The organism is Salmonella sp. 741265055_HSA (assembly GCF_046569525.1).
Classification (GTDB): domain Bacteria; phylum Pseudomonadota; class Gammaproteobacteria; order Enterobacterales; family Enterobacteriaceae; genus Salmonella; species Salmonella enterica.
In genome coordinates this window covers 1-114,426 of sequence record NZ_JBKFSQ010000002.1, presented here as the reverse complement: position 1 = coordinate 114,426, position 114,426 = coordinate 1, and the positions used below count along the sequence as shown (strand labels likewise).

The 114,426-nt window shown below is 50.5% G+C and carries 109 protein-coding genes, 6 pseudogenes and 1 other annotated feature (1 of these 116 only partly in view); of the genes and pseudogenes, 57 read left to right on the top strand and 58 right to left on the bottom strand.

All coding sequences use genetic code 11. The features are described 5' to 3' along the window. The 3 genes in view from ACLD4K_RS01845 to ACLD4K_RS01835 are tightly spaced (at most 7 nt apart) and all read right to left on the bottom strand, a layout consistent with a single transcriptional unit that may run on beyond the window. Window positions 1–220 carry the 5' portion of a YdbL family protein gene (locus ACLD4K_RS01845; RefSeq protein WP_000760414.1) on the bottom strand. The gene continues 104 nt to the left of window position 1, outside the view, so only the first 220 of its 324 coding nucleotides appear in the window; it begins with the start codon at window positions 218–220; the stop codon falls past the left edge of the window. Between the two features lie 7 nt (window positions 221–227). Further along, on the bottom strand, window positions 228–419 hold the full coding sequence (locus ACLD4K_RS01840; RefSeq protein WP_000784063.1) for a YnbE family lipoprotein: 192 nt from the start codon (window positions 417–419) through the stop codon (window positions 228–230). Then, entirely contained in the window at window positions 419–3,055 is a 2,637-nt protein-coding gene (locus tag ACLD4K_RS01835; protein ID WP_411011288.1) for a YdbH family protein, read from the bottom strand. Before ACLD4K_RS01835 ends, ACLD4K_RS01840 begins: the two co-directional genes overlap by 1 nt. Before the next feature lie 239 nt (window positions 3,056–3,294). Here ACLD4K_RS01835 and ldhA point away from each other — a divergent pair, with 239 nt between their 5' ends. Both ldhA and hslJ read left to right on the top strand, forming a co-directional pair. Beyond that, entirely contained in the window at window positions 3,295–4,284 is a 990-nt protein-coding gene (gene ldhA / locus ACLD4K_RS01830) for a D-lactate dehydrogenase (RefSeq protein ID WP_000762204.1), read from the top strand. A 110-nt stretch (window positions 4,285–4,394) separates the two neighbouring features. Next, window positions 4,395–4,805, top strand: a complete 411-nt coding sequence (hslJ, locus tag ACLD4K_RS01825) for a heat shock protein HslJ (RefSeq protein WP_000725242.1) — start codon at window positions 4,395–4,397, stop codon at window positions 4,803–4,805. Window positions 4,806–4,848: 43 nt separating this feature from the next. Here hslJ and ACLD4K_RS01820 read toward each other — a convergent pair whose 3' ends face one another. Continuing rightward, on the bottom strand, window positions 4,849–5,115 hold the full coding sequence (locus ACLD4K_RS01820) for a DUF333 domain-containing protein (protein ID WP_001200680.1): 267 nt from the start codon (window positions 5,113–5,115) through the stop codon (window positions 4,849–4,851). Between ACLD4K_RS01820 and ACLD4K_RS01815 the strand changes: the two genes are divergently transcribed. From ACLD4K_RS01815 to uspF, 3 genes are all read left to right on the top strand, one after another. Further along, on the top strand, window positions 5,019–5,330 hold the full coding sequence (locus tag ACLD4K_RS01815) for a reverse transcriptase (RefSeq protein WP_077949384.1): 312 nt from the start codon (window positions 5,019–5,021) through the stop codon (window positions 5,328–5,330). The genes ACLD4K_RS01820 and ACLD4K_RS01815 overlap by 97 nt on opposite strands. A gap of 60 nt (window positions 5,331–5,390) precedes the next feature. Then, window positions 5,391–8,915 carry a pyruvate:ferredoxin (flavodoxin) oxidoreductase gene (gene nifJ, locus ACLD4K_RS01810; RefSeq protein WP_411011287.1) on the top strand — a complete coding sequence of 1,175 codons (3,525 nt, stop codon included), beginning with the start codon at window positions 5,391–5,393 and terminating at the stop codon, window positions 8,913–8,915. Window positions 8,916–9,396: 481 nt separating this feature from the next. After that, complete coding sequence (gene uspF / locus ACLD4K_RS01805; RefSeq protein WP_001082296.1) at window positions 9,397–9,831, top strand: universal stress protein UspF; 435 nt, start codon at window positions 9,397–9,399, stop codon at window positions 9,829–9,831. A 52-nt stretch (window positions 9,832–9,883) separates the two neighbouring features. Here the strand turns inward: uspF and ACLD4K_RS01800 are convergent, their stop codons facing one another. Then, window positions 9,884–10,222: an SMR family transporter gene (locus tag ACLD4K_RS01800; protein WP_000159237.1), complete on the bottom strand. Its 339-nt coding sequence runs from the start codon at window positions 10,220–10,222 to the stop codon at window positions 9,884–9,886. 274 nt (window positions 10,223–10,496) lie between these two features. Next, entirely contained in the window at window positions 10,497–13,919 is a 3,423-nt protein-coding gene (locus ACLD4K_RS01795; protein WP_411011286.1) for a DUF4765 family protein, read from the bottom strand. Between the two features lie 429 nt (window positions 13,920–14,348). Here ACLD4K_RS01795 and ACLD4K_RS01790 point away from each other — a divergent pair. Together ACLD4K_RS01790 and ttcA are read left to right on the top strand one after the other, a co-directional pair. Continuing rightward, window positions 14,349–14,555: pseudogene (locus tag ACLD4K_RS01790) on the top strand (tyrosine-type recombinase/integrase); the annotation flags it as partial. Window positions 14,556–14,606: 51 nt separating this feature from the next. Beyond that, entirely contained in the window at window positions 14,607–15,542 is a 936-nt protein-coding gene (gene ttcA / locus ACLD4K_RS01785) for a tRNA 2-thiocytidine(32) synthetase TtcA (protein ID WP_411011285.1), read from the top strand. A 43-nt stretch (window positions 15,543–15,585) separates the two neighbouring features. Here ttcA and dbpA read toward each other — a convergent pair whose 3' ends face one another. From dbpA to smrA, 4 genes are all read right to left on the bottom strand, one after another. Further along, entirely contained in the window at window positions 15,586–16,959 is a 1,374-nt protein-coding gene (gene dbpA / locus ACLD4K_RS01780) for an ATP-dependent RNA helicase DbpA (RefSeq protein ID WP_411011284.1), read from the bottom strand. A gap of 486 nt (window positions 16,960–17,445) precedes the next feature. Beyond that, window positions 17,446–18,429 carry a zinc transporter ZntB gene (zntB, locus tag ACLD4K_RS01775; protein WP_411011283.1) on the bottom strand — a complete coding sequence of 328 codons (984 nt, stop codon included), beginning with the start codon at window positions 18,427–18,429 and terminating at the stop codon, window positions 17,446–17,448. Between the two features lie 145 nt (window positions 18,430–18,574). Next, window positions 18,575–19,729, bottom strand: coding sequence for a methyl-accepting chemotaxis protein (locus ACLD4K_RS01770; RefSeq protein ID WP_411011282.1), 1,155 nt, complete (start codon window positions 19,727–19,729; stop codon window positions 18,575–18,577). Between the two features lie 410 nt (window positions 19,730–20,139). Continuing rightward, window positions 20,140–20,703: a DNA endonuclease SmrA gene (gene smrA, locus ACLD4K_RS01765; protein ID WP_183059621.1), complete on the bottom strand. Its 564-nt coding sequence runs from the start codon at window positions 20,701–20,703 to the stop codon at window positions 20,140–20,142. A gap of 257 nt (window positions 20,704–20,960) precedes the next feature. On the opposite strand from smrA, the gene ogt reads away from it, so the two are divergent. From ogt to uspE, 3 genes are all read left to right on the top strand, one after another. Beyond that, on the top strand, window positions 20,961–21,476 hold the full coding sequence (gene ogt, locus ACLD4K_RS01760; RefSeq protein ID WP_411011281.1) for a methylated-DNA--[protein]-cysteine S-methyltransferase: 516 nt from the start codon (window positions 20,961–20,963) through the stop codon (window positions 21,474–21,476). A 195-nt stretch (window positions 21,477–21,671) separates the two neighbouring features. Then, window positions 21,672–22,424, top strand: a complete 753-nt coding sequence (gene fnr / locus ACLD4K_RS01755; protein WP_000611914.1) for a fumarate/nitrate reduction transcriptional regulator Fnr — start codon at window positions 21,672–21,674, stop codon at window positions 22,422–22,424. A gap of 150 nt (window positions 22,425–22,574) precedes the next feature. Further along, window positions 22,575–23,522, top strand: a complete 948-nt coding sequence (uspE, locus tag ACLD4K_RS01750) for a universal stress protein UspE (RefSeq protein ID WP_001262138.1) — start codon at window positions 22,575–22,577, stop codon at window positions 23,520–23,522. Between the two features lie 54 nt (window positions 23,523–23,576). Here the strand turns inward: uspE and ACLD4K_RS01745 are convergent, their stop codons facing one another. After that, window positions 23,577–23,831: a DUF2534 family protein gene (locus ACLD4K_RS01745; RefSeq protein ID WP_000605645.1), complete on the bottom strand. Its 255-nt coding sequence runs from the start codon at window positions 23,829–23,831 to the stop codon at window positions 23,577–23,579. Window positions 23,832–24,069: 238 nt separating this feature from the next. On the opposite strand from ACLD4K_RS01745, the gene ACLD4K_RS01740 reads away from it, so the two are divergent. Beyond that, on the top strand, window positions 24,070–25,101 hold the full coding sequence (locus tag ACLD4K_RS01740; RefSeq protein WP_000493670.1) for a mechanosensitive ion channel family protein: 1,032 nt from the start codon (window positions 24,070–24,072) through the stop codon (window positions 25,099–25,101). A gap of 85 nt (window positions 25,102–25,186) precedes the next feature. On the opposite strand, the gene ACLD4K_RS01735 is transcribed toward ACLD4K_RS01740, so the two are convergent. After that, on the bottom strand, window positions 25,187–25,789 hold the full coding sequence (locus tag ACLD4K_RS01735) for an XRE family transcriptional regulator (RefSeq protein WP_411011280.1): 603 nt from the start codon (window positions 25,787–25,789) through the stop codon (window positions 25,187–25,189). 43 nt (window positions 25,790–25,832) lie between these two features. Here ACLD4K_RS01735 and ACLD4K_RS01730 point away from each other — a divergent pair, with 43 nt between their 5' ends. Together ACLD4K_RS01730 and ACLD4K_RS01725 are read left to right on the top strand one after the other, a co-directional pair. Then, entirely contained in the window at window positions 25,833–26,519 is a 687-nt protein-coding gene (locus tag ACLD4K_RS01730; RefSeq protein WP_183059623.1) for a B3/4 domain-containing protein, read from the top strand. Window positions 26,520–26,546: 27 nt separating this feature from the next. Continuing rightward, window positions 26,547–26,885, top strand: coding sequence for an antibiotic biosynthesis monooxygenase family protein (locus ACLD4K_RS01725; RefSeq protein WP_000051809.1), 339 nt, complete (start codon window positions 26,547–26,549; stop codon window positions 26,883–26,885). Window positions 26,886–26,989: 104 nt separating this feature from the next. On the opposite strand, the gene ACLD4K_RS01720 is transcribed toward ACLD4K_RS01725, so the two are convergent. The 4 genes from ACLD4K_RS01720 to zirU form a co-directional block, all read right to left on the bottom strand. Beyond that, window positions 26,990–27,547, bottom strand: a complete 558-nt coding sequence (locus tag ACLD4K_RS01720; protein ID WP_183059624.1) for a redoxin family protein — start codon at window positions 27,545–27,547, stop codon at window positions 26,990–26,992. Between the two features lie 98 nt (window positions 27,548–27,645). After that, window positions 27,646–28,482, bottom strand: coding sequence for a two-partner-like secretion system exoprotein ZirS (gene zirS, locus ACLD4K_RS01715; protein WP_411011279.1), 837 nt, complete (start codon window positions 28,480–28,482; stop codon window positions 27,646–27,648). A 20-nt stretch (window positions 28,483–28,502) separates the two neighbouring features. Further along, window positions 28,503–30,485 carry a two-partner secretion translocator ZirT gene (zirT, locus tag ACLD4K_RS01710; RefSeq protein WP_411011278.1) on the bottom strand — a complete coding sequence of 661 codons (1,983 nt, stop codon included), beginning with the start codon at window positions 30,483–30,485 and terminating at the stop codon, window positions 28,503–28,505. Window positions 30,486–30,559: 74 nt separating this feature from the next. Further along, on the bottom strand, window positions 30,560–31,405 hold the full coding sequence (gene zirU, locus ACLD4K_RS01705) for a two-partner-like secretion system exoprotein ZirU (protein ID WP_411011277.1): 846 nt from the start codon (window positions 31,403–31,405) through the stop codon (window positions 30,560–30,562). A gap of 292 nt (window positions 31,406–31,697) precedes the next feature. Between zirU and ACLD4K_RS01700 the strand changes: the two genes are divergently transcribed. Together ACLD4K_RS01700 and ACLD4K_RS01695 are read left to right on the top strand one after the other, a co-directional pair. Then, window positions 31,698–32,555 (top strand): GyrI-like domain-containing protein, encoded by an 858-nt coding sequence (locus tag ACLD4K_RS01700; RefSeq protein WP_411011276.1) that lies wholly within the window; start codon window positions 31,698–31,700, stop codon window positions 32,553–32,555. 390 nt (window positions 32,556–32,945) lie between these two features. Next, window positions 32,946–34,056, top strand: a pseudogene (locus ACLD4K_RS01695) (hypothetical protein). Window positions 34,057–34,269: 213 nt separating this feature from the next. On the opposite strand, the gene ACLD4K_RS01690 reads toward ACLD4K_RS01695, so the two are convergent. Beyond that, entirely contained in the window at window positions 34,270–34,506 is a 237-nt protein-coding gene (locus ACLD4K_RS01690) for a YgdI/YgdR family lipoprotein (RefSeq protein ID WP_001168016.1), read from the bottom strand. A gap of 128 nt (window positions 34,507–34,634) precedes the next feature. Beyond that, window positions 34,635–35,225: a TetR/AcrR family transcriptional regulator gene (locus tag ACLD4K_RS01685; RefSeq protein ID WP_000208474.1), complete on the bottom strand. Its 591-nt coding sequence runs from the start codon at window positions 35,223–35,225 to the stop codon at window positions 34,635–34,637. Between the two features lie 77 nt (window positions 35,226–35,302). Here ACLD4K_RS01685 and bdcA point away from each other — a divergent pair, with 77 nt between their 5' ends. Continuing rightward, window positions 35,303–36,016, top strand: coding sequence for an SDR family oxidoreductase (gene bdcA, locus ACLD4K_RS01680; protein ID WP_020839314.1), 714 nt, complete (start codon window positions 35,303–35,305; stop codon window positions 36,014–36,016). A 90-nt stretch (window positions 36,017–36,106) separates the two neighbouring features. Here the strand turns inward: bdcA and ACLD4K_RS01675 are convergent, their stop codons facing one another. Continuing rightward, window positions 36,107–36,976: an aldo/keto reductase gene (locus tag ACLD4K_RS01675; RefSeq protein WP_000456775.1), complete on the bottom strand. Its 870-nt coding sequence runs from the start codon at window positions 36,974–36,976 to the stop codon at window positions 36,107–36,109. 275 nt (window positions 36,977–37,251) lie between these two features. Then, window positions 37,252–38,157, bottom strand: a complete 906-nt coding sequence (locus ACLD4K_RS01670) for a LysR family transcriptional regulator (RefSeq protein WP_411011275.1) — start codon at window positions 38,155–38,157, stop codon at window positions 37,252–37,254. A gap of 118 nt (window positions 38,158–38,275) precedes the next feature. Between ACLD4K_RS01670 and ACLD4K_RS01665 the strand changes: the two genes are divergently transcribed. After that, the gene (locus ACLD4K_RS01665; protein WP_411011274.1) at window positions 38,276–39,205 is read left to right on the top strand and encodes an aromatic alcohol reductase; all 930 of its coding nucleotides are present in this window, start codon (window positions 38,276–38,278) and stop codon (window positions 39,203–39,205) included. A 96-nt stretch (window positions 39,206–39,301) separates the two neighbouring features. On the opposite strand, the gene ACLD4K_RS01660 is transcribed toward ACLD4K_RS01665, so the two are convergent. Further along, a complete protein-coding gene (locus ACLD4K_RS01660) occupies window positions 39,302–40,915 on the bottom strand; it encodes an ABC transporter substrate-binding protein (RefSeq protein WP_023203175.1) in 1,614 nt (537 codons plus the stop codon). Between the two features lie 189 nt (window positions 40,916–41,104). On the opposite strand from ACLD4K_RS01660, the gene mpaA reads away from it, so the two are divergent. Next, on the top strand, window positions 41,105–41,833 hold the full coding sequence (gene mpaA, locus ACLD4K_RS01655) for a murein tripeptide amidase MpaA (protein ID WP_411011273.1): 729 nt from the start codon (window positions 41,105–41,107) through the stop codon (window positions 41,831–41,833). Here the strand turns inward: mpaA and ycjG are convergent. Continuing rightward, window positions 41,808–42,773: an L-Ala-D/L-Glu epimerase gene (ycjG, locus tag ACLD4K_RS01650; protein ID WP_411011272.1), complete on the bottom strand. Its 966-nt coding sequence runs from the start codon at window positions 42,771–42,773 to the stop codon at window positions 41,808–41,810. The genes mpaA and ycjG overlap by 26 nt on opposite strands. 115 nt (window positions 42,774–42,888) lie before the next feature. On the opposite strand from ycjG, the gene tpx reads away from it, so the two are divergent. Further along, complete coding sequence (gene tpx, locus ACLD4K_RS01645) at window positions 42,889–43,395, top strand: thiol peroxidase (RefSeq protein ID WP_183059634.1); 507 nt, start codon at window positions 42,889–42,891, stop codon at window positions 43,393–43,395. Between the two features lie 88 nt (window positions 43,396–43,483). On the opposite strand, the gene tyrR is transcribed toward tpx, so the two are convergent. The 8 genes from tyrR to pspA form a co-directional block, all read right to left on the bottom strand. Then, complete coding sequence (tyrR, locus tag ACLD4K_RS01640) at window positions 43,484–45,025, bottom strand: transcriptional regulator TyrR (protein ID WP_001235483.1); 1,542 nt, start codon at window positions 45,023–45,025, stop codon at window positions 43,484–43,486. A 147-nt stretch (window positions 45,026–45,172) separates the two neighbouring features. After that, window positions 45,173–46,234, bottom strand: coding sequence for a YcjF family protein (locus ACLD4K_RS01635; protein WP_001294463.1), 1,062 nt, complete (start codon window positions 46,232–46,234; stop codon window positions 45,173–45,175). After that, entirely contained in the window at window positions 46,231–47,628 is a 1,398-nt protein-coding gene (locus ACLD4K_RS01630; protein ID WP_411011271.1) for a YcjX family protein, read from the bottom strand. Before ACLD4K_RS01630 ends, ACLD4K_RS01635 begins: the two co-directional genes overlap by 4 nt. A gap of 148 nt (window positions 47,629–47,776) precedes the next feature. Further along, window positions 47,777–48,091, bottom strand: coding sequence for a thiosulfate sulfurtransferase PspE (gene pspE / locus ACLD4K_RS01625; RefSeq protein WP_000913430.1), 315 nt, complete (start codon window positions 48,089–48,091; stop codon window positions 47,777–47,779). A 75-nt stretch (window positions 48,092–48,166) separates the two neighbouring features. Next, the gene (gene pspD, locus ACLD4K_RS01620) at window positions 48,167–48,385 is read right to left on the bottom strand and encodes a phage shock protein PspD (RefSeq protein ID WP_001097607.1); all 219 of its coding nucleotides are present in this window, start codon (window positions 48,383–48,385) and stop codon (window positions 48,167–48,169) included. Window positions 48,386–48,407: 22 nt separating this feature from the next. Continuing rightward, window positions 48,408–48,767: an envelope stress response membrane protein PspC gene (gene pspC / locus ACLD4K_RS01615; RefSeq protein WP_000508938.1), complete on the bottom strand. Its 360-nt coding sequence runs from the start codon at window positions 48,765–48,767 to the stop codon at window positions 48,408–48,410. Continuing rightward, window positions 48,767–48,991 (bottom strand): envelope stress response membrane protein PspB, encoded by a 225-nt coding sequence (gene pspB / locus ACLD4K_RS01610; protein ID WP_001274953.1) that lies wholly within the window; start codon window positions 48,989–48,991, stop codon window positions 48,767–48,769. The genes pspC and pspB overlap by 1 nt, the downstream gene beginning before the upstream one ends. A 59-nt stretch (window positions 48,992–49,050) precedes the next feature. Continuing rightward, on the bottom strand, window positions 49,051–49,719 hold the full coding sequence (pspA, locus tag ACLD4K_RS01605; RefSeq protein WP_000511000.1) for a phage shock protein PspA: 669 nt from the start codon (window positions 49,717–49,719) through the stop codon (window positions 49,051–49,053). Window positions 49,720–49,889: 170 nt separating this feature from the next. Here pspA and pspF point away from each other — a divergent pair, with 170 nt between their 5' ends. The 6 genes from pspF (at window position 49,890) to sapF (ending at window position 56,270) form a co-directional block, all read left to right on the top strand. After that, window positions 49,890–50,870, top strand: coding sequence for a phage shock protein operon transcriptional activator (pspF, locus tag ACLD4K_RS01600; protein WP_411011270.1), 981 nt, complete (start codon window positions 49,890–49,892; stop codon window positions 50,868–50,870). Between the two features lie 111 nt (window positions 50,871–50,981). After that, window positions 50,982–52,631 (top strand): peptide ABC transporter substrate-binding protein SapA, encoded by a 1,650-nt coding sequence (gene sapA / locus ACLD4K_RS01595; RefSeq protein ID WP_001241629.1) that lies wholly within the window; start codon window positions 50,982–50,984, stop codon window positions 52,629–52,631. Next, window positions 52,628–53,593 carry a peptide ABC transporter permease SapB gene (gene sapB / locus ACLD4K_RS01590; RefSeq protein WP_000583298.1) on the top strand — a complete coding sequence of 322 codons (966 nt, stop codon included), beginning with the start codon at window positions 52,628–52,630 and terminating at the stop codon, window positions 53,591–53,593. The genes sapA and sapB overlap by 4 nt, the downstream gene beginning before the upstream one ends. Then, window positions 53,580–54,470 (top strand): peptide ABC transporter permease SapC, encoded by an 891-nt coding sequence (gene sapC, locus ACLD4K_RS01585; RefSeq protein WP_001146150.1) that lies wholly within the window; start codon window positions 53,580–53,582, stop codon window positions 54,468–54,470. Before sapB ends, sapC begins: the two co-directional genes overlap by 14 nt. After that, window positions 54,470–55,462 (top strand): peptide ABC transporter ATP-binding protein SapD, encoded by a 993-nt coding sequence (gene sapD, locus ACLD4K_RS01580; protein WP_183059638.1) that lies wholly within the window; start codon window positions 54,470–54,472, stop codon window positions 55,460–55,462. Before sapC ends, sapD begins: the two co-directional genes overlap by 1 nt. Window position 55,463: 1 nt before the next feature. Beyond that, window positions 55,464–56,270: a peptide ABC transporter ATP-binding protein SapF gene (sapF, locus tag ACLD4K_RS01575; RefSeq protein ID WP_000230462.1), complete on the top strand. Its 807-nt coding sequence runs from the start codon at window positions 55,464–55,466 to the stop codon at window positions 56,268–56,270. A gap of 15 nt (window positions 56,271–56,285) precedes the next feature. On the opposite strand, the gene ACLD4K_RS01570 is transcribed toward sapF, so the two are convergent. Then, window positions 56,286–56,993: an EAL domain-containing protein gene (locus tag ACLD4K_RS01570; protein WP_411011269.1), complete on the bottom strand. Its 708-nt coding sequence runs from the start codon at window positions 56,991–56,993 to the stop codon at window positions 56,286–56,288. A 459-nt stretch (window positions 56,994–57,452) separates the two neighbouring features. Beyond that, a complete protein-coding gene (gene steC / locus ACLD4K_RS01565) occupies window positions 57,453–58,832 on the bottom strand; it encodes an SPI-2 type III secretion system effector kinase SteC (protein ID WP_411011268.1) in 1,380 nt (459 codons plus the stop codon). A gap of 35 nt (window positions 58,833–58,867) precedes the next feature. Between steC and ACLD4K_RS01560 the strand changes: the two genes are divergently transcribed. The 9 genes and pseudogenes from ACLD4K_RS01560 (at window position 58,868) to osmB (ending at window position 67,448) form a co-directional block, all read left to right on the top strand. Then, window positions 58,868–59,047, top strand: coding sequence for a hypothetical protein (locus tag ACLD4K_RS01560; protein ID WP_411011267.1), 180 nt, complete (start codon window positions 58,868–58,870; stop codon window positions 59,045–59,047). Further along, a pseudogene (locus tag ACLD4K_RS01555) lies at window positions 59,022–59,321 on the top strand (hypothetical protein). The gene ACLD4K_RS01560 and the pseudogene ACLD4K_RS01555 overlap by 26 nt, the downstream one beginning before the upstream one ends. Window positions 59,322–59,438: 117 nt before the next feature. Continuing rightward, a complete protein-coding gene (gene fabI, locus ACLD4K_RS01550; protein ID WP_000506498.1) occupies window positions 59,439–60,227 on the top strand; it encodes an enoyl-ACP reductase FabI in 789 nt (262 codons plus the stop codon). 199 nt (window positions 60,228–60,426) lie between these two features. Then, a pseudogene (locus ACLD4K_RS01545) lies at window positions 60,427–61,404 on the top strand (CMD domain-containing protein); the annotation flags it as partial. A gap of 244 nt (window positions 61,405–61,648) precedes the next feature. Further along, the gene (locus ACLD4K_RS01540; protein WP_058110715.1) at window positions 61,649–63,583 is read left to right on the top strand and encodes an exoribonuclease II; all 1,935 of its coding nucleotides are present in this window, start codon (window positions 61,649–61,651) and stop codon (window positions 63,581–63,583) included. Window positions 63,584–63,844: 261 nt separating this feature from the next. Next, on the top strand, window positions 63,845–65,827 hold the full coding sequence (pdeR, locus tag ACLD4K_RS01535; RefSeq protein ID WP_411011266.1) for a cyclic di-GMP phosphodiesterase: 1,983 nt from the start codon (window positions 63,845–63,847) through the stop codon (window positions 65,825–65,827). A 125-nt stretch (window positions 65,828–65,952) separates the two neighbouring features. Beyond that, window positions 65,953–66,132 (top strand): hypothetical protein, encoded by a 180-nt coding sequence (locus ACLD4K_RS01530; RefSeq protein WP_001279854.1) that lies wholly within the window; start codon window positions 65,953–65,955, stop codon window positions 66,130–66,132. 86 nt (window positions 66,133–66,218) lie between these two features. Beyond that, window positions 66,219–66,971, top strand: a complete 753-nt coding sequence (locus tag ACLD4K_RS01525; protein WP_001088593.1) for a DNA-binding transcriptional regulator YciT — start codon at window positions 66,219–66,221, stop codon at window positions 66,969–66,971. Window positions 66,972–67,229: 258 nt separating this feature from the next. Beyond that, entirely contained in the window at window positions 67,230–67,448 is a 219-nt protein-coding gene (gene osmB, locus ACLD4K_RS01520) for an osmotically-inducible lipoprotein OsmB (protein ID WP_000481166.1), read from the top strand. 244 nt (window positions 67,449–67,692) lie between these two features. Here osmB and yciH read toward each other — a convergent pair whose 3' ends face one another. The 5 genes from yciH to pgpB all read right to left on the bottom strand — a co-directional run bounded on the left by yciH (window position 67,693) and on the right by pgpB (window position 71,346). Further along, window positions 67,693–68,019: a stress response translation initiation inhibitor YciH gene (gene yciH, locus ACLD4K_RS01515; protein WP_001285199.1), complete on the bottom strand. Its 327-nt coding sequence runs from the start codon at window positions 68,017–68,019 to the stop codon at window positions 67,693–67,695. After that, the gene (pyrF, locus tag ACLD4K_RS01510; protein ID WP_411011265.1) at window positions 68,019–68,756 is read right to left on the bottom strand and encodes an orotidine-5'-phosphate decarboxylase; all 738 of its coding nucleotides are present in this window, start codon (window positions 68,754–68,756) and stop codon (window positions 68,019–68,021) included. Before pyrF ends, yciH begins: the two co-directional genes overlap by 1 nt. Window positions 68,757–68,947: 191 nt before the next feature. Further along, complete coding sequence (lapB, locus tag ACLD4K_RS01505; RefSeq protein WP_000891378.1) at window positions 68,948–70,117, bottom strand: lipopolysaccharide assembly protein LapB; 1,170 nt, start codon at window positions 70,115–70,117, stop codon at window positions 68,948–68,950. A 6-nt stretch (window positions 70,118–70,123) separates the two neighbouring features. After that, complete coding sequence (locus ACLD4K_RS01500) at window positions 70,124–70,432, bottom strand: LapA family protein (RefSeq protein ID WP_023227065.1); 309 nt, start codon at window positions 70,430–70,432, stop codon at window positions 70,124–70,126. 149 nt (window positions 70,433–70,581) lie between these two features. Next, window positions 70,582–71,346 (bottom strand): phosphatidylglycerophosphatase B, encoded by a 765-nt coding sequence (gene pgpB / locus ACLD4K_RS01495; protein ID WP_183059646.1) that lies wholly within the window; start codon window positions 71,344–71,346, stop codon window positions 70,582–70,584. 195 nt (window positions 71,347–71,541) lie between these two features. Here pgpB and ribA point away from each other — a divergent pair, with 195 nt between their 5' ends. Continuing rightward, complete coding sequence (gene ribA / locus ACLD4K_RS01490) at window positions 71,542–72,132, top strand: GTP cyclohydrolase II (protein ID WP_001176284.1); 591 nt, start codon at window positions 71,542–71,544, stop codon at window positions 72,130–72,132. A 56-nt stretch (window positions 72,133–72,188) separates the two neighbouring features. Here the strand turns inward: ribA and acnA are convergent, their stop codons facing one another. From acnA to topA, 6 genes are all read right to left on the bottom strand, one after another. Continuing rightward, the gene (acnA, locus tag ACLD4K_RS01485; protein WP_411011264.1) at window positions 72,189–74,864 is read right to left on the bottom strand and encodes an aconitate hydratase AcnA; all 2,676 of its coding nucleotides are present in this window, start codon (window positions 74,862–74,864) and stop codon (window positions 72,189–72,191) included. 182 nt (window positions 74,865–75,046) lie between these two features. Continuing rightward, window positions 75,047–75,139, bottom strand: a complete 93-nt coding sequence (gene ymiC, locus ACLD4K_RS01480) for a small membrane protein YmiC (RefSeq protein WP_223148964.1) — start codon at window positions 75,137–75,139, stop codon at window positions 75,047–75,049. A gap of 109 nt (window positions 75,140–75,248) precedes the next feature. After that, a complete protein-coding gene (locus ACLD4K_RS01475) occupies window positions 75,249–75,419 on the bottom strand; it encodes a hypothetical protein (protein ID WP_411011263.1) in 171 nt (56 codons plus the stop codon). After that, complete coding sequence (locus ACLD4K_RS01470; protein WP_411011335.1) at window positions 75,420–75,560, bottom strand: YmiA family putative membrane protein; 141 nt, start codon at window positions 75,558–75,560, stop codon at window positions 75,420–75,422. A gap of 280 nt (window positions 75,561–75,840) precedes the next feature. Continuing rightward, window positions 75,841–76,815: an HTH-type transcriptional regulator CysB gene (gene cysB, locus ACLD4K_RS01465; protein WP_000776233.1), complete on the bottom strand. Its 975-nt coding sequence runs from the start codon at window positions 76,813–76,815 to the stop codon at window positions 75,841–75,843. Window positions 76,816–77,225: 410 nt separating this feature from the next. Next, a complete protein-coding gene (gene topA / locus ACLD4K_RS01460) occupies window positions 77,226–79,823 on the bottom strand; it encodes a type I DNA topoisomerase (protein ID WP_350389474.1) in 2,598 nt (865 codons plus the stop codon). A gap of 402 nt (window positions 79,824–80,225) precedes the next feature. Here topA and ACLD4K_RS01455 point away from each other — a divergent pair, with 402 nt between their 5' ends. Next, entirely contained in the window at window positions 80,226–80,477 is a 252-nt protein-coding gene (locus ACLD4K_RS01455; protein WP_000548616.1) for a YciN family protein, read from the top strand. A gap of 41 nt (window positions 80,478–80,518) precedes the next feature. On the opposite strand, the gene sohB is transcribed toward ACLD4K_RS01455, so the two are convergent. Beyond that, entirely contained in the window at window positions 80,519–81,565 is a 1,047-nt protein-coding gene (sohB, locus tag ACLD4K_RS01450) for a protease SohB (RefSeq protein ID WP_411011262.1), read from the bottom strand. A gap of 237 nt (window positions 81,566–81,802) precedes the next feature. Between sohB and ACLD4K_RS01445 the strand changes: the two genes are divergently transcribed. Continuing rightward, a complete protein-coding gene (locus ACLD4K_RS01445) occupies window positions 81,803–82,564 on the top strand; it encodes a YciK family oxidoreductase (RefSeq protein WP_183059650.1) in 762 nt (253 codons plus the stop codon). Further along, a complete protein-coding gene (cobO, locus tag ACLD4K_RS01440; protein ID WP_001278865.1) occupies window positions 82,561–83,151 on the top strand; it encodes a cob(I)yrinic acid a,c-diamide adenosyltransferase in 591 nt (196 codons plus the stop codon). The genes ACLD4K_RS01445 and cobO overlap by 4 nt, the downstream gene beginning before the upstream one ends. Before the next feature lie 86 nt (window positions 83,152–83,237). Here cobO and rluB read toward each other — a convergent pair whose 3' ends face one another. The 3 genes from rluB to rnm form a co-directional block, all read right to left on the bottom strand. Continuing rightward, window positions 83,238–84,113 carry a 23S rRNA pseudouridine(2605) synthase RluB gene (rluB, locus tag ACLD4K_RS01435; protein ID WP_220543640.1) on the bottom strand — a complete coding sequence of 292 codons (876 nt, stop codon included), beginning with the start codon at window positions 84,111–84,113 and terminating at the stop codon, window positions 83,238–83,240. 100 nt (window positions 84,114–84,213) lie between these two features. Continuing rightward, complete coding sequence (locus ACLD4K_RS01430; RefSeq protein WP_000077250.1) at window positions 84,214–84,834, bottom strand: L-threonylcarbamoyladenylate synthase; 621 nt, start codon at window positions 84,832–84,834, stop codon at window positions 84,214–84,216. Between the two features lie 7 nt (window positions 84,835–84,841). Then, the gene (gene rnm, locus ACLD4K_RS01425) at window positions 84,842–85,723 is read right to left on the bottom strand and encodes an RNase RNM (RefSeq protein WP_000500442.1); all 882 of its coding nucleotides are present in this window, start codon (window positions 85,721–85,723) and stop codon (window positions 84,842–84,844) included. A 121-nt stretch (window positions 85,724–85,844) separates the two neighbouring features. Here rnm and trpL point away from each other — a divergent pair, with 121 nt between their 5' ends. From trpL to ACLD4K_RS01370, 11 genes and pseudogenes are all read left to right on the top strand, one after another. Beyond that, window positions 85,845–85,889: a trp operon leader peptide gene (trpL, locus tag ACLD4K_RS01420; RefSeq protein WP_006496683.1), complete on the top strand. Its 45-nt coding sequence runs from the start codon at window positions 85,845–85,847 to the stop codon at window positions 85,887–85,889. Then, window positions 85,866–85,961 (top strand) — a sequence feature (Trp leader region). It overlaps the preceding gene by 24 nt. A gap of 21 nt (window positions 85,962–85,982) precedes the next feature. Further along, on the top strand, window positions 85,983–87,545 hold the full coding sequence (gene trpE, locus ACLD4K_RS01415) for an anthranilate synthase component I (RefSeq protein ID WP_001194377.1): 1,563 nt from the start codon (window positions 85,983–85,985) through the stop codon (window positions 87,543–87,545). Next, window positions 87,545–89,140: a bifunctional anthranilate synthase glutamate amidotransferase component TrpG/anthranilate phosphoribosyltransferase TrpD gene (gene trpD / locus ACLD4K_RS01410; RefSeq protein WP_411011261.1), complete on the top strand. Its 1,596-nt coding sequence runs from the start codon at window positions 87,545–87,547 to the stop codon at window positions 89,138–89,140. The genes trpE and trpD overlap by 1 nt, the downstream gene beginning before the upstream one ends. 3 nt (window positions 89,141–89,143) lie before the next feature. Then, complete coding sequence (gene trpCF, locus ACLD4K_RS01405) at window positions 89,144–90,502, top strand: bifunctional indole-3-glycerol-phosphate synthase TrpC/phosphoribosylanthranilate isomerase TrpF (protein ID WP_411011260.1); 1,359 nt, start codon at window positions 89,144–89,146, stop codon at window positions 90,500–90,502. A gap of 9 nt (window positions 90,503–90,511) precedes the next feature. Further along, window positions 90,512–91,705, top strand: a complete 1,194-nt coding sequence (trpB, locus tag ACLD4K_RS01400) for a tryptophan synthase subunit beta (RefSeq protein WP_411011259.1) — start codon at window positions 90,512–90,514, stop codon at window positions 91,703–91,705. Continuing rightward, window positions 91,705–92,511 (top strand): tryptophan synthase subunit alpha, encoded by an 807-nt coding sequence (gene trpA, locus ACLD4K_RS01395; RefSeq protein WP_000443029.1) that lies wholly within the window; start codon window positions 91,705–91,707, stop codon window positions 92,509–92,511. The genes trpB and trpA overlap by 1 nt, the downstream gene beginning before the upstream one ends. Window positions 92,512–92,991: 480 nt before the next feature. After that, window positions 92,992–93,174, top strand: coding sequence for a general stress protein (locus ACLD4K_RS01390; protein WP_000807657.1), 183 nt, complete (start codon window positions 92,992–92,994; stop codon window positions 93,172–93,174). 89 nt (window positions 93,175–93,263) lie between these two features. Continuing rightward, entirely contained in the window at window positions 93,264–93,767 is a 504-nt protein-coding gene (locus ACLD4K_RS01385) for a ferritin-like domain-containing protein (protein WP_001022826.1), read from the top strand. Between the two features lie 73 nt (window positions 93,768–93,840). Beyond that, window positions 93,841–93,951 (top strand): annotated as a pseudogene (locus tag ACLD4K_RS01380) (DUF892 family protein); the annotation flags it as partial. A 125-nt stretch (window positions 93,952–94,076) separates the two neighbouring features. After that, window positions 94,077–94,472 (top strand): annotated as a pseudogene (locus ACLD4K_RS01375) (ferritin-like domain-containing protein); the annotation flags it as partial. A 19-nt stretch (window positions 94,473–94,491) separates the two neighbouring features. After that, window positions 94,492–95,370 (top strand): manganese catalase family protein, encoded by an 879-nt coding sequence (locus tag ACLD4K_RS01370; RefSeq protein ID WP_411011258.1) that lies wholly within the window; start codon window positions 94,492–94,494, stop codon window positions 95,368–95,370. 81 nt (window positions 95,371–95,451) lie between these two features. On the opposite strand, the gene ompW is transcribed toward ACLD4K_RS01370, so the two are convergent. After that, window positions 95,452–96,090, bottom strand: coding sequence for an outer membrane protein OmpW (ompW, locus tag ACLD4K_RS01365; protein WP_411011257.1), 639 nt, complete (start codon window positions 96,088–96,090; stop codon window positions 95,452–95,454). A 336-nt stretch (window positions 96,091–96,426) separates the two neighbouring features. On the opposite strand from ompW, the gene ACLD4K_RS01360 reads away from it, so the two are divergent. The 4 genes from ACLD4K_RS01360 to yciA all read left to right on the top strand — a co-directional run bounded on the left by ACLD4K_RS01360 (window position 96,427) and on the right by yciA (window position 98,757). Beyond that, window positions 96,427–96,831: a YkgJ family cysteine cluster protein gene (locus tag ACLD4K_RS01360; protein WP_411011256.1), complete on the top strand. Its 405-nt coding sequence runs from the start codon at window positions 96,427–96,429 to the stop codon at window positions 96,829–96,831. A 25-nt stretch (window positions 96,832–96,856) separates the two neighbouring features. Then, complete coding sequence (locus ACLD4K_RS01355) at window positions 96,857–97,600, top strand: YciC family protein (protein ID WP_000028507.1); 744 nt, start codon at window positions 96,857–96,859, stop codon at window positions 97,598–97,600. A gap of 56 nt (window positions 97,601–97,656) precedes the next feature. Beyond that, window positions 97,657–98,196, top strand: coding sequence for a septation protein A (locus ACLD4K_RS01350; protein WP_411011255.1), 540 nt, complete (start codon window positions 97,657–97,659; stop codon window positions 98,194–98,196). Between the two features lie 159 nt (window positions 98,197–98,355). After that, window positions 98,356–98,757 carry an acyl-CoA thioester hydrolase YciA gene (yciA, locus tag ACLD4K_RS01345; protein ID WP_000210317.1) on the top strand — a complete coding sequence of 134 codons (402 nt, stop codon included), beginning with the start codon at window positions 98,356–98,358 and terminating at the stop codon, window positions 98,755–98,757. 69 nt (window positions 98,758–98,826) lie between these two features. Here yciA and tonB read toward each other — a convergent pair whose 3' ends face one another. Then, the gene (gene tonB / locus ACLD4K_RS01340; protein ID WP_411011334.1) at window positions 98,827–99,555 is read right to left on the bottom strand and encodes a TonB system transport protein TonB; all 729 of its coding nucleotides are present in this window, start codon (window positions 99,553–99,555) and stop codon (window positions 98,827–98,829) included. 223 nt (window positions 99,556–99,778) lie between these two features. Between tonB and ACLD4K_RS01335 the strand changes: the two genes are divergently transcribed. After that, window positions 99,779–100,075 carry a YciI family protein gene (locus ACLD4K_RS01335; protein ID WP_411011254.1) on the top strand — a complete coding sequence of 99 codons (297 nt, stop codon included), beginning with the start codon at window positions 99,779–99,781 and terminating at the stop codon, window positions 100,073–100,075. A 43-nt stretch (window positions 100,076–100,118) separates the two neighbouring features. Here ACLD4K_RS01335 and ACLD4K_RS01330 read toward each other — a convergent pair whose 3' ends face one another. Further along, complete coding sequence (locus ACLD4K_RS01330; RefSeq protein WP_001531561.1) at window positions 100,119–100,292, bottom strand: YciY family protein; 174 nt, start codon at window positions 100,290–100,292, stop codon at window positions 100,119–100,121. A 142-nt stretch (window positions 100,293–100,434) separates the two neighbouring features. Here ACLD4K_RS01330 and cls point away from each other — a divergent pair, with 142 nt between their 5' ends. Then, the gene (cls, locus tag ACLD4K_RS01325) at window positions 100,435–101,895 is read left to right on the top strand and encodes a cardiolipin synthase (RefSeq protein WP_000206886.1); all 1,461 of its coding nucleotides are present in this window, start codon (window positions 100,435–100,437) and stop codon (window positions 101,893–101,895) included. Between the two features lie 33 nt (window positions 101,896–101,928). Then, window positions 101,929–102,258, top strand: a complete 330-nt coding sequence (locus ACLD4K_RS01320; protein ID WP_000425070.1) for an HI1450 family dsDNA-mimic protein — start codon at window positions 101,929–101,931, stop codon at window positions 102,256–102,258. Window positions 102,259–102,305: 47 nt separating this feature from the next. On the opposite strand, the gene ACLD4K_RS01315 is transcribed toward ACLD4K_RS01320, so the two are convergent. The 7 genes from ACLD4K_RS01315 to ACLD4K_RS01285 all read right to left on the bottom strand — a co-directional run bounded on the left by ACLD4K_RS01315 (window position 102,306) and on the right by ACLD4K_RS01285 (window position 110,238). Further along, complete coding sequence (locus ACLD4K_RS01315) at window positions 102,306–103,142, bottom strand: ion transporter (RefSeq protein ID WP_000059074.1); 837 nt, start codon at window positions 103,140–103,142, stop codon at window positions 102,306–102,308. A 47-nt stretch (window positions 103,143–103,189) separates the two neighbouring features. Further along, window positions 103,190–104,194, bottom strand: a complete 1,005-nt coding sequence (gene oppF / locus ACLD4K_RS01310; RefSeq protein ID WP_000994696.1) for a murein tripeptide/oligopeptide ABC transporter ATP-binding protein OppF — start codon at window positions 104,192–104,194, stop codon at window positions 103,190–103,192. Further along, window positions 104,191–105,204, bottom strand: coding sequence for an ABC transporter ATP-binding protein (locus ACLD4K_RS01305; protein WP_411011253.1), 1,014 nt, complete (start codon window positions 105,202–105,204; stop codon window positions 104,191–104,193). Before ACLD4K_RS01305 ends, oppF begins: the two co-directional genes overlap by 4 nt. Before the next feature lie 11 nt (window positions 105,205–105,215). Further along, window positions 105,216–106,124 (bottom strand): oligopeptide ABC transporter permease OppC, encoded by a 909-nt coding sequence (gene oppC, locus ACLD4K_RS01300; protein WP_000979653.1) that lies wholly within the window; start codon window positions 106,122–106,124, stop codon window positions 105,216–105,218. A gap of 14 nt (window positions 106,125–106,138) precedes the next feature. Then, window positions 106,139–107,059 (bottom strand): oligopeptide ABC transporter permease OppB, encoded by a 921-nt coding sequence (oppB, locus tag ACLD4K_RS01295; RefSeq protein WP_000911097.1) that lies wholly within the window; start codon window positions 107,057–107,059, stop codon window positions 106,139–106,141. Between the two features lie 122 nt (window positions 107,060–107,181). Beyond that, a complete protein-coding gene (oppA, locus tag ACLD4K_RS01290; RefSeq protein ID WP_001527794.1) occupies window positions 107,182–108,813 on the bottom strand; it encodes an oligopeptide ABC transporter substrate-binding protein OppA in 1,632 nt (543 codons plus the stop codon). Between the two features lie 777 nt (window positions 108,814–109,590). Continuing rightward, entirely contained in the window at window positions 109,591–110,238 is a 648-nt protein-coding gene (locus tag ACLD4K_RS01285) for a YchE family NAAT transporter (RefSeq protein ID WP_000615840.1), read from the bottom strand. 476 nt (window positions 110,239–110,714) lie between these two features. On the opposite strand from ACLD4K_RS01285, the gene adhE reads away from it, so the two are divergent. Next, on the top strand, window positions 110,715–113,393 hold the full coding sequence (gene adhE / locus ACLD4K_RS01280; RefSeq protein ID WP_411011252.1) for a bifunctional acetaldehyde-CoA/alcohol dehydrogenase: 2,679 nt from the start codon (window positions 110,715–110,717) through the stop codon (window positions 113,391–113,393). Window positions 113,394–113,589: 196 nt separating this feature from the next. On the opposite strand, the gene tdk is transcribed toward adhE, so the two are convergent. Continuing rightward, window positions 113,590–114,207: a thymidine kinase gene (gene tdk / locus ACLD4K_RS01275; RefSeq protein WP_000068097.1), complete on the bottom strand. Its 618-nt coding sequence runs from the start codon at window positions 114,205–114,207 to the stop codon at window positions 113,590–113,592. Window positions 114,208–114,426: the final 219 nt, after the last annotated feature.

Genomic DNA, 114,426 nt, shown 5'->3' with positions numbered 1-114,426 from the left:
GATGGTTGCTATCCGCTAACTGCTGATAACTGGCGCGGCGGGCATGATTAATATCAAGCACCAGTTTCTGGGTTTCGGCATCATTCTTTAAGGCTACCAGATAGCCATTCAGCGTTTCCCCAACCCGGCCCTGCGTGCGCGCTTCGTCCAGGGTTAAGGCCCACACAGAAGGTGTGAGCAAGCTCAGCGTCAGCACCCATAGCATTAAATACTTTTTCATTATGGCCTCAGAATAGATCGCTGCGTGATTTCAGGAGTTCTTCAACATCTTTATCGACTTTGATATGTATTTCATGCTCGATCTTTACATTCATGTTGATGGTAATCGGCTGTTCCGGCGCGGCGACTTCAATACGTGGCGTGCAGCCCACCACGATAAATGACGCAAGCGCTGACAACATGGCAATACTCATTTTCATTATTTATCCTCACAGTCCTTGTCTTTCCGGCAAGGAGGTTGCGGCAACGCTGTATTTTGTTCAAGCCATGCCTGTAAATTGTCGCCAAAACGCAAACTGCGCCACAGCGTAAACACATTTTCTTCATGGGTATAGTTCAAGTTAACGATCGCGGTTTTACCATCTACCCGGCTTTTGCCGGTAATGGCCGCTTGCATCGTTAGTACGCCCAGGTTATCAACGTTAATTTTTGTCCACGAATGCGTAATCTCCATATAACGTAGCCAGTTGATCGCCGAGCCTGCCGTGACATTATCCTTCACCACCGCATCCGCAGTATCTTTATCGATACGCAACGTCATTGGCCCAGGATTCGTAAGCCAGCCATCTTTGATTATCCATTTTTCATTGTTCAGCCACAGCGGCAGCGCGCCGCTAACCGGACCAGACATGGCGAATTGCTTTGGATTTATGGCGCTAATCAATTCGCTGGATGAAATATTTTGCACCCGTAAAAGCGCCGGGTCGTGCTGCGGCATTCGCAACTGTTTCATAATGATTTGACCGCCCAGCACGTCTACGCTGACATCGCTTAGCAGTAATGGATTCGACTCGCTCCAGGGATAACCGCCCTGTAAATCAGCGGTGATATTTTTCGCCGTGACCTGGTTAACTATCCCCGCAATACGCAGCGAGACGGGCCCGCGCGTCCCTAATTGCCACGCGCCGTTGTGGAAGCGAAATGGCAGAATGAAATCGACACCGTTGATTTTGTTATCCGGCATCCAGGCGCTACCGCCTTTTAACACGCCGTGCCCACCCGCTTCAAACCCCTGCCCCTGTGCGGCGGAAAAAGCCACCTGCGCATACAGTGAACCTTCGCGCAGCGTCATTTTCCAGTCTGGTGGAAGCAACGGCTGAAAAACGATAAGCGACTGCTTCGGCCACCAGGCCTGTCCGCGAAGGCGTTCGCCATCCCAGCGCCCATTCAGCCGTACCGGCCCTATCGCCCCCGCCCGAAGGTCGCCTTTAAACTGGAACAGGGTTGGCTCGCGCCCTTCAACGCTAAAATTAATGGTAGAAGGCGGCAGCACGCTCCCGCTGGTAAATACGGTTTTCCCCGCCTCCAGAGACAGCGCGCCCTGTAGCGACGGCGTTGTGGCGTCGCGAACCCAGACAATAGGTTTATTCAGCGCCAGTCTTGGTGATGTAACGGTCATTGCGCCATAGTGCAACTGATCAAAACCGGTGGACAAACTGGTCAACCTGATGGTGTTATCATGCCATTCGCCCTGTCCGGCAATATCCCAGCGGGCGCGCATTGGCGTAAAGCTTCCTTGCCCCCAATAGCGCCACCGCCAGCGACCAGCATCAGGGAGAAAATCATTCGCCAGGCCATCAAGATGAAGAACGAAATCGCCCATCTCATTTTCATGCGCCCGTAAAATAGCCTGTAATCGACCATCAACGCCGCGCGGCGTCACCTTAACGCCCGCCAGCGGCCAACGAATTTCATCAATATCTAACGCATCAATCACCCGTCCGCGCGAGCGTAGCAATGCGCCAGGTGCAAAGGTGAGCTGCGGATCGGCCAGACTGCCGCGGAACATAGCGGGCAAGACGGCATAAAAGATTAAATCCTTCTGTTTAGCCTCGCCGGTAAGCTGTAGAGGCATCGCACTGCTGTCCATGCTGAGTTTTCCCGGGCCGATAGTCAGTACAGCGTTCGCTTTACCGGCATCGCCCTGGGTCAGAATATTCAGGCGCCCGCTGACTCGCGCATTATCCGGCCCGGCTTGCCAGTTATCGATATTAAAAGCCAGACGCCCGCTCAAGGGGAATCCCTGATATGGCCAGTTCCAGCGGCCATCGCTGATGGTAAGCCGCTGACGCGTTACCGCCCAGGGGAGATCGAGAATCGGGTCAGGATTACCTCGCGCCATCACGATGAGCTGTCCGGCGTTATCACGCCACTCCAGTTCCGCATCCACCAGCGACGGTTCCTGCGGCAGACGCAAGGTCGCTGCCGCATGACCGCTGACCGGCAGGCCATCCGGTACCAGCGGCAACACAAATTCCCCCGCCAGGCTAACGGGAGGCTGGTTGGCCAGCGCGGCGATCTCCAGTTGGCTCACCGTCAATGCCTGACCGCGTAGCTGCCCTTGAAATTTTACTTTTTCGCCCTGATAACGTATCTGCTGAATGACCGGCGTCATGGAGATCGCCAGCTTGCCCTGCCATTCCGGCCAGGGCGCGAGAATGACATTATCGATGTTAATCCAGGTATTGGGCAGCATTGACTGCCACTGCGCCAGCGTACGCGGCGCGGCGGGAGAAGCTTCCGTAGCGGGCAGTTTCGCCAGGCATGCGGCATCCAGTTTGAGGCTTTTAATATTCAGCAACCAACGGCTGGGATGCGTCAGTTCCGCCTGGGTAATATGCGCTAACGAACAATCATTGACCAGATAGCGAAGATCGGGAATCACTAACCCATGACGTGTCAGGCGTGGACTTTGTTCCAGAGCGATACGGGTACCGACGGGTAGCCAAATTCCCGCCAGAGTGGGAACCCACAGCCCGAGGGTCATCAGTAGCGTCAGAGGGACAAGAATCAGCAGTAACAGTAGCGCAAGGGCGGCTTTATATTTACCCTTCATGGGCCATTAATTTCCTGATTTAACGAAAAATTCAGTCGGCTATCTCTTTATTTTGGCATGATTGCCCGTACATAGCCTAATAGTTCATGTTGCAGGGGCGCCCTCCGGCTATTTGAGGCGTTGTGGAGAATGATAACCTAAAATTATTCATTATATGTATGACTATCAATTATTTTTGATTTTTTGTAAGATAATTTTAAGCATATTTGTGTGATTCTAACATCACTGGAGAAGGTCATATGAAACTCGCCGTCTATAGTACCAAACAGTATGACAAGAAATATCTACAGCAAGTGAACGAAGCGTTCGGTTTTGAACTGGAGTTTTTTGATTTTCTGCTGACCGAGAAAACAGCGAAAACCGCCAATGGATGTGAAGCAGTTTGTATCTTCGTGAATGACGACGGGAGCCGACCGGTACTGGAAGAGCTGAAAAAACACGGCGTGAAATACATCGCGCTGCGTTGCGCCGGATTTAATAATGTCGACCTGGATGCCGCTAAAGAGCTCGGTTTGCAGGTGGTCCGCGTGCCGGCTTATTCTCCGGAAGCCGTCGCTGAACATGCGATTGGCATGATGATGACATTGAACCGCCGTATTCACCGCGCTTATCAACGCACCCGCGACGCTAACTTTTCCCTTGAGGGACTGACCGGCTTTACCATGCACGGAAAAACCGCTGGCGTCATTGGTACCGGTAAAATCGGCGTCGCCGCGCTGCGTATCCTGAAAGGCTTTGGAATGCGTTTACTGGCGTTTGATCCCTATCCCAGCGCTGCCGCGCTTGACCTCGGCGTCGAGTATGTGGATCTGCAAACGTTGTTTGCCGAATCGGATGTCATTTCTCTGCACTGCCCGCTCACGCCGGAAAACTACCATTTGCTGAACCATGCGGCATTCGATCAAATGAAAAATGGCGTTATGGTCATTAATACCAGTCGTGGCGCGCTGATTGATTCCCAGGCGGCTATCGAAGCTCTGAAGAATCAGAAAATCGGCTCGCTGGGGATGGATGTGTATGAAAACGAACGCGACCTGTTCTTTGAAGATAAATCAAACGATGTTATTCAGGATGATGTTTTCCGCCGTCTGTCGGCCTGCCATAACGTACTGTTTACGGGGCATCAGGCATTCCTGACCGCAGAAGCGCTGATCAGCATCTCTGAAACCACGTTACAAAACTTAAGCCAGCTTGAGAAGGGCGAAGCCTGCCCGAACGCGCTGTTCTAATCCTGTCGCTCCCCTGCGCTCAGGGGAGCATTTTCGGATAACCCCTGAAGATCTATCCGGTCATATTATTACTATAGTCAGTGTTAACTATCAGATTACAGAGAATATCAATGAAGAAAATCGTCACGCTGGTCGCCCTGAGCATCATAATGACGGGGTGTGTGAGCAGTGGAAAAGTGTCCGTCAAACGCGAGCAACTGGAGCACCACCGCTTTGTTCTGGAAAGCGTAAACGGTAAAACGGTCACCGGCCCGGAGCTCAGCTTTGGCGAGGACATGACGGTATCCGGCAAAATGTGCAATCAATTCACCGGCGAAGGAAAACTGTCGGACGGCGAATTAAAAGTGAAAAATTTAGCGATGACCCGAATGATGTGCGCCGATCCGCAGCTTAATGCGCTGGACGGCACCCTCAGCGAGCTCTTCAGCAAAGGCGCGCAGGTCGATTTAACCGCGAACCAGTTAACGCTGGCGACGGCAGAAACAACGCTAATGTATAAACTGGCGGATTTAGCGCACTAAGCCATTAAGTGAAAAGTTATACGCGTCAGGCGAAACGCCGCGCTTAATAACTCCCGCAGCTTCCGGCGGCAAGCGACTGTTCGCTACAACGTTTGCCGTTGGGTAGCGCGCACATACCAATTACTGAACCATCAAGCTGCCGGGCCGCTGAAAGTGAACCGCCAATCATAGCGCAATTCGCTTCGCCGGCGCTGGACATCGCCGCTTTCATCCCTGGCGAAACATGCGCCGCAGTTGCCTGCTGAACAGGTTCGCTACTGCAAGCCGACAATAATAACGCGGCACATCCCACCCAAAACGCTGCGCGCATTTCTCTCCCCTCTGTTTATTCACCCAAACGACACCGCCCTAAATAATAGGCAGCAGAAACTGACGCGTCGAGAGGCAAAGCGCGCATTTATGCGCTTCATTAACATTTACTGGCAATTTTTTACGCCTTTTCGGCAAGAAATCGCCATTCTCCTCCCGCCAGGGACACAAAAGCGAAAATGGGGCTTGAAGGGCTTTGCTAAAATAAAAGGATAACTACAGGACGCGCTCACGATTATGCGTGTCCCTCTTTTTTGCGCAATGTAAGGGTGTCATATGCAAACAATTGACGGTAATGGCGCGGTAGCGTCGGTGGCGTTCCGTACCAGCGAGGTTATCGCCATTTACCCGATTACGCCCAGTTCAACAATGGCTGAACAAGCGGATGCCTGGGCCGGTAATGGGCTTAAAAATGTCTGGGGCGATACGCCGCGTGTGGTAGAGATGCAGTCGGAAGGCGGCGCGATCGCCGCCGTTCACGGTGCGTTACAAACCGGTTCGCTTTCTACGTCATTTACATCATCGCAGGGGCTGCTGCTGATGATTCCAACGCTGTATAAACTGGCGGGGCAGCTCACGCCGTTTGTACTGCACGTTGCCGCGCGCACCGTCGCCACACACGCGCTTTCTATTTTTGGCGACCATTCCGATGTGATGGCGGTCCGCCAGACAGGCTGCGCGATGTTATGCGCCGCCAGCGTTCAGGAAGCGCAGGATTTTGCGCTGATCGCGCACAGGACTACGCTGAAAAGCCGCGTTCCGTTTATTCATTTTTTTGATGGCTTCCGTACATCGCATGAAATCAACAAAATTATACCGCTAACGGATGAAACCATTCTGAACCTGATGCCGCAGGCGGAAATCGACGCTCACCGCGCCCGCGCGCTGAATCCGGAACATCCGGTGATTCGTGGAACTTCAGCGAATCCGGACACCTACTTCCAGTCTCGCGAAGCGACCAATCCGTGGTACAACGCCGTTTATGATCATGTTGAAGAGGCGATGAAGGCATTTGGCGACGCTACGGGCCGCCACTACCAGCCATTTGAATATTATGGACATCCCCAGGCTGAACGCGTCATCATTATGATGGGCTCCGCCCTCGGCACCTGCGAAGAGGTCGTGGACGAGCTACTGATACGCGGAGAAAAGGTCGGCGTTCTGAAAGTCCGTCTGTTCCGCCCCTTCTCCGCCAAACATTTGTTACAGGCATTACCGGAAACCGTTCGCGCTATCGCAGTGCTGGATCGTACCAAAGAGCCAGGCGCGCAGGCCGAGCCACTTTATCTGGACGTGATGACCGCACTGGCGGAGGCCTTTAATAATGGCGAGCGCGAAACGTTGCCGCGCACCATTGGCGGCCGTTATGGGCTATCATCCAAAGAGTTCGGCCCGGCGTGCGTACTGGCGGTCTTTAATGAACTTAGCCGCGCGAAACCCAAACCACGGTTTACGGTGGGCATTTATGATGACGTCACTAATCTCTCGCTGCCATTACCGGAAAATACCCTGCCCGGCAGCGCTAAACTTGAAGCGTTATTTTACGGTCTGGGAAGCGACGGCAGCGTATCCGCCACAAAAAATAATATTAAAATTATCGGTAATTCTACGCCGTGGTATGCGCAAGGTTATTTCGTTTATGACTCTAAAAAAGCTGGCGGGCTCACGGTATCGCACCTGCGCGTCAGCGAAAAACCCATTCGTTCCGCTTACTTAATTGCTCAGGCGGATTTTGTCGGCTGCCATCAATTACAGTTTATCGATAAATATCAGATGGCGGAACGTCTGAAGCCAGGCGGAATCTTTCTACTTAATACGCCGTACAGCGCCGACGAGGTCTGGTCGCGTCTGCCGCAAGAAGTTCAGGCGGTGTTGAATCAGAAAAAGGCGCGTTTTTACGTGGTTAACGCGGCGAAAATCGCCCGCGAATGTGGACTTGGTGCCCGCATCAATACCGTCATGCAAATGGCTTTCTTCCACCTGACGCATATTCTTCCGGGCGATAGCGCCCTGGTTGAGCTGCAGGGCGCGATTGCCAAAAGCTATAGCAGCAAAGGTCAGGATCTGGTTGAGCGTAACTGGCAGGCATTGGCTCTGGCGCAGGAATCGCTGGCGGAAGTGCCGTTGCAGGCGGTTAATCCGCACAGCGCGCATCGCCCGCCGGTTGTCTCCGACGCCGCGCCGGATTTCGTGAAAACCGTTACCGCCGCCATGTTGGCGGGCCTCGGCGACGCACTGCCTGTTTCCGCCCTGCCGCCGGATGGAACATGGCCGATGGGCACCACCCGCTGGGAAAAACGCAATATCGCCGAAGAGATTCCTGTCTGGAAAGAGGAACTGTGTACACAATGTAATCACTGCGTCGCCGCCTGCCCTCACTCGGCAATTCGTGCGAAAGTCGTTTCCCCGCAGGCGATGGAGAACGCGCCAGCCAGTCTGCATTCGCTGGACGTGAAGTCCCGCGATATGCGCGGCCAGAAATATGTGCTGCAGGTCGCGCCGGAAGACTGTACTGGCTGTAATTTATGCGTAGAGGTCTGCCCGGCTAAAGATCGGCAAAATCCACAGATCAAGGCGATTAACATGATGTCGCGCCTTGAGCATGTGGAAGAAGAGAAAGTGAATTATGACTTTTTCCTCGACTTACCGGAAATCGATCGCAGCAAACTGGAACGAATTGATATCCGCACATCGCAGCTTATTACGCCGCTGTTTGAATATTCCGGCGCCTGTTCCGGCTGCGGTGAAACGCCGTATATTAAACTGCTGACTCAGTTATATGGCGACAGAATGTTAATCGCTAACGCCACGGGGTGTTCCTCTATTTACGGCGGTAACTTACCCTCAACGCCTTATACCACCGATGCCAACGGACGCGGCCCGGCATGGGCGAATTCGTTATTTGAAGATAACGCGGAATTTGGCCTCGGTTTCCGTCTGAGCGTGGATCAGCACCGGGCGCGCGTCATGCGTTTACTGGCGCAATTCGCCGATCGCATTCCGGCGGAATTAAACGATGCGCTGCATGCCGAAGCAACGCCTGACGTTCGGCGTGAGCAGGTCGCCGCATTACGCCAACATCTGAAATCGGTTGCGGGCGCAGAGGAACTGTTAAAGGATGCTGATGCGCTGGTAGAAAAATCAATCTGGCTGATTGGCGGCGATGGTTGGGCATACGACATCGGCTTTGGCGGTTTAGACCATGTGTTAAGCCTGACGGAGAATGTCAATATTCTGGTTCTGGATACGCAGTGTTATTCCAATACTGGCGGCCAGGCGTCGAAGGCGACGCCGCTTGGCGCCGTCACTAAATTTGGCGAACATGGCAAGCGTAAAGCCCGTAAAGATCTTGGCGTCAGCATGATGATGTATGGTCATGTTTACGTCGCACAAATTTCGCTGGGCGCGCAGTTAAACCAGACGGTGAAAGCGATCCAGGAGGCCGAAGCCTGGCCAGGGCCGTCGCTGATCATTGCCTATAGCCCCTGTGAGGAACATGGTTACGATCTGGCGCTAAGCCATGACCAAATGCGCCAGTTAACGGCGACCGGTTTCTGGCCGTTATACCGCTTTGATCCCCGCCGAGCGGATGAAGGCAAGCCGCCGCTGGCTCTGGACTCTCGGCCACCGTCAGATGCACTGGCGGACACGTTGCTTAATGAACAGCGTTTCCGTCGCCTGAATGCGCAACAGCCTGAAGTAGCTGAACAATTATGGCGAGATGCCGCATTGGATTTGCAAAAACGCTATGACTTTCTTGCCTTGCTGGCAGGAAAAGCGGAAAAAACCGGCGCAGATTAAAAAATATTCTAAGGATTAACCTGGAAACAAAAAAAGCCCGAACATCCGTTCGGGCTTGTCAATTTATACGCTGGAAAGCAAAGGTTAACGCAATGGCCCAGCGACAAAATGAATATGTGACAATAAAGGCATATAACAGGCGTAGAATATCGTAACCGAATGATATTGTATAATTTTTATTTCGTATAATGCCCCCAAAAGCATTCGTATAAATTATATCTATTTCACTGCGAATTATTTCATTAATTATTGAATTAAACGGTAACATCTCTTTTTAGGTCTTTCCTGACAAGGCAGAAATAACGTTTTAACGTCAACTTGCTGATTATTTACGGGGAATGCGCTTAATATTACGCCGTTCTCTCCTGTTGGTAGTCCCCGCAGAGTATCGTGGAGCAGCACCTAAAATGTGACGTATGTCATTGTACATAAAGTGCCTTTAGGGAGTAGAATTTCAGTGGATACTTAAACAGGAGGTTTTATGAACAGAACGATTCTTGTACCCATCGATATTTCAGATTCAGAATTAACTCAACGCGTGATTTCGCATGTTGAAGCCGAAGCAAAGATTGACGACGCTAAAGTGCACTTTTTGACTGTAATCCCGTCTTTGCCCTATTACGCTTCCCTGGGACTGGCTTATTCAGCAGAGCTCCCCGCAATGGACGATTTGAAAGCCGAAGCCAAATCTCAACTGGAAGCGATTATCAAGAAATTCAACCTTCCCGCGGACCGCGTGCAGGCGCACGTTGCAGAAGGCTCTCCTAAAGATAAGATTCTGGAAATGGCAAAAAAATTACCGGCCGATATGGTGATTATCGCCTCGCATCGTCCGGATATTACTACCTATCTGTTGGGTTCCAACGCCGCAGCCGTTGTGCGTCATGCGGAATGCTCCGTACTGGTGGTGCGCTAAATACCCGAGCCCGCATAAGAGAGTGCGGGCTCAAATCAACCATCATCATCGCCTAGTGACTGACGCTTTTTGAAAATAGATTGATTACGATTACGCCGCAGATGATAAGCAACATGCCAATAATAGCCGGCACATCCAGTTTTTGGCCAAGAAACAACCATCCTATCAATCCAATAAGAACAATCCCTACCCCAGACCAAATGGCATAAATGATACCCGCAGGGATGGTTCGCATAGGGATGGTAAGGCACCAGAACGCGATACAATATCCGATGATGGTAACGATGCTCGGTACCAGACGCGTAAAACTATCCGATAATTTTAATGAGATCGTGGCGATAACTTCTACCACGATGGCGATAAATAGAAAGATTACAGCTTCTTTAGTCATACATCTCTTCGTTCCGATATTTTTCTGGTCGTGGTGACATCTTAATTAATACGGATGACAGAATAAAGACGCTTTTGACCCGTTGCGTATCTCGCCATAACATACTTCAGGTTGCATGTGCTGCGGCTGCGTTCCCTTACCCCAGTCACTTACTTGAGTAAGCTCCTGGGGATCCGCTCGCTTGCCGCCTTCCTGCAACTCGAATTATTTAAAGTATAAAAGCAATCTTTCATACACGAGAGATAAAAACAATAAACTTGTTCAGAATTTATGATTACTTAGAAGCGTTTGCCTGCCCCGTATTTTCTGCTTTACCATATGTCCTGTCAATTATACCAACAGGGTCCACTGGTGTGTTTTTTGGCATAACCCAGCCGCTTTCACTGACGCTACCTCGTGTAAGATATTTGACTTTTGCCCTAACGATAATAAGATAATGTTCCCTGCTGAACCTGTCGGCAACACTAAGATCCGTGGTATATTCAGGTACGATTCTTCCACTTCTAACCTGCTCTCTGGCTATTTCAACAGAGACAGGCAATACTTCTACATCGGCCCCCTCAATACCGCCTGCTGTTTTAAAACTAACAATATTTTCAGCCTGCGGACCTATTGTACCTCGGCATAATACAACTTCGGTCTCCCCTGCTGCTGCATCCCCACTCTGGTATTTCTTATAAATACTTTGTACATTTTCTTCTGATGTAGGGTATAAATCTTCTGACAGGGAGGACAGTATGTCTTCCAGTAGGGGAGAATCATCCGAAATTTCCAGAAGTTCGTCATCATAACCCACGTCTCCTTCTCTTAACTCTGAATAAGGTTTATCAATATGGCGAATAAGCCCCCCACCTTTCAGCCCTGACGCCTGATAAAATCGCCCATCAGAAGATCGGTAAAATGTCATAGCTGAATCTTTTCCGCTATCCGAATAGGTTGCCCGATACGTTTCTGAACCGGGTTCTTTAGTTAAAACGAGCTCTCTGTCGCCATATTTTATCGTATTAGGCGCTTCTGATGACAGCGGTGGATATGAGGCTTGTTTTCTGTAAAAGCCTTCTCCTGACGATTTGTAATAACCATATGTTTGTTTATCAAAACCGGTAGCGCGATAGAGCCCATCGTTTCCCTCTGGTCCTAACTCAAGAACTTTCTGACTACTTTTTTGATAAATAAAATCTGTATTTTCTATTGACTCTATAATTTTATAGTTACTCCCTTTTTGAATCGGTGCTCGTACTACACCTCTTTGTATTTTATTTTCAACAAATCGGAGGCCCGTATACTTTGCATTTGCCGCTCTTTCTGTGAACTTCGCTCCAGCAACAGGAACAGCCTCCATACCGATACGAATGATATCCTGTACGTAACCGCATACATCCGCAGAGTTTTCCACAACGGCCCGGTTAAGAATACTACTGGTACCAGCCAGTGCGTTAAAACCAGGGACAATACTCATTACAATATTCCAGACCGTTCCTAAGAGATGAAGTCCTGCCCTTGCAGCCGGACTTAATGAGGAAGCTGTGCGATGATGTACAGTATCATCAAGATCAAAACTCAGCTCAATTAATCCTCCAAGCCCCTCCTGAATAATCTTATTAAATCCATAAACGAATTCTTGCCCGCCATTCATGGAGGAAAGTTTCTCCTTGAACGATTCGAGAGCCTTAACCTGTCTCTCATGTTGTTCTTCTAATGTCAGCCAGCTGCTTTTCGCAATATCACTGATCTCGTGAATAAGCCCAATAACGGCCTCTCGCACCATTTTGTTGGTGTCCATTAGTCCTAAAATATCACACTCCTGCATATGTTCCTTCATATGAGTCTCTGCTCGATAATATTTCTCCGCCCAGTTTAGCTGCTTATTGATCGCGGCTTTCATTAACGAAATTAAAGGATCGTTGCTTTTGGGAAGTATTGATTTAACACCGTTGGAAAATTTATTATTAACCACAATTCTTCTTGCTATTGCGTTTATTTTTTTATCGTTAATTGGCCCCGTTATCTTTGCACACCAAAAAATAATATGACGCATAATAATAAAATTATTCTTTATACCTTCAGGGCTAAGCAATACTCTATCACCACCATTGCTGGATAAATGGTGTATCACTAATTGAACTAGCTTAAAAAGATGAATCATCCTTTTTTTATTAAAAGCGCTCTTTCCTCTTTCTTGTCTACCGAAAGATACTATTTCTAACGCTGTAATAATAGCTTCCTTACCATAGAAAACCTCAAAGCTTGAACCAGAAATAGCAGGAAACTTTTCATACAGGACTTTCGTATAATGGCTTTCCCTTGTCCATAAAGGACTGTCTATCATAGGTGGTGCAGACTCAGTGCTGAAAGGCAAAGGATGAACCAGCATATCACGCGCCATTAGCTCATATATTTTATATTGGTGTTGGATGTTTTCTCTTACAAAAGATAAAAAAGAAACGAAACTTCCCTCACCGAGGGTGATGAGTTTATCACTTAAATGAACTAAAAGACCTTTAAACATATATTCAGCAGCAATAGCTCTTCCATCATGCGTCCACTGCCCAGTTTGAGAAAATGCAAGTAATTCATGATAGCCTCTTTTATAACTATTTGCCTCTTGTTCTTTTCCAAGTAGTTTGAGTACTGCGACAAGGTGTCCTCCTGCAACAGATGTATAGTGATCAAATAGACCATCTAACACCTTACCCAGCGGATGAGGCTCCGTATTTGGGGCAGGATGATCCTCCGGGAGAGCCCTTTCATATCTTTGTAATTCTTTAACGGGTAAAAAATCATTCTCACCTTCTGAATTACCATTTTTTATCCTATAATCACCAGATGTTACTGCTAATCTTGATGATAATAACAAACTAGTTATTGCAATATTTTTAATACTCCTGTCCATTTTATGAATGATTACTGGCTGAAAATGATTGCCGCTATGAGAAGATAAGAAAATTTGCCTTTGAATTTCCTTTCCCTCAGATATAATTTGCTCAGTACTTTTAGGTGGAACAGTTACGCTATCCACATTAAATAGCTCATGTCCACCACTCATCGTTACCTGAGAAAAACACGCCGATGTATGTGCAATTGCAGCGGGATCAATCTCTTTATAAATAACATTAGCGTAAATGTTTGTAACTTCACCGTTTGCATTTAAATGATCGTGCAAAATATATTTTAGAAATAGATCTAACAACAATTTTTCTGATGTAATTCCATTTACACAGTTGTGAAAGTCAGGGGAAATTGGATAGCCGTTCTTATCAAATGGAAGCGATAAATATCCTCGCCCCCCATCAATATTTTCGTAACTATAATCTGGAGATATCTTTACCTCACATTTATTGGTGTCTACATCGTCATTTATGCTGCGCTCTACTTTATAATTAACCAACCTACGGAAGGTTGCACTATTTGAATAATAAAAACCCAATGTTGATTTAATATCTTCACATATAATTTCATGTATTGGCTCAAAGAAGAAGTCATAAATATTTAAGCTGTTCTTTTCTTCATCTTTGGCCATCTCATCCAGCTTAATATATTCTTCTGGTAAATTAGACACTTGCTCATGAAAGATAGCGTCCTGATAAAGACCATCCAGCATTGAAAGGTACGGTATGGTATCCCAGCTTCTGATGGGTTGTCTCTGTACCGTCTGCTGTGATTCTCTGGTTGATATATCACTTACTGTTATACGCATCACGTTCTCCAGCCAGAATTATGGTATACATCATAAGATGTCGATATCAGGTAGCAATTCTCATCGCAAATAATTTGTCTGAACTGTACATATGAAACAGGCTATTTTTAATTCAATACGACCACCAGAATAGGCAAGAAAATTTTAAATAGTATACGGTAAACTGATCTTACCCAACGATAATTAAACACTCTGCATTATCTTATTAGATAATAAAATACTGATACCGTATTTTATATCACCACTAAAAGAGCAAAAAGGGTGTGCCGAATATCATTTTACACCTGTCCCGGTTCACCCCACGGAACCACTTGAAACGTACCATCATCAGGACGCAGCGGCGCCTGAATTTCAGTTGAGCCCGTCACTTCTTAACGGGCCTGTCTGCATGATGTATACAGTTGACAATATCCGAAGGTACTATCTCTATTAAAACGTGCTGGCATTCGTCGCCGTAATCCGTACCATACGCGACATACTTTTGCCTGCTGGCTGTTGACGGCAGGAGCGAACCCGGCATTTATCGCCAGCCAAATGGGACATGAAACTGCGCAGATGGTGTATGAAATTTACGGTATGTGGATTGATGACATGAACGACGAACAAGTAGCGATGTTGAATGCGCGGTTATCGTAGTTACAAAGTTTGCCCCCAATTTGCCCCATTTAGTACCAGAGAACTGAAATAATGCAAGAAATTCAAAAGAATACAAAGAAAGAACAATACAACCTCAACAAGTTGCAAAAGCGCCTGCGCCGTAACGTTGGCGAAGCGATTGCCGATTTTAATATGATTGAAGAAGGCGATCGCATTATGGTTTGCCTTTCTGGCGGCAAAGATAGCTATACGATGCTGGAAATTTTACGTAATTTGCAGCAAAGCGCCCCGATCAATTTTTCACTGGTCGCTGTCAACCTCGATCAAAAGCAGCCAGGTTTCCCGGAGCATATCCTACCAGCCTACCTTGAGCAGTTGGGCGTAGAATATAAAATCGTCGAAGAAAACACTTACGGTATTGTTAAGGAGAAGATTCCGGAAGGAAAAACTACCTGCTCGCTGTGCTCGCGTTTGCGTCGGGGTATCCTGTATCGTACTGCGACTGAACTGGGCGCGACCAAAATCGCCCTGGGCCACCATCGCGACGATATTCTGCAAACCCTGTTTCTGAATATGTTCTATGGCGGAAAAATGAAAGGGATGCCGCCGAAGCTGATGAGCGATGACGGCAAACATATCGTGATCCGTCCGCTGGCTTACTGCCGCGAGAAAGATATTGTCCGTTTTGCTGAGGCCAAAGCCTTCCCTATCATTCCTTGTAATCTGTGCGGTTCGCAACCCAACCTGCAACGCCAGGTGATTGCCGACATGCTACGCGACTGGGATAAGCGCTATCCTGGACGGATCGAGACGATGTTTAGCGCCATGCAGAATGTCGTGCCGTCTCACCTTTGTGACACTAACCTGTTCGATTTCAAAGGGATCACTCACGGTTCCGAGGTCGTCGACGGCGGCGATTTAGCGTTCGATCGTGAAGAGATTCCCTTGCAGCCCGCTGGCTGGCAGCCGGAAGAAGATGACACCGCCTTAGCGGCGTTGCGGCTTGATGTTATCGAAGTGAAATAATCTGCAGGCGTCTCAGCACTCCGCTGAGACGCCATACTATCGATCATTTTAATAGCCGTACCCGGCATGACTTGCCTTTGATCTTCCCGTTTTGCAACTGCTTCCAGGTTTTTTGCGCTACCGCTTGACGTACGGCGACGTAAACGTGCATGGGATGCACGTTAATTTTGCCAATATCCGCCCCGTCTAATCCAATATCGCCGGTCAGCGCGCCCAAAATATCTCCCGGACGCATTTTCGCTTTTTTGCCGCCGTCAATGCATAGGGTAGTCATCTCTGCGGCCAGAGGGAGTAACGGCTGCCGGGCGGGCGCATTCAGCCAGTTCAGCTTGAGTTGCAGCATTTCTGAAAGAATATTCGCCCGCTGCGCCTCTTCCGGCGCGCAGAAACTGATCGCCAGGCCGCTACTTCCCGCGCGCGCCGTACGGCCAATACGGTGGACATGCACCTCCGGGTCCCAGGCCAGTTCATAGTTAACCACCAGTTCGAGCGATTTAATGTCTAATCCTCGCGCGGCAACGTCGGTGGCAACCAGAATGCGCGCGCTACCATTTGCAAAACGCACCAACGTCTGGTCGCGGTCGCGTTGTTCCAGATCGCCGTGGAGCGCCAATGAGCTTTGTCCTACCGCATTAAGCGCATCACAAACGGCCTGACAATCTTTTTTGGTATTGCAAAACACCACGCAGGACGCTGGCTGATGCTGGCTAAGCAACGTTTGTAGCAGCGAAATTTTTTCATGCGCAGACGTTTCGAAGAACTGTTGTTCGATAGCCGGTAGCGCATCTAGCGTATCGATTTCAATACGTATTGGCTGCTGCTGTACACGACCGCTAATCGCCGCGATGGCCTCAGGCCAGGTTGCTGAAAACAATAACGTCTGGCGCGTCGCAGGCGCAAAGCGGATCACCTCATCAATGGCGTCACTGAATCCCATGTCCAGCATTCGGTCTGCTTCATCCATTACCAGAATGTGCAGAGCATCCAGCGATACGGTTTCTTTTTGTAAATGATCCAGCAGGCGCCCCGGCGTCGCGACAATGATATGCGGAGCGTGCTGAAGCGAGTCACGCTGTGCGCCAAAGGGTTGCCCACCACATAAGGTCAGAATTTTGGTATTTGGCAGAAAACGGGCCAGGCGACGTAACTCTCCGGCAACCTGATCCGCCAGCTCCCGCGTCGGACACAGCACTAATGCCTGTGTCTGGAACAGACTGACGTCAATTCGATGCAAGAGCCCAAGACCAAACGCCGCCGTTTTGCCGCTACCGGTCCTGGCCTGCACACGCACATCATTTCCCGCCAGAATGACGGGTAATGCTGCGGCCTGAACAGGCGTCATCTCAAGATAGCCCAGCTCAGTAAGGTTATTGAGCTGGGCGGCGGGCAAAACATTCAGGGTTGAAAAAGCGGTCACAATTTACTCTCGCGGTAACGACTCATAGTCAGCAGGCGCGTATCCTCGCAGATCCGGGCGTTTGATGCGACATTTTAATCGGTTCTTCGTCCGGCGGCGGGTCGGGCATCGGCTGAGGACGGGGAAGCGGCTCAGGAATAGGAACAGGGTCAGTGGGAACCGGGTCCGACAAGGACGAGTGTAGATATAATAAGGTCAAAAGACAGCTCATATTACCCTCCAGAATGTCATTCAGACTCTTAAAGGGTAGACGCTGATATTCTACAGGCAAAAAAAAGCCGACTAATCTAAGCCGGCGTCGTACGAATCAATTGTGCTATGCAGTAATTCAAAAAAGGAAGTAAGACAATATGGAGCGCAACGCCCATCGCTTGACGTTGCATTCACCTGCGAGAGAGATATTGCCCCGAATAGGTAGATGGTTTATTGACTTCGCTCAAATTTCTCGGCGTTTTTTCATACGAAATGGTCTAAAAAGCGCTTTTGTTACAACCATTTACTGCGATGCAACCATAAAGTAACACCACCGATCAGGACAACTAACAGAATACAAAACAGAGAAAAGCCGAACCGCCATCCGCCGCCGGGAATACCGCCCAGGTTAACGCCAAATAACCCCGTTAAGAAGGTGCTGGGCAGAAAAACCATCGCCATAAGCGACATGGTATAAGTTCTGCGCGCCAGAGACTCCTGCATCACCTGGGCAATTTCATCCGCCATGATACCAGTACGCGCGATACAAGCGTCAATTTCATCCAACCCCCTTCCCAGCCTGTCGGCGATATCCTGCATTCTGCGCCGGTGATCGTCGCTCATCCACGGAAGCCGTTCACTCGCAAGCCGGGCATAGACGTCGCGCTGCGGCGCCATATAGCGGCGCATAACAATTAGCTGTTTACGTAGCAAGGCGAGGAAACCGCGCGGTGGGATTTGCTGGTCGAGAAGATTATCTTCCAGATCGATAATTTTATCGTGTAGCTCTTCAATAAATTCACTGGCGTGATCGGTTAACGCATCGCACACATCCACTAACCAGCCGCCGCAATCTACGGGCCCGGCGCCTTCCTGCAAATCACTGACCACATCGTCGAGCGCCAGAACCTTTCGCTGACGGGTAGACACAATGAATCGCTCGTCCATATATAAACGCATTGCCACTAATTGATCCGGGCGTTCGTCAGTACTGCCATTAATACAGCGCAGCGTAATGAGCGTCCCTTCCCCCATACGACTTACGCGCGGGCGCGAGCTTTCACCAGCCAGCGCATCACGCACGTTATTGGGGAGTAAAGGCGTTGAAGCCAACCAGCGGGCGCTGTCCGGGTGGGTATAATTAAGATGTAGCCAACAGGGATGCTGACTATCGATCACATCATTATCTTCGAGCGGTTTTACTCCACCACGACCATCCAGTAGCCATGCGAAAACGGCATCCGGCACGTTCACATCCGATCCCTTAATGGCTTCCACAGCGCCTCCACGTTACAACTCTTATGCCGTTAGTCTAGCTTTCGGGAAAGGTTAAGCAATCTCTCATTTTCTCATTGCGCAAAAAGAATGACGGGAACGTGCGAAAAAAGCGCCTTAGCAACAGGCGCTTACCAAACATGTATTATCAGACCTGGCCGCGCCTGGTGATGGTCGAAAGAGATGATATATGAGAGCGCGTCAGCGCATGTTCACTGTAACCCGGCTGGCTTAAACGAAATTTGTCGGTTTTAGTCTGTAACTCGATCACCTGCGCCTTTAAAACATCCGAAGAAGCAGATAGCGCTTCAACCATTAAGACATTGCTATGGGTTGCGCTTTCCAGATCGCTCAACGCCAGAGTTATCTGGTTAATGCCTTTTTCCTGCTCCCGCGTGGTGGTGGAAATTTCACTCATCAGCACATTTAATTGCCCGGAGCCGCCAACAATCTCCTGCATATTTTTTTCAGCCTCCTGCACTATGGCGGCCCCCTGCCGCACATTGTCATGCGTAACGTCGATCAGCGCCTTGATACTTTTTGCCGCCTCGGCGCTACGATGCGCCAGATTACGCACTTCCCCGGCCACCACGGAGAAACCTTTTCCATGATCGCCCGCCCGCGCAGCCTCTACCGCCGCGTTAAGCGCCAGAATATTAGTCTGGAATGCGATACCGTCAATCAATGAAATAATCTCCGTCATCTGCGAGGCACAGTCGGTAATAGAACGCATATTTTCTGTAACCCGCACCATTAATTCACCGCCTTTACGGGCGCATTGGGTTGCACAATCCGCCTGTATGCTCGCCATTCGGGTATTATCCGCATTGTTTTTGGTACTCGCCGCCATTTCATCCATACTGGCGGCAGTTTGAATTAACGAGGCCGACTGCTGTTCCGTCTTTACGGATAGCGACATACTGCGCGCCGCCAATTGTTCGGAAAGGGTCATTGCCGTTTGCGAAGAGGATCTGATTTCACGTACCAGCGCGGAAATATTATCCGACATGCCATTAATCCCGGGGATGAGTCGCCCGGCGCAATTATTGCCAAATTCGGAGATATGAATAGACAAGTTTCCTGCTGCGACCTCTTCAATACTTTTCTTCACGGTATTAATTGGCACAACCAGGTAGCAGGTCATATACCACCAAAGCAGTAATGCCGAGATCAGATAAATGATATTACACGTAATTAAAATAGGGAGATCGTGCAGAAAAGCTATTTGTAAAGTATCCACCAAAAGAAACGTACATATCATCAATAGAATAATGCATGTCCTGACGCTAATATTTCTTAACATTTTTGACGGCCTACAACCAGGATAGGAGACAGGTTTTATTTTTATAGCATTTCGGATACCTATTGCCATTCGTTTCTTTCACATTCTCCATATTCAATACCAGACCATCGCCATTTCCCTTAGTGCAACAGATAAAATCACCTATATTCGCTATGCCAGGATATTCATCCATCCATATTGACAAGTGATGTACTTATCACCATTTTCTGCTTAATAGTTAAGTCTAAAGCCAGTACATTTTAATAGACGCTTAAATAAGTGAATGACTGTTTATCCGTGTTATTACCGCAGACAGCGTTATAATCCCGTTCTCTTGCAGAACCCTAAGCGTTTGGATAAGGCGTTATATCGGGCATAAAATCGGGTTCGCGTGAGCTTGGCTGGCGGTCCTGTCCGCCAGCGGCAACGATTTACCGACTACGCTTCGCATGGCGCTCCCAGTTATCCTGTTTAGCCTGCACCGTTTTACGTAACGCGACATAACATGCCCCGCCGCCGCCATGGTGCGGCAGCGCCGAACAATAAGCCTGTACATCCTCAAACTCTGTCAACCAGCGGGCCACATAGCTTCGGACGATATTGGCATGTGACTTCGCCTCTCGCCCTTTACCATGAATGATCAGGATATTACGCAACCCCTCTTTTTGCGCCTCCAGGATAAAACGAAACAGCATCTTTCGGCACGTTTCGACCGGCTGGCGTAACAAATTAAGGCTGGCCTGCTGAGGGTATTTTCCACTGCGTAACTTGTCGATGACACCTTGCTGCAATCCTTCCCGACGAAATTCCAGCGGTTCATTCAGCGGCAGAATATCCAGAAAGCCCGTCGTCAGGAAATTATCAAGCTGAAGCGTGTCGATACGCTGGGGCGTTTTAAGATTACGCGTTGGCTGCCAGTGTACATCAGTATGGCGTTTCAGCGGCTGGACATCCTCCATGGCGTCAAGAAACAGCGCTTTATCGTCAAGGTTCATGGTTCATCCTCCAGCGTTTTTGCGACTGTCGTTATCATAACCGCGCCCTGTTATACCGACAACGATTTACAGTTATTTCCAATAACAGCGACAATGTAAGGCAATTAACCGCCTCGCCAGGCTCTCTTTTTCTCCGCCAACGATATTACTGTCGCTAAATGTGTTATCCCTGATTATCTTTTAAGGAGTATGGTTGCGGGTATTCCTGGCATGATATCTTGTCTCTTACGTTAGGCTAAGACGATGTGAGAGAACGGATGCTGAGATTACTTGAAGAGAAGATAGCCACGCCATTAGGTCCGTTATGGGTGGTTTGTGATGAGCAGTTTCGACTGCGGGCCATTGAGTGGGAACAGTACCGCGATCGTATGGAGCAACTGCTAAATATCCACTACCGTCACGAAGGCTATGAATGCGTTTCTGCGACTAACCCCGGTGAACTCAGCGATAAGCTTGCTGATTATTTTGCAGGCAATCTCGCCGTAATTGATACCCTGGAAACCGCCACGGGGGGCACACCTTTTCAACGGGAAGTATGGCAGGCGTTGCGCGCTATCCCCTGCGGGCAGGTGATGCACTATGGTCAACTGGCGGCGCAACTGGGACGACCGGGCGCCGCACGCGCAGTCGGTGCTGCGAATGGCGCGAACCCCATCAGTATTGTTGTTCCCTGCCATCGCGTCATCGGGCGTAACGGCACTCTGACCGGATACGCAGGCGGCGTGCAGCGAAAAGAGTGGCTATTACGCCATGAAGGCTATCTTTTATTATGAATATACAGGCAAAAAGTGCCTTATCGGTCACACTTTTAGGTAAAGCAACAACAAATAAATTACGTATTTTCAAAGAGATAAAAGTATTCATCAAACTTATACTTGAATTATTCCTTCTCCGGGATAGCTCAGACTTACGCGCTCACCAAAAAGATGTTAAAATTGACAAATATCAATTACGGCTTGAGCAGACCTATGATCCCGGAAAAGCGAATTATACGGCGCATTCAGTCTGGCGGTTGTGCTATCCATTGCCAGGATTGCAGTATCAGCCAGCTTTGCATCCCGTTCACACTTAACGAGCATGAGCTTGATCAGCTTGATAATATCATCGAGCGCAAAAAGCCCATTCAGAAAGGGCAAACTCTGTTTAAAGCAGGTGATGAACTGAAATCGCTCTATGCTATCCGCTCCGGAACGATTAAAAGCTACACCATTACCGAGCAAGGCGATGAGCAGATTACTGGATTCCATTTAGCAGGCGACCTGGTGGGTTTTGACGCCATTGGCAGCGGTCATCATCCGAGCTTTGCACAGGCGCTGGAAACCTCAATGGTATGTGAAATTCCCTTTGAGACGCTGGATGACCTGTCCGGCAAAATGCCGAACCTGCGTCAGCAAATGATGCGTCTGATGAGTGGTGAAATTAAAGGCGATCAGGATATGATCCTGTTATTGTCGAAGAAAAACGCCGAAGAACGTCTGGCCGCGTTTATTTACAATCTGTCCCGCCGCTTTGCGCAGCGTGGTTTTTCACCGCGTGAATTCCGCCTGACGATGACCCGTGGCGATATCGGCAACTATCTTGGCTTAACGGTCGAAACCATTAGCCGTCTGCTGGGGCGTTTCCAGAAAAGCGGTATGCTGGCGGTGAAAGGTAAGTATATTACTATTGAAAACAGCGATGCGCTGGCGGCCCTCGCCGGTCATACCCGCAACGTCGCTTAAACGTCAGCCAGACCATTGATGTTGTCTTCTGCCATATCGTTAAATTTTTCTCATTTATTGATCTGGCAGAAGCGCTTCCTCTGTTTCATTCACCATATTTGAGTTACTCTTTAGTTACAAACTGCGATGACAGTTGTAAGGAGACCCTGTATGGCTATGTATCAAAATATGCTGGTGGTCATCGATCCCAACCAGGACGACCAACCCGCATTACGGCGAGCAGTTTATTTGCATCAACGGATTGGCGGCAAAATTAAAGCTTTCCTGCCTATTTACGATTTTTCGTATGAGATGACCACCCTACTTTCTCCTGACGAACGCACCGCAATGCGTCAGGGTGTAATAAGCCAACGCACAGCCTGGATACGTGAGCAGGCGAAATATTATCTTGAAGCCGGTGTCCCCATTGAAATTAAAGTGGTCTGGCACAATCGTCCCTTTGAGGCCATCATCCAGGAGGTTATCGCCGGCAGTCACGATCTGGTGTTGAAAATGGCGCATCAGCACGATCGACTGGAAGCGGTCATTTTTACCCCTACCGACTGGCATTTGCTGCGTAAATGCCCAAGCCCCGTGTGGATGGTCAAAGATCAGCCGTGGCCAGAAGGCGGCAAAGCACTGGTCGCCGTGAACCTGGCAAGCGAAGAGCCCTATCACAATGCTCTCAACGAAAAGCTGGTAAAAGAGACCTTACAATTGGCGGAGCAGGTTAATCATACCGAAGTACACCTGGTCGGCGCCTACCCCGTTACGCCAATCAATATCGCCATTGAGCTGCCGGAATTTGATCCCAGCGTGTATAACGACGCCATCAGAGGCCAGCATTTACTGGCGATGAAAGCGCTGCGCCAGAAATTCAGCATCGATGAAAAAGTTACGCATGTAGAAAAAGGCTTGCCGGAAGAAGTTATCCCGGATCTTGCCGAACATCTCCAGGCGGGGATCGTTGTGCTTGGCACCGTTGGACGTACCGGACTCTCGGCCGCGTTTCTGGGGAACACGGCCGAACAGGTCATTGACCATCTGCGCTGCGACCTGTTAGTCATTAAGCCTGATGAGTATCAGACACCGGTTGAACTGGACGACGAGGACGATTAATCCCTCTTGCGTCCTGCCGGATGGCGCTGCCATCCGGCCACTACCTCATTCCTGTTACTCATCTCCGCCGAGGAAATAGATCCCCAAAGGAATCGCCAGCAGAATAGTGAACACCAGACTGTAAACGAAAATCATTGCCGACTGAATGGCATACATAGAGCTTGTCCACTCGGACAGTGGAATATGATATTGCTCAATCACACCGCCGATAGTCGCGCGCGTTACCACCGATGCCGCAACGATAAACACTGCCAGCAGGCATAACAGAAATTTTTTCCCCTTCGCCGATTTCAGCTTCATCATGATCATAGTATTGTCCTTTACAGATGACTTTGTTACCTGATAGCAACAATACCATGACAATCACGCGATGTCTGCTCCATAAAACGTGACATTGTATTTACATAAAAAGTAAACCGCTGAGATTAAAGCTGATAGCACTATTTCTTCTTTTTACTTATCGATGATCTACGCGTTTATCCTGGGTAAAATACCTGTTAATCAGGTCATTCTGAGCTGTTATCGTAGGAAGGAGCGGAAAACAATAATGTTCACTGAATTTTTTCTCAAAAACGCATTTAATCTGGCGATACTTTTCAGTTGCGGCATGGCGTTGCTGGTCGTGAGATTTTGGCTCAGCCGTAACGTACAGTGGAAGAAAGGATTCACGTTCCATGCGGCACAGTTTTTTATTTACGCGATTATTATTGGGACCATCGGGAGCATCCTGAATAATGCTATTGAAGATTATAATTTGCGTTTTATCTCTTCCGGGGTCATTGATTTTATCTGCACCTCGCTCATTGCACTTATTCTGACGATAAAACTTTTCCTGATTATTAATCAATTTGAAAAAGCACAGGTCAATAAAGGTAGAGATGTGACCAGTACCCGTATTCTGGCACGGGTCATAAAAATAACCATTATTGTCGCGATTGTCTTATTGTATGGCGAACATTTTGGCATGAGTCTGTCCGGTCTGCTGACCTTTGGCGGTATCGGCGGTATCGCTGTTGGTATGGCGGGCAAAGATGTCCTGAGCAATTTTTTCTCCGGTATTATGCTCTATTTCGATCGCCCCTTCAGTATCGGAGACTGGATTCGTTCTCCTGACAGAAATATCGAAGGTACTGTTGCCGAAATCGGCTGGCGAATTACGCGAATTAACACATTCGACCACCGCCCGTTGTACGTGCCTAATTCCGTATTTTCATCCATTAGCGTTGAGAATCCGGGACGGATGACCAACCGTCGAATAAAAACGGTTATTGGATTACGTTACGAAGATGCCGACAAAATTGGCCTCATTGTTGACGCTATCAGAAACATGCTGCAGGCGCACAGCGATATCGATCAGAAACAGACGCTGTTGGTCTATTTTAATGAATTCGCCGACTCTTCGCTGAATATTATGGTGTATTGCTTTACCAAAACAACAGTATGGCAGGAATGGCTTGCCGTACAGCAGGATGTTTACCTGAAAATTATTGCGATTGTCCAGGAAAACGGCGCTGACTTCGCCTTCCCAAGCCAAACGCTCTATATCGATGACCCGGAGGCCGCGCCTGCGATAAAATAAAAGATAATCGGCGCCCGATAACGCTTATCGGGCACCGAGGCTTCCCTGTCCGGATGACGGGTTGTTAGTGCCTTCCTCACGGTGATCAACGGCTCTTTTCATTCACTGTCATGGTAAATTCAAGCACCTCCTTAGTGTCGTTAACGTAGGCATGAGGCATATCAGTTCTGGCTACAGCGGAGCAGCCCTCCCGAATAATAAAGCATCTATCGTCGACCGTTAACGTCAGTGTTCCCTGATTAACAAACAGTAATTCACAGGTGTCGGCCGGATGTCCTGCCGATTCAAACTGTTCACCAGGATGCATTATCCATTGCCAGAGTTCCAGCATATCCGGTCCGCTGGTTCCCGCCATCAGCTTCGCGCTGCCGCCTTTCTCGCCGCGCCACAATACCGGAATAGCATCCCGATCGATAAGATGTACTATTGGCTCGCTGGCGACGTTGACAAAATCCGCCACGGACACTCCCATTGCCGCCGCGATCTTACATAACAGCGCAATACTTGGATTGGCTTTACAGCCTTCAATTTCCACCAGCATTCCTTTACTGACGCCGGAACGCCGCGCAAGCTCATCCAGCGACATCTTTTTTTGGCTACGAAATTGTTTGATACGTTGGGAAACAGCTTCATTTATTGTGCTGACGTCGGCGCCTGCTGCGGTCGATAAATTGACTTTTTTGGTCATTGGTCGATATCATAGAATAAAATAGTCATTACAGGATTATGCGATGTCTTCTATGTTACCGTCAATCAGCCCGGAACTGGCCCGTATCGCTCCCGGTTTTCGTGCATTAAGTATTAATGTTATTGCCGCTCCGATTCGCGATGCGCAGGTCGGAGAAATCGCGCTAAAAGAGGCCTGTCAGGCCGTACTTAACGGCCAGCCTGCGTGGGGACAGGCGCATATAGACGCCTGGAATGCGGTGTTTAAAGCATTCGGCGCAAAACCAAAGCGCACCCCCTGCTCGGCTGAAGCGCTACGAAAACGCGTGTTGAAGGATGGAACAATGGCGGCGCTAGACCCGGTCGTTGATCTTTATAACGCCGTGAGCCTGCGCTATGCCGTACCGGTAGGCGGCGAAAATAGCGCGGCTTATTGTGGATCGCCGCGGCTGGTTTTCGCAGACGGTAGTGAAACATTTGATACCCTGAAAGAAGGACAACCCGTCACCGAGTCGCCAGAACCGGGCGAAGTTATCTGGCGCGATGACAGAGGCGTCACCTGTCGGCGCTGGAACTGGCGTCAGGGAGTACGTACCCGACTAAGCGCTTCAGATAAAGCGATGTGGTTTATCCTTGAAAGCTTGCCGGAAATGCCGGTTGATGAATTGTACGCGGCAGGAAACATGCTGACTGACGGCCTTGAAAAAATGATGCCAGGTTTACGTTTTGAATCCACATTGATAGGTGTTTGATTGATATTGCGTAACAGGAGAAATACTATGTCGCTGTTTCTGACAAGTTTTATTTTCGAAAAAAAAGAGTACGACGAAGAGTTTTATCAACTGGATGGCTGGATTGAGCGCTATACGCAGTCTATTGATGGCTATATTGGGATGGAAAGCTATACCGATGCCGCCAGCGGAAGAATAGTTAATAATTATTACTGGCAGACCCGCGAATCAATGGAGCTATTGATAAATAATTTACAGCACCAGCAGGCCAAATCACAAAGTCATAAGTGGCTTTCCGGTTACCAGACGATTATTGCAGAAATTCAGGGGTGCCATAACGTTAACCTGCCCCATCCGCTGGCATCATTTTCAGTTCCGTATGCGTGATGCAATAGTATATGTATTAAATGTGGGGCACGCAGGAGAATGCCTGCACCCCTGCATTGCCGGTTATTCGGTTCTCTGTGCAGGGGCGGTGCTGATATAAGTGATTAGTAAACAGGAAGATGAGTGATATCTCGTGGTACAATAACACGCGTAACCACATTGTTTTCATCGCACTCTATCAACGCTCTGGCAAAAATACTGAGCTCATTAATTTTCAGCCCGGAATTATCCAAAAACTGGCGGCAAGCGTAGTCAGAAACAAAGATTATGCCGGGATGAATATCATGTTCCCGAATAAAACGGGCCTGAGCAAATGGCGTATCCATACTCAGCACATATACCGCCCGGTTTGAGTGGCTACCCGCTGATTTAAGGCGGTCACTATAGTCTTTTACCTGCCATTCACAAACTGGCGTATCCAGTGACGGAACAACAATAATCCGCTTTTTTATGCCCGGGATACAGTAACCCGGTAATAAATCATGGCTCACCAGCCCCTTTGTGCAGGGTAATGGTTCGCCTTCAGCCAGTATCCCGGGTTTGAGCGTCAGTTGCGTTTTGCCAAAGGTCACTGAGTACTCCTGCCCCAATGAGATATAATCCTGTGTTGTTGCTGGTGTCATAAAAACTTCTCCTTTTAACGTTTTTATTATTTTAGCCATAATAATTATTTAGCAACCCGCTAAAAAACCAGGTGAACATCCATAATAAGATGATGGTGATAAAAAGAATTATATTGGCCATAATGATTAATATAGTTTTATAGTCTTCCGTTGATGGAAATACTTTTCCTAAAAACATCCCCTGCATATCTAAAAGTTATGACAATACGTTCGTTACCATGTCCTCGATAGGTTATAACTTGTGTATATTTACCTGGAACATTTTCTTTCTTAATAGGGCCATAATCCCATAAGCCTTTATTATTCTCATCACGCCCTACAAACTCTGCAATGTAAATTTCATTTACAGGATTCCCGTCGATATCCTTAACAAGCGTTGTTATGGTGGCACTTTCACCCGGCGATAATACAGGCTTATCTATACTCATAACTGTTAAATCTGGGCTTGGCGTATTAGATATAGTTTCTGTTTCAATATACTGAAATTCAGATACCGATGGCACAGGCGTGTACCCTGACGCTGAAGCCATATCCGTTTCATTATAAATTTCTAGTTTAATCTTTGAACCACGATGTTCCTTTTGGATATTAAATTTATGCTCACATGGCTTTTCACGCTTAAGTATATGTTGAGAATTATCTTTATTGATCTGATAATACGTACATACTGTAGTAAAAGTTTCCGCAGACTGATAGTTATTATCCGGGTCTCTGATGCCTAGATATATAGAATCCCTCGCAATAGTCATTCCCGGAAAAGGTGTATACTTTTCAATAGAAAAGTCAAGTCCATTAAACTTAAATTCGTAGTCATCACGAGGTGTTCCAGGCCTGTGCCCAACACTCGGCGCCGTAGGAGGAGAAAGCATCCCGACGGTTGCCGCGGACGTTGTCGACGAATCCGCCGAGACGCTTATTGACACAGCCGCCAGAAGCAGGCTATAGATAATAAGATTATGTTTCGACATACGCACTGTTGATCCTTTTTAAAACATTAATTCGCATCAGATGCTGCGGTAGAACTCTTAGCATTTTCTTTATCAGAAATAATTCTGACGCGGATATATTTATTCTGTAGCGATTCCCCGTTAAGGCTATAAGGGATAAGCCAGGTGGCTTTTGTCGCCCCCGGTACGGATTGCCAGGATTTCATTTCATCCGAGATTTCCCACTGATAATTAAACGCATCAGTACAGTCCGTGTTATTTACACAAAGCGTTCTGGCTCGCATTTCCGTTCCGACGACTGGCGCAGTAACGCTTCCGTTGGCTTCTTCAGTACCCGGCGTAAAAAGCACCTCTACAGAAGTGACCTTCTGCGCAATACTGCCTGACTGAGCTTGTAGTAGTACGGTACCCTTCACCGGATGTTTATCGTCTGGTCCGCTTGCTTCAATATGTAATTTGAGCGAGCGGGCATCATCGCCGATATGGGTCACCAGAACCCGTTCAACCCAATGGCCGTCACGCTCTGTACCGCCGAGCGCTTTAAATGCCAGACCCGGCGTATCTGATTGATACTTAATATTACGTGGTTTGAGCGACGCCCACTCCTCTTCAGAACGCTCGCGCACGTAGTGCCACTCAATAACCTTCCCCTCTTCTCCGGCAGGAAGCGGCGTACTGATAACAAAGTTGCCGTTCTCAACCTGAACATCGTCATTGATAACATTTATCCATGAACGGAAACTGGTCTCATCCTGTGTCACCCTTACCGGGATACGCTCGGAGGTCACGCGAGTACCCCGGCTGTCAGTCACCGTTAAATAAAGGCTATACTCCTGACCGTCGGTCGCCGTCAGCGGAAGTTGTGGAAGGATAAGGCCGCTGCCCAGACTCCCCTGAAGCTGGAGTCCGGCGAGAAGCTCCGCATCACCCGACCACTCAACCTTCTCAATCGAGTAACGGCTATCTACCGTCGCCATTAATGTCACCAGCGTCCCGGACAGGCCTGACACCGGCATTACCGTAATGCGGATTTTACTGGCCTGCTCCCGATACGCCATGACGATATCGTAATTACGATCGACAAAGGCACGCCGATTAGTCGTATTTGAGGGCGCCCCAACGTTGCGGTAATCAAGCTGTTCATGTAACGGCGTACCGAAGGAATAGTTGACTCTCAGACCGCCCTCTGCCTGCGATCCGCCTTTACCGGCGTCCCGATATCCTGCTCTGACCTCAAGCAAGGGGACAGGATTCCAGACCAGAGCCGCACCTGCGGCGCGGGGATTCCGGCTTAATGTACCGTTACCCAATAGATCAACTTTATCCCCGTAATACTGTTCATATGTCAGCTCGCCACTGAACCAGGGAAAATCGGGAAGCGTGCCTTTTGTTCGCAGATCAAAGCCATATGCCGGACGCTCATCATGTAATTCATGCGCTGCTGACGTTTTCCAGCCGGTGAGAGGGAAATAATAGTTGCCGGAAAAGGCCAGACTGTCTTTATAGACTTCCCCGCCAATGCCGCCACGTAAGTGGGAATAACGGATGTCGGCATCCAGAAACGTATTGACGCCGAGCAGCCATCCATTGACCTCCTGACGGTAACCCACACCAACGTTAGCATAGATGCGGCCATCGAAACTGCTGCTGTCGTGGTCGCGAAAGCCAAGCTGGCCAAAGAGTAAAGACGATGTCGTTTCCTGGGTGGGAATAAACATATCGAACTCTGATGAGCGATATTTCGCGCCATCTTCAAAATTGACGCCACCACGGAAAATAATCTCCGGAAAAGCGCTCTTCATCCCCTCGTTCACCAGATGATTAGCGGCTTGCCCTGGTAATGCCTTTATTTTTCCTTTGGCATAATCCTCCAGCGTCCCCTCCTGCAGATGCGGAGAAATAGACGATGCCGTCCCTGCAATCCACGACTGAATTTCATTATCGCTATCAGCGATGACCGGGAGTGGAATCTGACTGGTAACAATGGCCCAGGTTATATATTTAGTAATGGGTTTTTTAGAAAAAACCACTTTATTGCCTCCTGCTATATCCCCCTGCCAGGCAGAGGGATTATTTAAATAAGAAGTTTATTTGGCGATAAAGATCAGCGACGGATAGCGCGTTTATTCTCCGGCGTGGCTTTCGTCGTTTTAGGCGTAACGTGGACACGGAACAGTTTATTCTGCTCAGTTCCCTTAATAATATATTTATGTTTTTCAGCGTTGGTATTATTCAGATCGGTGAATGCAGTTGGTGTCCCGGCATCCGCCATCTGCCAGGTAAAGTTATAATTACTGACCTCACACTCAGCCGCCGCTGTGGCGGCACATTCCAGTACCGCTTCAAGGGTGCCGCCCACCACTGGGGTACTGGCGTCATTGGTACCGTTGAGTTCATCAGTTGGTTTACCACTTTCATTCACCACATTGATAGTGACAGAACGTAGCTTATTAGAAATTGTACCGTCTGCGGCGGAGTCGCCGCCCACCCCAGAGGATGCAGAAGTTAATAAGACAGTGGCAGGCAAGAATGCACTATCCGGCGTCCCCGTTGCCGTCTTAATTCGGTAAACGATTTTAATTTTTTTACCACCTGCATCAGCAGGAATGGTAAAAGCCGTCCCGGTCACCACCGGGGTTCCAGAAGGATCGGCGGCCTCATTATCCACCAGATACCATTGAATATCGTCGGCATTATTCATTTTATCCAGCGATAAGAGATCCCCATCCTCATCCCGAATAAAAATATTCACTATCTGGAGGGTTGAACCGGTCGTCAGTTCCCCAGACACTTCTATCTTTTTTGCATTGGTAGTTGCCACAGGACGGTGACCAACAGAAGCAGGTGTAGCAGAAGAAGCCATATCATTGGCTCTGGTATTCGCCACCGCCTCTACTGAGAGCACGGATGCACAAATCGCTAACGCTAACAAAGATCTTTTGAAGTACAAAACAATTCCCTTTTATTAAATCATTAGAAATAATTACGAGATTTATAATCTCACGGGCTAAAAATTCAGGGTTATTCAATCATTTTAACCGCCTGTGAAATTATGCCCTTCGCAATGCTAATTACTTAGCTTTACTGGCAAAAGCCGATCTCCAAGTGTAAAGTTTATTCAGAAACGTCAAGCAATTTAAATCTTCCTTGTTTTGCCAGAAAAGCTAACAACCCTCAGTAGTTTAATAACACAGTATGTCAAACACCTTAAATATTTATATTTAAGGCTTCAATAAAGAGGAATGATGATGAAAAAAGCCATAATAGACTCAGTATTAGAGCAAATAGAAAAAAACCTTGAGGAGAGGATTGATATTGAAAAGCTGGTTGTTATAACAGGTTATTCGCGAAGGAGTTTGCAGGATTTTTTTAAAGAAAAGTGTGGGGTGTCTATCGGAAAATATATCAGACAACGCAAGTTGAGCAGAAGCGCCACTCTGCTAAAGTTGACCTCTCAGTCGGTTACAGATATCGCGTTCAGAATGGGGTTTGATTCAGTACAGTCCTATAGTCGAGAGTTCAAAAAAACATTTGGCGTCAATCCCAATAACTATCGCAAGGCTGATTTCTGGGATCTCAGAAACCTACGGCCTCCCTACTGGCTTGACTGTGATGAACATTATCAGTTCGAAATTTGTCAGCTTACGTCAAAAGAAATTTTCGGATTTCAAACATCTCATCAGATCGCAACAAATGACCTTCCTAAAAAAGCTTCGCCTATAAAATGGAAAATCATTCATGAGACGCTCAGAACGTGGGGCAAAAATGTGTATTGTCTCTCGTCTTTTAAGCCGGATAATATCAAAGACCAGGTCATCGCCGTAAGCAGTTTTTTTGGTATGGAACATAATTCCGTCGATGGAGGCAAAATACCCATGTCCAGGGTAATAAAATGTGGTAAATATGCAAAATTCCATTTCGTTGGTCATAAGGAACAATATCAACAATTTTCCAATACAATATATATGTGTATATTGCCAAAACTGAATCTTATCAGGAGAGAAGGAGAAGATATTGAATACTTCCATTTGGCATCCGTCCAAAAGCAACAGAATAATGAATCCATTGTCGATCTTTATTATTACATCCCTGTACTGTAATGACTTCGTACCATCCACGCATTTCATCTGAAAAGTCTTCTCTTTTCAGAACGGTAATAAAACTCTCAGTATTGATTCTGGTAAAATAAGTGACTATTAATATAGTTAACGTTTTGAAAGAATTGAAAAAAATAAATTGCGTGCACGCGACACCGGGGACAGATTTCTGACAGTATTGTACGGTGTAGTGATCAGGTAATATTGGCTACAGTTTACGGTAAAAGCAAAGTCCATACTTTAACTATTAATGGGAGTATGTTGGCCGGACGGCTTGCGGGGCCTTCATGCTCCCACATCTATAATGTTGGTATGATTACATTCTCTCTATACTTTACTGTGCTAACCTTTTATCTCGTTGAGATAACATTTAATTAAAATGTTCTCTTTTTGATGTACATTATAAGAGGAGACATTATTCATATTTTCGAAATCAGGGCAGACGATATGTATACAACCATCATAAACACAGCGCTAGCAATGGTAGCTTGTTTTTCGTATATCGCACAAGCCAGTACCCACCCTCCTCTTATTATTACCAGGGGAGCCGGAGGAGACGCCTCCGGAGCCACAGTCATTCATGATAATTGGCGGCATGGCACTCCTGACCTGGTCAATCTTACCGATATTCCCATAGATAAAATCAGACCAGAAAAATACCATTGCGTACTGATTATTTGGCAAGGAGCTATAAAAGAAATGCTTCTTGCGAACAATGCCTCAGCAATACTTTCCGGAAAAACGGTTGGTCTTTATACTCATCTGATCGATCAGAACACGCTCAGATTACTTCGGCAATTGCAGAACAAAGTGAGATTCAATCTCTTTTTTTACCCGTTCACAGATAACTCTACTAAAACTAAGGAACATTTCAGAATATAATTTTTTGAGTTCTAAAGTAAATAATGTCTGGGGACAAAACTCACTAGCAATTGAAACAGTGGCACCTGACAGGGGTAATATACCGGAAAAAGCTCTTCCCCTCAAAACAACAGATTATGTGATCTGGCTGGGTGGAAACTATACTACCTCCTCTGGTACGCAGCGTATCTTCACAAACGATTAGATTGTTGTAGCCCTGAAACCACTACATAATGTTATTTCATCAAATGCATCGATTGCTATTATGCTTTCACCACGTTTTTTTGATAATAGCATGAGTAAAGAAGCAAAAGTTAAACGACTGAAGGCAGTGCTTAACACCTTTTCGCGAAACAGGGTCACATTTTATATGAGTAAGGAGATGCTTGCTAATCTGAAAGAATTTGATTTGCCTGTTCAACTATCCCCTTCTTACGCGGAGCTGATGCGAATGTCCTGGGCCAGCGCTACCCGGCATTTTGCCTCTGTGGATCAATATAACCTGTTTGCTGATCTCATACCAAAAGTCACACCATTTCTTCTTGAACCGAATGATGCCGATCAAGCTCTCTATGCGACGGATTATCTTAATACCCGGCGTGTAAGTCTGACCCAAAATATTCTTAACCATGATTGTGACTAAATAAAACGCGCAGAATCCGGGATAGTTAACAATCCAAAACAGACCGTTAGCCATGAGTACTGTTTATCTTCACTATACAGGGAACAACCAAATAACTGACGACACAAATCAAGCCGAGACCCTATATTCGGCTATACAGGCACTCTATTCAATTCAGGCCAAGAAACAGTCCGGTACCCATACTGGACACGGCCTCCCAACTGCTTTAGCGCATTACCAGTCCAGCTTCGATGCGCCTTCTGTCGTCTGCACTATTTCACTGGTTTTAATGACGCGATGATAACCATAAGCATCAGCGTATTTCGTCATTCCGGTTGCGGTGTCAACCTCCGGCTTACCCTGCGTTTCAATAATCTCTCCCGTCCGGGTCGTCATGGTATAGGTCGTTGTACATCCGGCTAGCATCAACACTGATAAGCTAAGTACCGTAATAAGACTACATTTTTGCATTTCTCGTTTCCCTGACACTTCTATTTTTGATGTACTTTACCGAATGCCGCAACGGCAAGATGGATGATTAGGGCTATTGCTCTCTGTTTGCCCGTATCTGATTGGCTCAGGTTTTTTGATGCGCTGCGTTAATCCGGCAGTAATCGCTCCAGCACATCCCCAGCCAGAAGCACGCTCTCCTGAAGACGCTCCAGGCTATACCCCGCTCGCGCCTTGGCGGAAAGCCCCGCCATTAGCGTCCCCATAAAATCCGTCGTCCGGTCAGCCTCTTGCGGATACCGCATGGCGACATAAGTGCGAATCAGGTTTTCAGCAGCGATGTAAAACTCGCAGGCGGCCTCTCGTGCCGGTTTATCGTTACAATGAGCGCCCTCCAGAACCAGACACCCAGTGGCATCAGGATCGGCAGCGTAACGTCTTGCCGCTTCCATCAGCACATCGATAAGGCACTTCGCGGTCGGGCGATCGTGACGCAGAAGCGCCCCGAGCGGAATCGCGTCGGTCATCCTGTAACGCTTTAATACGCGAGTATACAGCCCCAGCTTGCTGCCAAACGCCGCATAGAAACTGGGAGGATTGATCCCGAACGCTTTTGTCAGATCCGCTACGCTCACCGCGTCGTAGCCGCGCGAATGAAATAAGTGTTGAGCGGTTTCAATGGCTTGCTCCGGATCGAACTGGCGAGGGCGACCCGGCGTTCGGCTATGTTTTGTAGTCATTACTACATAACTCCTTGACGGCATGATTTCATTACGCATATTGTAGTGGTTACTACAATATCATAAAGGACATCCTGATGACGCTATTTCGCAACAAATCTGTACTGGTTTTAGGGGGAAGTCGTGGTATCGGCGCGGCTATTGTACGACGCTTTAGCGCTGACGGCGCATCGGTCGTTTTCAGCTACGCCGGATCGCGTGAAGCCGCCGAAAAACTGGCAGCGGAAACCGGAAGCACCGCCATCCAGACGGATAGCGCCGATCGTGATGCCGTCATCAGCCTCGTGCGTGAGTACGGACCGCTGGATATTCTGGTCGTCAATGCGGGCGTTGCTCTCTTCGGCGATGCGCTGGAACAAGATAGCGATGCGATAGATCGTTTGTTCCGCATTAATATCCATGCGCCTTACCATGCGTCAGTCGAAGCAGCCCGCAACATGCCGGAAGGTGGACGCATTATTATTATCGGTTCCGTGAATGGCGATCGGATGCCCGTACCGGGAATGGCCGCGTACGCCGCCAGTAAATCAGCCCTGCAAGGGCTGGCGCGCGGCCTGGCCCGTGATTTTGGCCCCCGCGGGATTACGATAAATGTGGTGCAGCCAGGCCCCATTGATACTGACATCAATCCGGAAGATGGCCCCATGAAAGAGCTGATGCACAGTTTCATGGCGATCAAACGACACGGAAGACCTGAAGAAGTGGCTGGAATGGTGGCATGGCTTGCCGGCCCGGAAGCCTCTTTCGTCACCGGCGCGATGCACACCATCGATGGTGCCTTCGGCGCCTGACGGCCAGGCGAATATCACACGGTTGCCGTCTACGCTCTGGCAACCGTATTAGAAGCTGTTCATGCGAGAAAACATCCGCAAGCGCCGCGATCAATCGTGGATTTTAACGCCAAGACAACCGCGAACAAATTCAGGATTAAAATGCTTCACCGCTTCGCCAACGTAGCCTAAATCAAGGGCGTTGATTTGAGCCATTTCGTTATCCGTTAGTGAGAAATCCCAGATAGCAAAGTTCTCTTCAATGCGTTCCTGTCGAGTGGATTTAGGAATAACCGTGACGCCACGCTGCACGTTCCAACGCAGGACAACCTGCGCGATGGTTTTTTGATGGGCATCGGCAATCCTTTGAAGCATGACATTTTCATATGGTTTATGTCTCCCGCCGCCTAACGGCGCCCACGCTTCAGGCTGAACGTTATAATGTTTCATGGTTTCCAGCGCGGCGGGTTGTGCAAAGTATGGATGCAATTCGACCTGGTTTACCATTGGCGTAATTCTGACGGTTTCACAGAAGTTGGCTAACACATGCGCATAGAAGTTGGACACGCCAATGGCTTTTAGTTTACCGGCTTCATAAGCGTCTTCCAGCGCGCGCCACGCGCTAAAATAATCGCCCATTGCCTGATGCAATAAATAGAGATCAAAATAATCTAACCCGGATTTTTTCAGCGACGCTTCAATACCTGCTTTGGCCAGATCGTAGTTAGCCATATCTTGCACCCACAGTTTAGAAGTAATAAATAACTCCTCACGGGTACACAGACCTGTCGCGATGGCTTCACGAACAGCGTCACCAACGGCATCTTCATTGCCGTATACCGCAGCGGTATCGATAAGACGATAACCGCTGCGAATAGCGCTTAACACTGACTGCTGACATTCTTCTTTGTCGGTTACCTTAAAAACGCCAAAACCCACCATAGGCATTTTAAGGTTGTTACTTAATATTGAATATTCCACGCTAAAGCACCCTTTCGTCGTAAAGACGCCATGATAAGAGCAAAATACAGGTACAATGAGTATTGTTAAATCCGATTATATTTATACAAAAGTTCATTAATAACAGTTGTACAGATTTTTTATTGCATCCAAACGTTCTGTGCTTGCTATATCCTCGCCGTGTAGCCCCCTGTTTGATAATGCCTTTTTCTTATGCGTCAAAACCAGTACCGTCATTTTGAACGTCTGTGGAAAAGTTTTCTGAACAGGCAATGCGATATCCGGAATAATATTTTTTAGCGAAGAGGCTCCGACTGGCTCAGCGCCGTTTTGCACCAGTCATAAAAAGCGCGTACCGCAGGCGGCAGAAACCTGTTTTGCGGATAGACCAGCGCAAGCGGCAAATCATAAGAATGGTTGTCCATGCAGGTCACCAGCGCCCCGCTGTGCAGATACGGCGCAACCAGATAGCTGGCGACGCGAATTAACCCCAGCCCCTGTATTCCGGCCTGAATATAAGCGTCCGTATCATCGACAACCAGCGTCTCCTGCATCCGCATCGCGTAATCCTCCCCCTCACGCGTAAAAAACCAGTCGGTGGTACGCCCGGTGCGGTGGTTCAGGTAGCCGACCGCATGGTGTTTTTGCAGATCATCTAAATTTTCAGGGCTACCGTAACGCTCAATGTAAGTGGGCGATGCTGCTATCACCCAGTTAAAACTGGCGAGCGGACGGGCAACCAGCGTGGTGGAATCATCGATCCTGCCGGCCCGAATCACGCAGTCATACCCTTGAAGGATAATATCCTCCACGCTATCGCTGGAACAAAGTATCAGCTCCAGCTCCGGATACTGACGCAAAAAGGCCGGGAGCGTGGGAATAATACAATGCCGGGCGAGAGATTGCGGCATCCCCACTTTAAAACGCCCTTTGGGTTGTGCCGCCCGGCCGGGAAATGACGACTCCATGGCCGCGATATCTGCCAGTACTCTTTTGCACTCTTCGTAGTAACGCCGCCCCTCTGCGGTCACGCTAAGTTTGCGGGTTGTACGTTGCAAAAGTTGAATCTTAAGCCAGGATTCCAGTTCTTTAACCACCCGCGATACCGTTGAGCGCGGCACGCCCAGCACTTCGGCGGCTCTGATAAAACTATGGGTATCCACCACGCAAACATAGACCTGCATCGCTTCCAGCTTGTCCATTTTCCCCCCACCAATTATCCCATTTATCAGAACAGTCTAACCCGTCTTCGGCGTCTTATCGAACGCAGATCCCTGACGTAATCTCTACCTACAGGTGAATTAACACAGAGAGGGGCAAATGAAACAATCCAATAATCAGGTGGGTGAAAAAGTATTGGTGCTGGGCGCGGGACAACTGGGGGCGTCAGTGCTGGCATCATTGGTTCCGGCGGTCACACAGCGTAATGGTTCCGTTTGCGTTATTGTGTCAGGGCGATCCAGGGATAAACAGAGCAAACGACGTTCCAGCATTCATCAACAACTGGCGGATGCCGGTGCGCGGTTTATCCCGGTCGACATCGCAGGCAGTTCGGTTGCAGCGTTAAAAGATCAATTCCACGGTTTTGATACGATCATCAATTGTATGGGGTTTGTCGCCGGTGCGGGTACCCAGATAAAAATCACCCGCGCGGTACTGGAGGCGGGCGTTAAGCGCTATTTCCCCTGGCAGTTTGGCGTGAATTACGATGTGGTCGGCAAAGGCAGCGGCCAGCCGGTGTGGGACGAACAGTATGACGTCAGGACGCTTTTGCGCGAGCAAAACGCCACAGAGTGGGTGATTGTTTCAACCGGTATATTTACCTCTTTTCTCTTCGAACCGGCCTTTGGTGTGGTCAACTTAGCCCAAAAAACCATCAATGCCCTCGGCGGATGGGAAATGCAGGTCACCGTCACGTCGCCTGCGGATATTGGTCGCCTGACCACTGAAATTTATCTGCATCAGCCGCGTATCACTAACGAAGTCGTCTTTGTCGCGGGGGAAACGACCTCTTATGCAAAACTGGCGGAAACGGTCGAACGCGTGACGCAGCAAACCTTTACCCGAGGCGTATTGACGCTACCTGACTTACAGGAGCAACTCCGTTTACATCCGCATGATCCAATGCTGCGCTATCGCGTCGCCTTCGCGCGTGGTGACGGTATGTGGTGGCCGATGAGTGACACCTGGAATGCACAACATCATCTGCCGACACAGGATATTGCCGCCTGGCTGAAAACACAGCAATGAGAACGGCGGCATCAGGCGCTCGCTTAATCCCCATGCCTTCTGCCAGCATCAGGCGGCGGGCTTGGCTACCTTGCGTTAACAAGAAACCAGTACGCATCAGTGCTTCACGATATACATCGTACGGCTATAGGCCACATCTTCCGGGTTAGTAATGGGGTATCCCTTTACCCACGGTTTAATTAACCGGCCATTGGTATACTGATAAATAGGCGCTATAGGCGCTTGTTCCGTTAAAATTTTCTCCGCTGCATTGTAATCCGCGTTACGCGCTTCGGCGGTATTTTCCATCGTCGCTTGTGTCAGGATTTTGTCATAAGTCGGATTAGTAAAGCGTGAAATATTCCCCGTATGCGTGGACGTTAATAAGGATAAGAAAGTCGACGGTTCGTTGTAATCACCCACCCAGGAGGCGCGAATAACATCAAAATTACCGGTATTCCGGCTGTCGATATACGTTTTCCACTCCTGGTTTTGCAATTTCACGTCCACCCCCAGATTTTTCTTCCACATTGACGCCACCGCAATCGCGATTTTCTGATGGTTTTCTGAGGTATTGTAAAGCAGGGTTAATTTAAGCGGCTTCTGCGATCCGTAGCCTGCTGCACGCAGCAATGTTTTCGCCTGAGCATTAAGTTCTTCCTGGCTCATTTGTTCAAACGGTGAAGGGTCTGGCGTAAATCCTGCCGTGACATCCGGTGTAAAATGCCAGGCTGGTTTTTCACCGGTACCTAAGACTTTTTCCGCCATCAAACGGCGATCAATGGTCATACTTAGCGCCAGACGAACGCGGGAATCCGCCGTCGGCCCTTTCTGCGTGTTAAACGCATAATAATAAGTCCCTAATTGCGGCGGCGTATAAACTTGCCCTGGAATATCCTTCAATAATTTCTGGTACATATTTTTAGGGAAAGATTCGGTGATATCAATATCACCGGCAAGATAACGTTTCGTCGCTGCCGATTCCTGGTTAATGGGTAAAAATGTCACTTTTTGCAGTACCGTTTTCGCGTTATCCCAGTAATGCGTATTCGGCACGACCACCAGTTTTTCATTTACCACGCGCTCTTTAAGAACATACGCGCCATTGCCAATCAGTTTTCCCGGCTTCATCCAGTCTTTGCCGCTTTCGACATTCGCTTTTTGGACCGGATAAAAGGCAAAACTGGCGGTCAGACTGGCAAACCAGGGCAACGGCTTGTCAAGCTGAACACGCAAAGTGTGCGCGTCCACGGCACTGACGCCAAGCTGATCCGGCGTGACTTTACCGTCGATAATGGCTTGCGCATTAGTGATGCCAGCCAGAGCGGCAAACCAGGCGAAGGGGGAAAGCGTTTTGGGATCAACAAGGCGTTGCCAGCTATAGACAAAATCCTGGGCGGTCACCGGCGTTCCATCGGCCCATTGCGCATTATCCCGCAACGTAAACGTCCAGATACGATTATCATTGCTCTTCCACTGGCTGGCGACGCCCGGGATAATTTCACCCTTTTCGTTCTGGTTAACCAGCCCTTCAAACAGATCGCGGATCACCTGAATTTCAGGCAGCCCAACGGCTTTCGCTGGATCTAACGAAGCGGGCTCATCTTTGATATGACGCACCAGTTCTTGTTTCTCTGCCAGTACCGTTCCGCCGGGAACATCCGCAGCATATGCCAGGGAAAAGCTGCTAACCAATAGCGCACAACAGGTTACTGAAACAGAATGCCTCATAGAAGTTCCTCAAAGATGAGTTAAATGACAACGTAATTATTTGTTTCAGCAGAAAGAAATGCAATTATCTTCCGCCAGAAAGTTGATATCGCGCCATACAAGAGGGTAAATAGAAACCATTTGATAATCGGCGGGTTTTACACAACACTACGATGATTACCCTACTGGTCTCAGCTTCGGGAAACGCGTATGACTGTCACCCGCCCCCGTGCCGAGCGCGGCGCATTTCCGCCAGGCACTGAACATTATGGACATTCGCTACTTGGCGCGCCGCTAATCTGGTTTCCGGCGCCTGCCGCCGATCGCGAAAGTGGCCTGATACTGGCTGGCACCCACGGGGATGAAACCTCATCCGTGGTGACGCTCTCCTGTGCGTTACGCACCTTAAATCCGTCCCTTCGCCGTCATCATGTCATACTTGCCGTTAATCCTGATGGCTGTCAACTGGGGTTAAGGGCAAATGCGAATGGCATTGATCTAAACCGTAACTTTCCCGCCGCCAACTGGAAAGCGGGTGAGACAGTTTATCGCTGGAATAGCCGCGCGCAAGAGCGTGATGTCGTGCTGCTAACCGGCGACCATCCCGGCTCAGAACCGGAAACCCAGGCGCTTTGCCAGTTAATACATCGACTCCAACCTGCCTGGGTCGTCTCTTTTCACGATCCGCTAGCCTGCATTGAAGATCCACGTCGCAGCGAGCTAGGCGAGTGGCTGGCCGATGCGTTTGCGTTGCCGCTGGTGACCAGCGTAGGTTACGAAACGCCCGGTTCGTTTGGCAGCTGGTGCGCCGACCTCAACCTGCACTGCATTACCGCCGAGTTTCCCCCTGTTTCTGCCGATGAAGCCAGCGAAAAATACTTGCTGGCGATGTCGAATCTGCTTCGCTGGCATCCTAAAGATGGAGTTGACCCGTCGTAAAGCGTAGCGCGGGCTCAACATCAACCGCCAGCCATGTTGGGCCATCAAGATCGGCGAAGCTCACCTGCGGCATAAGCGGCAGCGCGGCGCTAATCGCTCTTGATGTACAGAGCATACAGCCCAGCATCAGGCCGAATCCTTGCTCCCGCGCCTCCGTTGCCAGCGCCAGCGCCTCGGTCAGACCGCCGGTTTTATCCAACTTAATGTTGATCATATCGTAGCGCCCCGTCAGGGCTTTCAGACTACTGCGAGTATGGCAGCTCTCATCTGCACAGATGGGCAACGGATGAATAAAATTTTCCAGGGCGGCGTCATCCTGCGCGGGCAGCGGTTGCTCCAGCATCGCGACATTCAGATCCGCCAGTAACTGGCAACGCGCCGCCAGCCCCTCCGGACGCCACGATTCATTGGCGTCCACAATGAGCGTCGCCTCCGGCACCGCCGCGCGGATCGCCACCATACGTTCGCTAATCAGACGAGCATCGAGTTTAATTTTCAGCAACGTCGCCCCTTTTTCCCATAGTGCCGCCGCACTGGCCGCCATCTGTTCCGGCGTGCCTATCACTACCGTTTGCGCGGTAGTAACAACCGGGGCCAGCGTCACGCCGAGCAGCCCGGCAAGGCTTTGCTGCCGCTGGCGGGCCTGCAAATCCCATAAGGCGCTATCCACCGCGTTGCGCGCCGCGCCTGCCGGCAACAGTTTCTGCAATGCTTCGCGAGTCAGCCCGTTTTCTAACTGAGACACAATACTCATGATTTGCGCCATGACCGAGGCATCACTTTCACCATAACGTGGATATGGCGTACATTCCCCGATGCCTTTTACGTCCTCTTCTTCCAGTTCGACAACGACAACATGCGCTTCGCTTCGGCTACCACGCGCAATAACGAAAGGCGTATGTAACGGCCAGGTTTCCTCATATACCTTAACAGATCTCATCTCTTCCCCTCTGATAGCGCCGGACGCGGCTTGCTACAAATAGTATTTGCCGTGTTAATGAATAATGACTTAAACTGGATTTCGACGTTAACTATAAGTAAATAGGAACATTATTATGTCACAGACTGTACATTTCCAGGGTAACCCGGTCACCGTTGCCAACGTTATTCCGCAGGCTGGTAGCAAAGCACAGGCTTTTACTCTTGTCGCAAAAGATTTGTCTGACGTTTCCCTCAGCCAATATGCAGGCAAACGCAAAGTGCTGAATATTTTCCCAAGCATTGATACTGGCGTATGCGCCGCATCAGTTCGTAAGTTTAATCAACTGGCCACAGAAGTGGAGAATACCGTAGTACTGTGCGTTTCTGCTGACCTGCCTTTTGCGCAGTCGCGTTTTTGCGGCGCGGAAGGCCTGAGCAACGTTATTACGCTTTCCACTCTGCGTAATAACGCGTTTCTGAAAAACTACGGCGTCGAAATCGTTGACGGCCCGCTGAAAGGTTTGGCGGCGCGCGCAGTCATCGTGCTTGACGAAAACGACAACGTTATTTTCAGCCAGTTGGTGGATGAAATCACCCACGAGCCGGATTACGACGCCGCGCTTAATGTCCTGAAGGCATAAGCCAGCGCCTGCTGGCGCTACGTTTGTCAGTGCTACAGGCGGTGCTCTTTTGTCACAAGAAGGCCTCTATCCGGAGGCCTTCTTTTTTCTACTCTTCACCCTTCTTCTGGCTCAGACCATATTCACGCAGCTTATTGGCAATCGCGGTGTGCGATACCCCCAACCGTTTCGCCAGTTTACGCGTACTCGGATAGCTACGATAAAGCTGGGTCAGGACAGAACGTTCAAAACGACTGGTAATGTCATCCAGCGAGCCTTCCATCGCATCCTCGCCGACTGCCACCGTCGCGGCATCGTAGTCAGGCAACAGGATGTCCTGCGGACGCAGCTCATACCCTTCCAGTTGCGTCAGCGCCCGGTAAATCGCATTTTTAAGCTGGCGAACGTTACCCGGCCAGCCGTAACGAGTGAGGACCGTACTCAGATCGGCAGACAGTTTCGGTCGCGGAACGCCCTGTTCGTCGGCAAAACGCGCCACGAACAGTTCGGTCAACGGCATAATATCCTGCGGACAATCGCGCAACGGCGGCAAATTAAGCGTAAGAACGTTAAGTCGATAATAGAGATCTTCGCGGAACAGTCCTTTTTGCACCAGCTCCACCAGATTTTTCTGCGTGGCGCAGATAACGCGGACATCAACATGAATTTCGTGATCTTCGCCGACGCGACGGAACGTACCATCGTTGAGAAAACGTAGCAGCTTCGCCTGCATACGCGGTGACATTTCGCCAATTTCATCCAGCAGCACCGAACCGCCATTCGCCTGTTCAAAAAAGCCTTTTTTACCTTCCGGCGCATGGCCAAATAGTTCGCTTTCTACCGCATCTTCCGGGATTGAAGCGCAGTTGAGCGCCAGATACGGTTTCGCTGAACGAGGGCTTGCCTGATGACAGGCATAGGCGAAAAGATCTTTGCCGGTTCCCGTATCGCCGGTAATCAGCAGCGGCGCGCTGAGCATCGCCAGTTTGCGCGCCTGCTCAACGACGTGCTTCATCTTTGCGCTCACGGCAATAATCTGACTAAACGCGCTCAGATCCTGCGTGGACAAATTCTGTAGCTGCTGCCCCATACGAATCGTGGAACGCAACATCACTACCGCCCCGGTCAACACGTATTCGTCATTTTCGTTTTGTAAATGTACCGGCGTAATCTCCATCAGGAAGTTTTGCCCGTTGATCACGACATGCTCGTTATGGGAGCTTTGCGGGTTACCGTCCAGCCAGCGCTGAAAATTGAAGCCGTTAATTAATTGTGCGGCGGTATGGTGCCGCATTCGCTCCTGGATCTGGGCAAAAAGCTGACAACTCGCCGGGTTCGCCATCTCCACTTTACTCTTCATATCCAATGAGAGCACCGGCTCCGGCAACGCCTCAAGCAGCGCGCTCAGGGCCAGATGTTCACGTTCGGACGGCATCCAGGGAACGGTACGGACATCCGTTACGCCGGAAATACGGCGGATTTCGGCCATCAGGCTGCTAAAGTCGGTGAATTCCAGCTCAGCAAAATTAAGATAAATTCGCCCAATGGGATCAATCTCGATTCCGCGTAAATCAATGCTACGTAACACCAGTAAATCAAGTAATTCGCGGGTCAGACCAAGTCGGTCTTCACAAAAGACTTCCAGACGCATGGGAACCTTCACCTGAATAATGAACCATTAAATAGATGATAAGCCACTATTCGGCTGGCAGGAAGGATTCTGTCAACAAATATTGACAGCATGACGGAAAAACGGGCGCTGCGGCGTAAAGCCAGGCAGTCAGCGCCCTGTGAAAGGTCATTTCTCAGGCGACGACTTACTCTTTTGTAACGTCTCTTTTAGCTGACCGATAAGCTGACGACGAAAATCACCGAGACGTGGTTTATCGTTATCGATCCACGGCAATGGTCGACATAGCTCCATCGCTTTTATTCCCAGTCGAGCGGTAAGGAGACCTGCGCCAATCCCCTGTGCCGCGCGCGTGGACAGGCGTGCGGCCAGATCCTGAGACATCCAGTCCATACCGACTTCACGCACCAGCTCACTGGCTCCCGCGAATGCGATATTCAGCAACACCAGACGGAACAGACGAAGGCGGCTGTAATAACCAAGTTCAATGCCATACAGCGTTGCGATACGGTTAATCAGGCGTAAATTACGCCAGGCAATAAACGCCATATCCACCAACGCTAACGGACTGACGGCGATCATCAGAGTCGATTCCGCAGCAAAACGGCTAATCTCACGTCGCGCCTGCGCGTCAAGTACCGGCTGTACCAGATGCGCATACAAACCGACGATTTCCCTGTCGTTTTGCGTTTCGTGAATAGCGGCATACCAACGTTGTAATGCCGGATGTGATTGATCAATCCCCGCCTGCTGCGCCAGTTTTTCGCAAAATGCGCGACCTTTCCCGACGCTATGGCTATGTAACAGTTCACGCGCCTCATCGCGTTCATGCGCCCGTTGACGCAAGCGCCATAATCGCCGCCACTCCGTGACCACCGATCCCACGCCAGCGCCAATGATCAGCGCGCCTGCGGCACAGCCGCCTAAAGCGACCCAGTCCTGAGTTTGCCAGGCATTCATTGTCCACTGTACGCCTTGCCCGACCACGCTCGCGCCAAACAGCGCCAGTCCTCCCATCACCATTTTACGCCACAGGCTGCGTTTGGGGCGCAGCGCGGCATCGACCGCCGCTTCTGCCACGCCTTCGTCTTCCGGACGCTCATCGATAGCCGCAGGCGCAAATGTACGCGACTCCGCTTCGCTGAAAGTTTGCTGCGCTTTGAAGGCCGACGTAGGCTCCTCCTTTAGCGGTTCTGCAAAATCAATACGCGGTTTTAACGGTTCGCTCATCGCAGCTTATCTCCTATTAAAAACTCCAGCGCAGCGTCCAGACGAATATGCGGTAACGGTTTATCAACATCCATCACCTGCGGACGAAAGGCTTCGAACTGAAAACCCTGACTATCCCAAAACGCTTGTCCCGGCAAACGCGAAGGCACTTCGCCGGGGTACACGGTTAACGGCGCGCCGTCACTCAAACGGTTTCCACGTAAAGCCGGGATTTTTTCACCGTTGACCTCAATCACGCCGCTGGTGGTCGCCTGTACCGACGCCAGCCCCAGGCAATCCATACTAATGCCTTCAAACGCGGCATTTTGCCAGGCATCCTGAATAAGCTGCTGGAGCAAGGCCACCATATTGGCATGTTGGTCGAGGGTGACATGGTCGGCTTTCGTTGCGGCGAACAGCAATTTATCAATCACCGGCGAAAACAAGCGGCGAAACAGAGTCCGCTGGCCATAGTGAAAACTTTGCATCAGCTGCGTTAAGGCGAGACGCATATCATTAAACGCCTGCGGCCCGCTATTAAGCGGTTGCAGACAGTCGACCAGCACAATCTGGCGATCAAAGCGTAGAAAATGATTTTTGTAGAACCCTTTGACCACTTTTTCGCAATAGTAGTTAAAGCGTTCGCGCAGCATTCCAGCGTTGGTTTGCTTATCCGCCTGCGCCAGTTTTGACTCGCCGTAGGCGTCCACATCCGGCCACGGGAAAAACTGCAACGCTGGCGCGCCCGCCATATCGCCCGGCAAAACAAACCGTCCAGGCTGAATAAAATGCAATCCCTGCGATTTACACTGATGCAAATAATCCGTCCAGGCGGCGGCTATCTCCGCCAGCCGGTTTTCATCGGCGAGCGCCAGAGGATCGAGCCCGTCGCAAAGTTGCCGCCATTTTGCGGCCCACTCAGCGCGTTGCCCTTGCAACAAGCCGTTCATCTGACGGGACCAGCTTAAATAATCCTGAGCCAGCATGGGCAGATCGAGTAACCATTCACCTGGATAGTCCACAATCTCCAGATACAATGTCGAGGTATCTTTAAAATGGCGCAGCAGCGAGTCGTTTGAGCGATAGCGCAATGCCAGCCGAATCTCACTGACACCGCGCGTCGGTGTGGGCCATGCGGGAGGATTGCCATAAAGCTGAAGTATCCCCTCGTCGTAGGTAAAACGGGGAATACCAAAATCACGTTGAGGCACGCGCTTTACGCCAAGCAGGCGTTCTTCGCGTACCGCGCTAAGCAACGGTAAGCGCGCGCCCGCGTGGACATTAAGCAACTGGTTAACCATCGCCGTGATAAACGCCGTTTTACCGCTGCGGCTCAACCCGGTTACGGCAAGACGCAAATGCCTGTCTACCCCACGATTGACCAGCGCGTTGAGTTCAGTTTTAAGTCGCTTCATTGACATCCTGTTGAGCCTGAAGAGAAGAAAAAATAATAACGAGCCTGCGTTATAGATATGTGCAAAAACGTTATTATCAACTACCCGGAGAGATCAACAACGGCGCATTAAGCGCCGCGGTTAGTATGAGTATTGAGCAATAGATTATCTATTTTTTTACTTTCGGCATATCAAGACGACTGATGCCGCCCATATTCATCGCGTGCGTATACCCCATATCAAGCAACATTTGTTTTGCCATGCCCGACTGTCGCCCGGAGTTGCAATATAACTTTACCGTATCGTTCCTGTCTGGAACTACCGTTTCGATATGAGATTTAATCTCCTGCAATGGGATATTAATCGCGCCCTGAATATGCTCACGTTGATATTGTTCCGGAATGCGGACATCTATCCAGTATTCTGCGGCATAAAGCGGCATGGCTATGAATAACGCTAACGCAAATATTCCTTTTTTCAACATACTTCCGTCCTGACACGTAATGTATTTCGCATACACTATACGCCAGAGCTTAACAAAATATTATGACCAGACTCGCTATTTGTAACGCTGCGAAATTTTATTCGCCGCCTTACGAAGTACTGGCTCCAGCGCAAACGCCAGCAACATTTTTAGCGGACGACGGGCGACGGATTTTACCGCCCATCCCGCCACGCCGGCAGGCCCGTAGCGTAACGCGGTCAACAGAACCAGCTTACCTGCTATTTTGAAGCCGGGCTTCACCTTCTGCCCGGCGCGTTGCCAGCGAGTATTCATCTTCACCTTCCCGATATATCACTTACAGTTGACGGAAACGACTACGCAGTGTGAACGTATCTGACGTGACGTAGCGTTCCATTTCTCGCAAACGCTTTTCGCCTGCGGCAAGCTCTCTGTCTACGGTATCCAGCAGTTCGCCGCTGGTCGGCTGCGGTTTGCCTGCGGCCAGATTATCCGGCATAGGGTCCAGTACAAAAGACAGAACGATATAGGCCACTACGGTAAAAAACGCCAGCCCAAAGAAAATCGACAGCACGACCAGAATACGTACCAGTTTTACCGGTACATCAAGGTAGTCGGCGATCCCGGCGCAAACGCCACGCACCATGCCCTTTTGCGGCATACGCCATAGTTTTTTATTCAGATTGATTCCACCCATTAGCGCTCTCTCCAGTTCGGATGCTCTGCATCAAGAATGTCTTCCAGTGCCTGAATGCGCTCGCGCATACGTTGCGCATCGTCTGTGAGTTGCAGTAAGCGTTGCTGCTCGCTTTGCGACAGTTCTCCCCGACCGGCGCGGTTGCTGTAATGCAGCCACAGCCAAATCGGTAACACAAACAACACAAAAATGGTTAACGGGATGGCCAGAAATAGCGCGCTCATGCGTTCTCCTTACACCTAAAGCTGATGAGCGACGGCGCGTACCGGCGCCGCCATTGTCATTATTGATTATCTTGCTTCATTTTGGCTTTCAACTGCGCCAGCTGCTCGCTGATTTCATCATCAGCTTTCAGGTTGGCAAACTGTTGGTCCAGCGATTGCTGCTTACCAAAACGATGGCTTTCCGCTTCCGCTTCCATTTGATCGATACGACGTTCAAAGGATTCAAACCGCGCCATGGCCTCATCCAGTTTGCCGCTGTCAAGCTGACGACGGACATCACGGGAAGAACTCGCCGCCTGATGACGCAGCATCAGTGCCTGCTGGCGAGCGCGTGTTTCGCTGAGTTTGTTTTCCAGCTCGCCAATCTCTTTCTTCATGCGCGCCAGCGTGTCATCCACCAGCGTGACTTCCTGTTCAAGCGTAGCAATTAAATCGGTCAGCTTTTGTTTTTCAATCAATGCGGCGCGCGCCAGATCGTCTTTATCTTTGCGCAGAGCCAGTTCCGCTTTTTCCTGCCACTCGGTCTGCTGAGCCGTAGCCTGTTCAATACGACGGGATAACTGTTTCTTTTCCGCTAAAGCACGCGCGGAGTTTGAGCGAACCTCCACCAGCGTATCTTCCATCTCCTGAATCATCAGGCGCACCAGCTTCTGCGGATCTTCCGCTTTTTCCAACAACGCATTGATATTGGCGTTCACGATGTCGGCAAAACGAGAAAAAATACCCATAATTCAATCCTCACATAATGTTCTGATAACGGGCGATGCCCTGCTACATGATTAATACAATTTGCGTGCCAACTTTTCATATCACTGATAATAAAGGAATTATTTCGTTTTACCTCGCCAGCAAAAAAGGATAAAGTGGTGAAAAACACTAACAAGTGGCGATTTTCATCATGGCTGAATTTAAAGATAACCTGCTCGGCGAGGCAAACCGTTTTCTTGAAGTACTGGAACAAGTCTCCCGGCTCGCGCCGCTGGATAAGCCAGTTCTGATCATTGGCGAACGCGGGACGGGTAAAGAACTTATCGCCAATCGCCTGCACTATCTCTCTTCACGCTGGCAGGGGCCGCTTATCTCGCTTAACTGCGCGGCGCTTAACGAAAACCTGCTGGACTCCGAACTGTTTGGCCATGAAGCGGGCGCTTTTACCGGGGCGCAAAAACGTCATCCCGGTCGCTTTGAACGCGCCGATGGCGGCACGCTGTTTTTGGATGAACTGGCGACAGCGCCGATGCTGGTACAGGAAAAGCTGCTGCGAGTGATTGAATATGGCGAGCTAGAGCGCGTCGGCGGCAGCCAGCCGTTACAGGTTAATGTGCGATTAGTATGCGCCACCAATGCCGATTTACCCGCCATGGTGAAGGAAGGGATATTTCGTGCCGATCTGCTCGACAGGCTGGCTTTTGATGTTGTACAACTGCCGCCGCTGCGCGAACGCCAGAGCGATATCATGCTGATGGCCGAGCATTTTGCTATTCAGATGTGTCGTGAACTACGTCTGCCCTTATTTCCCGGTTTTACCGATCGGGCAAAAGAAACGTTGTTGCATTACGCCTGGCCGGGTAATGTCCGCGAGCTGAAAAACGTAGTCGAACGTTCAGTGTATCGCCACGGCAGTAGTGAACATCCTTTGGATGAAATTGTTATCGATCCTTTTCAACGCCATCCCGCCGAACCGCCCGCGCCCGCCCTGCCAGCGGCATCCGCCACGCCTGACCTGCCGCTCAAATTACGTGAGTTTCAACTGCAACAGGAAAAAGCGCTGCTGCAACGTAGCTTACAGCAGGCGAAATTTAACCAGAAACGAGCCGCCGATTTGCTGGCACTCACCTACCACCAGTTTCGCGCCTTGCTTAAAAAGCATCAGCTTTAGCTATTTCTCCGGCTAATTGACGACATTTACGCCAGTTATCCACCGACATTTTTACGTGGCGGGCCGAAGTGCGATACACTTTGCAAATTGAACTTCAAAAACTTAACTATTATGCGCCTGGTTTTATCGTCTCTGATCGTGATAGCGGGTCTACTGAGTAGTCAGGCTACGGCTGCGACTGCGCCCGAACAAACCGCGAGTGCAGATATTCGCGATAGCGGCTTTGTGTATTGTGTCAGCGGGCAGGTCAACACCTTTAATCCGCAAAAAGCGAGCAGCGGCCTCATCGTCGATACCCTGGCCGCCCAGTTATATGACCGCCTGTTGGATGTCGATCCCTATACTTATCGTTTAGTCCCCGAGCTGGCAGAAAGCTGGGAAGTGCTGGATAACGGGGCAACGTACCGTTTTCACCTGCGCCGCGACGTTTCCTTTCAAAAAACCGCCTGGTTTACGCCGACCCGAAAACTCAATGCTGATGATGTCGTCTTTACCTTTCAGCGAATTTTCGATCGTCGACATCCGTGGCATAACATCAACGGTAGTAGCTTCCCCTACTTTGATAGCCTACAGTTCGCCGACAATGTAAAAAGCGTGCGTAAGCTGGACAATAACACCGTTGAGTTTCGCCTGACGCAGCCAGACGCCTCCTTTTTATGGCATCTGGCCACACACTACGCTTCCGTCATGTCCGCTGAGTACGCCGCGCAGCTTAGCCGAAAAGATCGTCAGGAACTGCTAGACCGCCAACCGGTCGGCACCGGGCCTTTCCAGCTTTCGGAGTACCGTGCCGGGCAGTTTATTCGTCTCCAGCGTCACGATGGGTTTTGGCGCGGCAAACCGCTGATGCCACAAGTGGTGGTGGATTTAGGCTCCGGCGGTACCGGGCGTTTATCGAAATTACTGACCGGTGAATGCGATGTTCTGGCCTGGCCCGCCGCCAGCCAGCTAACTATTTTACGCGACGATCCGCGTTTGCGCCTAACGTTGCGCCCGGGGATGAATATCGCCTATCTGGCCTTTAACACCGATAAGCCGCCGTTGAATAATCCCGCAGTGCGCCATGCGCTGGCCTTATCGATCAACAACCAGCGTTTGATGCAGTCGATTTATTACGGCACGGCAGAAACCGCAGCCTCCATTTTACCGAGAGCCTCATGGGCTTACGATAACGATGCCAAAATTACGGAGTACAATCCGCAAAAATCGCGCGAACAGCTAAAAGCGCTGGGCATTGAGAATCTTACGCTGCATCTCTGGGTGCCGACCAGTTCTCAGGCCTGGAACCCAAGTCCGCTAAAAACGGCGGAGCTTATTCAGGCGGATATGGCGCAGGTTGGCGTAAAAGTGGTCATTGTGCCGGTTGAAGGCCGCTTTCAGGAGGCGCGCCTGATGGATATGAATCACGATCTGACCTTATCCGGCTGGGCCACGGACAGCAACGATCCGGATAGCTTTTTCAGACCGCTGTTAAGCTGTGCAGCCATCAATTCGCAAACCAATTTCGCCCACTGGTGTAACCCTGAATTTGACAGCGTGCTGCGTAAGGCACTGTCGTCGCAGCAGTTGGCTTCGCGCATAGAAGCGTATGAGGAAGCGCAGAATATCCTGGAAAAAGAGCTGCCGATACTGCCGCTGGCATCATCACTACGCCTGCAGGCTTACCGCTACGATATTAAAGGGCTGGTGTTAAGCCCGTTCGGCAATGCGTCTTTTGCCGGCGTCTCCCGCGAAAAACACGAAGAGGTGAAAAAACCATGATTATCTTCACCCTGCGTCGGTTATTGCTGTTGCTGGTGACGCTGTTCTTCCTGACCTTTATCGGCTTTAGCCTGAGCTATTTTACGCCGCACGCGCCGCTACAAGGCGCATCATTATGGAATGCCTGGGTTTTCTGGTTCAACGGTCTGCTGCACTGGGACTTTGGCGTGTCCAGCATTAACGGCCAGCTGATCTCCGAACAGCTTAAAGAGGTGTTTCCCGCCACGATGGAGCTGTGCATTCTCGCTTTTGGTTTTGCGCTGATGGTCGGCATCCCGGTCGGGATGCTGGCTGGCGTGACGCGTAGCAAATGGCCGGATCGTTTTATCAGCGCGCTGGCGCTATTAGGTTTCTCAATTCCGGTTTTCTGGCTGGCGCTTCTGCTCACACTGTTCTTTTCGCTCACGCTGGGGTGGCTGCCGGTATCCGGGCGCTTTGACCTGCTTTATGAAGTTAAACCGGTTACCGGTTTCGCCATCATTGACGCCTGGATTTCAGATTCGCCGTGGCGCGATGAAATGGTGATGAGCGCCATACGGCATATGGTTTTACCGGTGCTCACGCTTTCCGTCGCGCCGACCACAGAAGTGATCCGCCTGATGCGAATCAGCACTATTGAGGTCTACGATCAGAACTACGTTAAAGCGGCGGCCACGCGCGGCTTGTCGCGCTTTACGATTTTACGTCGCCACGTGTTGCATAATGCGCTGCCGCCGGTCATTCCCCGTCTTGGTCTGCAATTTTCAACCATGTTAACGCTGGCGATGATTACCGAAATGGTTTTCAGCTGGCCAGGGCTGGGACGATGGTTAATTCACGCCATTCGTCAGCAGGACTATGCCGCTATTTCCGCTGGCGTGATGGTCATTGGGTCGCTGGTTATTGTGGTCAATGTGATTTCCGATATTTTGGGTGCTATGGCTAACCCTCTGAAACATAAGGAATGGTATGCCTTACGATAGCGTATACAGCGAAAAGCGCCCGCCGGGCACCCTGCGCACTGCCTGGCGCAAATTTTATAGCGACGCGCCTGCGATGGTGGGCCTGTATGGATGCGCCGGTCTGGCGTTGCTGTGTATTTTTGGCGGCTGGATCGCGCCCTATGGTATCGATCAGCAATTTTTGGGCTATCAGCTACTGCCGCCCTCCTGGTCACGCTATGGCGAAGTCTCCTTTTTTCTGGGGACTGACGATCTGGGGCGCGATGTGCTGAGCCGCCTGTTAAGCGGCGCGGCGCCCACGGTCGGCGGCGCGTTTATCGTAACGCTGGCGGCTACGCTATGTGGATTAGTCCTCGGCGTAGTGGCAGGCGCGACGCACGGTTTACGCTCTGCCGTACTGAACCATATTCTGGACACGCTGCTTTCCATCCCTTCGCTCTTGCTGGCGATTATCGTCGTGGCATTTGCCGGCCCACATCTGTCACACGCGATGTTTGCCGTCTGGCTGGCCCTGTTGCCGCGAATGGTACGTTCCGTCTACAGCATGGTGCATGATGAACTGGAAAAAGAGTACGTCATTGCCGCCCGTCTGGATGGCGCGACAACGCTGAATATTCTGTGGTTCGCCATTTTACCGAATATTACCGCCGGTCTGGTCACCGAAATTACCCGGGCGCTGTCGATGGCGATTCTGGACATCGCCGCGCTGGGATTTTTAGATCTCGGCGCGCAGCTTCCCTCTCCCGAATGGGGTGCCATGTTGGGAGATGCGCTGGAGCTAATCTATGTCGCGCCGTGGACCGTTATGCTACCCGGCGCGGCGATAACGCTCAGTGTTTTACTGGTAAACCTGCTCGGAGATGGGATTCGTCGTGCGATTATTGCGGGGGTGGAATAATGCCGTTACTGGATATCCGCAATCTCACCATTGAATTTAAAACCAGCGAAGGCTGGGTAAAAGCGGTCGATCGCGTCAGTATGACATTAAGCGAAGGCGAAATTCGCGGCCTGGTAGGTGAGTCGGGTTCCGGAAAGAGCTTGATTGCTAAAGCTATTTGCGGCGTCGCGAAAGACAACTGGCGAGTCACTGCCGACCGTATGCGTTTTGATGATATCGATCTGCTGCGCCTCTCCTCTCGTGAACGGCGTAAGCTGGTCGGGCATAATGTGTCGATGATCTTCCAGGAGCCGCAGTCGTGCCTTGATCCTTCCGAACGCGTCAGCAGCCAGTTAATGCAAAATATTCCCGCCTGGACCTATAAAGGCCGCTGGTGGCAGCGTTTAGGCTGGCGTAAACGGCGTGCAATTGAATTACTGCACAGGGTGGGAATTAAAGATCATAAAGACGCGATGCGCAGTTTTCCCTATGAGCTGACCGATGGTGAGTGTCAGAAAGTCATGATCGCTATCGCGCTGGCGAATCAACCGCGACTCCTGATCGCTGATGAACCCACCAACTCAATGGAACCGACGACACAGGCGCAAATTTTTCGCCTGCTGACCCGACTGAATCAAAACAGTAATACCACCATTCTGTTGATTAGCCACGACCTGCAAATGCTGAGTCAGTGGGCTGACAAAATCAACGTTTTATACTGCGGCCAGACGGTAGAAACCGCGCCAAGTAAAGATCTGGTGACGATGCCACATCATCCTTATACGCAGGCGCTTATCCGTGCGATTCCGGATTTTGGCAGCGCGATGCCGCATAAAAGCCGTCTGAATACGCTGCCGGGTGCGATCCCGCTACTGGAGCAGTTACCGATAGGTTGTCGTTTGGGGCCGCGCTGCCCTTACGCGCAACGAGAATGCATTATCACGCCACGCTTAACCGGCGCGAAAAATCATCTCTATGCCTGTCATTTTCCGCTGAATATGGAGAGAGAGTGATATGGTGGAAACTCTGCTTGAAGTGCGCAACCTGAGTAAAACCTTTCGCTACCGGACAGGATGGTTTCGCCGCCAGACCGTAGACGCCGTGAAACCATTAAGCTTTACGCTTCGTGAGCGTCAGACCCTGGCCATTATCGGCGAAAACGGTTCCGGCAAATCCACGCTGGCAAAGATGCTGGCCGGCATGATTGAACCTACCAGCGGCGAGCTTCTTATTGACGATCATCCCCTGCATTACGGCGACTATTCGTTTCGAAGCCAACGTATTCGAATGATTTTTCAGGACCCCTCAACGTCACTGAATCCACGTCAACGTATTTCACAGATCCTTGACTTCCCCCTGCGCCTTAATACCGATCTGGAGCCGGAACAGCGGCGCAAACAGATTGTCGAGACGATGCGTATGGTAGGGCTATTGCCCGATCATGTGAGCTACTACCCGCATATGCTGGCGCCGGGGCAGAAACAACGTCTGGGCCTGGCCCGCGCGCTGATTTTACGCCCTAAAGTCATTATCGCGGACGAAGCGCTGGCTTCGCTTGATATGTCCATGCGCTCGCAGCTCATCAATCTCATGCTTGAATTGCAGGAAAAGCAAGGCATCTCCTATATCTATGTCACGCAGCATATCGGCATGATGAAACATATTAGCGATCAGGTATTAGTGATGCATCAGGGGGAAGTGGTTGAACGCGGCAGCACCGCCGATGTGCTCGCCTCTCCGCTACATGAGCTTACCCGCCGTTTAATCGCAGGTCATTTTGGCGAGGCGCTGACTGCTGACGCATGGCGAAAGGATCGCTAAGCGAAACAAATACCCTCAGTTCGATTCTCTGAGGGTGTTCACGCGACTGCCCAACAGCAATGTTTCCACCTCTTCTAACGCAACGGAAGGAAATAACGTGCCCTGGGTTGCCCAAATGCCTGCCGTTTTTAACATCGGCAAATAGCGCGTGTTTTCCTGGCCACCCACCACGATCTTGTCACAATAACGCCGGATATGTTTGACAAGCAGCGGAAACGTCATTTTTTCAATTTGTGAGACAAAAAAGCTGCGGTCAAGTTTTACGCCACTAAAACACCCGCAAACTAATGGCGCAGCGGTTGCGTTCCCTACGCCCAGGTCGCCCAGCCATAATGGATTAGGTTGTTTATGAAGCGCGTGTATTAAAGGATCGACTAAGACGTTATCTTGACATGAAAAATGTTCAACGACCTGCAGTTCCACAAATAGCATGGCGTGTAGTAACGCGCGAATATCTTTGTCCTGAAGGACAAGCTGCGCCATACCCCGATCGATATTTATGATACAGAACAGGCCGTGGCGTAGAAACCAGCCATGTTTAGCCGCGATTGTCCGCAGCAGATCAAGCAGAAAACGGCGCTTCTGCGAATTGTCCCATGACGAGATAACAAACTCAGGGTGTAGCGGACGAGCGGGCGACGATGCAAAATGGGTAGTAATTTCGACACCCAGTAAATCCCCCTCCATTGCCCTTATCGGCTCTGCCATAAAAAAATAGCGCATGTGACCACTCCACTTGATCTTAACTCCCTGATAATGCGCTTTTAACGCAAATCAATCAATAAAAACGATCAATATATAAAAAATGATCGAAAAAAACAATATACGTTAACTTTATGATAACTTGCTAATTTTATGTTTTGAGAATGTTCCTCTCTTGCTATAATGAAATTTACATACTACGCCAAACAATGCTAATACGACGGAATGAGACCATCCGTAAAGCCAGGTTCTTCTTGCCTGGCAGAGAGGAGAAATCAAGGCGAGTGAGTGTTAATGCGTAATCACGAGGCATTTCACCCACTATGGCAGCACGGCATCGCCAACCCTGGTTGCGAGTTGCATCTCCGTTGCAGGCTGTCCAGATCCCGCGAACAACCTTTAAGCGAATAGCAACTCTTAATAGTTGATCGGTAAATCTGTAGCGAATGAGCCCCCGGCGATTCGCAGAAAAGAACGGAACTAAAGGCTATTTTTTAATTCATCCTTTAATACTTTAGCCACAAGAGTCCCTTCCTCCGGTGCGGCTAGTTTAAAACGTCTTCCTGGCGCAGGTGCCTGTGTTTGCTCTCCGATTAATTCATCAAGCTCCGTAATAAGTGACTTATAATATTCAACATCTTCATCATTTCCTTCGGTCTCGGCCCGCTTTAATTTTATCATGTGATGGGTCTTAATTTGCTCTTCCAGTTGTGCTGTTGCAAGAGAAACGCTTCGCTGTTGCCGGGATTCTTGTGACAGCACGATTTGATCGCCATCCACAAAGAAAAGAACCCCCTCTTTAACCAGAATATTACCTAAGATATTTATATCATGCATATAAACCCCTCGGGATTTAAGAAGTGCCTCCGCCATGCGATAGTTATCTTCATCTTCAACATCTAACTCCTGACCTTTAATATATTTTGAAACTAAAACCGTAACGTCTTTACCATTAATATTCATGATGGCCGAACGAGAAAAATTCTTGTCGCCATTGGCCATATTCAAATACTTACTGACTCGCTCAGGATGACAATTACGATGTTCTGAAGAGGTAACATCCACATTTATTCCCCGCTCATTAATTGGAATCTTAACAACAAAGTCATCATTTAACAGATAAACAGTCCCATAACTTCCGCTACCTATTTTATTTTTTTCAATATCAGTCATGCGAATATTTTTCTGAAACTCCGACGAGTTAATAAACGCCTCTATTGCCGCTGGTTGTGATGTATCCGTCTGATCAATAGCGCCGCTCTCATCACCAGACGCCGTGGCGGGCGTGGTCAGGAAGTCTATCAAACGTTGCTCAAAAGTGTCATAGATCCCATTACTACCTGCTTCGTTCGGCGGCAGATTATCATTATCCAAAGCGGCAAGCGTTATTTTCCCGGTATTATAATTAAACATCGTTTCTTTTAAAAAATCGACGCAACGCTCAGAACACTCCGTCTCGGTCACTAATATTCCATCGTAAAACAGTTTTAGCAGTAACATATTCTCTTGAAATGCTAATACCTCTACAGTATATTTATCTCTTGTTTCAGGTCTGGAGGCATCAATAAGTTTAATATATCCAAGAAGGGGTCGCCATCGTGTACAGTCGTCATCTCGCTTCGAAAATGGTCCCGGAGAGAAAGGCCCTTTAATATCGGAATGGTCTTTTTTTTGGCACAGTAGATTATATATTTCTCTATAATCAGAAATCAAACTTCGATTGGTGAATATATTCCTGAAAAAATCTATAAATTTCTCACACGTTGAAAAAACATGCTCTCTTTTATTATCGATGATATCTCTTAAATACCTTTCTGATATCTGGCAGCTACGATTTCCGATATGAAATGTAAACGGCATATGTATCACCCCCTCTAAAATTTATTATAATAAACATGCAAACATATAAAAACCCGATTTGTAACTACTGCAATCACCTGATTTCCAAAAATTTTCATATTCAGCATTACTCTGTATCAACAAATAGAGAAAACCTACAACACCTAAAAAAGAAATTATTTTTGTTAAGCATTTGCTGGTTAAAGTTACATGTCCATGACATCGTTAATAGGTGAGGAAAACCATTCGGATGAATATTCTGGCTTCCTACAGAACCTTTATTTGTCTGGTGGAAGGCGCATCGCTATCGTACTTACTGTCCGTCCCGGTGTCTCTGGTTGGATGAGGCGAACCTTACACTAGCTGGTATACTGCACCGTAGAGCCTGTCCCATTAGACTCTTTGATTTGCCAGTTTGGCCCTGGGGAACGCTCAAAATCCTCAGGGACTTCGTTACCGTGTGGTTTTAGAACGTCACCTGCTGGAGATAGCAGCGGAAAAATAGCGTGACACACGGGGCCAGGAGTGGGATATAATTTCAGACTAATTTCGAATAATGTTGAAAAGTTGCTGTTAACCATTGTTCGTAAAAGCAAAAAATAAGCAATGACTATAAGGATTAAAGCTATGGGTTTTCTTTCCGGTAAGCGCATTCTGGTCACTGGCGTGGCCAGTAAACTGTCCATCGCCTACGGTATCGCACAGGCGATGCACCGCGAAGGAGCTGAACTGGCGTTCACCTACCAGAACGACAAACTGAAAGGCCGCGTAGAAGAATTTGCTGCCCAGCTGGGTTCCAGCATCGTTTTACCGTGTGATGTCGCTGAAGATGCCAGCATTGACGCTATGTTTGCAGAGCTGGGTAACGTTTGGCCGAAATTTGACGGTTTCGTACACTCGATCGGTTTCGCGCCTGGCGATCAACTGGACGGCGATTATGTTAATGCGGTTACCCGCGAAGGCTTTAAAATCGCTCACGATATTAGCTCTTACAGCTTTGTTGCCATGGCGAAAGCCTGCCGCGCCATGCTGAATCCGGGTTCTGCGCTGTTGACCTTGTCTTATCTGGGAGCGGAGCGCGCCATCCCGAACTACAATGTCATGGGTCTGGCGAAAGCCTCTCTGGAAGCTAACGTGCGTTATATGGCAAATGCTATGGGACCGGAAGGCGTTCGCGTCAACGCCATCTCTGCGGGTCCAATCCGCACGCTGGCGGCGTCCGGTATTAAAGACTTCCGTAAAATGCTGGCGCATTGTGAAGCCGTTACGCCAATTCGTCGCACCGTGACCATTGAAGATGTGGGTAACTCAGCGGCGTTTCTGTGCTCCGATCTCTCGGCAGGCATTTCTGGCGAAGTCGTTCATGTTGACGGCGGGTTCAGCATTGCGGCAATGAATGAACTGGAACTGAAGTAAGCGCATTAAGTTTATTAGCGGGCGGCACGGCTGTGCCGCCCCATTCCCCTCACTCACCGCTCATCTCGTTATATAGCGTTCTGATATTTGTTATCACCTAACAATCTTTCATCCCTTTCCCGCATACGCCAGGATAATCCAGCATAAACGATCCGACGTCGAATCATTATCGATCGCCATTTCATCCTCGGGAAACCCTATGGAACAATGCCGAAAAGCGGGTAAAAGCCACTGGTATCATGAAACACAATCCACTATGTCGTCACAAACCCCGCTTTCGCTGATGCCGGAAGCCGCGTATGTTAACGATCGTTTTTTACTGGATTTAACGGTAGCAGAAACCGCGTTGACGCCTTTTGAATCATGGTTAAAGCCAGCTCGCCAGTTGGCGGATGTCTTATTTCCCCGCACGGTTCTCAACGACCGGCTTCATACGTTTAGTGCCTATGAACGTATGAGCACCGCCCTGACCGCCGCTCAGGTATTTGGAGTTCAGCGTTTGTGTCGCCATTATGCCGCGCGTCTGGCGCCACTACCTGGCCCTGACGCCTCAAGAGAGAGCAATCAACGGCTGGCGCAAATTACGCAATACGCTCGTCAGCTTGCCGGCTCCCCCTCCGTTATCAATACGCGAGCCCGCGAACAGCTTGCAGAGGTGGGATTAACCGCCCGGGATACCGTACTCATCAATCAGATCATTGGGTTTATCGGTTTTCAGGCGCGGGTAGCGGCGATATTTCAGGCGTTTTGCCGTCTGCCCGTGCGCGAGCTGCCCGGCCAGGAGATGCAGCGCTTTGCCAGGGCCGCGCGGTTTCAAAACCCTCAGACGACATGGCGGCCCGCCGCCAGTCTGGTAGAATATCCTCCCGCCCATACCAAAGTTCGGCGGCAATATTCGTCTTCACAATGCCAAATGATGGCGCCGGTACTCATCCGCGATCCGTCTTCATTCGCGTTACTCGAACGCATACTGACCAGCACATTACACACCGCGTTGCCCCCTTCTTTACTTCCACTTATCACGCTCCTCACATCACGTATCAACGGCAGCGCCGCCTGCTTTAACGAACAGGCAACCCAACCTGGCGCGTGGCGCCGCGCTGTTATCACGTTACGCCAGGAAGACGACGACATCGCTCGTTGGGAGCTTGAGCCTGCGCTGACACAGGCGATACAATGGCTCACCAGGGCGCCCGATCGCTTTAGCGCCGCGCATTTTTTCCCGCTACTCACCAGGGGAGTTTCATCGGAGCAGGCCATTAATATGTTAGGCTGGTGCGGCGTGTGCGGATGGTTAAATCGTTTAAAAATCGCGTTGGGCGAAACCAATTAACTCATCCATTACTGAAAGAGCGCTTGCTGCGCCAGGCAGAATCGCGTAAAACTGTCAGCCGCTCTTTTGGCTACGAAAATAGACGAATATGTTTCAGGACAACCCGCTGCTAGCGCAGCTTAAACAGCAACTGCATTCCCAGACGCCGCGCGCTGAAGGGGTCGTAAAAGCCACGGAAAAAGGCTTTGGCTTCCTTGAAGTTGACGCGCAAAAAAGCTATTTCATTCCTCCGCCGCAGATGAAAAAAGTGATGCATGGCGATCGTATCGTCGCGGTCATCCACACGGAAAAAGAACGGGAGTCTGCCGAGCCGGAAGAACTGATCGAACCGTTCCTGACGCGCTTTGTGGGAAAAGTTCAGGGTAAAAATGACCGCCTGTCCATCGTGCCGGATCATCCGTTGCTGAAAGACGCGATTCCCTGCCGCGCCGCGCGCGGCGTTCAGCATGAGTTCAAAGAAGGTGACTGGGCGGTTGCCGAAATGCGCCGCCATCCGCTTAAAGGCGACCGTTCGTTTTACGCCGATTTAACGCAGTACATCACCTTTGCCGACGATCACTTTGTTCCCTGGTGGGTTACGCTTGCCCGCCACAACCTGGAAAAAGAAGCGCCGAACGGCGTAGCGACGGAGATGCTTGACGAAGGGCTGGAGCGTCAGGATCTGACCGCGCTGAATTTCGTCACTATCGATAGCGCAAGCACTGAGGATATGGATGACGCGCTTTATGCTGAGGAATTAGCGGACGGCAGACTCCAGCTTACGGTGGCTATCGCCGATCCTACCGCCTGGATTGCCGAAGGCAGTAAGCTGGATAACGCCGCGAAAATTCGCGCCTTCACCAACTACCTGCCGGGCTTCAATATTCCTATGCTGCCGCGTGAGCTGTCTGACGATCTGTGCTCGCTGCGCGCCAACGAAGTGCGTCCGGCGCTCGCCTGTCGCATGATTATCGCCGCGGACGGTGCCATTGACGATGATATCGCCTTTTTTGCGGCCACGATCGAATCGAAGGCCAAGCTGGCGTACGACAATGTCTCCGACTGGCTGGAAAATAACGGCACCTGGCAGCCGGATAACGAAGGCATTGCCCAGCAGATTCGTCTGTTGCACCGTATTTGTCTAAGCCGCAGTGAGTGGCGTCATCATCATGCGTTAGTCTTTAAAGACCGCCCGGATTACCGCTTTGTGCTTGGCGAAAAAGGCGAAGTATTGGATATTGTGGCGGAACCGCGCCGTATCGCTAACCGTATCGTAGAAGAGTCGATGATCGCCGCTAACCTTTGCGCCGCGCGCGTACTGCGCGATAAGCTCGGTTTCGGTATTTACAACGTACATACGGGCTTCGATCCCGCGAATGCCGACGCGCTGGCCGCGCTGCTTAAAACGCATGGTCTGCATGTCGATGCCGAAGAGGTGCTGACGCTGGAAGGCTTCTGTAAACTGCGTCGCGAACTGGATGCGCAGCCCTCCGGTTTCCTTGACAGCCGCATTCGTCGCTTCCAGTCTTTTGCGGAAATCAGCACCGAGCCGGGGCCGCATTTCGGTCTTGGTCTTGAGGCTTACGCCACCTGGACCTCTCCCATCCGTAAGTATGGCGATATGATTAACCATCGCCTGCTGAAAGCGGTCATCAAGGGGGAAGCTATTGCGCGTCCGCAGGAAGATATCACTCAGCAAATGGCGGAACGTCGCCGCCTGAACCGTATGGCTGAGCGCGATGTCGGCGACTGGTTATATGCACGCTTCCTTAACGATAAGGCGGGAACAAATACCCGTTTCGCGGCAGAAATTATTGACGTCAGCCGCGGTGGTATGCGTGTGCGACTGGTCGATAACGGCGCTATCGCCTTTATCCCTGCCCCGTTCCTGCACGCCGTTCGCGATGAACTGGTATGCAGCCAGGAAAACGGTACGGTACAGATTAAAGGTGAGACGGTTTATAAAGTGACGGATGTCATTGATGTCACTATTGCGGAAGTTCGCATGGAAACCCGCAGCATTATTGCCCGACCGGCAGCGTAACCACGCTTAGCTCGCTCAACGGCCTTTGCTGAGAAGGCAAAGGCCGCTTCTTTTCTTCTTCTCCCTTCCGTCATGCTCTAAGTTTAATCTTATTCAAACGCTCCATTTCTTGTTATTTTTAGCTGGCGACTATGCTTTTTCCAGAATCTGGATTACATATGAATACATAGATAAAACAATACGTTCAGCCATAATTATCCTTATTTATAACATGGCTAACCTTTCTTTTCAGGCACCTGGCGCTTAAATGGGATGGTACGCATGATGAAACAGATTCAGGAACAAACGGCGCTAAATCCCCTTCACTCTCACTGGCGTCTGGCTGATGACCGCAACGTGCTGTATCTCTCCCCGACAGGTGAAACGGATACAGAAAAAACGGTTGAGCTATCGCCGGAGCAAGCCGGGCGTATCCGGGAAATAACGGCGATTACGTCCAGTCTGCTGATAACGTTGTTGATAGAAAAACAGGTTACCGCAGTGCACCTGGTAGGCCGTAAGGTTAATAACCGTGAATGGGCTGGCAGCCTGGCAACCTGGCCTGATACGCCTGCCGTCGCGCCAACGCAGGCGCAGGAGCTCTCTTTTGCCGAGCAAATCGTATCAGAAGCCAACTCAGTCATTGCGATACTGGATAGTCGGGGAAAAATCTGTCGATTTAATCGGTTATGCGAAGAGTACACGGGCTTAAAAGAGCGAGACGTAATGGGTCAAAGCGTCTTTAAATTATTTATGAGTCGCCGGGAGGCGGTTGCCTCCCGACACTACATTGAGAATTTTTTTCGCAATGGCAATGCCTATGAAATCGAACGCTGGATAAAGACCCGTAAAGGCCAACGCCTGTTCTTATTTCGTAATAAATTCGTCCATAACGGCAGCGGAAAAAACGAAATTTTCCTGATCTGCGCAGGCACGGATATCACCGAAGAAAGGCGGGCTCAGGAGCGTTTACGCATACTGGCGAATACAGACACCGTCACCGGCCTGCCCAATCGCAATGCTATTCATGAATTTATTAATCATGCTATTGCCTCGGCTGGCGAGTCGCAGGTGGGTATCGTTTATCTCGATCTGGATAATTTCAAGAAAATTAATGACGCCTATGGGCATATGTTTGGCGATCAGCTCTTACAGGCCGTTTCGCTGGCGCTGTTGCGTTGTCTGGAGGAAGATCAATTGCTGGCCAGACTGGGGGGAGATGAATTCATTGTCCTCGCTGCCCATACATCTCAGGCCGCGCTGGAAGCAGTAGCCTCACGAATCCTTACCCGTCTGCGGCAACCGTTTCGTATTGGACTCATTGAAGTTTACACAGGATGCGCCATTGGCATTTCGTTGGCCCCCCGGCACGGACAGGACAGCGAAAGTCTCATTCGCACTGCCGACACCGCAATGTATAACGCCAAAGAAGGCGGCCGCGGTCAGTTTTGCGTTTTTTCGCCGGAAATGAATCAGCGCGTATTTGACTATCACTGGCTGGATACAAACCTGCGAAAAGCGCTGGAAAACGACCAGTTACTTATTCACTATCAGCCCAAAATTACCTGGCGCGGCGAAGTACGTAGCCTGGAAGCGCTGGTACGCTGGCAATCGCCGGAACGCGGATTAATTCCGCCGCTGGAGTTCATCTCATACGCCGAAGAGTCAGGACTCATCGTCCCGCTGGGCCGCTGGGTGATTCTGGATGTGGTTCGCCAGATTGCGAAATGGCGCGATAAAGGGATTAACTTGCGCGTAGCCGTTAACTTTTCGGCGCGACAACTGGCCGACCAGACGCTTTTTACTGCGCTTAAACAGGCTTTGTACGATCTGAATTTTGAGTATTGCCCGATCGATGTCGAGCTAACAGAAAGCTGCCTGATTGAAAACGACACGCTGGCGCTATCGGTTATCCAGCAATTTAGTCAGCTCGGCGCTCAGATTCATCTGGATGATTTTGGCACCGGGTATTCTTCGCTTTCTCAACTCGCCCGGTTCCCTATTGATGCCGTTAAACTGGATCAGGCTTTCGTCAGAGATATCCATAAGCAACCGCTGTCGCAATCTCTGGTTCGGGCGATTGTAGCAGTGGCTCAGGCGCTAAATTTACAAGTGATTGCCGAAGGCGTAGAAAATGCTAAAGAAGATGCCTTCCTGACAAAAAACGGCGTCAATGAACGACAGGGCTTTTTATTCGCCAAACCTATGCCCGCCGTTTCTTTTGAACGCTGGTACAAACGTTATCAGACGAAAAAAATGCGTTAATGGTGGCGATAATAGAGAAAACAGCCTGTGCAGGCAGGCGTAACCCTATTTTTCCCTTCTCTTTTCAGATTAATTTCTGCATCATGAATTCAAACCTTTTCTGACATTAAGGATGACAAACAAACATGTCTGATATCGAAGCACAACGAATTGCCGCACGCATTGATACCGTGCTGGATATCCTTGTTGCTGGCGATTACCACTCGGCCATCAATAACCTTGAAATATTGAGAGCAGAGCTGTTAGATCAGGTTAAAGACGGTATCTCGCCATCCCAGGCTCCCGGTTCGCCCTGGGAAATCTGATAGCGATTATTTGTCCGGGATGGCCGTTAGCCCTTCCCGGCTCTCTGACTGTCTGTTGACTCCTCTTAACGTATAAAATTAATACTATGAACTCCCGACAACAATCAATTTTGCAAATGGTGGTTGATAAAGGCCAGATGAGCGTTGCTGAACTGGCGAAAATTACCGGCGTATCTGAAGTCACGATTCGTCAGGATCTGAATACCCTGGAAAAACAGAGCTATTTACGCCGTGCGCACGGTTTCGCCGTTTCGCTTGAGAGCGATGACGTAGAGACTCGCATGATGACGAACTACACGCTAAAACGCCGACTGGCGGAGTTCGCCGCCTCGCTGGTCAGTCCAGGGGAATCCGTTTTTATTGAAAATGGCAGTAGCAATGCGCTATTGGCCCGGACGCTGGCGGAACAAAAAGATGTCACGATCATCACCGTGAGCAGTTATATCGCGCACCTGCTCAAAGAGACCCCTTGCGAAGTCATTCTCCTCGGTGGAATCTATCAGAAAAAAAGTGAAAGCATGGTAGGGCCGTTGACGCGACAGTTTATCCATCAAGTGCATTTCAGCAAAGCATTTATCGGTATTGATGGCTGGCAGGCTGATACCGGCTTTACCGGACGCGATATGATGCGATCGGATGTGGTTAACGCTGTTCTGGAAAAAGGCTCAGAAGCGATTGTCCTCACCGACAGCTCCAAATTTGGCTGTGTGCATCCCTATCCCCTGGGCCCGCTCTCTCGCTTTCATCGTGTCATTACGGATTCCAAAATTTCCGCCAGCGATCAAATGCAGTTAGAACATGCAGGGCTGCTGGTCAATGTTATTGGCTCATCCGTTTAAAATATTTCCCGATGGTTTGCCCTATGGCAAACCATCCTCTCTCTAAGACTTTTCTGACATCCCAATTAAGACTATTTACCTGTTGTAACGAGCGTAACGTCGTAAAATTAATATTAGCGAAATAACAGGAAGTGACTATCACCTGCGTGATATACCCCTGCGCAATCAGGTTTTACGGAAAATCTCTTAACAGGTTTTATTTTAACTATAGTTATAGTGAGCTTAATTCCGTGAATCGTTAATTCAGGAGAGAGTATTATGTTTATGACGAGCAAAAAAATGGCCGCTGCTGTGCTGGCAATCACTGTAGCAATGTCTCTGAGCGCCTGCTCAAACTGGTCCAAGCGCGATCGCAACACGGCTATTGGCGCAGGTGCGGGGGCGTTAGGCGGCGCAGTGTTAACGGACGGCAGTACATTAGGCACCCTGGGCGGCGCGGCGGTCGGCGGCGTGATTGGTCACCAGGTCGGAAAATAATCCAGACGTTTAAATATTGAACGGCTCAAAATAATACGTTTATACCCTTCATACTTCAAGTCGCTTATGTGTTGGCTACGCTCACTCACCCCAGTCACATAGTTATCTATGCTCCTGGGGACTCACTCCCTTGCCGCCTTTAAGCAACTCGAATTATTTTGGGTATATTCTTTTCAGGTCAGGATTACAAAAATAGACAAAGTTGACTTTTACGCCACGGTAATTTACAACCGTGGCGTTTTCATTAGCCGCCAGCTAATTTTACTTTCATTCCTTTAGCTTCCAGCAATGATTTTATCAAGTCGCGTTTATCACCCTGAATTTCAATAATCCCTTCTTTTACTGCCCCGCCGCAGCCGCATTTTTTCTTCAGTTCAGCCGCCAGTTTGGTTAATTCCGCATCATTCATCTCGATACCGGTAATCAAACATACGCCTTTACCCTTACGGCCACTGGTTTGACGCTGAATGCGAACGATACCATCCCCTTTGGGACGAACCGGCGCCGTTTTAGGTTCTTCAATGCGCCCCGTCTGTGTTGAATAAACCAGACGACTATTGGAATCGCTCATTATGCCTCCCGTTTCAGTGACGCGTTAATATCCTTCAGCGTTTGCGCCGGATCTACCGATTGCGTAACCGGGCGGCCAATCACCATATAGTCGACGCCGGCGGATAATGCCTGTTCGGGCGTCATAATGCGTCGCTGGTCGCCTGCCTCGCTGCCTGCGGGCCGAATGCCCGGCGTCACCAGCTTAAATGCAGCGCCAAAGGCCTGTTTAAATCTGACCGCTTCCTGAGCGGAACAGACCACGCCATCCAGCCCGCATTGCTGCGTCAGGCGCGCCAGCCGCTCCGCATGTTCCGCCGGTGACAACGTCACGCCCAGATCGCGCAGATCGCTGGTTTCCATACTGGTCAACACGGTCACGGCAATGAGCAACGGCGCATCTTTACCGAATGGCACCAGCGCGTCGCGCGCTGCGGCCATCATTCTCGCCCCGCCAGACGCATGAACGTTTACCATCCAGACGCCCAGGTCTGCCGCTGCAGCGACTGCCCGGGCCGTGGTGTTGGGAATATCATGAAATTTTAGATCAAGAAAGACATCAAACCCACGTTGCTGGAGATCCCGAACGAGCTGTGGACCAAACAGCGTGAACATCTCTTTGCCCACTTTTAAGCGACAATCGCAAGGATCGATTTTATCGACAAACGCCAGGGCTTTATCGCGTTCATGGTAATCCAACGCCACAACGACAGGCGATTCAGTAATAGCGCAGGAAGAAGATGAAGCAGTAAACGTCATGACCAGACCTTCTTGATGATGGGCACCGGAAGTGGCGCAAATTGGATAAACGGCGTGCATTCTACCTGTGGCGCAGGGAAATTAACAGGTTCGATTGATAACCTGATAAGCCCTGGCTGCCGATGCCAGCGTCGTTTTTAGTTTTACGTCATTAAGTATGTTGTAACTAAAGTGAGGCTTTTTTTTATATACTACTGCCCATCAAGTCCGCGAATAGGTTTAATGGTCGACCATGCCCGGCAGGACGGACAGTGCCAGTACAAGGTATAGGCGGTAAAACCGCATTTCTGACAACGATACCGCGGTTTACTGCGCACCTGCTCGCCAACCATATCACGCAGTACCATCAGGCTTTCTTTCGCTCGCCCTTCTTCCGCCTCGTTGAGATGGTAATCCATCAGCTTATGGAACACCCGCATGGTAGGATGTCGCTGTAGCTGACGCGTGATATAGACTTGAGCTGCGTCACTACCTTCACGCGCTTCCAGAATATCGGCAAGCATTAACTCAGCGCCAGCACCGGTATTCTCCTCTACGGCGCGGCGTAAAAACTCCGCCCACTCGGCATTTTTACCGAGCTGTTGATAACAGGTTTGCAGCATCTCCAGCGTTTCGCTGACCAGCTCTTTATCCTGAACGATCACACGTTGCAGGCTTTCGACCGCTTTGGCGTAATCCCCTCTCGCCATATAAACGCGCCCCATCATGATAGACACCCTGGCGCTATTTTTATCTGCGGCGGCACCTTTTTTCAGCAACGCCATCGCGCGATCCATGTCGTCGTTGCCCATCTGCTGTAACGCTAACTCACAGTAAAAATGGGCGATTTCGATACGCTGTTTATCTTTGCCCAGTTTCACCAGCCGTTCTGCTACTTCGATCGCCTTTTGCCAGTCGCTGGTTAGCTGATAGATTTGCAAGAGCTGCTGTAACGCGCCTACGCGAAACTCCGTTTCGTCGGTAAGTTGGTTAAACATATCTTCCGCGCGGTCATATAAACCGGCGGCCATATAGTCGCGCCCCAGTTGCTGAACAGCCAGTAAACGCTGTTCATAGGTCAATGAAGCGCTTTCCATGAGCGTTTGATGAATACGAATGGCGCGATCGACTTCGCCGCGAGAGCGAAACAAATTACCGAGAGTGAGATGAGCCTCAACGGTGCCGGTATCCTCTTTAAGCATATCGAGGAACAGATCCACCGCTTTATCTTGTTGGTTACTCAGCAGGAAGTTAACCCCTGCGACATAATCGCGCGACAGGCGGTTAGCTTCATCCTGTTTTGTTTGTTGCGCACTTCTGCGACCCATATACCACCCATAGGCAGCGGCTACAGGCAACAGCAGAAATAACAACTCCAACATAAATGATTATTCCTTTACAACCGACGAATCGGCAGTGACCGCAACATCGGTTGCTGGCGAGAGCTTGTTTTCCAGTCGTTTAATTTTACGTTCAGCGCGGGCAAGGGAAACGCGGACCCGCAGCCAGAACAGGCCGCAAATCAGCCAGCCAATCGCAAAACCGACGGCGAACAGCACCGCAAGCAACGTGGAGATACGATACTCCCCTTGCGCCAGCAGGTAGTTAAACGTCACCTGTTGATCATTCTGCGCGCCCAGCGTCACCGAAATAACAAAAATCGCCAATACCAGTAAGAAAATGAGTAAATATTTCACATTACTTCCCGTTATGTGGTTTGCGCGAATAAATCGTGTCCAACTTACCGCATCCAGCCTTCTAAATTACCATTTTCCCGCCTCGCGCGAAATGGAAATGCGCCCGCCATCAGATGATTTAAGGGCAATAGTCAGAAAATCAACCGTTGTCAGCTTTCCTGCTCGCGTTCAGCAATTTCCTGCGCTTCTTCACGAGGCGGCATAAGCGGCCCGCAAATTCGCTGCGCCAGCCAGGTCGCCAGGGTAACTAATAGCCAGGAGATGAGCGTGGCGACCACTAAATCTCGCGGCCAGTGCATTCCCAGAAGCAAACGGCTGCCCATTACGCCGGTCGCCCAGACTAACAAAAACGCGATGGTGAAAGTCCGTCTGCGCGGCCATAACAGACCCACGGCCAAAAGCGCCCAGCTCGCTGCAAACATGGTGTGTCCGGAGGGAAACGCAAAGCCCGTCTCTTTTTGCCAGTGCTGACGCAGGAAAACGGGGATGTTCTGTTGCCCGGCCAACTGCTCTTTCACTAAATGTCCGCGTTCTGTACGCTTTAAAGTGTAGAACTCATCGACGGGAATATGGTGTGTTTTTTCAAGCCAGACCACAAATGGCCGCGGCTCCTGTACGCGTTCCTTTACCCATGACTTCACGCCCTGCCCGACGATAATCGCCCCGCCGAGAATCGCAAACAGCATAATGGCGGCGCGCAGGCGAAATCGCAGGCACCATAAGAACCATCCACAAAGAATCACATGCGTGATAACGCCCCAGGGTTTGGTCACGGTTTCCGTTATCCAGAATAGCGTTTTTAGCCACCAGACCTGATGTCCTGGATGCCACTGCCAGCCTGATACCCATACGGCAAGCGGCATGATAAGCAACAGGGCGGCGCCTGCCGCGGTGCGCCTCGCAATTGAAAGCATGGATGCTCCTTTTATAAGTAAGTATCACAATCATAACTGAAAATTCTCGCTGGACTGGAAAATTGACAAATTTGTGCCATTCCTGAGCAATTACGTGGTAGTGATTAGGTGATGACCGCCGCCTTATGGCAAAATAGCGGGATACAAGCCAACAGGCGACGACACCGCAGGCGTCAGCATAATCTGGAGAAATACATGCAGCTTAAACGTGTGGCAGAAGCCAAACTGCCAACCCCATTGGGTGACTTTCTGATGGTGGGATTTGAAGAACTGGCAACCGGACACGACCATGCCGCGCTGGTTTTTGGCGATATTTCAGGTAAAACGCCGGTACTGGCTCGCGTTCATTCCGAATGTCTTACCGGGGACGCGCTTTTTAGTCTGCGCTGTGATTGTGGTTTTCAACTGGAAGCCGCGCTGACGCATATTGCGGAAGAAGGACGCGGTATTCTGATTTACCACCGTCAGGAAGGCCGCAATATCGGCCTGCTTAATAAAATTCGCGCTTATGCGTTACAGGATCAAGGCTATGACACGGTGGAGGCCAATCATCAGCTCGGCTTTGCCGCCGATGAGCGTGATTTCACCCTGTGCGCGGATATGTTCAAATTACTGGGCGTGGATGAAGTTCGCCTGCTGACCAATAATCCGAAGAAAGTCGAAATACTGACCGAGGCGGGAATTAATATCGTGGAACGCGTTCCGCTCATTGTGGGCCGTAATCCTAATAATGAGCATTATCTGGATACTAAAGCCGCCAAAATGGGCCACCTGCTAAGTAAGTAAACCTCCGTTTATTAAAGCATGGGCCTGCCTGTTAACGGCAGGCCCGATAAACGGCTTTAGTTCAGCATATTTCTTATGACATAGTGCAATATGCCGTCATTCTGGTAGTAAGTCAGCTCGGTGGCGGTATCAATGCGACAGCGGCAAGGCACCGTTTCTTTGCTGCCGTCCGATCTCGTTAACGTCACCGGAATGGTCGCGCCAGGGCGCAGGTTTTGCAGATCCGCGATATCAATCACCTCTTCCCCGATCAGTCCCAGCGTTTTACGCGTTACGCCCTGTGGAAACTCCAGCGGCAGGATCCCCATCCCAATCAGGTTTGAGCGGTGGATACGTTCGAATGACTCGGCGATCACCACGCGAATACCTAACAGCCGCGGACCTTTTGCCGCCCAGTCACGGCTCGATCCCGACCCATACTCTTTCCCGGCAATTACCGCCAGCGGCGTTTTTTCCTGCTGGTAGAGCATCGCAGCATCATAAATCGACATCGCTTCCGTACCCGGTAAATGCCGCGTCATGCCACCTTCGACGCCGGGCAGCATTTCGTTGCGAATACGAATATTGGCGAACGTACCGCGCATCATCACTTCATGGTTGCCGCGCCGTGATCCATAGGAGTTAAAATCCTTCCGCTCAACGCCGTGGTTTTGCAGATAGCGTCCGGCGGGACTGTCCGGCTTGATACTGCCGGCCGGAGAAATATGGTCGGTCGTTACCGAATCCCCCAGTATCGCCAGGATACGCGCGTCGTGGATATCTTTGACTGGCGCAGGCTGGGCCTGCATTTCATCAAAGAAAGGCGACAGGCGAATATAGGTTGAATCCGACTGCCAGCCGTAGGTATCGGACGATTCAACCTGAATCGATTTCCATTCTTCCGTGCCCTCAAACACTTCCGCATACTCTTTACGGAACATATCCGATGATACCAGTTCAACGGCGCGGGCAATTTCCTGCGCCGAAGGCCAGATATCCTTCAGGTATACCGGATCGCCTTTACGATCGTACCCCAGCGGGTCTGTCGCGAGGTTAATATTCATGTTTCCGGCCAGCGCATACGCGACCACCAGCGGCGGCGACGCCAGCCAGTTCGTTTTCACCAGCGGATGGATACGCCCTTCAAAATTTCGGTTACCGGAAAGCACGGCCCCGACCGTCAGATCGCCTTTTTTAATCGCGGTCTCAATAGGCTCCGGCAACGGACCGGAGTTCCCGATACAGGTCGTACAGCCATAACCGACCAGGTTAAAACCGAGCTCATCCAGGTAAGGCGTAAGTTTGGCCTGCGCCAGATAGTCAGATACCACTTTTGACCCCGGCGCCAGAGAAGCCTTGACCCACGGTTGACGCTTCAACCCCAGCGTTACTGCTTTTTTCGCCAGTAATCCCGCCGCCATCAGCACGCTGGGATTCGAGGTATTCGTACAGGAGGTGATGGCGGCAATGACGACAGCGCCATCCGGAAGCTGATATTGCTGTCCGTTCATCGTATAGTCAACCGGCTGGCGATCTTTTTGCGCGGTATTCAGCTCCAGCTCGGCGCTGGCGGCAAAGGCTTTCGGCACATCGCCTAACGCCACGCGATCCTGCGGGCGTTTCGGCCCGGCCAGACTGGCTTCGACATCGCCCATATCCAGTTCCAGCGTACTGGTAAATACCGGTTCGTCTCCGGGATTGCGCCACATTCCCTGCGCCTTCGCGTAGGTTTCAACCAGCTCGACCAGATCGTCGCTACGTCCGCTTAATCGCATATATTCCAGGGTGATGGCGTCAATAGGGAAGAAACCACAGGTGGCGCCATATTCCGGCGACATATTAGCGATGGTCGCGCGATCCGCCAACGGCAGCGAATCCAGACCATCACCATAAAACTCAACAAATTTACCCACGACGCCATGCTTACGCAGCATTTGCGTGACGGTTAGCACCAGGTCAGTGGCAGTGATCCCCTCCCGAAGTTTACCGGTTAACTTAAAGCCGACGACATCCGGGATAAGCATCGACACGGGCTGACCAAGCATCGCCGCTTCCGCTTCAATACCACCCACGCCCCACCCCAATACACCCAGACCATTAATCATCGTCGTATGGGAGTCAGTCCCCACCAGCGAGTCCGGGTAAGCAATCCACTCCCCGTCCTGTAATTCGCTCCAGACGGCTTTACCCAGGTATTCCAGGTTAACCTGATGGCAAATGCCGGTTCCGGGTGGCACCACGCTGAAACGACTGAATGCCTGCTTTCCCCATTTCAGGAACATATAACGCTCATGGTTACGTTCCATTTCCAGCCGCACGTTTTCTTCAAACGCATCGTCATCGCCGAAATGATCGACCGTCACAGAGTGGTCAATAACCAGATCAACCGGCGATAACGGGTTTACTTTCGACGTATCGCCGCCGAGGCGTTTAACGGCTTCACGCATCGCCGCCAGGTCGACAACGGCAGGCACGCCGGTAAAGTCCTGCATCAGGACACGGGCGGGCCGCCAGGCAATTTCACGATCGGCATGGGCATTTTTAAGCCAACCGGCCAGCGCCTGAATATCTTCATCAGTCACAGATTCGCCGTCCTGCCAGCGCAACAGGTTTTCCAGTAACACTTTAAGTGATTTGGGCAAACGGGCGATATCGCCCAGGGATTTGGCAGCCAGCGGCAGACTGTAGTAATGATACGTTTTATCTTTGGCCTGCAATGTATCCTTACTGGCTTCTCGTAGGGTTGACGACATAGCTCCTCCTTAAATGACAGGGTTGCGTTACCCTGATTCTCCACAGGGTTGTATTAAAGATAACACAAACAAAATGTAACGTTTTGATAACAACCCAAATTGCTAAAAGAGGAGAAACCTAACAGGCGAGGAGCGAAGATGAAAAAGCCCGATAAATAACGCATTACCGGGCTTTGACGAGATTAGACGGCAATCCAGATTAACTCGGCCCAGAACAGTAGCGATAATATAAACGCGCCAGTCCATGACCAATACTTTATATTTGACGTTAACATAGGCGACACCAACTGTGTTTAATCAATACTGAGAGGCGCTCAGCACACGGTTGCTGCGGTGTAATAAGACAGCGTTAATAAAACAGTAACGCCAATAAAAAGACGGATATTATTTTTGTGACACCTCATCAGCAAAAGCATCAATAAATGCCCGCTGCTGCGGTGTGAGCGTCCAGTGTTGCGGAACAGACCGAAAAACGGTCGTATCCGGGGTGTTATCATCGTCACAAGATTGAATCGGGGGCGCGACCACGCGCTCGCGTTCCGACGTCATGCTCACTTAGCCCCACCAACGCCAGATAACAAGCGCTACCACTACCCAGAACAACGCAGAACCCACAAAAACCGCCAGCCATGCTTTACGTTTGAGCTCAGGGTCGCGGCGCGGTTCCTGGTTTTCAGAAGGCATTACTAACCTCATGCTATCGGTATCACTTATCATTTCAGCACCAAACAATCGGTACAATTAATCATCAGATGAGACAAATCCTAAATAAACTTTAGTTAAAAATCCAGTCAATTTACGAATCGTTGCCAGTGAATAAATCAATCTTTTGACTCAAGATAACTATTTGGAAAAAGAAACTGGCGGGACGGGTAATTCAACACTATTTTGCTGATCATTACCCGTAATACTTCGAGGGATATTGCAAAAGGCGGCTTTGTCTGCCATGCCACTACGACACAAACCGACGATGCTATTACTTTTCAGGCAGCTTTATATCCTGAAACATCGCTTCAATTTCTTCATTAGAACGCAACGCCACCGCCGTATCCACCACGTCACGCGTCAGATGCGGCGCAAAACGCTGGATAAAATCATACATATAGCTGCGTAAAAAAGTACTACGGCGAAAACCAATTTTTGTGGTGCTGTGGCTAAAAATATCGTGCGCGTCAATCCGCACTAAATCAGGATCGGCAAGCGGATCGACCGCCATGCTGGCAATGACACCAACGCCCAGCCCCAACCTGACATACGTTTTAATCACATCCGCATCGGTTGCAGTAAAGACGATCCGCGGCGTTAATCCTGCGCGATTAAAAGCGGTATCCAGTTCGGAACGCCCGGTAAAGCCGAAGGTATACGTCACCAGCGGATACTGCGCCAGCGCTTCGATCGTTACGGAAGACGTTGCCGCCAATGGATGATCCGGCGTCACCACTATCGAACGGTTCCAGTGATAGCATGGCAACATCACCAGATCGTCATATAAATGCAGCGCTTCCGTGGCAATCGCGAAATCGGCGTTCCCTTTCGATACCGCTTCCGCAATCTGCGTTGGCGACCCCTGGTGCATATGCAGCGAAACGCGCGGATAACGCTCGATGAAGCCTTTAATCACGCCTGGCAATGCGTAACGCGCCTGAGTATGAGTAGTGGCAATATAGAGCGAGCCTTTATCCGGCCAGGTGTGCTCGCCGGCGACCGACTTAATGGCATCGACTTTGGAAAGCACCTCACGCGCAATACGAATAATCTCCTGACCTGCGGGCGTCACCTGAGTCAGATGCTTACCGCTGCGGGCGAAAATCTGGATGCCAAGCTCATCTTCCAGCATCCTAACCTGCTTGCTGATCCCCGGCTGGGAAGTATACAACCCCTCAGCGGTAGAGGAGACGTTAAGGTTATGATTAACCACTTCAACAATGTAACGAAGCTGCTGCAATTTCATAATACATCATCCAGATTAGCGCCATCAGGCCATCGTTTATCTGCAGACTTCATCGGGCTGCTAATACGATTTAATAATAAAAAAGGTGTTAACTATAACCACTATATCATTTATATCTGAACTGTATAGCCAGCGCGATAAAATAATAAGCCCGCTATACCCAAAATAATTCGAGTGATTAAAGGCAACAAGCGAGTGAGTTCCCAGGAGCATAGATAACCAGGTGACTGGGGTGAGTGACAAATCTACCGGGAGCAAATTTGAACGTCGCGTGCGACGGCCCGTCAGGGCGGGGCCCATGGATGGGCCGAGTAATCCGTAGCCAACACATAAGCCACTTGAAATATGAAGGGGATATAAAAAAGGGCCGCTTACGCGGCCCGATTGACTATTGTGGCGACTGGCAGGGGTTATTTCTTGCCTTCAACCCACTTGCCGTCGACGAAGAACGCTGACCATCCCGTCGCCTTCCCCTCTTTTTCCGCCGCAACGTACTGCTGTTTTGTTTTGCGGCTAAAGCGAACAACGGTTTTATTGCCTTCCGGATCCTGCTGCGGCGCATCCGCCAGATAACGCAGTTTTTCCGGCAGACGATCGCGGAACCGGTAAAGCTCCTCGACTAATGGCGCGCGCGTTTCGCGTGATTTCGGGAACGTATTGGCCGCCAGGAATATCCCTGCGGCGCCATCGCGCAGCACAAAGTACGCGTCCGATTTTTCACACGGCAGTTCCGGTAATGGAACAGGATCTTCCTTCGGCGGCGCAACTTCGCCGTTACGCAAGATCTTACGGGTATTTTTACATTCGTCGTTAGTACAGGCCATGTACTTACCAAAACGCCCCATTTTCAGGTGCATTTCGGAACCACATTTCTCACACTCAACGATCGGGCCGTCATACCCTTTGATGCGGAACTCGCCTTCTTCAATCTCGTAGCCGTCACAGGTCGGGTTATTACCACACACATGCAATTTACGCTTCGGATCGATCAGATAGCTGTCCATCGCCGTACCGCACTTCTGACAGCGACGCTTGGCGCGCAGGGCGTTGGTTTCGGCGTCGTCGCCTTCCAGCACGTTCAGAACTTCATTTTCCGGCACCAGGTTAATGGTCGTTTTACAACGCTCTTTCGGCGCAAGCGCATAACCTGAACATCCAAGGAAAACCCCCGTACTGGCAGTACGAATTCCCATTTTACGGCCACAGGTTGGACAGTCGATGCTGGTCAGCACCATCTGGTTAGGACGCATCCCCCCTTCTTCCGGATCTTTCTCGGCTTTATCGAGCTGCTGAGTAAAATCGCTGAAGAAGTTATCCAGTACCGCTTTCCACTCGGCCTGGTGATTCGCAACCTGATCCAGACTATCTTCCATCTGCGCGGTAAAATCGTAGTTCATCAATTCGCGGAAGTTTTCTTCCAGCCGATCGGTGACGATTTCACCCATTTTTTCCGCATAGAAACGACGGTTTTCAACGCGAACATAGCCGCGATCCTGAATGGTCGAGATAATCGACGCATAGGTAGACGGACGACCAATACCGCGCTTCTCAAGCTCTTTAACCAGAGAAGCCTCGCTAAACCGGGCTGGCGGTTTAGTAAAGTGCTGAGCAGGCGTCAATTCAAGTAGCGTCAGCGCATCGCCCTTATTCACGGCAGGCAATGTGCGATCTTCATCGCCTTTACGCAGCGCCGGCATCACTTTTGTCCAGCCGTCAAAGCGCAAAATACGCCCACGCGCTTTCAGGCGGAACTCGCCTGCGCCAATGGTAAGCGTAGTAGAGTCATATTGCGCTGGCGTCATCTGACAGGCAACAAACTGACGCCAAATTAGTTGATACAACTTCTGCGCGTCAGCCTCCATGTCTTTCAGCGACTCCGCCATGACAGCAACGTCGGAAGGACGGATCGCTTCGTGCGCTTCCTGAGAGTTTTCTTTGCTGGCGTACTGGTTCGGGTTATCCGGCAGGTATTTTTTGCCGAAATTATCGCCAATATAACCGCGCACCATGTTGACCGCATCCTGACTCAGGTTGGTGGAGTCTGTACGCATATAGGTGATGTAGCCCGCCTCATACAGACGCTGCGCCATCATCATGGTTCTCTTCACGCCAAAGCCCAGCCGGGTGCTGGCCGCCTGTTGTAGCGTGGAGGTGATAAACGGCGCGCCAGGTTTGCTGCTGGTCGGTTTGTCTTCACGCTCCAGTACGCTATAGCGCGCTTTTTCCAGCAGGCTGACGGCGGCAAGCGTCTGCTCGCGATTTACCGGACGGAATGGCTTGTCGTTCTGATGCGTGACCTGTAGCGGTAGCGCCTCGCCAGACGGCGTCGTCGTATTGGCGTCAATTTCCCAGAACTCTTCCGGAACAAACGCTTTAATCTCGCGCTCGCGCTCAACGACCAGACGGACCGCGACAGACTGAACGCGACCTGCCGACAAACCTCGGGCAATCTTTTTCCACAGCAGCGGCGAGACCATATAGCCTACCACGCGGTCCATAAAGCGGCGCGCTTGCTGGGCGTTGACCCTGTTAATGTTCAGCTCGCCCGGCTGTTCAAACGCCTGGCGAATGGCATTTTTGGTTATTTCGTTAAAGACTACGCGACTGTAGCGCGCGTCATCGCCGCCGATCACTTCCCGCAGGTGCCATGCAATGGCTTCCCCTTCGCGGTCAAGGTCGGTTGCGAGATAGATGTGGTCGGCTTTTTCCGCCAACTGTTTCAGTTCAGAGACGACCTTCTCTTTACCGGGCAGCACTTCATAGTGCGCATCCCAGTTGTGCCACGGGTCAACCCCCATACGGTTGACGAGAGCGCCACGTTCATCCTTTTTGGGCTTTTTAGCCGTTTTGGTGGAGGTAGAGTCGGCGCTCTTTTTAGCTGCTGAGCCACTGGTCGGCAAATCACGGATATGACCCACGCTGGATTTCACCACGTAGTCATTACCCAGATACTTGTTGATCGTTTTGGCTTTTGCCGGGGACTCAACGATGACAAGAGCTTTACCCATATTCACCTTTACCTAAGTTGATTCTTCCAGGAATGCGTCGCACGTTGATTCACCTTCCACTGGCGACGAGACAACGATATATGGTCTCTGCGTCTGCGGATATCAACCCCTTGTACTGGCTTTGTGTACGAAATGTAACCCTCAGGTGACTGAGTTAACAGGCTTTTTTGCACACACGCGCTATAGCACGACGGAATTTTGGTCGAATGTCAAGCAATTCTGTTGCCAGATTGACGAAAGCGTCACACTGTACCTGATAAAATTCGATACGCAACTTTATTAGCATGCAAAACTAAATCTTGCCAGTGAACGCAACATGACAAATCCATCAATTTCCTGTGAGAATATTTGCCCATCAGAAGTGCTCAGAGTAGACTAATCTCCTTGTTTAAGGAGTAAAAAATGCATAAAGAGACGCAACCTATCGATCGCGAAACACTGTTGCTTGAAGCCAACAAAATTATTCGGGAACATGAAGACACGATGGCAGGTATTGTCGCCACCGGCGTAACGCAGAGAAATGGCGTGCTGGTTTTCAGCGGCGATTACTTTTTAGACGAGCAAGGGTTACCGACCCCTAAAAGCACCGCGGTGTTTAACATGTTTAAACACCTGGCGCATGTGCTGTCTGAGAAGTATCACCTGGTGGATTAATCCATGCCGGATGGCGCTGAATGCCATCCGGCAATAGCGGTTTACATCAACGGCTTTTGTCCACGCTGCCACCAGCGCAGCAGCAGCCGATCCGCGCTTTCCGCCGCGCTGCCGGTAACACGATCGATCAGTTTTTTACGCTGCATATAGCGCACATTCAGCACCTCGCGCCCTTCCATCAGGCCGAGAATAACCTCATCGCTGGTGTTAATCTCATCAACCAGCCTCTTCTCCAGCGCCTGCTGACCGTACCAGTGCTCGCCCGTGGCGACCTGTTCAATGTCCAGAGCCGGACGCATCCGCTGCACAAACTCTTTGAACAGATGGTGCGTTTCGTTGAGATCTTCACGAAACTTCTGCCGCCCTTCTTCCGTATTCTCGCCTAACAATGTCAGGGTACGTTTGTACTGCCCTGCGGTATGCAGTTCAATATCAATGTCTTTACTTTTGAGAAAGCGGTTAAAGTTCGGGATTTGCGCGACAACACCAATTGACCCCACAATAGCGAACGGCGCCGCGATAATTTTTTCCGCCACGCAGGCCATCATGTAGCCTCCGCTTGCCGCGACTTTATCCACCGTCACGGTCAGCGGAATATTTTTATCACGCAGGCGCTGCAATTGCGATGCCGCCAGGCCATAGCCATGCACAACGCCACCGGGGCTTTCCAGACGCACAACCGCCCGATCGCCGGGTTTCGCCACTGCCAGCACCGCAGTGACCTCTTCGCGCAACGCATTAACTTCGTGAGCGTCCATACTGCCTTTGAAATCTATCACCCATACGCGCGGTTTGTCCGATGTCGCAATCTCCCCCAGCTTCGCTTTTGCTTTAGCGGCTTTCGCCTCCTGCTTATGCTTTTTTTTCTGCGCCTTATGCCACAGTTTTTGCTGATGGCCATCCATCAACGCCGCAGCAAGGTCATCCTTCATCTCCTGATACTGCTCGCTCAAATTGGTCACGCGCAGCTCGCCGCGCTGACGTTTGCGTTGGGTAGCATTCACGATCAGCAACACAATGACGGCAATGGCCACCACAACGGTGACGATTTTTGCCAAAAATAAGCCATATTCAGACAACAATTCCACGACTCCCACCTTGATTAAATAACGCGACTTGCGCTCAGTGTACAACAGGCATCGAAGCCAGTCTCTCTTCATCCGTATGCCTGTTGAGGAAGAAAAAGTATGACAAGGCGTTCATTTTATGGCGTTATCGCCCCTGTCTGATTGAAAAAAAAGGCGCTTTCAGGCATAAACCCGAAAAGTTAACGCGAAGATAAGACAACCTGGCAGGACGGTGAACCACGCCGTTGAGGAGTAGCCATGCATTACCAACCGAAACAAGATCTATTGCAAAACCGCATTATTCTGGTCACTGGCGCCAGCGATGGCATTGGGCGGGAAGCCGCGCTCACGTATGCGCGTTACGGCGCAACGGTGATTCTGCTGGGACGCAACGAAGAGAAACTGCGTCGGGTCGCGCAGCACATTGCTGACGAGCAACATGTTCAACCACTGTGGTTTACGCTCGATCTGCTGACCTGCACCGCTGAAGAGTGCCGGCAAATGGCCGACCGCATCGCCGCGCACTATCCCTGCCTGGATGGCGTCCTGCACAATGCCGGGTTACTGGGTGAAATCGGTCCAATGAGCAAACAAGATCCGCAGATCTGGCAGGATGTCATGCAGGTAAACGTTAACGCCACCTTTATGCTTACCCAGGCGCTGTTACCGTTATTATTGAAATCCGATGCCGGCTCGCTGGTCTTTACGTCATCAAGCGTTGGCCGTCAGGGACGCGCCAACTGGGGCGCCTATGCCACCTCGAAGTTTGCTACTGAAGGAATGATGCAAGTGCTGGCGGACGAATACCAGAACCGTTCTCTGCGTGTTAACTGCATTAACCCGGGCGGCACGCGCACCAGTATGCGCGCCAGCGCCTTTCCGACGGAAGATCCACAGAAATTAAAAACGCCTGCCGATATTATGCCGCTTTACCTGTGGCTTATGGGCGACGACAGTCGCCGTAAAACCGGTATGACCTTTGACGCCCAACCGGGCCGTAAACCAGGAATCGCCCAATGAGTGATGAACGTTATCAGCAGCGCCAGCAGAAGGTAAAAGATCGGGTTGACGCCCGTGTCGCCCAGGCACAGGAAGAGCGCGGTATTATTATCGTGTTTACTGGCAATGGTAAGGGCAAAACCACGGCGGCTTTCGGGACTGCCGCCCGCGCCGTAGGACACGGTAAAAGTGTAGGCGTGGTGCAATTTATTAAGGGCACCTGGCCCAACGGCGAGCGTAATCTGCTGGAACCGCATGGCGTCGAATTTCAGGTGATGGCAACGGGATTTACCTGGGAGACGCAAAATCGCGAGGCAGACACCGCAGCATGTATGGCCGTTTGGCAGCATGGGAAACGGATGCTGGCCGATCCGCTGCTTGATATGGTGGTACTGGATGAGCTGACCTATATGGTGGCGTATGACTATTTGCCGCTGGAAGAGGTCATAAGCGCGCTAAACGCGCGCCCTGGTCACCAGACGGTGATTATTACAGGTCGCGGCTGTCACCGGGATATTCTTGATCTTGCGGATACCGTCAGCGAACTGCGTCCGGTTAAACATGCTTTTGACGCGGGCGTAAAAGCCCAGATGGGAATTGATTATTAACCGTAGGCCGGATTAAGGCGTTTGCGCCGCCATCCGGCACAAACCCTCTTGTCTGATGATTCTCGGCCTATAGACCGCGGTAGAGATTACCCGTTGTTATTACGCCCACCGGAGCGGCGTCCGCCAGCTATCTGGCTGTGGCGTTTTACCGCCCGACGGATCTGGTTCGCTTTCATACGACGACGGTCTTTTTCGACGGCGACCTTCGACGAGGTTTCCGGCTGTAGCTCTACCAGACCACGCAGATAGTTCGTTTGCGCGAGGTCGAGCTCAGTCCAGCCGCCGCGCGGCAGGCCTTTCGGCAGCGGGATATCGCCGTAACGAACGCGGATCAAACGGCTGACCTGAACGCCTACCGCTTCCCACAGTCGGCGAACTTCGCGGTTGCGCCCTTCCGTCAGCGTCACGTTATACCACTGGTTAATGCCTTCGCCGCCGCTGAATTTAATGGTCTTAAATGCCGCCGGACCATCTTCCAACTGTACGCCACGGCTTAAATCACGCAGTTTCGATTCATCCACCTGACCGAACACGCGCACGGCATATTCCCGTTCAACTTCACGACTAGGGTGCATCAGGCGGTTCGCCAGTTCACCGTCGGTGGTAAACAACAATAGCCCGCAGGTGTTGACATCCAGACGTCCTACCGCAATCCACCGCGCGCCGCGCAGTTTCGGTAAGCGATCAAAAACGGTTGGCCGCCCTTCAGGGTCATTGCGGGTACACAGTTCACCTTCTGGTTTGTAATAGGCCAGAACGCGGCAAATTTGTTCCGCCGACTCTTTCACCGAAATCAGGTGACCGTCGATACGGATTTTCAAACCGGGAGTGACTTCAACACGATCGCCAAGCGTGGCGATTTTACCGTCAACGCTGACACGTCCCGCTTCAATAATGGATTCGATTTCACGGCGAGAGCCGTGGCCAGCGCGCGCCAGCACTTTTTGTAACTTTTCGCTCATAGAGCTTCCTTCAGGTGTCGCCTTCACAGGCGTCGAACAGGAGAATGAACGGCGCGTTGCCGCGCCATTTTAAGGCCGCGTAGTATACAGGCTTACGCCCTTATAAGAAAGGTGTAACGTCGCCGACGCCTTCGCGCAGCACCACCGGGGAGTCATTGGTCAAATCGATTACCGTGGTAGGCTGTTGACCGAGGTAACCGCCGTGGATGATCAGATCCACCTGCTTCTCCAGCCGATCTTTAATCTCCTCCGGGTCCGACTCGGTAAAATCGCTGCCAGGCAGCATCAACGACGTCGAGAGCATTGGTTCACCCAGCGTATCCAATAACGCCAGCGCAATCGGGTTTGACGGTACGCGCAGGCCGATAGTTTTACGCTTTTCCTGCAACAGACGGCGCGGCACCTCTTTTGTCCCCTTCAGGATAAAGGTGTAATTACCCGGCGTATTGTTTTTCATCAGACGAAATGCCACGTTGTCGACGTAGGAGTAGGTCGACAACTCGGACAAATCGCGGCACATCAGCGTGAAGTTGTGGCCGTCCGGCAGATGACGGATGCGGCAAATGCGCTCCATTGCGCCTTTGTCTTCAATTTTACAACCGAGGGCATAGCCGGAATCGGTTGGATAAACAATAACACCGCCTTTACGCACAATGTCGACAGCCTGATTAATCAGCCGTTGCTGTGGGTTATCCGGATGGATATAAAAAAACTGGCTCATACTTCCCTCACTGTGATATTTGCGGCTGTTCCCATGTCTGCCATACGCCTTCAACGCCAGCGGGCAGCCAGAGTTTACGCCCCAACTCAATCCACGGGCAGGGCTGATGGAAATCAGATCCAAGCGATGCCCATAAATGATGCTGACGCGCAAGCGTCGCCAGTTGGGTGCGTTCATTGGGCGATTGTTGGCACTGCGCCACTTCCATCGCGTCGCCGTGATGGTCGGCAAAATGCGCCACTAATCTTTTCAGCCACTTAGCGCTAAGGTCGTAGCGTCCCGGATGGGCCAACACCGCCTTACCGCCAGAATGATGAATGACATCAATAGCTTGTTCTATTGTACACCACTGCGGCGGAACGTAACCGGTTTTCCCACGCGCGAGATATTTTTTAAAAACATCCGCCATGGTCGCGGCTTTGCCGCACTCCACCAGAAAGCGGGCGAAGTGGCCGCGCGTCACCGCGCCGCCATTGGCCAGTCTCAATGCCCCTTCCCACGCGCCGGGAATATGGGCTTTTTCCAGACGCTCCGCAATGAGCCGACCACGCGCCTGACGCCGCTCTGTCTGCTGCGCCAGAAAATCGCGCATTGCCGGGTGCGCAATATCAATATTCAGACCCACAATGTGAATCTCATGATTCTCCCAGACCGTTGAAATCTCCACGCCGGGAATAAGATTCAGGGCCAGCCCGGAACGTGAAATTTCTTCTCTTGCCGCAGGAATCGCGGCTGTGGTGTCATGATCGGTAATCGCCAGCGTGCCGACTCGCATCTCTACCGCACGGTGTACTAATGTTTCTGGCGTCAACAGTCCATCGGACGCCGTGGTATGACTGTGCAGATCGTAAATCACTGCGTAATTCGTGTCGCTCAAGGCGGCTCCCATAGAGATAAAGGTATGTCATGTACATCATAACGGTTCCGGCAAATATACTGAAATAGGTGTTGACATTATTCCATCGAACTAGTTAACTAGTACGAAAGTTCACATGAAGAGGGTATCTAAAATGGCAGCGATATTTGCATTACACGGTTGGTGGCGCACTTCCTGATAGCGGGCGGTGTATGAACAGCTGTAATCAGCCAAACGATACCCGGCCCGCCTGTTAAGCGGGCTTTTTTTGAACAAAATAATGAGAATAACCATGCAAACACCAAAACCCACGCTCGAACTGTTGACCTGCGATGCCGCCTACCGGGAAAACCCAACGGCGCTTTTTCACCAGGTCTGCGGCGATCGCCCGGCAACGCTGCTGCTGGAATCCGCGGATATCGACAGTAAAGACGATTTAAAAAGCCTGCTGCTGGTAGATAGCGCGCTGCGCATTACCGCTTTAGGTGACACTGTCACTATTCAGGCGTTATCTGATAATGGCGCCTCGTTATTGCCGCTACTGGATACCGCCCTGCCCGCTGGCGTGGAGAACGAAGTCCTGCCTGCCGGTCGCATTCTACGCTTTCCCCCCGTCAGCCCATTATTAGATGAAGACGCCCGTTTATGCTCTCTGTCGGTATTTGATGCGTTCCGCCTGTTACAGGGGGTGGTGAACATACCGACGCAAGAGCGGGAGGCTATGTTTTTCGGCGGTCTGTTTGCCTACGACCTGGTCGCTGGCTTTGAAGCGCTGCCACACCTTGAGGCTGGCAATAACTGCCCGGACTACTGCTTTTATTTAGCGGAAACGCTAATGGTGATAGATCATCAGAAAAAAAGCACCCGTATTCAGGCCAGTCTGTTCACCGCCAGCGACCGGGAAAAACAGCGCCTGAACGCCCGCCTGGCCTATCTTAGCCAACAGTTAACCCAGCCTGCGCCGCCGTTGCCGGTGACGCCGGTGCCGGACATGCGCTGCGAATGTAATCAGAGCGATGACGCGTTCGGCGCGGTGGTACGCCAGTTGCAAAAAGCCATCCGCGCGGGGGAGATATTTCAGGTGGTGCCGTCGCGCCGCTTTTCATTGCCCTGCCCGTCGCCGTTGGCTGCCTACTACGTGCTGAAAAAGAGCAACCCCAGCCCGTATATGTTCTTTATGCAGGATAATGATTTCACGCTTTTCGGCGCGTCGCCGGAAAGCTCGCTGAAATATGACGCCACCAGCCGTCAGATTGAAATTTACCCCATCGCGGGTACCCGTCCACGCGGTCGCCGCGCCGATGGTACGCTGGACAGAGATCTCGACAGCCGTATTGAGCTGGACATGCGTACCGACCATAAAGAGCTTTCCGAACATCTGATGCTGGTCGATCTGGCGCGCAATGACCTGGCGCGCATCTGTACGCCGGGCAGTCGCTACGTTGCCGATCTGACAAAAGTTGACCGCTATTCGTACGTGATGCATCTGGTTTCCCGGGTGGTGGGCGAACTGCGTCACGATCTCGACGCGCTGCACGCCTATCGCGCCTGCATGAACATGGGCACCCTGAGCGGCGCGCCGAAAGTACGCGCCATGCAGTTGATTGCCGATGCGGAAGGACAGCGCCGCGGCAGCTATGGCGGCGCTGTCGGTTACTTCACCGCCCACGGCGATCTGGACACCTGTATTGTTATCCGCTCCGCGCTGGTGGAGAACGGTATCGCCACCGTACAGGCGGGCGCCGGAATCGTGCTGGACTCTGTTCCGCAGTCTGAAGCCGATGAAACCCGTAATAAAGCGCGCGCCGTATTGCGTGCTATCGCCACCGCGCATCATGCACAGGAGACCTTCTGATGGCTGATATTCTGCTGCTCGATAACATCGACTCGTTTACATGGAACCTGGCAGATCAGCTACGGACCAACGGTCATAACGTGGTGATTTACCGTAACCATATTCCGGCACAGACGCTTATCGATCGCCTGGCGACAATGAAAAATCCGGTGCTAATGCTCTCCCCCGGTCCGGGCGTTCCCAGCGAGGCAGGCTGTATGCCGGAGCTGCTGACCCGACTACGCGGCAAGTTACCGATCGTCGGCATTTGTCTGGGGCATCAGGCGATTGTCGAAGCTTACGGCGGTTATGTCGGTCAGGCGGGAGAAATCCTGCATGGCAAAGCCTCCAGCATTGAGCATGACGGTCAGGCGATGTTCGCCGGGCTGGCGAATCCGCTACCGGTCGCGCGTTATCATTCGCTGGTCGGCAGTAATGTTCCTGCCGGGCTGACCATTAACGCCCATTTCAACGGCATGGTGATGGCGGTACGTCATGATGCGGATCGCGTTTGCGGTTTTCAATTTCATCCTGAGTCCATCCTGACGACGCAGGGCGCGCGTCTGCTGGAGCAAACATTAGCCTGGGCGCAGCAAAAGCTGGAACCGACAAACACCCTACAGCCGATTCTGGAGAAACTCTATCAGGCGCAAACTCTGACGCAACAAGAGAGCCATCAGTTGTTTTCGGCGGTCGTCCGCGGCGAACTTAAGCCTGAACAGCTCGCTGCCGCGCTGGTGAGCATGAAAATTCGCGGCGAGCATCCCAATGAAATTGCCGGCGCCGCCACTGCGTTGCTGGAAAATGCCGCCCCGTTCCCGCGCCCGGACTATCTGTTTGCGGATATCGTTGGTACCGGCGGCGATGGCAGTAACAGTATCAATATCTCTACCGCCAGCGCCTTTGTCGCAGCGGCCTGTGGACTGAAAGTGGCGAAACACGGCAACCGTAGCGTGTCCAGCAAATCGGGGTCATCCGATCTGTTGGCAGCGTTCGGTATTAATCTGGATATGAACGCCGATAAATCACGTCAGGCGTTAGATGAGCTGGGCGTCTGTTTCCTGTTTGCGCCGAAATATCACACCGGATTCCGTCACGCGATGCCGGTTCGCCAACAGTTAAAAACGCGAACCCTGTTCAACGTACTCGGCCCGCTGATCAACCCGGCGCATCCGCCGCTGGCGTTGATTGGCGTCTATAGCCCGGAGCTGGTGCTGCCGATTGCGGAAACCTTACGGGTACTGGGCTATCAGCGCGCGGCGGTGGTACATAGCGGCGGCATGGATGAGGTTTCGCTCCATGCGCCGACGATTGTCGCGGAGCTGCATGACGGCGAAATTAAAAGCTATCAACTGACGGCGGAGGATTTTGGCCTGACGCCTTACCACCAGGATCAGTTGGCTGGCGGCACGCCGGAAGAAAACCGTGACATTCTGACGCGGTTATTACAAGGTAAAGGCGATGCCGCGCATGAGGCCGCCGTCGCCGCCAACGTGGCGATGCTGATGCGTCTGCATGGTCAGGAAGATCTCAAAACCAACGCGCAAACCGTGCTTGATGTTCTGCGCAACGGCACCGCATATGACAGAGTCACCGCACTGGCGGCAAGAGGGTAAATAATGCAAACCGTTTTAGCGAAAATCGTCGCAGACAAGGCGATTTGGGTAGAAGCCCGCAAACAGCAACAGCCGCTGGCCAGTTTTCAAAATGAGATCCAGCCAAGTACACGCCATTTTTATGATGCGCTCCAGGGCGCGCGTACCGCCTTTATTCTGGAGTGTAAGAAAGCATCGCCATCAAAAGGCGTGATTCGCGATGATTTCGATCCGGCGCGTATTGCCAGTATTTATCAACATTACGCCTCGGCGATCTCGGTGCTCACCGACGAAAAATATTTTCAGGGGAGCTTCGATTTTCTGCCGGTCGTTAGCCAAAGCGCGCCGCAGCCGATTCTGTGTAAGGATTTTATTATCGATCCGTATCAGATCTACCTTGCCCGTTACTATCAGGCCGATGCCTGTTTACTGATGCTCTCGGTTCTGGATGACGAACAGTATCGCCAACTCTCCGCCGTCGCGCACAGTCTGAAAATGGGCGTGCTCACGGAAGTCAGTAATGACGAAGAACGGGAGCGCGCGATAGCGTTAGGCGCAAAAGTGGTAGGTATCAACAATCGCGATCTGCGCGATCTGTCAATTGATTTGAATCGCACCCGCCAGCTGGCGCCAAAACTGGGCCACGGCGTGACTGTCATCAGCGAGTCCGGGATTAATACCTATGGTCAGGTACGCGAACTGAGCCACTTCGCCAACGGTTTTTTAATTGGCTCCGCGTTAATGGCGCATGACGATCTTAACGCCGCCGTCCGTCGCGTGCTGCTTGGCGAGAATAAAGTCTGCGGCCTGACCCGCGCCCAGGACGCTAAAGCTGCCTGTGACGCTGGTGCAATATATGGCGGGTTGATTTTTGTGCCCTCATCTCCGCGCGCGGTTAGCGTTGAGCAGGCGCGAGAAGTGATAAGCGCCGCGTCATTGCAGTACGTCGGTGTTTTCCAGGACGCTGATATCGCCGATGTTTGCCAGAAAGCTGCCGTCCTGCCGCTTTCTGCCGTACAGCTACATGGCAGCGAAGACCAGGCGTATGTCAACGCGCTGCGCGAGGCGTTGCCGCGCAATGTGCAAATCTGGAAGGCGCTGAGCGTTAGCGATGCCCTTCCCGCACGCGATTATCACCATGTCGATAAATACATTTTCGACAATGGGCAAGGCGGCAGCGGGCAGCGCTTCGACTGGTCACTGCTACAGGGGCAACCGCTGGATAATGTGTTACTGGCGGGCGGGCTGGCGGCCGATAACTGCGTCCAGGCGGCGCAAGTCGGCTGTGCCGGTCTCGATTTTAATTCAGGTGTGGAGTCACAGCCGGGCATCAAAGATGCTCGTCTTCTGGCCTCGGTTTTTCAGACACTGCGCGCATATTAAGGAAAAAACATGACAACACTTCTCAACCCCTACTTTGGTGAATTCGGCGGCATGTATGTGCCGCAGATCCTGATGCCTGCGCTGAACCAGCTTGAAGAGGCCTTCGTCAGCGCGCAAAAAGATCCTGAATTTCAGGCGCAATTCGCCGATCTGCTAAAAAACTACGCGGGACGCCCCACCGCGCTGACGAAATGCCAGAACATTACCGCCGGTACGCGTACCACGTTGTATTTAAAGCGCGAAGATTTACTGCACGGCGGCGCGCACAAAACCAATCAGGTACTGGGTCAGGCGCTGCTGGCCAAACGGATGGGGAAAAGCGAGATTATCGCTGAAACCGGCGCCGGTCAGCACGGCGTCGCCTCTGCGCTCGCCAGCGCCCTGCTGGGTCTGAAATGCCGTATCTATATGGGCGCCAAAGACGTTGAGCGCCAGTCGCCGAACGTCTTCCGTATGCGTCTGATGGGCGCTGAGGTCATCCCGGTTCATAGCGGCTCCGCTACGCTAAAAGATGCCTGTAACGAGGCGCTGCGCGACTGGTCCGGTAGTTACGAAATCGCGCACTATATGCTCGGCACGGCGGCAGGACCGCATCCCTATCCCACCATCGTTCGCGAGTTCCAACGCATGATTGGCGAAGAGACGAAAGCGCAAATCCTCGACAAAGAGGGCCGTCTGCCAGATGCCGTTATCGCTTGCGTCGGTGGCGGCTCAAACGCTATCGGGATGTTTGCGGATTTTATTAATGATACCAGCGTCGGGCTAATAGGCGTTGAACCTGGCGGTCACGGTATTGAAACCGGCGAGCATGGCGCGCCGCTTAAACATGGTCGCGTTGGCATCTATTTCGGGATGAAAGCGCCGATGATGCAAACAGCGGACGGGCAAATTGAAGAGTCCTATTCCATTTCCGCCGGGCTCGATTTCCCGTCCGTTGGGCCGCAACATGCGTACCTGAACAGCATCGGACGCGCGGATTATGTCTCCATTACCGATGATGAGGCGCTGGAAGCCTTCAAAACGTTGTGCCGCCATGAGGGAATTATCCCGGCGCTGGAATCCTCCCACGCGTTGGCGCACGCTCTGAAAATGATGCGCGAGCAGCCGGAAAAAGAGCAACTGCTGGTGGTCAATCTCTCTGGCCGCGGAGATAAAGACATCTTTACCGTACACGATATCCTGAAAGCGCGAGGGGAAATCTGATGGAACGCTACGAAAATTTATTTGCACAGCTCAACGATCGCCGGGAAGGCGCTTTTGTCCCCTTCGTAACTCTGGGCGACCCTGGCATTGAACAGTCACTGAAAATTATCGACACACTGATTGACGCTGGCGCCGACGCTCTGGAGCTGGGGGTTCCCTTCTCCGATCCGCTGGCCGATGGCCCTACCATCCAGAATGCGAACTTACGCGCCTTCGCCGCTGGCGTCACGCCGGCTCAGTGTTTTGAAATGCTGGCGCTGATTCGTGAAAAACACCCGACCATTCCGATTGGCCTGCTAATGTACGCAAATCTGGTGTTCAATAACGGCATAGATGCATTCTATGCCCGTTGTGAACAGGTTGGCGTAGATTCCGTGCTGGTCGCAGATGTCCCGGTTGAAGAATCGGCCCCCTTCCGCCAGGCGGCGTTACGGCATAATATCGCGCCGATCTTCATCTGCCCGCCAAATGCGGATGACGATCTTCTGCGCCAGGTCGCATCTTACGGCCGCGGTTACACCTACCTGCTTTCGCGTTCGGGCGTCACCGGCGCGGAAAACCGTGGCGCATTGCCGTTGCATCATCTCATTGAGAAGCTTAAAGAGTACCATGCCGCGCCTGCGTTACAGGGCTTCGGTATCTCCTCGCCGGAACAGGTGTCTGCGGCCGTGCGTGCCGGGGCGGCTGGCGCTATCTCCGGCTCAGCCATTGTCAAGATTATCGAGAAAAACCTCGCGTCTCCCGAACAGATGTTGGCGGAGCTCAGGTCCTTTGTCTCAGCGATGAAAGCCGCCAGCCGCGCATAACGGGTTAAGCCGTCAGCATAACGCTGGCGGCTTAATGAGAGGTTGGCACCGAACCAGAATCACGATTCAGATGTAGATCATCAATCTTTTTGGTGTTATTCCCTGTCCAGCTTTCAAAAAGTCTGAAGTCAATTTTTGCTAAGAAAACTCCTAATCACGCCGGTAACTCTCGCGTTTTCACGTCAATTTCCCCCTCCTTTATGTAAAGAAATGTCAACAAACAATGTGTTAACGTTTCTGTGGCCGCAGATAGTAACTCTTGTTATTAATAACAATGCAAAGCATTTTCTGTTAAAACGCTTATTCTAAAAGAAAATATAGAATATATTATCTCTAAACCATTTTTTATGCGTTATTTACGCGGTAAATCACAACTATTTCCGTCAATTTGACTAATCGGTTTAACCAACTAATTTTAATAGTGTGTCGACACGGTTAAAAACCGATTTTTTCAGCAAACAACGAGACAGGAGAAATAATATGGCCGAACATCGTGGTGGTTCAGGAAATTTCGCCGAGAATCGTGAGAAAGCATCTGAAGCAGGCCGCAAAGGCGGTCAACATAGCGGTGGGAATTTCAAAAACGATCCGCAACGAGCTTCTGAAGCTGGTAAAAAAGGTGGCCAGAATAGTCACGGCGGACGTAAATCCGATAATTCCTGATTTACTGTAATGTAAATATAACACATGCTTTTATCAAGCAATCTGCGAGTCTTCTGGCTCGCAGTATTTTGCCCAGGAGAATTAGATTTATGAATATCAAAACCGTTGAAGACCTTTTTATCCATCTACTTTCAGACACCTATAGTGCAGAAAAACAATTAACCAAGGCTCTTTCTAAACTTGCCAGAGCTACGTCCAATGAAAAATTAAGCCAGGCCTTTCAATCTCATCTTGAAGAAACCCAGGGTCAGATTGAACGTATTGATCAGATCGTCGAATCTGAATCTGGCATTAAATTGAAAAGAATGAAATGCGTCGCTATGGAAGGGCTGATTGAAGAAGCCAATGAAGTCATCGAAAGTACGGAGAAAAACGAAGTACGCGATGCAGCGCTTATCGCCGCGGCGCAAAAAGTCGAGCATTACGAAATCGCCAGCTACGGCACGCTAGCCACCCTGGCCGAGCAGCTTGGCTATAGCAAAGCATTAAAACTACTCAAAGAAACCCTCGACGAGGAAAAACAAACTGATTTAAAACTTACCGATTTAGCAGTCAGCAATGTTAATAAAAGTGCTGAACGCAAATCGAAATAATATCTATAGTTATCAGCTTGCATGATTCCAGTTTTATTATCGGAGCAGATTATCACGCATTGAGGAATTTAAAATGAATTATACTGAACATTATCATGACTGGCTTCGTGACGCCCATGCCATGGAAAAACAGGCAGAATCGATGCTTGAATCTATGGCCAGCCGCATTGAAAATTATCCTGATATATACCCAAAATAATTCGAGTTGCTTAAAGGCGGCAAGGGAGTGAGTCCCCAGGAGCATAGATAACTATGTGACTGGGGTGAACGAGCGTAGCCAACACATAAGCAACTTGAAGTATGAAGGGTATAAAAGCCAGAATTGAACAGCACATTAATGAAACCAAACATCAAATTACCATGCTCGAAGAAGTGTTGGACCGTAATGGCATTTCCCGTTCGGTGTTGAAAGACTCCATGAGCAAAATGGCAGCGATGGGGCAATCTATCGGTGGCATGTTCCCTTCCGATGAAATTGTTAAAGGCTCAATCAGCGGTTATGTTTTCGAGCAGTTCGAAATTGCTTGTTATACCTCCCTGCTGGCGGCGGCAAAAAAAGCTGGCGACACTGCCTCAATTCCGACGATTGAAGCCATTCTGAAAGAAGAAATGCAAATGGCTGACTGGCTTATCAAACATATTCCGCAGACAACAGAACAATTTTTACTGCGATCTGAAGCAGATGGCGTTGAAGCCAAAAAATAAATAATAAGCAGGAGGCAATATGTTTCGACACGTAAAACAACTTCAATATACTGTGCGAGTGAGCGAGCCTAATCCTGGATTAGCGAACCTGCTGTTGGAACAGTTTGGCGGCCCACAGGGCGAACTGGCGGCCGCCTGCCGCTACTTCACGCAAGGTTTAAGCGATGATGATGCCGGTCGTAGAGAGATGTTAATGGACATCGCCACCGAGGAGCTGAGTCATCTGGAAATTATCGGCTCGCTGGTAGGAATGCTTAATAAAGGCGCTAAAGGCGAGCTGGCGGAAGGCACCGAAAGCGAAGCGGAACTTTATCGCTCGCTGACGCAGAATGGTAATGACAGCCATATCACCTCTCTGCTGTATGGCGGCGGCCCTGCGTTGACGAACTCCGGCGGCGTACCGTGGACCGCGGCTTATATTGATACTATCGGCGAAGTCACAGCCGATCTACGCTCAAACATCGCGGCAGAGGCGCGAGCGAAGATCATTTATGAACGCCTGATTAATCTGACCGACGATCCTGGCGTAAAAGACACGCTCAGTTTCTTAATGACCCGTGAAGTCGCGCACCAGCTCTCTTTTGAAAAGGCGCTGTATTCGATTCGTAACAACTTCCCGCCGGGTAAATTACCGCCGGTAGAACAGTATACCGACGTGTACTACAACATGTCGCAAGGCGACGATCCGCGAGGTAGCTGGAATAGCGATGAGAACTTCAACTATGTCGCAGAACCGATGCCTGCTGTTGATGGCGGCGATGGCCTGGCGACAGTGAAATTGCCGCACGAGCAGTTGGCGCTGCTCAAAGCGATGGCCGAAAGAACGAAATCGGACTCCACCGTTGATCCTCTCACTGGCGCAGAACCAGGCTGCGGCGAACCGAAAGAAGACAAGTGAGTTCCGACAAGTAAAATCCGTGTGTCATGTCCTTTTTTGACCCCGCCTGGCGGGGTCTTTTTTCGTCACAACATCACGCGATTAGAAACGATAGCCTGCCGAGAACATAAATACCCATGGGTCCAGACGCACGCTGTCATGCTGCTGAACGCCGCCCATTTTATAATTGGCGGTAGTATCAATATCCATGTACCAGACAGAGGCGCCAATTAACCAGTCGCGGTTAATCAGGTAATCTACCCCAACTTGCCCTGCCGCGCCCCAGGAATCCTTAAAGCTCAGATCGGACAGCCCGGCCTTTTTACCATTATCGTTAAAGTCGTTATCGAAGAAGGTGGTGTAGTTCACCCCCACGCCGACATAAGGACGCACTTTGCTGTTGGAATCGCCGAAGTACCACTGCGCCATTAACGTTGGCGGCAACAGGTGAACCGTGGCGATATCGCCCGTCGCGCCCGTACCCACCTTATGGCGGAACGGCGTGGCCGCCAGCAATTCAACCCCGATATTGTCCGTCGCCATGTAAGTGAATGTCAGTCCGAGTTGCGTGTTATTACTCACATCAAACCCGTTTAAATGCCCCAGCGTACCACCCGCCCCTTCTGTAGGTCTGACGGTTGCCGGGCCTGCGCGCATAAAGAATTCTCCGGCTTCGTGCGCGAACGCGCTACCTGAGAGAAGAGTTGTTAACGCCAGTGCCGCCACTGTAAATTTTTTCATACCCGCTCCATCGTTATGGTTATAAAAGCGTGATGAATATACCCACAATGAAGTAATAAGTGATCTAACACAGATCACATTTGTTCTTATAATTTAACATTTATTGATCCAGATTAATTTAGAACTTGCATTGAAAATCCTGGTTATAGTAATTCAGATCAATTTTGACATATTCACGCTATGCAAATATTTGTCTGCTCTGTTGCCCTGGCGATAAAGGCTGGCTAAGGTAATCAATGTCCCACAATGGCGCGTGGCGTTAAGATTCGCGAACACTGCGGGACAGATTAATTTCCGTTGTAATCTATTGATACGTGAGTTTTTTGCAGGTGAATCATGAGCGTTCTTAACCCATGCATGACATGCGGTGCCTATTGTGCCTATTTCCGTGTCTCCTTTTATTGGGCTGAAGGCGACGATGCCAGCGGACGCGTTCCGGCATCATTAACCGAGCCTGTTACCCCTTTTTTACGTTGTATGGCCGGTACCAACCAAAAACAGCCGCACTGTAAAGCGCTAATTGGCACGCCGGGTGAAAATGTCAGTTGCGCTATTTATGAAAACCGCCCTTCAACCTGTCGCGAATTTTCGATATCGGGCGAAGGAGGCGAAGTGAATGAGGCGTGCAATCGCGCCCGCGCGCGATACGGATTACCGCCGCTTTACAAAGATATGCTTTTCCATACAACTGCTGATGCTGCCACTGTAGAGTTATCCAGGGTACAATTGCCCGCAAATTAACACCTGCAAAACTCAAGGAGAGTGCATGTCTATCACGGCGAAGTCCGTTTACCGTGACGCCGGAAATTTTTTCCGAAATCAATTTATTACTATCTTGCTGGTTTCGTTGCTGTGCGCATTTATCACGGTGGTCTTAGGTCATGCCTTTTCACCCAGCGATGCGCAAATCGCGCAACTCAGTGAAGGAGAACATCTGGCAGGCAGCGCTGGCCTGTTTGAGCTGGTACAAAATATGACGCCGGAGCAGCAGCAGATCCTGTTGCGCGCCTCTGCCGCCTCGACGTTTTCCGGGCTTATCGGCAACGCTATTCTGGCCGGCGGTATCATCCTGATGATTCAGTTAGTTTCAGCGGGACATCGGGTTAGCGCGCTGCGCGCTATCGGCGCCAGCGCCCCTGCATTGCCTAAACTGTTTATTCTCATTTTTCTGACTACCCTGTTAGTGCAAATCGGTATAATGCTGATTGTCGTTCCGGGGATTATTATGGCCATTGTGCTGGCGCTTGCGCCAGTGATGTTGGTTGAAGAGAAAATGGGCGTGTTTGCCGCAATGCGCAGCAGTATGCGTTTAGCCTGGGCTAACATGAGACTGGTCGCGCCCGCGGTGATAGGCTGGTTACTGGCTAAAACATTGCTATTGCTGTTCGCGCCCAGCTTCGCTGTACTGACCCCAAATGTAGGCGCTGTACTGGCGAATACGTTGAGCAATCTGATTTCCGCAGTATTGCTTATCTACTTATTCCGCCTGTATATGTTGATTCGCCAATAATCCGCAATGCGCCGTTACGCGGCGCATTCGACGCTCGTTGATGATGGAATCGAAGAATGAAGCAGTTTCTGGATTTTTTACCGCTGGTTGTCTTTTTTGCGTTTTATAAACTTTATGACATCTATGCGGCGACCTCCGCACTGATTGTCGCGACGGCAATCGTGCTGATTTATAGCTGGGTGCGCTATCGGAAAATAGAGAAGATGGCGCTGATTACCTTTGTTCTGGTTGCCGTCTTCGGCGGTCTGACGCTCTTCTTCCATAACGATGAATTTATTAAATGGAAGGTGACGGTTATTTATGCGCTGTTCGCCGGCGCGCTGTTAATAAGCCAGTGGGTGATGAAAAAACCGTTAATCCAACGTATGTTAGGTAAAGAACTGGCGTTGCCGCAGCAGATCTGGTCAAAGCTGAATCTGGCGTGGGCGCTGTTTTTTATTGTATGCGGTCTGGCTAACATTTATATCGCCTTCTGGTTGCCGCAAAATATCTGGGTCAACTTTAAGGTCTTTGGACTCACGGCGCTGACGCTCATTTTTACCCTGCTGAGCGGCGTCTATATCTACCGGCATCTGCCACAGGAAGATAAATCATAACCCTCCCGTAACTTATCATCGCCAGACTGCGAACGCCTGGCGATATTTTCTTCGCCTTTACGCCCTGCGCTTTCCCGTCAGTACCTTTATTCCCACTATTCTCCACACAAAATTCATAGTAGCATCGCGGCTGTAATTTTTTCTGATAGTCGGTTTACAATGACAACAATGGATAATACTCCTCAGGGCGAGCTGGTTTTACGTACATTGGCCATGCCTGCCGATACCAATGCGAACGGCGATATTTTTGGCGGCTGGCTGATGTCGCAAATGGATATTGGCGGCGCGATACTGGCCAAAGAGATCGCGCACGGTCGGGTTGTAACCGTACGCGTGGAAGGAATGACATTTCTGCGCCCCGTCGCGGTTGGCGATGTCGTATGCTGCTACGCGCGCTGCGTTAAACGCGGTACGACGTCTATTAGCATCAATATTGAAGTCTGGGTGAAAAAAGTCGCGTCAGAACCGATTGGACAGCGCTACAAGGCCACCGAGGCGCTGTTTATTTATGTTGCCGTCGATCCGGACGGTAAACCCCGCCCGCTCCCGGTTCAGGGTTAAGTATGCCCTTCAGGTAACAACTTACGCCGCCAGCAGGTAATGGTATATTCCTACTGGCGGCGTCAGAGATTACTCAATCTGCGCCGTACCGTTCAGACGGAAGATAATATTGACCACCAGCCCGGAACCCGGCTTGCCTGCTTCATAGCGCCATTTGCGCATCGCATTCTTAACTTCACGCTCAAACATATTGGCTGGCTGCGCGGACAGAATCTGTACATTTTCCACTCGCCCAGCAGCGGTCACGTCAAACTTCACCTTTACGCGGCCTTCAATACGTAACGCCTGTGCTCGCGCCGGATACTGCGGCTGGTTACGGCTCAGAGCGCGAGGTCCAGTGGGCACGCTCACCGCCGGCTTGCTGGTCGCCGACGCGGTGCTGCTTGTTGGCCGCGCCGGGGCGCTATTTTCAAACGGTGAGGCAGGACGCGGCGCGGCCGGTTTGACTTCGCGCTTCGGCTGCTCTTCAACCTTTTTCACCGGTTTCGGTTTTGGCTTGGGTTTTGGCTTAGGTTTGGGTTTGGGTTTCTCAATCACCACGGGCGCTTCTTTAGGCGGTTCAGGGATCGGCTCTGGCTCCGGTTCGGGTTCAACCACCGGCTCCGGCGGCGGCTGAACCGCCTGGGGTGGCTCCAGGTCAGCGGGTGAAACCATTGTCACCGTGATAGGCTGCGCTGGCGCAGGCAATTCAATAACCTGATGTACCGAGGTATAGAGCAAACCCGCCACTACAGCACCATGAATGCCTACGGAAAGGAGTGTCGGCCAGGGAAAGCGACGAGGTAAATCAAGGGTCATTGAAGTCATAATCGTTTCAGTTGAAAAACCAGAGCTGAATTTTAAATGCAAATAGCAATCATATTCAATAAGGCATTGCCGATAGCGGCATTTAAAAGATGATATCGCACAAAAACACCACACAAAATGTGCATGTTTAACAAAGTCGGTATCTTTACATTGCAGATAAAGGCCCTTTCCAATAACGTAATCAGCAACTTTTACCGATTAAGGAGCTCTACCCGTGCTGTATGTTATTTACGCTCAGGATAATGCCAACTCGCTTGAAAAACGCCTCTCGGTACGGCCCGCGCATCTGGCGCGCCTGCAACTTCTGCATGATGAAGGGCGATTATTAACTGCCGGGCCGATGCCCGCTGTGGACAGTAACGATCCTGGGATAGCCGGATTTACCGGGTCAACGGTGATTGCTGAATTTGAATCTTTAGAAGCAGCGCAATCCTGGGCTGATGCGGACCCCTACGTCGCAGCGGGCGTCTATGCGCAGGTTTCGGTCAAACCATATAAGAAGATCTTTTAAAGAGGATGGCCTGTTGGGCACCGCATACGGTGCCCTTACTGGCTCACACACCGTGAATCGCAAAGAGTAATGAATTACGCTGACGATTAAAGATGCATTTCCTGATGGTATGGATACGCATATTACGGCGTGATTGCCCTTCAAGCCAACGCGCTTTACGGCGGCTCGCCTGACGTAGCATTCGCCAGCGCCCCACTTCCGTTCTACTACGCTTCATGTTTACGACTCTCACTGTAACAGGAGCGCTATTATACCCCCTCGCCGGATGCAGACCAGCGCTTTTCCCGTGTTTTTATTTGCCATGTGAATCCTGACGCGTAAACTCTTAACAACACGCTTTCTAAAGGATTTTTAAAGTTATGACAACCTTCTACACCGTGGTGAGTTGGCTGGTCATTTTGGGATACTGGGTTCTCATTGCCGGCGTCACATTACGTATTCTAATGAAACGGCGCGCAGTTCCCTCCGCAATGGCCTGGTTGTTAATCATCTATATCCTTCCGCTGGTCGGGATCATCGCCTATTTGTCCGTGGGCGAATTGCATTTAGGCAAACGTCGCGCCGAGCGTGCCCGCGCCATGTGGCCGTCTACTGCCAAATGGTTGAATGACCTCAAAGCCTGCAAACACATTTTCGCGCAAGAAAACAGTAGCGTCGCATCGTCCTTGTTTAAGCTGTGCGAACGACGTCAGGGGATTGCGGGCGTCAAAGGCAACCAGTTGCAATTGCTTACCGACTCCGATGATGTCATGCAGGCGCTTATTCGCGATATCCAACTGGCGCGGCATAATATCGAAATGGTGTTTTACATCTGGCAGCCAGGCGGCATGGCGGATCAGGTCGCTGAATCGTTAATGGCCGCCGCCCGCCGCGGCATCCACTGCCGGCTTATGCTGGACTCCGCGGGTAGCGTCGCTTTCTTCCGCAGCCCCTGGGCGGCCATGATGCGTAACGCTGGCATTGAAGTCGTAGAGGCGCTGAAGGTGAATCTGATGCGCGTCTTTTTACGCCGTATGGATCTTCGCCAGCACCGTAAAATGGTGATGATTGACAATTACATCGCCTATACCGGCAGTATGAATATGGTGGACCCGCGTTTTTTCAAACAGGATGCCGGCGTTGGACAATGGGTCGATTTGATGGCGCGGATGGAGGGCCCCGTGGCGACAGCAATGGGGATTGTTTACTCCTGCGATTGGGAAATCGAGACGGGTAAACGCATTCTGCCTCCCCCGCCGGACGTGAATATTATGCCGTTTGAGCAGGCCAGCGGGCATACCATTCATACCATTGCTTCCGGTCCTGGTTTTCCGGAAGATCTCATTCACCAGGCACTATTAACCGCCACCTATGCTGCGCGCGAATATTTAATTATGACCACGCCATATTTCGTCCCCAGCGACGATCTGCTGCACGCCATTTGTACCGCTGCGCAGCGCGGCGTGGATGTCAGTATTATCCTGCCCCGTAAAAACGATTCACTGCTCGTCGGCTGGGCCAGTCGCGCCTTTTTCAGCGAGTTACTGGCGGCGGGCGTGAAAATCTATCAGTTCGAAGGCGGGCTGTTACATACTAAAAGCGTGCTGGTCGATGGCGAACTGAGCCTGGTCGGTACCGTGAATCTCGACATGCGTAGCCTGTGGCTTAATTTCGAGATTACGCTGGTCATTGATGATACGGGTTTCGGCGCCGATCTGGCTGCGGTACAGGACGATTATATTTCGCGCTCCCGCCTGTTAGATGCGCGTTTGTGGGTAAAACGTCCGCTATGGCAGCGTATTACCGAGCGATTGTTTTACTTCTTTAGTCCATTGCTGTAAAACGTGACCAACATGAGTAAACAGGTAGTCACTATGGAAATGGATCTGAACAATCGCCTGACTGAAGACGAAACGCTTGAGCAGGCTTACGATATTTTTCTTGAGCTGGCGGCGGATAATCTTGATCCGGCTGATATCATTCTGTTCAATTTGCAATTCGAGGAGCGCGGCGGCGCGGAGTTATTTGATCCCGCTGAAGACTGGCAAGAGCACGTCGATTTTGACCTGAATCCAGACTTTTTTGCCGAGGTGGTGATTGGCCTGGCGGATACCGAAGACGGCGAAATTAACGACATTTTCGCCCGCGTTCTGCTGTGCCGGGAAAAGGACCACAAGCTGTGCCATATTCTCTGGCGCGAATAAGCGGTTCAGGCCGGATGGCGTTTGATTGCGCCCTCCGGCAAGCCTGTTTAATCCGGTAGCTTACTGCCGCATCGGTTACAATATTGCGCGCTATGTTCATGCTGGCTTTGCTGGCACTGCGGACATTTTCGCTGCCAGTGACGTTTTTGAAACGCGCTGCTCATGTGCGTGGTAATCAGTCCTGTAGGAATTGCAATCACCGAATAGCCAATCAAAATAAGCACCGACGCGACAATGCGTCCCAGCGGCGTATGCGGCGTAATATCACCGTACCCCACGGTTGTGACTGTCACTATCGCCCAATACACCGAGGCATTAAGCGTCGTGAAGCCATATTTCGGTCCTTCAATAAGATACATCAGGGCACCGAAAATAATCATCACGATCGCAATAAATGAATAGAACAGAATAAGCTGATGACGCGCGCTAATAATGGCGCTCCAGAATACGCGCAGGGATGGCATAAAGCGTAGCAGTTTAAGAATACGCAGCACGCGAATCGCTCGCATAGCACGCCAGGCAAACATATAGTTCAGGCTAATTTCCGGCCACAGCCACATGACGTACAGCGGCAAAATCGTCACCAGATCAATAAATCCCCAGAAACTAAAAACGTATTTTGCCGGTTCGGGCCAGCTAAACAGTCTGAGCAAGTATTCACCGGTAAATATCAGGGTAACGCAGAGCTCCAGCCAGACAAAAATATGCCATTCATCAAATGTCAGGTGATATTCCGTTCCTACGCCTGATTCAACAAAAATGACCAGTACGCTAAGCAGCGCAAACAGCGCGCATAACCCTTCAAAACGGCGACCTGAGCGCGTAGTCAAATCGAACAGATTATGATAAAGACGACGGCGAACCGACGACAAAGAAAGTGACACGGTAACCTCACCTAAAAGAAGGGCTGACGAATTGTCAGCCCTTGCGATTATAACGGGTCTACTTTAAGGCAGGAAACGGCATGGCGAAAACTCCCTTCCAGCACCGGTCGCGTTTGCGCGCATTCTGGCCCGGCTATCGGACAGCGTGTACGGAACACGCAGCCGGAAGGCGGGTTAATGGGCGAAGGTAATTCGCCCTCCAGCAATTGTATCTTCTTATTTCGCTCCAGATCGGGATCGGGAATCGGTACCGCCGACATCAGCGCTTTGGTATAAGGATGCAGTGGATTATGGTACACCTCATCATAGGTGCCCAATTCTACTGCATGACCGAGATACATCACCAGGACACGATCGGATATGTGCTTTACGACCGCCAGGTCGTGCGCAATAAAAATCAACGACAGCCCCATCTCTCGCTGTAACTGCTGGAGCAAATTCACTACCTGCGCCTGAATAGAAACGTCCAGCGCCGACACCGGCTCATCGCAAATAATGAGCTTAGGTTCCAGGATCAACGCCCTGGCGATACCGATGCGCTGGCACTGCCCCCCGGAAAACTCATGGGGATAACGGTTGATGAGGTTCGGCAACAGCCCCACTTTCAGCATCATGGCTTTCACGCGGTCACGCACGTCCTGGCGCGAAAGCTTAGGATGATAAGTGCGCAGCGGTTCAGCGATAATTTCGCCAATCGTCATTCGCGGGTTGAGTGACGCCAGCGGGTCCTGGAAAATCATCTGGATATCGCTGCGCACCTCGCGCCACTCATCCGCTTTCATGCCCAACAGATCTTTTCCCAGCCAGGCGACTTTACCGTCTGTCGCCTTCACCAGACCAATAATGGCGCGTGCAAACGTCGACTTGCCGCAGCCGGATTCGCCCACCACGCCCAGCGTTTCGCCTTCATACAGGCGTAGCGTAACGCCGTCCACCGCTTTCAGGGTTTTCGGCGGTTGCCAGAACCACTGCTTCCCTTCTTTGATATCAAAATGGACTTTCAGATCGGCGATTTCGAGGAGAACTTTACGTTGTTCAATCACAGCATTCATAGCAGTTCCTCCACCGGTTTAAAACAGGCGCGCAAACGACCAGGACTGAACGCTTCAAGTGGCGGCGCATTATTGCAGATCTCCATCGCATGAGGACAACGCGGCTGGAACGGACAACCTGTAGGCAAACGCAATAAATTGGGAGGATTGCCCGGAATCGTCAGCATTTCAGCCCCCTCGCTATCCAGACGTGGCACCGCATTAAGCAGGCCTATCGAATACGGATGAACGGGCTGATAAAAGACATCGCGCGCCTTACCGTATTCCATGGTACGCCCGGCATACATTACCAGGACCTTATCGCAAATACCCGCGACCACGCCCAGATCGTGGGTAATCATGATAATGGCGGTATTAAATTCGCGCTTTAGCTCATTAAGCAAGGTCATAATCTGCGCCTGCACGGTAACATCAAGCGCGGTGGTAGGCTCATCGGCAATAAGCAGTTTCGGCCTGCACAACAGCGCCATCGCAATCATCACACGTTGACGCATTCCGCCGGAAAATTCGTGCGGGTACATTTTCATCCGTTTGCGCGCTTCCGGCATTTTTACGGCATCCAGCATTCTGACGGACTCTTCAAAAGCTTCCGCTTTGCTCATTCCTTTATGCAGCATCAGGACTTCCATTAACTGCTCCCCAACACGCATATAAGGATTTAGCGAGGTCATCGGGTCCTGAAAAATCATCGAAATCTGTTCTGCGCGCAGCGTATTCAGTTCGCGCTCAGGTAGATTAAGAATTTCACGTCCGTTAAAGGTCGCAGAACCGCCGATTCGACCATTCGTCGCCAGCAGTCCCATTAATGCGAACGCCGTTTGCGATTTCCCCGATCCAGACTCGCCAACAATACCTAACGTTTCTCCAGCGCGAAGCGTAAAGTTCAGATCGTTGACCGCCGTCACATCGCCATCAGGCGTAGCGAACGTAACACGAAGATCGTTTACCTCCAGCAGTACATTCGCCGGTTGCTGCGCCTGAGTCGCGCTTGCGGTTTCTGATAAGCTCATGGCTGTACTCCTTAACGATCTTTCGGGTCGAGGGCATCACGCAGGCCATCGCCAATAAAGTTAAAACAGAATAACGTCACCACGAGAAAGCCAGCCGGAAACAGCAGCAGCCACGGTGAGACTTCCATTGAATTTGCGCCATCGCTCAACAACGCTCCCCAACTGCTTAACGGTTCCTGCGTCCCAAGCCCCAGGAAACTGAGGAAAGACTCAAACAGAATCATGCTGGGCACCAGCAACGATGCATACACTACTACTACGCCCAGGACGTTAGGCACAATATGGCGGATCACAATGCTGGCGGTCGACACACCACCCACCTGCGCGGCTTCGATGAACTCTTTACGTTTAAGACTTAGGGTTTGGCCACGCACGATACGCGCCATATCAAGCCAGGAGACCATGCCGATGGCGACGAAAATCAACAGAATGTTCTGCCCAAAAAACGTCACCAGCAAAATCACAAAGAACATAAACGGGAACGAGTTGAGGATCTCCAACAAACGCATCATCACAGAATCAATTTTGCCGCCCAGATACCCGGACAGCGAGCCATACAGCGTTCCGACAATGACCGCCACCAGCGCGGCGGCAATCCCGACCATCAATGAGATACGCCCGCCGATGGCAACGCGCACCAACAGATCGCGCCCGGAAGAGTCAGTGCCGAAATAGTGGCCGGACGCCATATCCGGCGCGCTGGACATCATGCCCCAGTCGGTATCGAAATAGGTAAATTGCGACAGCATAGGCGCTACTGTCACGAACAGGGCTATCAGAAACAGGACAATAAGACTAGCCACCGCCGCACGGTTATGCATAAAGCGCCGACGGGCATCTTGCCAAAGGCTGCGGCCTTCCACCTCCAGCTTTTCACTGAAATTTTCCAGCGTCTCGCTGTTTTTCTTACTTAACATCATCGCGAGCTCCAGTATCAATAGCGAATTTTCGGGTCGATAACGGCATAGAGCACATCGACAATGGCGTTAAATAATATGGTCAGCGCCCCGACTAGAATGGTCAAACTTAACACCAGCGAGTAATCGCGGTTGAGCGCGCCATTAACGAAAAGCTGCCCAATGCCCGGTAAGCCATAAATCGTTTCAATCACCATTGAGCCGGTAATAATGCCGACAAAGGCTGGCCCCATATAGGATAAAACCGGCAGCAGCGCAGGTTTTAACGCATGGCGGAAGATGATTCTGCGCATCGGTAATCCTTTTGCCCGCGCGGTACGAATAAAGTTCGAATGCAGAACTTCAATCATCGAGCCGCGTGTAATACGAGCGATGCTGGCAATATAGGCCAGTGAAAGCGCGACCATCGGCAGGATCATAAATTTTAACGCCCCGCCGTTCCAGCCGCCGCCAGGCAGCCATTGCAAGGTTATCGCAAAGACCATCACCAGTAGCGGCGCTACCACAAAACTGGGGATAACGACGCCGGTCATGGCAAATCCCATCACCGTATAATCCCATCGCGTATTTTGCTTTAGCGCGGCAATCACGCCAGCGCTGACACCAATAATGACCGCCAGCAAAAAAGCGGCAGCGCCAAGTTTCGCCGAAACGGGGAAGCTGGCGGCAACCAGATCGTTGACCGTGTAATCTTTGTATTTAAACGATGGTCCAAAATCGCCATGCGCCAGCTGCTTCAGGTAGCTGAAGTACTGCGTCATGATGGGATCGTTCAGATGATATTTTGCTTCAATATTGGCCAGCACTTCCGGCGGCAATGCGCGCTCGCCGGTAAAAGGACTCCCCGGCGCGAGGCGCATCATAAAGAAAGAGATGGTAATAAGAATAAACAGCGTCGGAATCGCTTCCAGACAGCGGCGTAAAATAAATTTCAACATTGCCCGTACCTTCTGGCCTGTGCCTTTACTTCCCGGACGTGACAAACAGATCCGCCAGGGAAAGTTATAGTGCGATGAAAAAAGACACCATGGGACAACCGCAGTTGTCCCATGTCTTGCCATTAATGTTTGATAATATATAAGTTTTTCACATAAATATTATCCAGCGGGTCTTTACCGGTATACCCGCCCACCCAGGGTTTCACCAGGCGCGCGTTAACGTAGTAATACACCGGCACAATAGCCGAGTCTTTATCTAACTGCTGCTCCGCTTTAGCGTACAGTTCGCTGCGCTGTGTATCGTCCGCCACTTTCAGCGTGTCGGCAATCAGCTTATCAAACGCCGGGCTCTTATAATGCGCGGTGTTATTTGAACTGTCGGACAACATAGTATTCAGGAACGAGGTCGGTTCATTATAATCTGCGCACCACCCGGCTCTGGCAACATCAAAGGTGCCCTGATGACGGGTATCCAGGAAGGTTTTCCATTCCTGATTCTCCAGATTCACATTGACGCCCAGATTTTTCTTCCAGATAGACGCCACGGCAATGGCCAGTTTTTTATGCAGATCGGAGGTGTTATACAGCAGGTCGAATGTTAAGGGCTTATCCGCCGTAAAGCCGGCTTCAGCCAACAATTTCTTCGCTTCTTCATTACGCTTTTGCTGGGACCATTTGAACCACTCAGGCTCTACCAGTTTTGCGCCATCGGTATATGGCGGCGTGTAGCTATAAGCGGGTAAATCGCCCTGATTTTTAACCTTATTAACAATAATGTCGCGATCTAACGCCAGTTTCAGCGCGGTACGCACGCGGACATCGTTAAATGGCGCTTTTTGATTATTAATTTCGTAATAATAGGTACACAAATAAGGGTCTACGCGAACTTCATTCGGGATCTCTTTCTTCAGTTTCTGGAATAATTCGATCGGCATATTGTTATAAGTCATATCGATCTCGCCGCTGCGGTAGCGGTTGACATCCGTCACCTCCGAAGAGATAGGCAAATAAGTTACCTGATTGATGACGGTTTTGTCGTTATCCCAGTATTGCGGGTTACGCTCCAGCACGATACGTTCGTTCACCACCCAGTTTTTTAACTTATAAGCGCCGTTAGTGACAATATTGGCCGGTTGCGTCCATTTATCGCCAAATTTTTCGACCGCTGATTTCGGTACAGGAGACACTGAAGGGTGGACCAACAATTTGTAGAAATAAGGCACCGGCTCACTTAAGGTCACTTCAAAGGTGTGATCATCAAGCGCTTTTACCCCCAGATCGGTGGCGGGTTTTTTACCGGCGATAATGTCATCGATATTAGCGATATGACCGTATTGCAGATAGCTGGCGTACGGCGATGCCGTATTAGGATCGGCCAGGCGTTGCCAGCTATAAACGAAATCATGGGCGGTGACGGGCGTACCATCTGACCATTTCGCATTTTCACGTAGATGGAATGTCCAGACTTTAAAATCTTTATTTTCCCATTTCTCCGCGACGCCCGGTGAAGGATGCCCCTCGACATCACTAATTAATAAGCCTTCGAAGAGGTCACGGCTGACGTTCGATTCCGGCACGCCTTCAATTTTATGCGGGTCGAGAGACTGCACTTCTGATCCATTATTACGTACCAACGTTTGCTTGTCGGCTAACTGAACGCCGGCGGGCACGTCTGCCGCAGTCGCGGCGCTGGCGGCGATGAGCGCAGTGAGTATTCCCGCTGCAATCAAACTTTTTTTCGTGATGTTAGACATTGTGTTTGTACTCCACTCATTATAATTACTGGTTTTTACCAGCCTGTTTAATCCCGTCAGGGTTCCTGTACAGCACTGGTGGTGTACTGCCAGGTCTGTCACTGCTTTTGCTATCACCGACTTTATTTATTTTCTGACGATTCGTTCGATCGCCTTTCGTCGATTCGGTATACGACGTACCTGCCCACGTCGCACGTTACTTCTGTCAACCATCTAAATGAAAATAGTTATCAACAATGTGAAATCTTCTGCAAAATGTTTGGCCGAAAAGTATCAAATGCGTTTCTGAACCGCCAATTCATTTTACAATTTTGTTAACCAATTCTCTTTTATGGAAAATTTCCTGCCCAGAAAAACAGTTAAAGAATGTTAAAAAATTCAATTTATTGTTTTTCATCAATGAGTTGCCAGAAAAGCATCTCTTTGTCACTCTGTAGGATATGCCTGCGCCATAAAACACACACACATTTAACAAATGCTCATTATTTAGCACATTCATCTACGATGGAGCTGAAACAACTAATAACATTTCAATAATCCTTCATCAAGCCCCAGAGTATGGTGTGAATAAAATAACAGACCTACCGCATCTCACCGACTCAGTAATGTTGATAATAGATTGATTAATAAAAATAAATATCGTTAGATTATATTAGTATTTTTTATCATTAAAACGCTGAATGCTTATCAAAGTAAGAAGTGTTACGTGGGAATGTCACTGGGAATGTCACAAGGCGGCCCCCTTAGGGCGCCGCCTGTAAATCAACAGGTGGGAGTTTAGTTGAGCAAGCCGGGGAAAATACCTTTTATTCCTGTGACAATAAATTCGATGCCGAGCGCCATTAACAACAGCCCCATGATTCGGGTAATAACGTTGATACCGGTTTGCCCCAGCAAACGAACCAGCCACGGCGCCATACGGAACACGCCCCAGCAGCAAAGCGCAAAAAGCGCAATAGCAACTGAAAAACCAAGCAAATGCGCGATGCTGTGATAACGCGTCCCCCAGACGATAGTGGAGCTAATCGCCCCTGGCCCCGCCATTAACGGCAGCGCTAACGGCACAACGCCAATGCTCTCGCGTATGGCCGTCTCTGACTTTTCTTGCTTGTTTTGTTTATCTTCCCCCAGCTTCCCGCTGATCATCGACATTGCAATGGTGACAACCAGGATACCGCCCGCAATTCTGAACGAATCAATAGAAATACCAAACAACTGCAGGATGCCATCTCCGAGGAATAAGGAACTCCACAAGATAATCGCGACCGACAGATTCGCGGTGAGGTTAGTTTTATTACGCGCCGTGGCCGTCTGGTAGCTGGTCATGCTGATGAAAACGGGAATAATCCCCACCGGGTTAACCAGCGCAAAGAGCCCGATAAAAAACTTAAAGTAAACAGGAAAATCAAAAAGCGGTTGAATCACGGTTAGCTCCGAAGCGTTAGCCGGATGAAGTCAATGTTCGTTAATGATCAAAACGCGCAGAAGATACGCCTTTTATTCGCATAGTTCACCTCTTATCTACACCTAATTTCATCCATTCATCGCTGTTATTTATATGTACTCGTTATGCTAATCCACTTACTCTTCATGACAACGATTTCTTAACAATTTACATAAAAGGCTAAAATGGCCTGCTGAAAGGTGTCAGCTTTGCGTAATCTTGATTTAGATCACACAATCGCTACTCAGAAGTGAGTAATCTTGCTTACGCCACCTGGACGTAACGCGTTAGAGTTAAATGATACTAACGCAGAAGCTCTTTTAGTAAATCAGAGCGAAACGGACGTTAAGTAACCACCTGAATTTCAGGCATTTATACAAAGTATCGTCGATCTGTCTATACTCACGTATCGCGCAGATGATTTACTAAAAAAGTTTAACATTATCAGGAGAGCATTATGGCTGTTACTAATGTCGCTGAACTTAACGCACTCGTAGAGCGTGTAAAAAAAGCCCAGCGTGAATATGCCAGTTTCACTCAAGAACAGGTCGACAAAATCTTCCGCGCCGCCGCTCTGGCCGCCGCTGATGCCCGCATTCCGCTGGCCAAAATGGCCGTCGCCGAATCCGGTATGGGTATCATCGAAGATAAAGTGATTAAAAACCACTTCGCTTCTGAATATATTTACAATGCTTATAAAGATGAAAAAACCTGCGGCGTGCTGTCTGAAGACGACACCTTCGGGACCATCACCATTGCTGAACCTATCGGCATTATTTGCGGTATCGTTCCAACCACTAACCCAACCTCTACCGCCATCTTCAAATCGCTGATTAGCCTGAAGACCCGTAACGCCATCATCTTTTCTCCGCATCCGCGCGCTAAAGAGGCAACCAACAAAGCGGCAGATATCGTTCTGCAAGCAGCTATCGCTGCCGGCGCGCCGAAAGATCTGATTGGCTGGATCGATCAACCTTCCGTAGAACTGTCTAATGCGCTGATGCACCACCCGGATATTAACCTGATCCTCGCCACTGGCGGTCCGGGCATGGTTAAAGCAGCATACAGCTCCGGTAAACCGGCTATCGGCGTAGGCGCAGGTAATACCCCTGTTGTTATCGACGAAACCGCGGATATCAAACGCGCTGTGGCGTCTGTTCTGATGTCTAAAACCTTCGATAACGGCGTAATCTGTGCTTCTGAACAGTCTGTTGTCGTTGTTGATTCCGTCTATGATGCCGTTCGCGAACGATTCGCCAGCCACGGCGGCTACATGCTGCAGGGCCAGGAGCTGAAAGCGGTTCAAAACGTTATCCTGAAAAATGGCGCTCTGAACGCCGCTATCGTCGGTCAGCCAGCCTACAAAATCGCTGAACTGGCAGGCTTCTCCGTACCAGAAACCACCAAGATTCTGATCGGTGAAGTTACGGTCGTTGACGAAAGCGAACCGTTCGCACACGAAAAACTGTCTCCGACTCTGGCGATGTATCGTGCGAAAGATTTCGAAGAAGCGGTAGAAAAAGCAGAAAAACTGGTCGCAATGGGCGGTATCGGTCACACCTCTTGCCTGTACACTGACCAGGATAACCAGCCAGAACGCGTTGCTTACTTCGGTCAGATGATGAAAACCGCGCGTATCCTGATCAACACCCCGGCCTCTCAGGGTGGTATCGGCGACCTGTACAACTTCAAACTCGCACCTTCCCTGACGTTGGGTTGTGGTTCCTGGGGTGGTAACTCCATCTCTGAAAACGTTGGTCCGAAACACCTGATCAACAAGAAAACCGTTGCTAAGCGAGCTGAAAACATGTTGTGGCACAAACTTCCGAAATCTATCTACTTCCGCCGTGGCTCTCTGCCCATCGCGCTGGATGAAGTGATTACTGATGGCCACAAACGTGCGCTCATCGTGACTGACCGCTTCCTGTTCAACAACGGCTACGCAGACCAGATCACCTCTGTGCTGAAAGCGGCGGGTGTTGAAACCGAAGTCTTCTTCGAAGTTGAAGCCGACCCGACTCTTACCGTTGTTCGCAAAGGCGCTGAGCTGGCTAACTCCTTCAAACCAGACGTGATCATCGCGCTGGGCGGTGGTTCTCCGATGGACGCCGCGAAAATCATGTGGGTCATGTACGAACATCCGGAAACCCACTTCGAAGAACTGGCGCTGCGCTTTATGGACATCCGTAAACGTATCTACAAGTTCCCGAAAATGGGCGTGAAAGCGAAAATGATCGCCGTCACCACCACTTCCGGTACTGGTTCTGAAGTCACACCGTTTGCGGTTGTGACCGACGATGCAACCGGTCAGAAATATCCGCTGGCTGACTATGCCCTGACCCCGGATATGGCGATTGTCGATGCCAACCTGGTGATGGATATGCCGAAGTCCCTGTGTGCGTTCGGTGGTCTGGATGCCGTTACTCACGCCCTGGAAGCTTACGTTTCCGTACTGGCTTCTGAGTTCTCTGACGGTCAGGCTCTGCAGGCTCTGAAACTGCTGAAAGAAAACCTGCCGGCGTCTTACCACGAAGGGTCTAAAAACCCGGTTGCGCGTGAACGTGTTCACAGTGCGGCGACTATCGCCGGTATCGCGTTTGCCAACGCCTTCCTCGGTGTATGTCACTCCATGGCGCACAAACTGGGCTCTCAGTTCCACATTCCGCACGGTCTGGCGAACGCCCTGCTGATTTGTAACGTTATCCGCTACAACGCGAATGACAACCCGACCAAGCAGACCGCTTTCAGCCAGTACGATCGTCCGCAGGCACGCCGTCGTTACGCTGAAATTGCTGACCACCTGGGCCTGAGCGCGCCGGGCGACCGTACCGCCGCTAAGATTGAAAAACTGCTGGCATGGCTGGAAAGCATTAAAGCTGAGCTGGGCATTCCTAAGTCTATCCGTGAAGCAGGCGTACAGGAAGCTGACTTCCTGGCACACGTTGACAAACTGTCTGAAGATGCCTTCGATGACCAGTGCACCGGCGCTAACCCGCGTTATCCGCTGATCTCCGAACTGAAACAGATTCTGCTGGATACCTACTACGGTCGTGATTTCACCGAAGGTGAAGTTGCAGCGAAGAAAGACGTCGTTGCCGCACCGAAAGCAGAGAAGAAAGCGAAAAAATCCGCTTAATTCGTTATCTGCTTTAGCATGACCAATAACGGCCTCAATTGAGGCCGTTTTTTGTTTTACCTGTTTATCTGATGCCTGAAGGCGCTATGCTTATCATCTGGCCTACGCGCTCACGGCACGCCCTTCGTCATGAGGCCTGAATAATGACGTCCAAAGTGCTACAGGGCGTTTTATAAGCCGATCTTTACCTCAGGTATCATATGTGCCGATGACGCTCCTGAATCGCCGTCAGTGAGCCCTCCTCCAGCGCGTCCTTATAATGCTTACGGCAAACTGAAACGTAGCGTTCATTCCCGCCAATAACCACCTGTTCGCCTTCATTATAAGGCCTGCCGTCCTGATCGAGGCGCAGAACCATACTGGCTTTACGACCGCAGAAACAGATAGTTTTTAATTCCACCAGCTTATCTGACCATGCCAGCAAGTATTGGCTGCCGACAAAGAGCTCCCCACGAAAGTCTGTTCGTAGCCCATAGCAAAGTACTGGAATATCTAATTTGTCGACAACCTCGGATAATTGATAAACCTGCTGGCGAGTCAAAAACTGGCTTTCGTCGACTAACACGCAATGTATTGTCTGCCGCGCGCTCTCGGCACGAATCTCTTCAAACAAGGATGTATTTTGGTTAAACAATTTTGCCGGCGACGACAAACCGATACGAGAGCTGACTTTGCCTGCGCCGAAACGATCGTCGATTTCCGCCGTATATACGACGGTACGCATCCCGCGTTCCTGATAATTGTATGAAGATTGCAGCAGTGCAGTCGACTTACCCGCATTCATTGCCGAATAGTAGAAATATAGCTGTGCCATTGGTCGCAGGACCTCACCTGAGTGAAATAAAGATTGGCGGGATTGTACCATAATTTACCGACGCGACGGCGCGGCTCGCGCTCCGGTGAGTATTAAGAATTGTGCAAACATCGCTCACTATACCCAAAATAATTCGAGTTGCTTAAAGGCGGCAAGGGAGTGAATCCCCAGGAGCATAGATAACTATGTGACTGGGGTGAACGACAAATCTGCCGGGAG

Excerpts from the sequence above, each read along its gene's own strand:
- uspF (WP_001082296.1), top strand. The coding sequence starts at position 9,397 with ATGAACAGAACGATTCTTGTACCCATCGATATTTCAGATTCAGAATTA.
- pspB (WP_001274953.1), bottom strand. The coding sequence starts at position 48,991 with ATGAGCGCGCTATTTCTGGCCATCCCGTTAACCATTTTTGTGTTGTTT.
- yciA (WP_000210317.1), top strand. The coding sequence starts at position 98,356 with ATGACAACAATGGATAATACTCCTCAGGGCGAGCTGGTTTTACGTACA.
- sapB (WP_000583298.1), top strand. The coding sequence starts at position 52,628 with ATGATTATCTTCACCCTGCGTCGGTTATTGCTGTTGCTGGTGACGCTG.
- ACLD4K_RS01470 (WP_411011335.1), bottom strand. The coding sequence starts at position 75,560 with ATGAGGTTAGTAATGCCTTCTGAAAACCAGGAACCGCGCCGCGACCCT.
- ACLD4K_RS01635 (WP_001294463.1), bottom strand. The coding sequence starts at position 46,234 with ATGAGCGAACCGTTAAAACCGCGTATTGATTTTGCAGAACCGCTAAAG.
- ycjG (WP_411011272.1), bottom strand. The coding sequence starts at position 42,773 with ATGAGATCTGTTAAGGTATATGAGGAAACCTGGCCGTTACATACGCCT.
- sapC (WP_001146150.1), top strand. The coding sequence starts at position 53,580 with ATGCCTTACGATAGCGTATACAGCGAAAAGCGCCCGCCGGGCACCCTG.
- steC (WP_411011268.1), bottom strand. The coding sequence starts at position 58,832 with ATGCCGTTTACATTTCATATCGGAAATCGTAGCTGCCAGATATCAGAA.
- rluB (WP_220543640.1), bottom strand. The coding sequence starts at position 84,113 with ATGAGCGAAAAGTTACAAAAAGTGCTGGCGCGCGCTGGCCACGGCTCT.
- pyrF (WP_411011265.1), bottom strand. The coding sequence starts at position 68,756 with ATGACGTTTACTGCTTCATCTTCTTCCTGCGCTATTACTGAATCGCCT.
- pspE (WP_000913430.1), bottom strand. The coding sequence starts at position 48,091 with ATGTTGAAAAAAGGAATATTTGCGTTAGCGTTATTCATAGCCATGCCG.
- ACLD4K_RS01700 (WP_411011276.1), top strand. The coding sequence starts at position 31,698 with ATGATGATGAAAAAAGCCATAATAGACTCAGTATTAGAGCAAATAGAA.
- acnA (WP_411011264.1), bottom strand. The coding sequence starts at position 74,864 with ATGTCGTCAACCCTACGAGAAGCCAGTAAGGATACATTGCAGGCCAAA.
- fnr (WP_000611914.1), top strand. The coding sequence starts at position 21,672 with ATGATCCCGGAAAAGCGAATTATACGGCGCATTCAGTCTGGCGGTTGT.
- topA (WP_350389474.1), bottom strand. The coding sequence starts at position 79,823 with ATGGGTAAAGCTCTTGTCATCGTTGAGTCCCCGGCAAAAGCCAAAACG.
- ACLD4K_RS01305 (WP_411011253.1), bottom strand. The coding sequence starts at position 105,204 with ATGAGCTTATCAGAAACCGCAAGCGCGACTCAGGCGCAGCAACCGGCG.
- ACLD4K_RS01725 (WP_000051809.1), top strand. The coding sequence starts at position 26,547 with ATGTCGCTGTTTCTGACAAGTTTTATTTTCGAAAAAAAAGAGTACGAC.
- ttcA (WP_411011285.1), top strand. The coding sequence starts at position 14,607 with ATGCAAGAAATTCAAAAGAATACAAAGAAAGAACAATACAACCTCAAC.
- ACLD4K_RS01840 (WP_000784063.1), bottom strand. The coding sequence starts at position 419 with ATGAAAATGAGTATTGCCATGTTGTCAGCGCTTGCGTCATTTATCGTG.
- ACLD4K_RS01330 (WP_001531561.1), bottom strand. The coding sequence starts at position 100,292 with ATGAAGCGTAGTAGAACGGAAGTGGGGCGCTGGCGAATGCTACGTCAG.
- ACLD4K_RS01800 (WP_000159237.1), bottom strand. The coding sequence starts at position 10,222 with ATGACTAAAGAAGCTGTAATCTTTCTATTTATCGCCATCGTGGTAGAA.
- ACLD4K_RS01570 (WP_411011269.1), bottom strand. The coding sequence starts at position 56,993 with ATGCGCTATTTTTTTATGGCAGAGCCGATAAGGGCAATGGAGGGGGAT.
- pgpB (WP_183059646.1), bottom strand. The coding sequence starts at position 71,346 with ATGCTTTCAATTGCGAGGCGCACCGCGGCAGGCGCCGCCCTGTTGCTT.
- trpD (WP_411011261.1), top strand. The coding sequence starts at position 87,545 with ATGGCTGATATTCTGCTGCTCGATAACATCGACTCGTTTACATGGAAC.
- pspC (WP_000508938.1), bottom strand. The coding sequence starts at position 48,767 with ATGGGTGGAATCAATCTGAATAAAAAACTATGGCGTATGCCGCAAAAG.
- ogt (WP_411011281.1), top strand. The coding sequence starts at position 20,961 with ATGCTGAGATTACTTGAAGAGAAGATAGCCACGCCATTAGGTCCGTTA.
- ACLD4K_RS01730 (WP_183059623.1), top strand. The coding sequence starts at position 25,833 with ATGTCTTCTATGTTACCGTCAATCAGCCCGGAACTGGCCCGTATCGCT.
- ACLD4K_RS01350 (WP_411011255.1), top strand. The coding sequence starts at position 97,657 with ATGAAGCAGTTTCTGGATTTTTTACCGCTGGTTGTCTTTTTTGCGTTT.
- ymiC (WP_223148964.1), bottom strand. The coding sequence starts at position 75,139 with ATGTTAACGTCAAATATAAAGTATTGGTCATGGACTGGCGCGTTTATA.
- trpCF (WP_411011260.1), top strand. The coding sequence starts at position 89,144 with ATGCAAACCGTTTTAGCGAAAATCGTCGCAGACAAGGCGATTTGGGTA.
- ACLD4K_RS01660 (WP_023203175.1), bottom strand. The coding sequence starts at position 40,915 with ATGAGGCATTCTGTTTCAGTAACCTGTTGTGCGCTATTGGTTAGCAGC.
- ACLD4K_RS01745 (WP_000605645.1), bottom strand. The coding sequence starts at position 23,831 with ATGATCATGATGAAGCTGAAATCGGCGAAGGGGAAAAAATTTCTGTTA.
- sapA (WP_001241629.1), top strand. The coding sequence starts at position 50,982 with ATGCGCCTGGTTTTATCGTCTCTGATCGTGATAGCGGGTCTACTGAGT.
- ldhA (WP_000762204.1), top strand. The coding sequence starts at position 3,295 with ATGAAACTCGCCGTCTATAGTACCAAACAGTATGACAAGAAATATCTA.
- ACLD4K_RS01820 (WP_001200680.1), bottom strand. The coding sequence starts at position 5,115 with ATGCGCGCAGCGTTTTGGGTGGGATGTGCCGCGTTATTATTGTCGGCT.
- sapF (WP_000230462.1), top strand. The coding sequence starts at position 55,464 with ATGGTGGAAACTCTGCTTGAAGTGCGCAACCTGAGTAAAACCTTTCGC.
- tyrR (WP_001235483.1), bottom strand. The coding sequence starts at position 45,025 with ATGCGTCTGGAAGTCTTTTGTGAAGACCGACTTGGTCTGACCCGCGAA.
- ACLD4K_RS01430 (WP_000077250.1), bottom strand. The coding sequence starts at position 84,834 with ATGAGCCAGTTTTTTTATATCCATCCGGATAACCCACAGCAACGGCTG.
- nifJ (WP_411011287.1), top strand. The coding sequence starts at position 5,391 with ATGCAAACAATTGACGGTAATGGCGCGGTAGCGTCGGTGGCGTTCCGT.
- cls (WP_000206886.1), top strand. The coding sequence starts at position 100,435 with ATGACAACCTTCTACACCGTGGTGAGTTGGCTGGTCATTTTGGGATAC.
- ACLD4K_RS01370 (WP_411011258.1), top strand. The coding sequence starts at position 94,492 with ATGTTTCGACACGTAAAACAACTTCAATATACTGTGCGAGTGAGCGAG.
- mpaA (WP_411011273.1), top strand. The coding sequence starts at position 41,105 with ATGACTGTCACCCGCCCCCGTGCCGAGCGCGGCGCATTTCCGCCAGGC.
- pspF (WP_411011270.1), top strand. The coding sequence starts at position 49,890 with ATGGCTGAATTTAAAGATAACCTGCTCGGCGAGGCAAACCGTTTTCTT.
- hslJ (WP_000725242.1), top strand. The coding sequence starts at position 4,395 with ATGAAGAAAATCGTCACGCTGGTCGCCCTGAGCATCATAATGACGGGG.
- lapB (WP_000891378.1), bottom strand. The coding sequence starts at position 70,117 with ATGTTGGAGTTGTTATTTCTGCTGTTGCCTGTAGCCGCTGCCTATGGG.
- ACLD4K_RS01685 (WP_000208474.1), bottom strand. The coding sequence starts at position 35,225 with ATGACTACAAAACATAGCCGAACGCCGGGTCGCCCTCGCCAGTTCGAT.
- oppF (WP_000994696.1), bottom strand. The coding sequence starts at position 104,194 with ATGAATGCTGTGATTGAACAACGTAAAGTTCTCCTCGAAATCGCCGAT.
- tonB (WP_411011334.1), bottom strand. The coding sequence starts at position 99,555 with ATGACCCTTGATTTACCTCGTCGCTTTCCCTGGCCGACACTCCTTTCC.
- ribA (WP_001176284.1), top strand. The coding sequence starts at position 71,542 with ATGCAGCTTAAACGTGTGGCAGAAGCCAAACTGCCAACCCCATTGGGT.
- bdcA (WP_020839314.1), top strand. The coding sequence starts at position 35,303 with ATGACGCTATTTCGCAACAAATCTGTACTGGTTTTAGGGGGAAGTCGT.
- oppC (WP_000979653.1), bottom strand. The coding sequence starts at position 106,124 with ATGATGTTAAGTAAGAAAAACAGCGAGACGCTGGAAAATTTCAGTGAA.
- ACLD4K_RS01390 (WP_000807657.1), top strand. The coding sequence starts at position 92,992 with ATGGCCGAACATCGTGGTGGTTCAGGAAATTTCGCCGAGAATCGTGAG.
- cysB (WP_000776233.1), bottom strand. The coding sequence starts at position 76,815 with ATGAAATTGCAGCAGCTTCGTTACATTGTTGAAGTGGTTAATCATAAC.
- pspD (WP_001097607.1), bottom strand. The coding sequence starts at position 48,385 with ATGAATACTCGCTGGCAACGCGCCGGGCAGAAGGTGAAGCCCGGCTTC.
- yciH (WP_001285199.1), bottom strand. The coding sequence starts at position 68,019 with ATGAGCGATTCCAATAGTCGTCTGGTTTATTCAACACAGACGGGGCGC.
- ACLD4K_RS01670 (WP_411011275.1), bottom strand. The coding sequence starts at position 38,157 with ATGGACAAGCTGGAAGCGATGCAGGTCTATGTTTGCGTGGTGGATACC.
- trpE (WP_001194377.1), top strand. The coding sequence starts at position 85,983 with ATGCAAACACCAAAACCCACGCTCGAACTGTTGACCTGCGATGCCGCC.
- sapD (WP_183059638.1), top strand. The coding sequence starts at position 54,470 with ATGCCGTTACTGGATATCCGCAATCTCACCATTGAATTTAAAACCAGC.
- adhE (WP_411011252.1), top strand. The coding sequence starts at position 110,715 with ATGGCTGTTACTAATGTCGCTGAACTTAACGCACTCGTAGAGCGTGTA.
- ACLD4K_RS01525 (WP_001088593.1), top strand. The coding sequence starts at position 66,219 with ATGAACTCCCGACAACAATCAATTTTGCAAATGGTGGTTGATAAAGGC.
- ACLD4K_RS01360 (WP_411011256.1), top strand. The coding sequence starts at position 96,427 with ATGAGCGTTCTTAACCCATGCATGACATGCGGTGCCTATTGTGCCTAT.
- ACLD4K_RS01355 (WP_000028507.1), top strand. The coding sequence starts at position 96,857 with ATGTCTATCACGGCGAAGTCCGTTTACCGTGACGCCGGAAATTTTTTC.
- oppB (WP_000911097.1), bottom strand. The coding sequence starts at position 107,059 with ATGTTGAAATTTATTTTACGCCGCTGTCTGGAAGCGATTCCGACGCTG.
- rnm (WP_000500442.1), bottom strand. The coding sequence starts at position 85,723 with ATGGGAGCCGCCTTGAGCGACACGAATTACGCAGTGATTTACGATCTG.
- ACLD4K_RS01835 (WP_411011288.1), bottom strand. The coding sequence starts at position 3,055 with ATGAAGGGTAAATATAAAGCCGCCCTTGCGCTACTGTTACTGCTGATT.
- ACLD4K_RS01560 (WP_411011267.1), top strand. The coding sequence starts at position 58,868 with ATGCAAACATATAAAAACCCGATTTGTAACTACTGCAATCACCTGATT.
- fabI (WP_000506498.1), top strand. The coding sequence starts at position 59,439 with ATGGGTTTTCTTTCCGGTAAGCGCATTCTGGTCACTGGCGTGGCCAGT.
- ACLD4K_RS01720 (WP_183059624.1), bottom strand. The coding sequence starts at position 27,547 with ATGGCTAAAATAATAAAAACGTTAAAAGGAGAAGTTTTTATGACACCA.
- oppA (WP_001527794.1), bottom strand. The coding sequence starts at position 108,813 with ATGTCTAACATCACGAAAAAAAGTTTGATTGCAGCGGGAATACTCACT.
- ACLD4K_RS01665 (WP_411011274.1), top strand. The coding sequence starts at position 38,276 with ATGAAACAATCCAATAATCAGGTGGGTGAAAAAGTATTGGTGCTGGGC.
- ACLD4K_RS01385 (WP_001022826.1), top strand. The coding sequence starts at position 93,264 with ATGAATATCAAAACCGTTGAAGACCTTTTTATCCATCTACTTTCAGAC.
- ACLD4K_RS01735 (WP_411011280.1), bottom strand. The coding sequence starts at position 25,789 with ATGACCAAAAAAGTCAATTTATCGACCGCAGCAGGCGCCGACGTCAGC.
- osmB (WP_000481166.1), top strand. The coding sequence starts at position 67,230 with ATGTTTATGACGAGCAAAAAAATGGCCGCTGCTGTGCTGGCAATCACT.
- trpB (WP_411011259.1), top strand. The coding sequence starts at position 90,512 with ATGACAACACTTCTCAACCCCTACTTTGGTGAATTCGGCGGCATGTAT.
- ACLD4K_RS01530 (WP_001279854.1), top strand. The coding sequence starts at position 65,953 with ATGTCTGATATCGAAGCACAACGAATTGCCGCACGCATTGATACCGTG.
- ACLD4K_RS01740 (WP_000493670.1), top strand. The coding sequence starts at position 24,070 with ATGTTCACTGAATTTTTTCTCAAAAACGCATTTAATCTGGCGATACTT.
- ompW (WP_411011257.1), bottom strand. The coding sequence starts at position 96,090 with ATGAAAAAATTTACAGTGGCGGCACTGGCGTTAACAACTCTTCTCTCA.
- tdk (WP_000068097.1), bottom strand. The coding sequence starts at position 114,207 with ATGGCACAGCTATATTTCTACTATTCGGCAATGAATGCGGGTAAGTCG.
- ACLD4K_RS01795 (WP_411011286.1), bottom strand. The coding sequence starts at position 13,919 with ATGCGTATAACAGTAAGTGATATATCAACCAGAGAATCACAGCAGACG.
- ACLD4K_RS01455 (WP_000548616.1), top strand. The coding sequence starts at position 80,226 with ATGCATAAAGAGACGCAACCTATCGATCGCGAAACACTGTTGCTTGAA.
- ACLD4K_RS01770 (WP_411011282.1), bottom strand. The coding sequence starts at position 19,729 with ATGTTAAGAAATATTAGCGTCAGGACATGCATTATTCTATTGATGATA.
- uspE (WP_001262138.1), top strand. The coding sequence starts at position 22,575 with ATGGCTATGTATCAAAATATGCTGGTGGTCATCGATCCCAACCAGGAC.
- ACLD4K_RS01630 (WP_411011271.1), bottom strand. The coding sequence starts at position 47,628 with ATGAAGCGACTTAAAACTGAACTCAACGCGCTGGTCAATCGTGGGGTA.
- trpA (WP_000443029.1), top strand. The coding sequence starts at position 91,705 with ATGGAACGCTACGAAAATTTATTTGCACAGCTCAACGATCGCCGGGAA.
- ACLD4K_RS01320 (WP_000425070.1), top strand. The coding sequence starts at position 101,929 with ATGGAAATGGATCTGAACAATCGCCTGACTGAAGACGAAACGCTTGAG.
- smrA (WP_183059621.1), bottom strand. The coding sequence starts at position 20,703 with ATGAACCTTGACGATAAAGCGCTGTTTCTTGACGCCATGGAGGATGTC.
- cobO (WP_001278865.1), top strand. The coding sequence starts at position 82,561 with ATGAGTGATGAACGTTATCAGCAGCGCCAGCAGAAGGTAAAAGATCGG.
- pspA (WP_000511000.1), bottom strand. The coding sequence starts at position 49,719 with ATGGGTATTTTTTCTCGTTTTGCCGACATCGTGAACGCCAATATCAAT.
- tpx (WP_183059634.1), top strand. The coding sequence starts at position 42,889 with ATGTCACAGACTGTACATTTCCAGGGTAACCCGGTCACCGTTGCCAAC.
- ACLD4K_RS01690 (WP_001168016.1), bottom strand. The coding sequence starts at position 34,506 with ATGCAAAAATGTAGTCTTATTACGGTACTTAGCTTATCAGTGTTGATG.
- ACLD4K_RS01445 (WP_183059650.1), top strand. The coding sequence starts at position 81,803 with ATGCATTACCAACCGAAACAAGATCTATTGCAAAACCGCATTATTCTG.
- pdeR (WP_411011266.1), top strand. The coding sequence starts at position 63,845 with ATGATGAAACAGATTCAGGAACAAACGGCGCTAAATCCCCTTCACTCT.
- ACLD4K_RS01540 (WP_058110715.1), top strand. The coding sequence starts at position 61,649 with ATGTTTCAGGACAACCCGCTGCTAGCGCAGCTTAAACAGCAACTGCAT.